Raw genomic sequence first — 114,247 nt, forward strand, 5'->3', positions numbered from 1 at the left:
TGAGCAGCATGGTGTGCGCCCCTGTGTTCGTGTTTCTGACGGGGCTATCCGCCTGCCTGTACGGCCAAACCCACAGCCGTGCCGAGGTATCCACGTTTTTGCTCAAACGTGGGTTGTTTCTGATCGTTCTGGAACTGACCTTGGTCAACTTCGCCTGGAATGCGACCTTTGTTCCCACCACACTCTGGCTACAGGTTATCTGGGCCATCGGCCTGAGCATGATGGTACTGGCGGCCTTGATTCACCTCCCTCGGCCCGGCCTTATAGCCTTGGGGGTAGTAATTGTGGCGGGGCACAACCTGCTGGACGGTATCGTACTCACCCCGCAATCCCCCTGGTTCGAGGCTTGGTCGATCCTCCACCAGCGAGCGTTCCTTGAGATTACCGAGTACACCCGAGCCCGTACCACCTACCCCGTGCTGCCTTGGGTCGGCGTTATAGCACTGGGTTATTGCGCCGGCCCTTGGTTCGCCCGTAGCGCTGCCCCTGAACAACGTCACCGTCGGCTGTGGGCGTGGGGGCTTGCACTGATCGCAGGCTTCGTACTGGTACGCTACCTGAATGTGTACGGGGACAAACCTTGGCAAAACCTTGGGGACAGTGTGCGTACACTTATGAGCTTCCTATCCCTGACCAAGTACCCACCTTCCCTGCTCTTCCTGATGCCGACCCTCGGCGTGGGCTTGGTGTTGCTGGCGTGTTTCCAGCGGCTTGAGGGGGGCCGGGTATTGAAGGTGCTGTCACAGTACGGGGGCGCCCCGATGTTTTTCTACCTGCTGCACCTGCTGGTGCTCAAGGCTCTATACCTCACGGCGGTCCATGTGTGGGGCCTCAACCAAGGCGCCTACTATGGCTTCGACACCCTGGCGAGTATCTGGCTGTGGTCCGCCGGGCTGGCCGTTGTGCTCTACCTGCCCACCCGGTGGTTCGCTGAGCTCAAGCAACGCCGCCGGGACATTGGCTGGCTCAAATACTGCTGACCACACACTGGTTTGCTGAGGCTCAAGCGTACGTGGGAAGGCGCACTAAGCCCCTTCCCACGGTTGCCTTGCGTTTCGCCTATTCCAATGCCTCGGCTACGGCCTGCTCCTCGCCCAGGAAGCCGCCACTCTGGTGACGCCACAACCGCGCATAGGTGCCATTCTTCTCCAACAACTCAGCGTGGGTACCTTGCTCGATGATCTGCCCCTGATCCATCACAATCAGGCGGTCCATGGCCGCGATGGTGGACAGCCGGTGCGCGATGGCGATCACCGTTTTGCCTTGCATCATTTCGTCCAGGCTCTCCTGAATGGCCACCTCCACCTCCGAATCCAGTGCGCTGGTGGCTTCGTCCAGCAACAGGATGGGCGCATTCTTGAGCATTACACGGGCAATGGCGATGCGCTGCCGTTGGCCACCGGACAGCTTGATGCCCCGCTCGCCCACCAGGGTGTCGTAGCCGGTATTGCCCTGCTTGTCGCTCAGCTGACTGATGAAACCGTCGGCTTGGGCGCTCACGGCGGCAGCATGAATCTGCTCGTCAGTGGCATCGGGCCGGCCATATCCGATGTTGTCACGCAACGACCGGTGTAGCAGGGAAGTGTCCTGGGTCACCATGCCGATGGCACTGCGCAGGCTGTCCTGGGTCACCTTGGCAATGTCCTGGCCATCGATACGGATCTGGCCACTGTCCACGTCATAGAACCGCAGCAGCAGGTTGATCAGGGTGGACTTGCCCGCCCCTGAGCGCCCCACCAGGCCGATTTTCTCACCTGCGCGTATGGTCAGGTCCAGGCCATCGAGCACCTGGCGCTCGCCGTTGTAGTTGAAGGACACGTTCGTGAACACCACCTCACCACCACGAGTGGCCAGCGTATTGGCGTTGGGCGCGTCCTGTACCTTGGCACCATGGGTCAGCGTGGAAATGCCGTCCTGCACCGTGCCGATGTTCTCGAACAAGGATGTCATCTGCCACATGATCCAGTGGGACATGCCGTTGATCCGCAACGCCATGGCCGTAATGGCGGCCACAGCACCGGTACCCACCTCGCCCAAGTGCCACAGCCACAACGCATACCCGCCCGCCGCCAGAATCAGCCCTACCACCAGCGACTGGTTCACGATCTCGAACTGGCTGACCAGCCGCATCTGGCGAAAGCCTGTTTCCTTGAAGTCTTCCATGGCTGCGCGGGCAAAATGGGCTTCGCGTTTGGTATGGGAGAACAGCTTTACCGTGGTGATATTGGTATAGGCATCCGAGATGCGCCCGGTCATGGAGGACCGGGCATTGGCCTGTTCCTGCCCCACTTTGCCCAACCGCGGTACGAAGTACAGCATCGCCAGCCCGAACAGCACGATCCACGCCATGAAAGGCAGCATCAGCCGCAGATCAAAGCCGCCTGCCAGCGCAATAATGGCAATGAAGTACACGCCAATGCCTGGCACGATTTCGATCAGGGTAAACAGCACCTCACGTACGGCCAGCGCCGTCTGCATCACCTTGGTGGTCACCCGGCCGGAAAACTCGTCTGAAAAGAATGACAGGCTTTGCCGCAGCATTAACCGGTGAAAATCCCAGCGCAACCGCAGCGGCAGGTTGATAGCCAATACCTGGTGCTGAAGCATGGTGCGTATGGCCACCAGCCCGATGCTGGCTACCAGCACCAGCCCGATGCCCCACAGCACGTGCTGCTCCTGCTGCCCAATGGGCGCCCCGGCCTTCCAGGAGGAAAGCTGGTCTACCACCTGCCCCAGGAAGGAAAACAGCCAAGCCTCATAAATGGACACAGCCGCACTGAATACGGCCATGGCGGCCACATAACCCCGCGCGCCGCGGGTGCAGGCCCATAGAAAGCGGCCAAGGCCTCTGGGGGGCGGGGGCGCCTCATCAGGCGGGAAAGGGTCCAGGCGTCGTTCGAATGAACGGAGCATAGTGGTCTCCGAAGCGATAAAGTAAGGTGCATTGTGCCATTGAACGGCGTTCCAGAGGCTCAGGCCTGCATAATCCGCAATTGTTCACTTACATTGGGCCCACTGAATTGACCGTGTTGAAACGACTATCAACGGTAATGGCTGCAATGGCGCTAGCCGCCTGCAGCCACCAACCTCAGCCTGCCGCCCCTACGCCTGAGCAGGTACGTGCCAACCTTGGGCGCTTGCTGCCCGCATCGGCCAGCGACCGGCAAGGCTGGGCCACGGATATCCAGGTGGCGTTCGACGCCCAGAAGCTGGACCCCACGGCGGATAACCTCTGCGCAGTGATCGCGGTGATCGAGCAGGAGTCCAATTTCAACGCTGACCCACAGGTGCCCGGGCTGGGGCGCATTGCCCGGCAGGAAATCGACCGGCGTGCCAGTGCCGTTCATGTTCCCAGCTTTTTGGTGGACGCCGCGCTTGGCATCCGTTCGCCTACGGGCAAAACCTACGCCCAGCGCATTGAGAGCGTGCGGTCGGAACGGGAACTGAGCGAGGTGTTCGATGACCTTATCGGCATGGTGCCCCTCGGCCAGCAGTTGTTCGGCACCTTGAACCCGGTGCACACCGGCGGGCCGATGCAAGTGGCCATCGCCTTTGCCGAGCGCAATGCCCGCAACTACCCCTACACCCTCCAAGGCACCCTCCGGCAGGAAGTGTTCAGCCGCCGGGGTGGCGTCTATTTCGGCACCGCGCACCTGCTGGGCTACCCAGCTCACTACCCCAAGCCCCTGTACCGCTTTGCCGACTACAACGCAGGCCACTATGCCAGCCGGAATGCAGCATTTCAGGCGGCGCTGAACCGGTTGGTGCGGGCGCGCTTGAAGCTCGATGGGGACCTGGTGAATTACAGCAGCAGTGACCCCGGCCAGACCGAGCTGGCGGTGCGTTCCCTGGGCACCCGCTTGAACATGAGCGATAACGACATTCATCGGGCGCTGGCCCAGGGTGACCAGCTCGCCTTTGAAGACACCAGGGTGTATCAACGCGTCTTCGAACTGGCAGACAAGGTCAGTGGCAAGACCCTGCCGCGCTCGATCCTGCCAGGCATTACCTTGGAGAGCCCGAAGATCACCCGCCACCTCACCACCGCCTGGTTCGCACAGCGGGTCAATGAGCGGTGGGTCCGCTGCCTTGGCCGCAACTGAGTACGGTCAGCCCTAGCGAGCCAAGGCTTTGAGCGTCACCTCAGGCGAGTGGGCCATGGGCAGGGGCTGCGGGCCGCTAAACAGGAAGCCCTGCCCCTGGTCCATACCTATCTCGCACAGCAAGGTCAGGTCCTCGGCAGTTTCGACCCCTTCAGCTACCACCTCCAGGCTAAAAGCCCTGCCCAGTTTCAACAGTGCCTCAAGCACTTCCCTGCGCTGGGCGGGTAGCTCGATCCTTAGAACGCGCCGGTCGAGCTTTAGCAGCTGAAACGGCAATTGCAGCAGATACGCCAGGTTGGCGTGGCCACTGCCAAAGTCATCCAGTGCTAGCTTCACGCCTTCGTCTGCCAGCCATTGTACGTTCGCTTTCACATCCGGGCTGATCTCCAACAGCACGCTCTCGGTAAGCTCCAGCACCAACCGTGTTGGGTTGAAGTGGGTGCGCACCAGAATACGTTGCAGGCGGCCAGGCAACTCCGGGTCTGCCAGTTGCAAGGCCGAGATGTTCACTGACAGGCTAAGCGCGACAGGCCAGCCGTTGGCGGCCGTACAGGCCTGCTCCAGCACCCAGTCCCCCAACGCGCCGATCAAGCCACTGCTTTCGGCCATGGGAATGAAGATATCCGGCGGCACGGTCCCATGTTCACTGCTTCGCCAGCGCAGCAGGCACTCATAGCCCGTGAGGCGTTGGCTAGGCAACTGGTGAATGGGCTGGTAGTACAACTCGAACTGCCCTTCCGCCATGGCCGTTCGCAGGTCTTCAGGGGTAGGCAAGGTGCGCGCAGGGTGGGTGGTACTGTCTTGGGCCACCTCCAGGCAATTGCGCCCCCGCCGTTTGGCGCTGTAGAGCGCGCGATCGGCCTGGTCCAGCAGCGCCGCGCTGTCCGCTACGCCTGCCAAGCTGCTAGGGGCCATACCGATACTGACGGTAAGGTGATCGACACCGTCCTCTCGGCCCAGGTGTACCAAGTTAAGGCTTCGAATGCTCAATAGCAGGCGCTCGCCAATCTGCCGTGCTTCGGCTTCTCCCACGTCATTGAGCAGCACCACGAACTCCTCACCACCGAAGCGGGCAATGGTGTCCTCCGGCCTCAAGGCCTGCTGAAGGGTGGTCGCCACGGTCTGAAGGCAGCTGTCGCCCATCAGGTGGCCATAGAAATCGTTGAAGCGTTTGAAATGGTCGATATCCACCAGCAGCACTGCGCCGGTCGCGTCACCTCGTACCTGTCGGGCCCACAAACGATCCAGGTGCGGCTGCATCTGGCGGCGGTTTGCCAACCCTGTGAGTGCATCGGTCTGGGACAGCAGCCTCAGGTCCTGGTTGGCGCTGCTCAGTGAGGCGGTGCGCAACTCTTCGCGCAGGCGGTACAGGTAGGTACGCCGCCCTTCGCGGTTTGCCCAGTAATTGCCCAGCAAAGAGAAAAAGGCCGAGCAATACGCCGAGGTCAGCATCAGGCCGCCCGTACTGATGTTCACTGAGGTTTGGGCGACCGCAACAGCCGTCAGGGCCAGGCCAAACAGGTTGTACGCCAGCGCCACCCTGAAAGGGCTTTTCATGCAGGTGTTGGTGTATACCAGCATCAGGGGCCAGCAGAAAATGAACAGGGTCTGGTCCATGGCCCGGATCTTCGCGCCTTCCACAATGATCAGGTACACCACGAACAAGCCGGTATACGAAGGCAGCATGGCCACGGTTTCACGCCAGCGCAGCGGCACCTTGTGCAACAACACATAGGCAAGGGTGGCGAACGGCACCGAGGTGCCCATCATTTGCAGGGCCACCTTCCACAGGTTGTCTTCGGCCAGCATCAGCTGCCATACCAGAAAACTGTTAAAGCTAAGGGTGCCGATCAGCAGGCAGATGCTCAGGTGGCGGCGCCTGTCAGCCTGAATGTCCAGCTGATAACGCTGTTCCAGGTCAGCCGAGAAAGGAACGTCACGTGCCGGCCTGGCAAGCTCCTGCTCGATTTGCGTATAAAGGGTGTGCATTAAAGGTTCTCGAACAGTGCCAGCACAGGCCGCAGTACGGGCCAAAGGGTGGAAGCAGGTAGGGAATGATATCACTATGACATCAGACCGTATCTGCGTCCCATTGTTTCACCTGAACGGTCAAGCGTTTACCTAGATAAACAGCTAGCCCTGCCCTTGCTATCGGCACCGCCTTGCGTTTTTGAAGCCCCTGTGGATGCTAATGGTCGGTTTCAGTGCACACCCCCGGCCTACATGGGGCACTGCTTTTATTGGGGCTCGCCGAACCCTTCCAGCACGACCTTCCCACGGGCGTTGCCACTTTCAATCAGCGCATGGGCACGGCGCAGGTTAGCGGCGTTGATCACGCCGAAGTGCTCGCCCAAGGTGGTACGCAGTACGCCTTTATCCACCAGGCCAGCGACGCGGTTAAGCAATTCGTGCTGCTTGATCATGTCCGGCGTTTCGAACAGGGCGCGGGTGAACATCAGTTCCCAGTGCAGGGACAGCGCCTTGCGCTTCATGGGCATCACGTCCAGGGTTTTCGGGTCATCGATCAACCCAAGGCGGCCCTGGGGGCGTAGCGCGTCGATCAGCTGGGTGAAGTGGCTGTCCGTATGGGTGAGGCTGGCCACATGGCTTACCTGGCCCACCCCTATGGCCTCCAGCTGGGGGAGCAACGGTTGGTGATGGTCGATCACGTGGTGAGCCCCTAGTGAGGTGACCCAGGCTTGGGTATCAGGCCGTGAGGCGGTGCCGATCACGGTCAGTTTCGTGAGCTGGCGTGCCAACTGAACCAGAATCGACCCTACCCCACCGGCGGCGCCCATGATCAGCAGGCTGCTGCCTTCCCCACCGCCTTCAGGCACACCCAGGCGGTCGAAAAGCAGCTCCCAGGCGGTGATGGAGGTGAGGGGTAGCGCAGCCGCTTCAGCGTCGCTGAGCGAAGCAGGGGCTCGGCCCACAATACGTTCGTCCACCACATGGGCCTGGCTGTAGCTACCGGGCCGCGCGATGGAGCCTGCGTAATACACCCGGTCGCCTGGCGCGAACAAGGTCACGTCGGCACCTGTTTCCCGTACCACGCCCACTGCATCCCAGCCCAGCACCTTGGGGTCTATGGCGGCAGTGCCTGCACGCACCTTGGTATCAACCGGGTTCACGGCGATAGCACTCACGTCTACCAGAAGGTCACGGGGGCCGGGCACCGGGGTGGGCAGGTCCATGTCCATCAACGAGTGTGGATCGTCCAGGGGCAGCCCCTGTTGGGTAAAGGCAACGGCTTTCATTGAAATTCCTCGCAGGTGATGGAAATGGAGCGCAGTGGCGGCATACTCGCCTTGCTTGCTAAAAAGAAAAACACGTTGGTTCACCCAACACTTTCACTTGTGGAGTGAAAATGATTCGCCTGGATGACCTTGCCTTGTTTGTGCGCACCGCAGCCCTCGGGAGTTTCTCCAATGCGGCACGGGAAGTTGACTTGCTGCCGGGCCAGGTAGCGGCCGCCATCAAACGCCTGGAGCGCGAACTGGATGTACGGCTGTTCGCGCGCTCCACCCGCAGCCTTCGCCTTACCCTTGAAGGCGAGCAGTACCTCCCCAACGCCCAGGCCGCCCTGGATACCCTCAAGGAAGGCTTCGACAAGCTGCGGCACCAGAGCACCGAGCTGCAAGGGGTGCTGCAGCTCACAGCCCCCTCAGACATCGGCCGCAACTTGGTGCTGCCCTGGCTGAGCGCGTTCCGGGGGCAGCACCCGCGCCTGTCCGTGCGCCTGTTCATCTCCGACCAAGTGGCCGACATGTTCCGGGACCCCGTCGACGTGGCCTTGCGCTATGGGGTGCTGGAGGATGCCAACTATGTTGCTCGCCCGCTGGCGCCCTGGAACCGGCGCGTGCTGGTGGCCTCCCCGGCCTACCTATCGCGCCATGGCCGCCCTCAGGCCCCCGAGGACCTGCAACACCATGCCTGCCTGGTGTATCCGTTGGGCGGGCGCGCCTATGACAGGTGGCGTATTGGCCCCACTACGGTGGCTGTGGGCGGGCCGCTGTTCTGCGATGACGCGGAAATCGTTCGGCGCTGGGCGGTGGCTGGAGAAGGCATCACCTATAAGTCCTGGTTGGACGTCAGTGAAGACTTGGCCACCGGGCGCCTGGAGCGGGTGATGCCTCATATCCCAGGCGAACCGCTGCCGTTGCATTTCGTCTGCCCTCACCGCAGGCAGTTTTCCCCAGCCGTGCACCAACTGTACGAACACTTGAAAGACCGCTTCACGGCCTTGGGCCCGGCCTGCCCGCGCTGAGGGCGCTGCTGCTCCATTTGACCGCACTCTGTTACGCAGGCGCGCCACCACGGTGCGCCAAAGTGACAAGCCTATGCGAACAGCCACGCTGGGCGCAGCCCCGCTTGAGAAGAAGCCGCACCCCAGAGCCCTGGGCCAAATTGGCATCATCCCTGCAATGCATTGGCTTATTGGATACAAACATCCAGAGGCCTGCATGCCCTTATCGTCTGTTCGTGCCGTACCAGTCTCCGCCGAAGCGGAAGTGTATGACTATGTGCTCAAAGCTATCTGTAGCGGGCGCTACCGCAATGGTGACCGCCTGGTTGCCGAAGACATTGCTGGCGAGGTGGGCACCAGTCGCATGCCGGTGCGCAGTGCGTTTCAGCGCCTGGCGGCTGAGGGGCTGCTGGTGTTGCGCCCTAATAGAGGCGCAGTGGTCAGCGGGCTGGACCTTGAGGCCATGCAGGAAGTGTTCGAGATGCGCAGCGCCCTCGAAGGCCTGGCAGCACGCCTGGCGACCGCACAGGCCGGCGAGCGGGAGCTGACCCGGCTGGAGCGCCTGCTGAACAACATGGACGATGACCAGGACTCCCCCAGCGAATGGATTGCCCGCCACCGGGAATTCCATGAGTACCTGTGCAGCCTGGCAAAGCGCCCTCGCCTGCTCAGGCAGATCAGCAGCCTGTACGCGCTGATCGAGCCTCACATGCAGGTGTGGCTGGCCCAGGAGCGCCCCCGCCAGACCGCCCGGCACGACCACCAGGCGATCATCGACGCCTTGCGCAGTGGCAACCCGGCCACCGTCGAGGCCACGCTGTGCGACCACATCGAAGGCACCGTACCCGAGTTGCTTGCCTTCATCGAACACCACACGGCCGAACCCGGCCCACGCTGATACCGCCACTGCTACCTACCCTGGAGTTGACTATGTTCATGCGCCGAATCCCGCAGTGCCTGCTCGCCCTGTCCCTGCTCAGCAGCTTCGCTCAGGCGGCTCCTGCCGTGCCTGATCGCCTGAAAAATGTCGACAAACTGACCTATTGCGGCGCCCTGGACTCACCGCCCATGGGCTCGTTCGATGCCCAGCAAAAGCCTGTGGGGGTGACAGTGGACCTGGGCCAGGCCATCGCCGAGGCCTTAGGCAACAAGACGGTGCAGTGGCGCGTTATCCCCTTTTCGGGCCTGATCCCCGCGCTGCTGGCTGGCCAGTGCGACCTGGTGCTCGATCAGTTGTTCGACAAGCCTGAACGCCGGCAAGTGATCGACATCGTGAACTACATGTACTCCAGCCAGGCCGTGGTGGTGCCCAAAGGCAACCCCGGTGGCATTCACAGCCTGGATGACCTGGCCGGCAAGAAGGTGGCGGTACTTAATGGGTCGACCATCCGTACCCTGCTGGAAACCCACAACGACAGCCTAAAGAAAGCCGGCAAGCCGCCCATGGCCCTGGTGGTGTACAACAGCGACACCGATGCGTTCCAGGCTTTGCGCATACAACAAGCGGCCGCCTACGGCACCACTGTGGAAACCGCCGGTTACTACCAGAGCATGGCGCCCGAGCTGTTCGAAACCGGCGTACCGGCCTTCGCACGCATCCTGACCGGCATTGGCATCCGCAAGGACGACACGCAGCTCAGCGCCGCCGTGGCCGAGGTGATCAAAGGCATGCAGGCGGACGGGCGTTATGCGGCGCTGCTGGCGAAATGGCACATCGAAGGCGACAAACTCGACTGAGGGCACACCATGAACTTCAGTTGGGACGTGTTCTGGCAGTACCTGCTCAAGCCAAGCGATATCTACCTGTATGGGCTATGGCTCACCTGCGTGATCAGCGTGTGCGCCATGCTCATGGGGTGCGCGCTGGGGCTGGTAGCGGCACTGATGCGCATGAGCACGCGCTGGTTCATTCAGTACCCGGTGCGGGGCTACATCTGGGTGATGCGCGGCACGCCGCTGCTGGTGCAAGTGGTGTTCCTGTACACCGCCCTGGCCGCTGGCGGGGTCTTTCACTTCAATGATATCGACCTAGGCCTGTTTGTGCTGCCAGGTAACATCCAGGCCGCCATCATTGCGCTGGGCCTCAATGAGGGGGCCTACATGGCCGAGATCATTCGGGCGGGCATCAACGCCGTGGACAAAGGGCAATACGAAGCTGCCCGCTCACTGGGCATGGCGCCCCCGCGGCTGATGCGGCGCATTGTGCTGCCCCAGGCATTGCGGGTGATCGTGCCGCCCTTGGGCAACGAGTTCAACGTGATGCTCAAGAACACCACGCTGGTGAGCGTGATCGGGGTGCAGGAACTGCTGCTTAGCACCCAGATGATCACCTCGGCCACTTTCCGGGTGTTCGAGCTGTACCTGGTGGTCGCGGTCTATTTTCTGTTACTCACTACGCTGTGGGGCTTCTTTCAACGCTGGCTGGAGCACCGTTTTGGCGAGCCGGGCGTACGGGTAACCGCCGGGCAGCGTCTGTTCGGCAACAGTGCCATGAAACGGTTGAGGGGGCGGTGACATGCCAGTGACCATGGACGAAGTAGTGATCGATGCCACCGAGGTGTACAAAGCGTTTGGCGACCTTGCCATCCTCAAGGGCGTGACCCTTCAGGTAAAGCGCGGCGAAGTGGTGGTGCTGATCGGGGCCTCAGGCTCGGGCAAGACCACCTTCATACGCTGCTTGAACCACCTGGAGGACATTCAGGCCGGCAGCATTCGGGTCAATGGCCAGCACATGGGCTACCGTGAGCGCGCCGATGGCCGCCGCGTGCCGGACTCGGAATTCGCCATCGCCCGCCAGCGCCGGGACATCGGCATGGTGTTCCAGCGCTTCAACCTCTTTCCCCACATGACCGTGCTGCAGAACATCATTGAAGCGCCCGTAGGCGTGCTTAAGGTGCCCCCTGCCGAAGCTAAGGCGCAGGCCCATGCCCTGCTGGCCCGTGTGCGCCTGACCGACAAGGCCGGCTACTATCCGAGCCAGTTGTCCGGCGGACAGCAGCAGCGCGTGGCCATTGCACGGGCCCTGGCCATGAAGCCCCAAGCCATGCTCTTTGACGAGCCCACCAGCGCGCTGGACCCGGAAACCGTGGGTGAAGTGCTGCAGGTGATGAAGGAGCTGGCTGACAGCGGCATGACCATGGTGGTGGTGACCCATGAAATGGCGTTTGCCCGCGAGGTGGCCGACCGTGTGGTGGTGCTGCACCAGGGCGAGCTGATCGAACAGGGGCCGCCCGAGCAGGTGTTTGGCAACCCTCACCACCCGCGAACCCGCGAATTCTTGAGCCGCGTGCTGTAAGTGCGCCCTGACGAGACGTGCCTGATGACCTTTTCTGCCCACCACTACCCCTACGCCTCCCAGCGCCAATGCGTGTATGCCCGCAACGGCATGGTGGCCACGTCCCAGCCGCTGGCGGCTGAGGCCGGGATCAGCATCCTGCGCAATGGCGGCAATGCCATCGACGCCGCCATTGCCACCGCCATTGCCCTGACCGTGGTAGAACCTACCGGTAACGCCATCGGCGGCGATGCCTTTGCCTTGGTGTGGGTGAAGGACCAGTTGCACGGCCTCGACGCCAGTGGGCACGCCCCGGCGGCCCTCACCCCGCAGGTCATGAAGCAGGCTGGGCACACCACCATGCCCGTCCATGGCTGGGCGCCGGTCACCGTCCCCGGTTGCCCGGCGGCCTGGGCGGAGCTTTCCCGTCGCTTTGGCAAGCGCCCGTTTGCCGAACTGTTCGCCCCTGCCATTGCCTTGGCTGAGCAAGGCTACCCCGTATCCCCGGTGGTCGCGCACCAGTGGCGTATCGCCCAGGCCGAGTATCAGGCCCTGCGGGCTGCGCTACCGGAGCTGGAGCACTGGTTTGATACGTTTCTTGTAGAGGGCCGGGCGCCCTGTGCCGGCGAACTGTTTTGTAACCCGGACCAGGCCAGCACCCTCAAGGCATTGGCCAGCAGTGGCTGCGAGAGCTTCTATCGAGGCGAGCTGGCCCAGCGCATCGTGGCCCACGCCCAGACCACCGGCGGCTACCTGAGCGCAGAGGACCTGGCCCATTACCGGCCCAAGTGGGTAGACCCGATCAAGGTCAACTACCGGGGCGTGGACGTGTGGGAAATCCCACCCAGCGGCCAGGGGCTGATCGCACTGATGGCGCTCAATACGCTCCAGGGGCTGCGCTTCGACACGCGGGACAGCCCCACCACGTGGCATCATCAGCTTGAAGCCATGAAAATGGCCTATGCCGATGGGTTGCATTACATTACCGACCCCCAGCACATGCGCCTGGCCAGTGCTGCACTGCTAACGCCGGACTATGGCGCCCACTGCCGTGCCCGCATCACAACGCAGGCCCAACCGCCCTTGCACGGCGACCCCCATGCCAGCGGCACGGTCTACCTGGCCACGGCCGACGGCGAAGGCAATATGGTGTCGTTCATCCAGAGTGCCTACCACGGCTTCGGGTCCGGGGTGGTGGTGCCAGGCACGGGCATAGGCCTGCAAAACCGCGGCAGCGAATTCAGCCTTGATCCCGAACATGCCAACTGCCTGGCGCCCGGCAAGCAGACGTTCCATACCATCATTCCAGGGTTCCTTAGCCGCGATGGCGTCGCCCTGGGGCCCTTTGGCGTCATGGGAGGGTACATGCAGCCCCAGGGCCATGTGCAGATGGTGATGAACCTGGTGGACTTCGGCCTTAACCCACAAGCGGCCTTGGATGCGCCGCGCTGGCAATGGCTGGGCGGCCTGAAGGTGGGTATCGAGCAGTCGGCGCCCCGCTCGTTAGCCTTCGCACTGGCGCAGGCGGGCCATGATGTGCAGGTGGCCCATGACTCGGTGGATTACGGCCGGGGACAGATCATCTTGCGTGACCCGGCTACCGGCGTGCTCTGTGGTGGTACAGAGCCGCGTGCCGATTCACATATTGCCGTGTGCTGAAGCGTTTCTCCCTAAACTGCCGAAAAAAAGGGCGACCAATGGTGTAACGAAGCGCTCAAGCTGGCACTGCGCCAGCCGATAGGCGGTATACATTCCCACCACTCGCCGACCGGCGCTTAGGCCTTCTTATGAATCTCCGTTCCATGACTATCGCGCCTCGGGCGTCGCTGTGTTTCGCAGCGATCACGCTGCTGCTGTTTGCCTTGGGAGGATTTGCGTACGTTCAACTTGAGCAGCTTCGCCAGAGCGAGCAGCACTTGGAAAAAGACCTGCTGCCCAGCATTCAGGTCGGCGATGACTTGCAGATTTCGCTGCTCCATGCCCGCCTGGAAAGCATTCGCCTGCTGGCGACCCAGGATGAGGAAGGCCGTGCCTTGGCCCAGCGCAACCTGAACGCTGCCAAACAGCAGATGAACAAGGAAACGGATGTTTACCGCAGCAATTTCGTCACAGCGCCGGACGACCTGGCCAAATTCAACGAGGCGGCTAACTTGATGGGCCGCTACCTCAATGGCCTCGACCAGATCGAAAGCCTGGACGCTGCGGATCACGCGCAGGCAGTCAACTTCGCCAACACCACTCAAGCCGAAAACGCCAAGGCCTACCAGGAGAAACTCACCGCCCTGCGCGATGCGGACAACCTCAAGGCCCAGCAGGCCGGGCTCACGTCAGCGACGGTCTACAACCACAGCGTGCAGGTGGTGATCATCGTGGTGCTGGTGGCTCTGGCCCTTACCGTATTGGTGTCCACCCTGCTGATTCGCAGCGTGACTCGGCCTATCAAAGCGTCCCTGCTCGTGGCCCAGGAAATCGCCAAGGGCGACCTCACAGGCACCGTAGACACCAAAGGCTCTGACGAAGCGGCCCAGTTGATGCAAGCGCTACACCAGATGCAGGGCAACCTGCGTACCACCATTGTGCAGATTGCAGGGTCGTCGGCGCAGTTGAACCAGGCCTCCAGCCATATGAACGCCGTTACGCAAACGGCCAACCGTACCCTGCAGCAGCAGAACTCAGAGATCGAACAGGCTGCCACCGCTGTCAACCAGATGAGTGCTGCCGTGGATGAGGTAGCACGCAACGCCTCCTCCGCCTCCGAAGCCGCCAAAGATTCTACCCAGGCCGCCGCCACGGGCAATGTCAAGGTACTGGAAACCGTTGAAGCCATGCGCAGCCTTACGGCGAAAGTGGAAACCACCTCCGGGCAAGTGCAGGGGCTGGCCACCCAGGCCCAGGACATCAGCAAGGTATTGAGCGTTATCCGCGGGATCGCCGAACAGACCAACCTGCTGGCGTTGAACGCTGCCATTGAGGCTGCCCGCGCGGGCGAACAAGGGCGCGGTTTTGCGGTAGTGGCCGATGAAGTACGTGCGCTAGCCCACCGCACCCAGACCTCCACGCGAGAGATTGACGAGATGATCTCGTCGATCCAGGCGGGCACCGCCCAGGTTGTGGCTTCCATGGGCAGCAGCACCGAGGAAGTCCATCACACCCAGCGCACTGCTGATGAGGCCGGCCGGTCGCTTCAGGTCATTACCGACTCGGTCCAAGTGATTGATGACCGCAATCATCAGATCGCTACCGCCTCGGAAGAGCAAGCTCATGTGGCCCGTGAGGTGGACCGCGCCCTGGTCAGCATCCGAGACCTGGCCGTACAAAGTGGCGCGGGCACTCAGCAAACCCTTGAGGCCAGTAACCAGTTATCCCAACTGGCACTGGACCTTGACCGCATGGTGGCGCGATTCAAGACCTGAGTTCGCCTAATTGCCGCGCAGGGATGCGTGGCCTGCTTAGGCTATGTACGAAAAGTCCTGACACTCGGTGATGCTGCGTTGAAAACAGCTTCGGAATGCTCATTTACAACCAGTAAACTCCGCTTCCTCAGCTGTTTTCGCCTTGCCTAACCTTCGCGTCAGAACATTTCGTACACAGCCTAGTACCAGCCGTCGACGGAATGGCGAGCACCCGAACAAAGATGGCACATAGCCATCCAACCTTCGCTACCCTTATCTTCTCCGACATCGATGCCAGCCCACTATGCCACCCAAACCCGGTTCGTTCGCCAAGCGCATGTACCTGCCCCGCCTCATCGGCTCCGGCATCGGCTTTTGGGCTGTGGGTGCTGCGCTGCAGCCAGCAGTTGCAGCGCCATGGGTGTGGGCGGTGCTGGTGTTCCATGGGTTTATCTGGCCTCACGTGGCCTTTTTGCTGGCCCGGCGTGTGGCTGTGCCTTACTTGGTCGAGCGCCGCAACATGATGATGGAAGCGGCCTTTGGCGGGCTGTGGGTCGCGGCGATGCAATTCAACCCTCTGCCCACCGTCCTGCTGGTGTCCATGCTGAGTATGAACTGCATGGCCGTAGGCGGCCCGAAGTTATTACGCCCTTGCCTGGCCACACTGGGCGTATCGTTGGGGGTCTTTATCGCGGTGCTCAGGCCTGGTTTCTCCCCTGAGGCCACAGCCCTGCAGGTGTATGCCTGCCTGCCCATGCTGGCCGTGTATCCTCTCGCCGTCGGTAATGCCGCTTACCGGCTGGCCGAGCAGTTGGCGCGGCACAAGCGGGCGTTCAAGGATTTCAGCCGCAAGGACAGCCTCACGCAGTTGTTGAACCAGGGTGCCTGGCGTGGCGCCTTTGATGACGCCTTCTCACACCTGCGTGGGTCAGACGCCAACGCCACCTTGGCCTTGCTGGACATCGATCACTTCAAGCGCATCAACGACCAGCACGGTCACTTGGTTGGGGATGAAGTGATCAAGCTGTTTGGCACCATCATTCACCATCACACTGGCCCTCTGGACAAGGCAGGGCGCATTGGGGGCGATGAGTTCGCGGTCGTGTTCAGCGGGATCGATGCCCATGAAGCCACGCGCCGGTTGGCCAGGATGCAGGCTGCGCTGGAAGCCGAAGTCGTTGCCCGCCCGGACCTCCCACGGGTGTCCATGAGTATCGGCACGGCTACATTCAAACCCAGCTTCCTTACGCCGGAAGACTGGATACGGGCCAGCGACAACGCCCTTTATGCGGCCAAGCACAGGGGCCGCAACCAGATCGTGGCGGCAGCCGAGGCCTGTGTTTGACGCGTCGGCGGCGGCCATTGGCAGCCCTCTCTCTCGTACCCTGAACCTGGTGAACGTTGCGCAAGGCTCCCCTGCGGCCATGGGCTGTGGGACACTCTGCGAACGGCATACTCAGGGTGCCGTTGAACGATCACTTCAGCAGGCACCTACGTGAGCATCAAGTTCGACCTTAATGACCTTCAGGCCTTTCGGGCCGTTGTGGAGCACGGCAGTTTCCGGCGAGCGGCCGAAGCCATCCGCATTACCCAGTCCGCCCTTAGCCGCAGGGTGGAAAAGCTGGAGTCTGCCTTGGAGGTGAAACTGTTCGAGCGCACTACCCGCAAAGTGTCGTTGACCAATGTAGGCCGCGCCTTTCTGCCCCAGGTGGAGCGCTTGCTGGACGACCTGGACTTGGCCTTGCTGAGTGTCGGAGACGGCGGCGCCTTGCGCAGAGGCTCGCTGACCATCGCCTGTGTACCGTCAGCTGCCTACTACTTTATGCCCCACGCCATCCGTAGCTTCCATGGGCAATACCCGCGCATCAAGATCAGGCTGATCGACGCCTCAGCCAACGAAGTCAGCGCGGCCGTCGCCAGTGGTGAAGCCGATTTCGGCGTGAGCTTCACCGGTAACCTGGACCCAGAAATCGAGTTCAGCGCCTTGATGCAAGAGCGCTACGTGATCGCGTGTCGCCGCGACCATCCCTTGGCTGCCCGTACGAGCGTGACCTGGGCTGAGGCCTACACCTACGACCACATCACCCTGGGCCGCTCATCGGGCAACCGCTTGGTGCTGGATCGCGCTTTGGCGAAGGTGGACAAGGTAAAAGACAGTATCTGCGAAGCACGCCATGTGACCACGGCACTAGGGCTGGTAGAGGCAGGGCTGGGCATTGCCGCCGTGCCTTCGATCGCCATGCCCGTATCGCCCCACCCCTTTTTAGCCAGCATTGCGCTGGTAGAACCCGAGGTGGTGCGAGAAATGGGCCTGCTCAAGCGCCGTGGGCGCACGCTGACGCCCGCGGCCCTTGAGCTGGAACGGCTGGTCCGGGCATTGCCCGAGGGGTTAGCGGGGCACTGAGTCCAGGCCGGTGGCATTTACCGTGGCCTGAGCTTCAGGGGAGGCCAGGTATTGAAGCAACTTCTTGGCCTCGGCGGGGTGCTCGGCCCCCTTGGGAATACCGGCCGCGTAGCGCGTCACAGACTGTACGTCCTCCGGAATCTTGCCCACAAAGGTGATGCCCGGTACTGGCAACAGTTCAGCCACCTGCTGGAAGCCCACCTGATAGTCGCCCTTGGCAACTACCGAGCCGACCGGAATACGCTCGATCATCTTGCCTTTAGGGCCCACCTGGTCTTGTACACCCAGCTTCTTGAACAGCTCTTTCTCGATGTACACGCCGCTGGCGCTATCGGAGTACGCAATGGACTTGGCGTTCAGCAACACCTGCTTAAGCTCGGCGTCGGTACCAATGGCGGGTTTGGCATCACCCGTCTTCACGGCCATACCGATACGCGAGTCGGCCAGCTCCACACGGGAGGCGGGGTCCACCTTGCCTTGTTTGATCAGGTCATCCAGGGCATAGCCCACCATGATGACCACGTCGGCGTGCTCGCCACGGGCCAGGCGGTTTGGTATGGCCTCCTGCGCCTTGCCCATGGACGGGCCCAGCACGGTGGTGAGGGTGTCGCCACTGCTGGCCGCGTATTGCGGGCCCAGCTTCTGGTAGGCCGCGGTGAAGCCGCCGGACGTCATCACGGTTAGTTGCTCGGCCTGGGCTTGGGTGGCATAGGCCGTGCAGGCCAAGGCCAGTACTGACAGAGGTTTCAAAAATGCATTCATCGCGTGTGTTTCCTTATCAAACAGCAGCAGCAAGCGGTTGAGCGGCGAGACGGCGATAGAGCACCAGCGTCGCGGTGAAGGCGCACAGGGCTGCCACGATCATCCAGTAGGCCGGGGCAGCCTTGTCACCAGTCACGTGAATCAACCAGGTAGAAATGGCAGGGGTAAAGCCCCCAAAGATGGCCGTGGCCAAGCTATAGGCCAGGGAGAAGCCGGCCACACGTACTTCCACGGGCATGATCTCGGTCAATGCCGGGATCATTGCACCGTTGTAGAGGCCATACAGGCAGGAGAACCACAGCAGCACTTCCAGCATATGAGAGAAAGAAGGTGCCTGGGCCAGGAACGACAAGGCGGGGTACGCCGTAAGTACGGTCAGCAGAGACATGGCCACCAGCAGTGGCTTACGCCCGAAGCGGTCACTGAGCGCACCGCCAATGGGCAGCCAGATGAAGTTGGATACCCCCACCAGTAAGGTTACGATCAACGCATCGCTGGTGCTGAGCTGAAGTACGGTCTTGCCGAAGGTCGGGGCATACACCGTGATCATGTAAAAGGCCGTGGTGGTCATGGCCACCATCAGCATGCCAAGAATCACCACCGGCGCATTGCTCAGCAGCGTGGCAAACACCTCTTTCATAGTGGGGCGGTGAGCCCGGGCGGTGAAGGCCTCAGTTTCCTGCAGGCTACGGCGCAGCAAGAAAATGAACGGAATGATCAGGCAGCCGATGGCAAAGGGCACACGCCAGCCCCAGGCCGCGATGTCCAACGGGGTCAGCCATTGGTTGAGCGCATAGCCCAAGGCAGCGGCGACCACGATAGCCACTTGCTGGCTGCCGGATTGCCAGCTGGCGTAGAAGCCTTTGCGCCCAGGAGTAGCCATTTCGGCCAAGTAAACGGACACGCCGCCCAGCTCGGCACCGGCCGAGAAGCCTTGGAGCAATCGCCCCAGCAGTACCAGTGCGGGCGCCCAGAGCCCAATACTGGCGTACCCCGGCACCAGCACAATGAGCAACGTGCCACTGGCCATGATCGCCAAGGTGACGATCAGGCCCTTGCGGCGGCCCACGTCATCGATATAGGCGCCGAGTATCACGGCGCCCAAGGGGCGCATCAGGAAACCTGCACCGAACACGGCGAAGGTCATCATCAAGGAGGCGAATTCATTGGTAGACGGGAAAAACGCACCCGCGATCTGGGTGGCGTAGAAACCAAACAGGAAGAAATCGAATTGTTCGAGGAAGTTTCCGGACGTGACCCGAAACACCATTCCTGCTCTGGACTTTCCCGAGGACGTCAGGCTAGACGGTTGACTCATATTGTTCTCCAGCGTTTTCTTAAAATGTTTGTAAGCGCTTGTTGCGAAGATTCTGTGTCAATTGTCCATGGAGAATAAGCGTTGTTTTCGCATCGATTGATGCGCAACTTTCATCAATTGCACGGCACGAAGGCTGCTTATGAATTCGAGCGGCGCGCCGATAACCCAAGTACGCCACTAACCTTGTATATGCCTTCACATCAATACGCGCGGCCCCGCCATGTTCCCGACCCCTCAGCGCATTCGAAACCACAGCAGGATCACCCGGCGCTTTGCGTTCTGTTTCGCCGCGCTGATGGCGAGCCTGTTTCTAGTAGTGGCCGTTGCGCTTATTTCCATCGCGCGCAGCCAGAATGCCCTGATGGAGGCGCACAGCAAGGTCGAAATGGTGCGCAGCCTCGACGCCAGCACTCGCTTGATCAACACGGCAATGAAGGACTATGCCTTCTGGAATGAAGCCTGGAGCAAGGTGGGCCGCGGGCCGGTGGACACTTCTTGGGCTTTCACCCAGGACAATATCGGCCCCTCCCTGTACACGGACTATTCCATCGACGGGGTGTTTATCATTGGGCCACAGCTGGACACGCGCTACGCAATGATCGAAGGCCGCTTGAGCCCACTGGCCGCCAGCCAGTACCTCACGGCAAACCTGGCCCAACTGGCCCAACTGGCCCGTACAGCAGCGGCCCAGGGCCAGACCGTGTATGGCTACTACTTGGTGGCTGGTCAGCCGGCCGTGGTGTATGCCGGGGTGGTGAAACCTACGCAAGAGAACGATGAGGCCATACTGGCCAGCCTCCCTGTGATGCTGTTTGTGGACGTACTGGACGTGTCCCGTCTGAGCCAGGTGTTCGGCGCACCAGGGCTGAGCATCGCCCCCGCCAGCGCGCTACCCGGCGTGGAACCGTTCCTGGACATCACTGCGGACAGCGGCCTCACCTTCCGGCTCAATTGGACGGCTGAAAAGCCCGGCGATGCGTTTCTTCACACGTTGCTACCCATGCTGGCGGGTATCGTGGTGCTGTTCGGGTTGCTCCTAGCGGTGCTGGAACGGGGCCTGATGAAAGCTGGGCGGGATTTCGACCTCAGCCAGACCGCCTTGGCGCACAGTGAAGAGCGTTTCAGGTCCATTACCGAATCAGCCTCCGATTGGGTGTGGGAAACCGACCCCCACTGCAAGCTGACCTTCCTCTCCGGCCGCTTCCAGCCCCTTACAGGCTTTGAACCAAGCCGCTGGCTGGGTCGGCATTTCTGCGAGCTGGTGAACATCGGCTGTGACACCTTTCAACGCCTGGCGGCCGTGGAAGGGCATGGGGCTTCTATACAGCACCAGGCCGAGTGCGCCTACCATGACGCCCACGGGGCGCTGCGCCATTGTCGGCTGTCGGTAAGGCCTGTTCACGAGGGTGAGGTATTGATCGGTTACCGCGGTACGGTCAACGACGTCACCGAAGAGGTAGACGCCAAGCGCCGGATCAAGCATATGTCCGAGCATGATGCCCTCACCGGCCTGGCCAACAGGGGCTATTTGCAGGCCTATCTGCGGGGCACGCTGGCAGGCCGCGTTCAGCCGCTGTACGTGCTGAGCATGGACCTGGACCGGTTCAAACCCATCAATGACACCTTGGGCCACGCGGCCGGGGATGCCGTGCTGTGTACCGTAGCCGACCGGCTGCGCAGTTGTGCGCGGCCAGGAGACCTGGTCGCACGCCTGGGCGGGGACGAGTTCGTACTGGTCATGGACCGCCTTCCCGCCGGCCAGGACCTTGCCCAGGTGTGCACACACGTGTGCCAGACCCTTGCACTGCCCATGCGCCACGGCGAACACGACCTGTGCATCGGCGTGAGTATCGGTGTGGTGACAGCCCCTGAGGACGGCCATCGGCCGGACGACCTGCTTCGGTTTGCTGACATTGCCCTTTACGAGGCCAAGGATGCCGGGCGAAATACGTGGCAACTTTACGTGCCGGCCATGAGTGAGCGTGTACTGGAGCGCCGCCAGACCGAAACCGATTTGCGCACAGCGTTGAACCGGGATGAGCTATTCCTTGAGTTCCAACCCCGTTTCGCCATAGACGGCGCGACGCTGTCGGGTGCCGAAGCGCTGGTTCGCTGGAACCACCCTCTACGCGGCCGGCTGATGCCAGACCAGTTCATTGGTATCGCCGAAGAAACCGGCATCATTGTAGACATGAGTGACTGGGTATTACGCAGGGCCTGTGAAGCCGCCCTCACGTGGCCAGACACGCTCCTGGTATCAGTGAACCTGTCGCCCTTGGAGTTCCAGCGCGGCAACCTGGTCCAGCGTGTAGCGGCCGTGCTGAAGGCCACGGGGCTGCGCCCGGCGCGCCTGGAGCTGGAAATCACCGAAACGGTGCTGCTGGAAGACTCCACTGCCGCGCTGGTGGCGATGAACCAGCTCAAGGGGTTGGGTGTAAGGTTGGCCATGGACGACTTTGGTACCGGCTACTCGTCCTTGAGCTACCTGCGTACTTACCCTTTCGACGGCCTGAAAATCGACCGCAGCTTTATCGCCGACCTTCACGGGGCGGCGCGAGGGGCCGGTATCGCGATCATCGAGTCCATCATCGGCCTGGGCAAGGCCTTGACCATGACCGTCACGGCAGAGGGTGTGGAAACCGATGGCCAGTTGAACGACCTGATAAAAGTCCACTGCGACGAAGCCCAGGGGTACTTGCTGGGGCGCCCGATGTCCTCGGAAGCCCTGCGCGCTGCGGCAGAGGGCGCTGAGGCTCTACCTCCACCGACAGTGGTTTCCTAGACGGCAGGGCGCTTGCTCAAAAACAGGTCGCCAAGGTTTCCACCACCTGTAACTGATCGTCCACCACACACCCCGTGCGCCATTTGTCAAAGGTGAGGCAAGGGTGGGAGGTGCCGAACGCCACAACGTCGCCTACCTGAAGCACGCAGCCAGGTGCCACACGCATGAACGCGTGCTGGTCCATGATGGCGGTGACCTCACAGGCACTAAGGTCCTGGGCGTCGGCCGCCGTGCCACCGGCAGGGTAGCCACGCAAGGGCTTGGGCAGGCCGGCGTCATGGGCCACGTCGCGCTTGCCCAGGGCAATCACTGCAAACTCCGGCTCGGGCATCGATTGCACATGGGCAAACACCTCCAGGGCTGGGCGTAGTCCCTCGGGCAGGTCGTGGCGTCGGTTCAGCACACCTCGCTGTGCGTCCTGGTAAATGCCATGGTCATGGGCCACGTAGCTGCCAGGGCGAAGCACCGCCAGGAACCGGTCACGCACCGCCTGGCGATCGAACTCTTCAGCCACCAGGTCGTACCAGGCTGAACCTGACGCCGTCACGATGGGCCTGGCCCCTACGAAGCGGCCCTTGTTCTGCAAGGTAATGGCCAGGTACACCAGGGAGGCTGCAAACGCCCGGATGCCTACCACGGCCTGAGCGCCATGAATCACGCCCTCATAACCCTCAATACCGGTGAGTGCCAGGGCAGGCTGAGCGGCAATGGCATCCGCCAGCGCCAGTACGTCTTCCTCGCTGCGGCAGCCACAGCGCCCGCCCACCACGCCGTATTCGATCATCACATTCAGGCGCTGCCCACGCTGGGCGAAATACTCACCCAAGGCACGCACGTTGTCTGGGTGGTCCACCAGGCAATGGAACTCGAACGCGGGGTCTTGAAGCAGGTCTGCGACCAGCGCCATGTTCGGCGTACCCACCAACTGGTTGGCCATGAGCACGCGACGCACGCCGTGCGCATAGGCAGCATGGGCCTGGGTGGCGGTCGCCAGGGTAATGCCCCAGGCGCCATGGGCCAGTTGGCGCCGGAACAGGCCCGGCATCATGGTGGTTTTGCCGTGGGGCGCCAGTTCAGCTCCTGCACTGCTTACGAAGGCCTGCATCCAGCGCAGGTTGTGTTCAAGGGCGTGCTGATGCAACACCAGGGCAGGCAGGCTGACATGGTGCAACACATGGTCACCGGCCTGGGCAGCGCCTTTCTCTACCAAAGCGTTATTCATGAGGTTGTCCTACTGTTGTGTGCGCCGGGCCAACTGGTCGGCGTTGTCGATCAGTACCTGCCGATAAACCTCGTAGTGCGTTTTGGCATCCTCACGGGGCGCCACGATACAGAGCGTGGCCACACAGGTGCCTTGGCTGTCGCGTACCGGTGCGGCAAAACAATGGGTGAAGGTGTCAGCGATACTGTCGAACGAAAAGAAGCCCTCGGCACTGGCCGTACGCACCTGGGCGATAAAGTCGCCTTCAGGCAGCCGCTGGCCATCGGGCAGCACAAAATCCTGGGGGTCAATCAAGTCCAGAATCGCCTGGTCGCTCAGGTGCCCAAGCAGCAGCCGACCGGAGGCGGTCCAAGGAATCGGCGCGTCTTCGCCAATGTCTGACGAAATACGGAAATGCCGCGCACCTTCCTTCATCAGTGCCACCGTGTACTTGCGCCCGTTGAGCAGACACAACTGGGCGGTTTCCCGTGTTCGCTCAACGATGTCCCCCAAGGCCCGTTCAGCCTCACGGGTGAAGTCGAAATGCCGCAGGTGCGCCTGGCCCAGAAAATACAACTGGCGGCCCAGGTAGACCTGCCCTTCCTGGCCCATAGGCTGCAGAATACCGCGCTCCAGCAGCAAGGCGACCAGTTCGTACACCGTAGACTTGGGGCTGCCAATGTTCAACGCGATTTCGCTGGGGCGCAGGGGTATGCCGGCCAGCTTCAGATGGTCAAGTATGTCGAACGCACGGTCCAGGCCCCTTGCCCGCCGCTTGATGGCTTCCTCGCTCATGCCACCGAGGCCTTAGGCCTGTACGCAATGCAGTCAATCTCCACCTTGCAGTCCACCATCATGCTGGCCTGCACGCATGCCCTGGCGGGCGCATGTTCAGGGCTGAAATACTCGGCGAACACCTTGTTGAAGCTGGTGAAGTCGCGGGGGTCGTCCAGCCATACGCCTACACGCACCACATCTTCGAGCCCATACCCCGCTTCCTCGAGAATCGCTATAAGGTTTTTCAGGGTCTGGTGGGTCTGCGCCACAATGCCACCGCTGACGATTTCGCCGTTGTCTGCAGGCACCTGCCCGGAAACGTGTAGCCAACCGTCGGCTTCCACTGCGCGGGCAAAGGGGCGGGGTGTGCCACCCGCAGCGGTGCTGCCGGTGCCGTAACGGGTAATGCTCATGTGAAAATCCTCATCACTAAAAGCGAATATTTTTCAAAAAATCCTTCAGCCGTGTCGACACCGGGTGATCGAACAGGGCTTTAGGCGCACCCTGCTCTTCGATGCGCCCTTGGTTCATGAACACGATCTGGTCCGACACATCGTAGGCAAAGCGCATTTCGTGGGTCACCAGCAGCATGCTCATGCCCTCCTCTGCCAGCCCCTTGATCACCGCCAACACCTCCCCTACCAGCTCAGGGTCCAGTGCCGAGGTCGGCTCGTCAAACAGCATCAGGCTGGGGCTCATGGCGATGGCCCTGGCAATGGCCACCCGCTGTTGCTGGCCGCCAGACAACTGGCCGGGGTAATGATGCTTGCGGGCCAGCAGCCCTACACGGTCCAACCAGGTTTCGGCCAGGGCCACGGCCTGGTCCCGAGGCAGCTTCTTGACCTTGCGCAGGCCCAAGGTAACGTTTTCCAACGCTGAAAGGTGTGGGAACAGGTTGAACTGCTGAAACGCCATACCGGTCATTCCCCGGTGCGCAGCCACTACCTTCTCCGGATGCCGCACACGCCTGCCCGCTTGTTCGTGATAACCGATGCTTTGCCCTTCCAGCACAATGCGCCCCTGTTGAAAGTCTTCCAGCAGGTTCACGCAGCGCAGCAAGGTGGTCTTGCCTGAGCCACTGGAGCCTATAAGCGTGAGTACGTTACCCCGCTGCAAGGTGAGGTCCACGCCTTTGAGCACCTCGGTGGTGCCATAGGCTTTGTGCAGGCCCTGGATGCTCAGCAAGGGTTGGGAGGTGTCTGTAACGTTAGGCGTCATGGCAAGGCCACCCTTTTTTCAATAGCGCGCCCCAGCAAGGCGATGGCGTAGTTGATGACAAAGAACAGCACACCGGCGAACAGGTAGAACTGTAGCGTCATGAAGTTGCGGGCAATGACCTGCTGAGTACTGAGCAACAGCTCAGCTACCCCGATGACGGAGAGCAATGTGGAGGCCTTGACGATTTCGGTGGCAGCGTTCACCCAGGTAGGCAGCACCTGCCTCAGCGCCTGGGGCAACAACACATAGGCCAGCGACTGCCTGAACGTCAGCCCGATAGCCTTGCCCGCTTCCAGCTGCCCTCGGGGTATGGCCTGCAAGGCCCCGCGAACGATTTCTGCCACATGGGAGGCACAGAACAGGCTCAGCCCCAGGCTGCCTGCCGCAAAGGCGGTGATCGGCCAGCCCAGGGCGGGAGCCATGTAGAAGCAGGCCAGGACCAGCACAAATACCGGCGTACCGCGCACAAGGTCCACATATATGCGAAACGGCCACCGTCCCCACCAGCGACCATAGGTGAGCACCAGGCCAGCACACACACCCAGCACGGTGCCGCACAGGATGGCCAGCGCCGAGCACTGCACCGTGGTCAACAACCCGGCAGAAAAGGCGCTGCGAGCAGCCCAGAGTTCATGAAACCAGCTTGGCGGTTGGTACATGTGTAGCCCCTATCGGCGGATGGCAAGGCGCTGCTCTACCATGCGAAGCAGTAGCGCAATCAAGTAGCAGGCGGCCACGTACAGCGCCGTGGTGACGAGCCAGGTTTCGATGACCCGGTAGCTTTCAACGTTGATCTTGCGGGCGTAGTAGGTCAGCTCCGGTACCGCGATGGCGGCGGCCAGAGAGGTGTCCTTGAACAGAGAGATGAAGTTGTTGGACAGGGCCGGCAACACGTTGCGCAGCATTACCGGCACCAGGATGGACGTACGAATCTGCCCTTCGGTCAACCCGATGGCCAGCCCGGCCTCACGAAGCCCCTTGGGTATACCCACCAGGCCGGAGCGAAACACCTCGGTCAAGTAGGCACCGGCGTACAACGACAGGGTGACCACGAACGATGACAGCTTGTCCAGGCGGATACCCGCACTGGGCAGCGCAAAATAGATGCCCAGGATCAGCACCAGGATCGGTGTGTTGCGAATCACAGTGACGTATAGCGAGGCCAGGCCACGCAGGGCCCGGCGACGCGACAGTAACGCGAACGCCGTGGCCAGGCCAATCACACAGCCGATGGCGATGGAGGCCAGTGCCAGTTCCAGGCCTAACCCCAGGCCTGCCAGCAGGCTAGGGAAATCGCGCCATACGGCCGAGAAGTTGAGCTGATAGTTCATGGCGGCAACCCCGGCTTACTTGTATTCCATGGGGAAGCCGATCTGTGGGGTAGGCAGGTCAACGCCAAACCATTTTTTGAACGACGCGGCGTACATAGGGAATTCCACGCCGGTCATGGCTTCATGCAAGGCAGTGTTTACAAAGTTGAGCCAGTCCAGATCACCACGCTTCACCGCACAGGCATAGGTTTGCGGGCTCCAGGCATAGGCCGGGGACCGGTAACGGCCAGGGTTCTGCACCATCAGGTACTTGACCGAAGATTGGTCAGTAGCGGCCGCGTCCGCACGGCCCGAGTTCACTGCCTGGTACATCAGGTCCACGCTGTCGTACTGGTCCACTTTGGCTTTGGGCAGCGCCTGGTGTACCAATTCTTCGGCATACACGTTCTGCAGTACGGCCACGGTCACGTCGTCGCCTGCGTTGCGCAGGTCATCGATCTCCTTGTATCGGCTGGCCTCTGGCAACAACAGTGCTACCCCTTCCCGGTAATACGGCAAGGTGAACGCCACCTGTTGCGCCCGGCTCGCGGTGACGGTGATGAACTGGCAGCTCATGTCCACCTTGTCGGTGAGCAGGTTGGGAATACGTGCGTCAGAGGACTGCACCACGAACTCCACTTTGGCCGGGTCATTGAACAACCCCTTGGCAACCATGCGGCCAATGTCCACATCAAAACCTTGCAAGGTGCCGTCTGCTCCCTGGAAGTGCCAGGGTGCATTGGTGCTGCCGGTGCCCACCACAAGATGACCACGGGCCAGAACGCTGTCCAGCTTGCTGGCGTCCGCCGCTTGAACCGTAGCTGTCCAGGCCATGGCCGACAGGGCGGCGAACGTCAGGGCCTTCAATGAAAACGTCACACGCTGCATAAGCTGTTCTCCGTCGATAGATTTTTCCGCTATAGCGGAACAATGTTTGCCACAACGGAATAAATAGCAGAAAGCATGCCATTTGCTTGGCCCAGGTTTATCACGTAAAAAACCCCTGATCTGTCAGTAGCCTACCCACTGGCGACGGGCGCTATTGCGCGTCATTGAGTTGCTACCAAACCACCCGATGCACCGTATCGGCGCGTAGGGAAACAAAAAGATTCGTTGGCATCGGCCTATCACCCAATCAGGAGTACTTACCTATGAGCACCACCGCTATCGACTTTCTGCCAGACCCGGACCCGGACTCTATATCTTCTGATGTAGCGAGCTTTCAGGGGCTACTGGTTACCACGCAAATTCCTGTGCGGGCCGATGGCAGCCTGGAGCTGGGTGATATCGAAGCACAAAGCACCTGCACCCTGGCCGCGTTGAAGGTGGCGCTCGAAAAGGCTGGAAGCTCCTTGGACCGGGTGATGCACTTGACCATCCACCTCACCGACATGGCCGACCGGCCGGCCTTCAATGCCGTGTATCAGCGGTTTTTCAGCAAACCCTGGCCCGTGCGGGCAGCGGTAGGTGTGGCGGCATTGGCGGTGGAAGGCATGCGAGTGGAGGTCACTGCGATGGCAGTTCAGCGCTAGGGCGTTGGTACAGGCCGGCTAGCGCCGGCAGGTGCCTGTCCAATAGGCAGCAGCCCTAATCTGGATCCTTCTTGCCGTCAAAGAACAGGCTCCCTAGCCTTTTTTTTGACGCTAAACAGTGGTGTGACGTTTAAGCTAAAGAACCACCGCCAACAAACCGCCAATAAAATCCCCCATTACCTCTCTCCAACTGTTTCTTTGACGTTTTCGTTAACACGCTCAGCAATTCTCTGAAGCCGCTGTCATACACCGTCGTTACCTGCGCCGACTTCTTGGCAACGCCTTTCACCTTTTCTATGCGAGCGAATAACCACATGATTTTCAACGTTAAGGATTTCGGCGCGGTCGGGGACGGTATCACGGACGATACAGCAGCCATTCAGTCAGCGATCAACGCTGCCCAGGCGGCAGGTGGCGGCACGGTCTTCGTGCCCACAGGCACCTTTATCGTGTCTGCTCGCGAGGAACCAGGCGACGGCTGCCTGATGCTCAAGAGCAACGTCTACCTGGAAGGTGCAGGCGCCGGGCTCACCACGGTGAAAGTGGCCGACGGCTCCAACACCAAGATCACCGGCGTGATCCGCTCGGCCTATGGGGAAGAAACCCATGACTTCGGCCTGAGCAACCTGACCATCGACGGCAACCGGGATAACACCACCGGTAAGATCGATGGCTGGTTCAACGGCTACATTCCCGGCCAGGATGGCCAGGACACCAACGTGACCCTTAGTGGGGTCGAGATCAAAGACTGCTCGGGGTACGGCTTCGACCCCCACGAGCAGACCGTGAACATGCTGATCGAGAACTGTGTATCCCATGGCAACGGCCTGGACGGCTTTGTCGCGGACTACATGATCGACACCAAGTACGTGAACAACGTGGCGTACGACAATGACCGCCACGGGTTCAACATTGTGACCAGCACCCACGACTTCACCATGACCGGCAACGTGGCCTACGGCAATGGCGCCGGTGGCATCGTGGTGCAGCGCGGCAGCGAGAATATTCCTTCGCCTTACAACGTCACCATCGAGGGCGGCGCCGTGTACGACAACGGGGCCGAGGGTGTACTGGTGAAGTTGTCCAGCGGCGTGACCGTGACCGGCGTGGACATTCACGACAATGGCGGCGCAGGCGTACGCATCTACGGCAGCAGCGACGTAACCGTCACGGGCAATACCCTGACCAACAACGGCCTGAATGCGCCGGTGCCGGAAGTGATCATTCAGAGCTTTGACGACACCAAGGGCGTGTCGGGCAAGCTCTTCTCCGGCAGCGACAACCATATTCTCGACAACACCATCACCGGCGGCGCCAACTCCACCTATGGCGTGGCCGAGCGCGACGAAAACGGCACTGATCGCAACACGATCCTGGACAACACCATCAGCCACACCACCAAAGGCAGCACCTTGACGTACGGCGACGGCACTACCGTGGGCACTACACCCTCCGAGGATACACCCCCTCTCCCTAGCACCCCCCAAGGCACCACCGGCGATGACACCCTCACCGGCACCGATGGCAACGACACACTGCAGGGCTTGGCAGGGAACGACACCTTGATAGGTGGTGCGGGCGATGACACCCTCAATGGCGGCAGTGGTGTGGACACCCTTACCGGTGGCACCGGTGCAGACACCTTTGTGTTCGAAAGCCGCTCGGACAGCTTCCGCAACTACAACAGCGGTGGCGCCATACGCGTGGACACCATCACTGACTTCACGGCGGGCCAGGACCGCATCGACCTGTCGGCACTGGGCATCACCGGGCTGGGTGATGGTCGCAACGGCACCGTGTATGCCACCGTCAATAGCGCAGGCGACAAAACGTACATCAAATCCTTGGAGCCGGACGCCAGCGGCAACCGCTTCGAGCTGATTCTGAGCGGCAACCTGCTCAACACCCTCAAGGCTACGGATTTTGTCTTTGCCACCCCCGCTGTGGTGAATCATGCACCCGTGGTGGCTAACCCCCTGACAGACCAGGCGGCCACCCAGGCCACAGCTTTCAGCTACACACTCCCGGCCGGCAGCTTCACGGATGCCGACAATGATGCCCTGACCTACACCGCCACCCTGGCAGACGGCAGCGCCCTGCCCGCCTGGCTGACCTTCGATGCGGCAACGCGCACCTTCAACGGCACACCTGGCGCCACGGCGGTCGGTAGCTTGAATGTCACCGTTACCGCTGCCGATGGCCGCGCAGGCCTGGCAAGCGACAGCTTTGCCTTGACTGTTCAGGGCCCACCTGACACCAGCCCCCAAGTGCTCACGGGCACGGCGGGTAAAGACACACTGACCGGCGGTGCGGGCAACGACGTGCTGATCGGCGGTGCCGGGGCCGACCAACTCACGGGCGGTGCAGGGGCTGACACCTTCCGGTTCACCAGTGTCACCGACAGTTATCGCACCGCCAGCACCAGCTATGCGGACACCATCACTGACTTCACCGTGGGCGTGGACAAGATCGACCTGGCCGGCCTTGGCTATACCGGGCTGGGCAATGGCTACAACGGCACCCTGCTGCTGCAGTACAGCGCCAGCGCCAACAAGACCTACATCAAGAACTATGATGCCGACGCCAATGGCAACCGCCTGGAGCTGGCGCTGGCTGGCAACCTGCTGAACACCCTGCAAGCCTCGGACTTTATCTTCGTGGCCCCACCAGCGAACCACGCGCCCACGCTGGCGGTGCCGCTGGATGACCAGGCGGCCAAGGAAACCCAGCCCTTCAGCTATACGCTGCCGGCAGGCAGCTTTGCCGACTCGGACAACGATACGCTCACCTACACCGCAACATTGGCCGACGGCAGCGCCCTGCCCAGCTGGCTAAGCTTTGACACCGCCACCCGTACGTTCAGCGGCACCCCGGACACCAACGCGGCGGGCACCTTGAGCGTGACAGTCACCGCTGCGGATGGCCGCTCAGGCCTGGCCAGCGATACCTTTACCCTCACCGTGCAGGATACTCCCAGCGCCCCTGCCGTTGTGCTCACCGGCACTGCCGGCAAGGACACCCTTACCGGTACTGACGCAAACGAGCAGTTGCTGGGCCTGGCAGGCAACGACACCCTTAATGGGGGCGATGGCAATGACGTTCTGGTAGGGGGAGCCGGCATCGACCAGCTCACCGGCGGCGCGGGCAACGACGTGTTCCGCTTCACCAACCTGACCGACAGCTACCGTACCGCTACGGCCAGCTTCTCCGACACCTTGGTGGATTTCACCGTTGGCCAGGACAAGATCGACCTGTCTACCCTGGGGTTCAGTGGCCTGGGCAATGGCTACAACGGCACGCTGTTGCTGCAATACAGCGCCAACACCGGCAAGACCTTCCTTAAAAGCTATGACGCGGACGCCAATGGCAACCGCTTCGAGCTGGCCCTCAAAGGCAACTACGTAGGCACGCTGGACGCCTCCAGCATTCTCTTCACGGCAGGTGGTGTGCCAGGGAACCACGCACCGGTGGTGAGCGACCCATTGCTGGACACCACCGCAACCGAAAACTCACCTTTCACCTATGTGGTGCCGGTTACGGCCTTTACCGACGCCGACGGCAACCGGCTGGTGTATACCGCCACCCTTCAGAACGGCACGCCTCTGCCCTCGTGGCTGACGTTCGATGCTGCCACCCGTACGTTCAGCGGTACCCCTGGGGAAAACCAGGCCGGCGAATACAACCTGCTGGTCACCGCCAAAGACCCGAGCGGCGCGTCGGTCAGCGATGTGTTTGCGCTGCAGATCGCCAAGGCCCCGATCCATGCGGTGACCGGTACCGACGCCGGTGAAAGCCTCGCCGGCACGGCCTTTGACGATCAGATACTGGGCCTGGGCGGCAACGATACCTTGCGCGGCGGTGCAGGCAACGACGTGCTAGACGGCGGTGCCGGGGTGGACGCCTTGTATGGGGATGCCGGGAACGATGTGTTCCGCTTCAGCAACGTGCTCGACAGTTACCGTGACTACGATAGCGGCGGCCTCACGGCCACCGACACGATCTACGGCTTTACCCAAGGCCAGGACAAGATTGACGTCAGTGCGCTGGGCTTCCTGGGCCTGGGCAAGGGCGACAACCACACCCTCACCATCAGCCTGAATTCGGCAGGTACCAAGACCTACATCAAGTCGCCGGAAACAGACGCCGATGGCAACCGGTTCGAGATCACCCTGGATGGCAACTACCAAGGCAAACTCACCGACAGCGACTTTGTGTTCGCCGACCGTGCCCAGCAGGACATTCTGTTCCTGCCTACCTTGGGCCAGTCCAATGCCCGGTTGATGCGCACCATCAACGACGATGGCCATTCAGGCATCAGCGAGATGGTCGATGACCTGAAAAAGTACACCGACTATGACGTGCGCAGCCAGTTCACCGATGCCGACGGCAACGGCATCGATGTGGCCGTGGGCGGCAGCACCGTGTGTGGCGTGTCTACCGGCACTGCCGAACAACTGCGCCTGTCCTGGTGGTTCACCGACACCAATGAACCAGGGCCTGCGCTGCTGCGTGCCGTGGGCCTGCTCAAAGAGCAAATGAGTACCCTGCAGGCGGTCGACAAGGTGACCATGGGCATCATCTGGGGCCAGGGTGAGGAAGCAGCCCAGGAAATCTCCCGCGCCGCTGACCCGGTGGCTCAGGCTGAGCTGTACAAAGCGTCTACCTTGAAAGTATTCGACTACCTGCACGCACAGTTGGGCGATTTCAAGGTGTACCTGATGGAAACCGGCCACTACGATGCCGACGGCGCACGCGTTCGGGGCTTCGACGAGGCCACCATCGCCTCCGTGCTCAATGGCGTACAAGCCGTGCGCGCGGCTCAACAGGCCATTGCCGCCGAGCGCAGCGACGTGTTGCTGGCCGTGGACTACAGCGACCTGCCGTTGCGCCAGGAAGTGGACCCCATCACCTACCCGGACGATGTGTGGCACCTGCATGAAGGGTCTGCTGAGATCGTGGGCCAGCGCCTGGCCGACTACATTGCCGGCGACCTGGGCTATCAGGGCAACCCTGACGACAACACCACCGTCCAAGACATCTATGACAAGGCAGCCAGCCAGGTGGGGGGTTACATCCGCGGCACCGACCAGGACGACACACTGGTGGGCAGCGCCCAGAACGATACCCTGGACGGCGACCTGGGCGCAGACACCCTGAGCGGCGGAGACGGCAAAGACACCTACATCGTGGACAATGCCCAAGACGTGGTGATCGAGACCAACAGCGCCAGTTCTCAGATCGATACGGTCAAGGCCTCCGTGAGCTGGACACTGGGCACGAACGTGGAATACCTGGTGCTCACTGGCCCTTCGGCCATCGATGGCACCGGCAACGAACTGCGCAACTTCATTACCGGCAATGCGGCCGCCAACGTGCTGGACGGCGGCGCTGGCGCAGACAGCCTCACGGGCGGTGACGGTTCGGACACCTACTACGTGGACAATGCCGACGATAGCGTGATCGAGACCAATACCAACGTGATCACTGGCGGGAACGATACGGTGTACAGCACCCTGGCCACTTATACCCTGACGGCCAACGTGGAGAACCTGGTCATCAATACCGACCTGGCTGCCAACGGCATCGGCAATGCCTTGGACAACCTGCTGGTGTCAGGCGCAGGCAACAACGTGCTCGATGGCCGTGACGGCAACGACACCGTGTCCTATGCCACCGCCCTGGCCGGGGTGACCGTGGGCCTGAGCACCACCGCCCAGCAGAATACCCAGGGTGCCGGGCTGGACACGCTCAAGTACATCGAAAACCTGATCGGCAGCCAGTTCGGTGACACCCTCACTGGCAGTGGCGGCGCCAACACCCTGGACGGCGGCGATGGCAACGATACCCTCAACGGCGGTGCCGGCAACGACGTATTGATCGGCGGTGCCGGCGCAGATGCGCTGACCGGCGGAAGCGGTGCCGATACCTACCTGTTCAAAGCGCTGAGTGACCTGGGGCTGGGCATTCAGGCCGACACTGTGTACGGCTTCAAGTCCGTAGAGGGCGATACCCTGGACCTGTCTGGTGTGGACGCCAACAGTGCCACCGAGGCCCATGAAAGCTTCACGTTCATTGGCACCGGCGCTTTCAGCACCAGCGACGCCACCGGCCAGCTGCGCTTCGAAAACGGCGTGCTATATGGCAGCGTAAACGCCGACGCCACGCCGGAGTTCGAAATCAAGCTAGTGGGTGTGACCGCCTTGCATGCCAGCGACCTAGCGGTCTAAAAAGAGAAGCCTGCTACCTGTTGAGCCAGGTTCGCAGGCTTCGCCAGCTTCCTACAGGGGCCCTGTTGTGGGACCGGTCGTAGCCGAAGGCGTAGGCCGGGAACATACCCTGCGTTACCTGATCGGCCAGGTTCGCAGGCTTCGCCAGCTTCCTACAGGAGGCCTGCTGCGCACGGCCGTTGTGGGACTGGCCGTAGCCGAAGGCGTAGGCCGGGAATGTATCCTGCCTTTACCTGTTCGGCTAGGTTCGCAGGCTTCGCCAGCTTCCTACAGGGGCCCTGTTGTGGGACCGGTCGTAGCCGAAGGCGAAGGCCGGGAACGTACCGCATGCCATGCGCTTGCAAAAATGTGGGGGCTAAGGGAGGCCAAAGGATGGTCGAGAAGGTCTACATTCGCGGACTGCAATATACCGACGCGCCCGCACTGCTGGCGTTCGAACACACCAATCGCGCCTGGTTCGACGCCCATATCGAGGCTCGCCCGCCCTCGTTCTATTCTCTTCAGGGCGTGGCCGATCACATCGACACCTACCTCCAAGGCCTGGCGGCAGGCACTTGGCACCCCTTCGTGCTCTGTACCCCTAAGGGCGACATTGTGGGCCGCGCCAACCTCAAAGCCATCAACCAGGCGGCTGGTGAAGCCGAAGTGGGCTACCGCATTGCCCAGCAAGCCACCCGCCAAGGGTTGGCCACGTTAGCGCTCGAACATCTGATGCACCAGGCGCGAATGCGCTGGGCGCTGCACACACTCGTGGCCTGGGTCTTCGATGAAAACAGAGGTTCACGCCGCGTGCTAGAGCGCTGCGGTTTTCATGAGGCGATGACGAATGCCAGCGAAATCGCCACACGAGAGCGCCGATTCGTTTATCCGTTGCTACCCTTGGGCGACATGCCTTGAGTCATTAAGGCGCCTGCTGGAAATGACGCGTTCTACACCTGAGCACTTTTGCTGACACCTACCAGGAAAAACCGATGACCGATTTCAATGCAAGTGATTTTGGCGCACGTGGTGATGGACGCACCAACGACACCCAGGCCCTTCAGGCAGCGATCGATGCTGCAGCGGCGTCGGGTGGCGGCACGGTTTACCTCACAGGTGGCAACTACCTGGTCAGCGCTGCCGAAGGTGGCGCCGCCCTATTGCTCAAGGACAACGTTACCTTGGAAGGGGCACGTGGCTATACAAACCCCTCTACCCTGAAATTGGCCAGCGGCGCCAGCACCACGGACGCCTTGGTACGCAGCGTGGGTGACCATACCGGTATGGCCTTTATACGGCTGGATGGCAACCGCACCCATAATACGGGCGAAGTCAGCGGCTTCGTGCTGGGCGACAGCACTGATGTGACCCTGGAGCAGGTGCAGGCCGCGCAGATGTCCGGCTATGGGCTGGACTTGCGAGGCAACGGCAGCCAAGTGAGGGTCAACGGCGGGTACATCTCCGACAATAACCTCGATGGCGTCATCGCTTCTGGATTGGTGAACAGCCAAGTCACTGACATCACAAGCAGGGACAATGGTGGGAACGGGGTAACGGTCACCGGGCCGCTCAGCGTACGGGACATCTACATCACCGCTAATAAAGGCCATGGTGTGGCCTTCGAAGGTGATGCCACCGGTGCGGCAGGTTCACTGATTGGCGGCCAAGTATCGTCCAACGGCCTGGATGGCGTTCACCTGCAAGGTACAGTCGGCGCCGTGGTTGAGCAGGTCGCCCTGAGTACCAGCGCCCGCGGGGCAGCGTTGCAAGCCGTAGACGCGCAGGGTACGCAGGTCATCGACAATACGTTCGAGACCTATGGCAACCTGAACCAGTTACAGGCCATAGGTTTGCAAGACAGTACGGGCACGCTAGTGAGCGGTAACCAATTCCTGGACGAGCGTTCCGGCGAAAAATCCGTACTGGGGCCCGTGGTACAGGAAACCGGCAGTAGCAACGCTACGCGTATAGAAGACAATTACATTGGCGCGAGCCTCACCGCCCCTCAATTGACAGGGGAAGCCAGTCGGCTGTTGGCCAATGAGCGGACTATCTACACCACTGGCACCGCCGGGGATGACTTCATCGATTATTACAATGGTTTCAACTTCAACAACCGAGTGATCTACGGCGGTGATGGCGACGATTACCTGTCCTCGGGCGTGGGCCATGGCGTACTCGTAGGTGGAAGCGGCATCGACCGACTGTCGGGCACTTTGCCAAGTGAGCGTTACACCACCACGACCACCTTCCGTTACGACACGGTAGACGACAGTTACCGCGATGCCTCCAGCAGCCATGCCGACCGAATTTCCCAGTTCAACGTGACCACGGACAAACTCGACGTAGCCGGGCTGGGCCTCACTGGCTTAGGTGACGGCCACAACGGCACCCTGGCCGTGGTGTATAACGCGGCCAAGAACATCACCTACCTGAAGAACTATGACGCCGATGCCCAAGGCCACCGGTTCGAGGTGGGCCTGGAAGGCGATTACCGTGGGCAGCTCACAGCAGCCAATTTCCAGACACTGATCGCGGGCACAGACGGCGCCGACACGCTCAAGGGCACTACCCACGGTGAAGAGACCCTGGTGGGCGGTGCTGGGCGCGACACCCTCTCTGGCCTGGGCAGCGATGACCGCTTGGATGGCGGTGCTGGCGGTGATCGCTTGAGCGGTGGCTCAGGGGCCGATACCTTCCTGTTCAGTGCGCTGGGGGACAGTATTGTTGCCGGATCTGGCGGTACCCAAGGCCGGGACCTGATCACCGACTTCGACCTCAACGCCTCCGACCGTATTGACGTCAGCCGGCTGGGCTTTACCGGCCTGGGGGACGGCACAGGCACTACGCTCGCGTTGGCCTACGACAGCGCTCACGACCTCACCCGGCTGTACTCCAAGGAACAGGACAACCAGGGGGGGCACTTTGAAATGGCGGTGAACGGCAACCAGGTGAATGGCCTGCAACTGACCGGCATCGACTTCGCCCTGGTTCCTGGCACTAAGGTGGTGGACAGCTTGCCCCCTTACCGTGACACCCTGACCGGTACTGAGAGTAACGATGTGCTGGTAGGCGGCAACAACCGGGACGTGATCAATGGAGGGGCTGGTAATGACCGTATCGACGGTGGTGCCAACATGGATCAGCTGACAGGGGGTGCCGGGGCCGACCGGCTGACAGGCGGTAGCGGTGGCGACCTGTTCATATTCAACCGCCTGGAGGACAGCTACCGCACCGCCACCCAAAGCCATTCGGACCTGATCACCGATTACAGCCAGAGCATGGACGCCCTCTATGTAAAAGATCTGGGCTTTACCAGCCTGGGCGACGGCACCGGCACCACGCTCAACGTCAGCTACAACGCCGCATTGGACCGCACCTATGTGCGCAACTTTACGGCGGATGACCAAGGCCGCTCTTTCCAAGTCACCCTGGTAGGCGACCAAGTCGCCGGGCTTACGCCAAACAGTTTCTACTTCGCGCCGGTGCACCATGAACAATCGGTAGAGCTGATCGGGCAGAGCACAGCGGAGGGTTCTGCGGCTTGAGTGCATTAATTGGCTTAACTGATAGATTGCGCTCAAGGTAAACGAGGCCGGGCCGATAGCTAGACATCACCCTCCCTTGAGCCGCCGTCATGTTCAATGCTCGCCTTAAAGACAAGATCCACAGCCTGGAACAACGGCTCGCAGCACTGGAGCACGTAAAGGAAACCCTGGATCGTGAAACAGTTGCCGTGACCCTGGACGAGAACGGCGCCATTGTGGATGCCAACTCGCTGTTCGAACAGGAATTGGGCTATACCAAGGCGGCATTGAGCGGGCGGCCCTTTCGCGAGCTCACGCCGCCTGAACTGGCCAATGATGTGCACCAGCGGAAGGCGCTGGATGCCATTGCCGAGGGCAAGCATTTCAGCGGCACCCTTCGGCTGTCTCGCCGTGAAGGCGGCCATGTGTGGTTGAGAACCCTGGTGATACCGTTTTCGCGCAAGGAAGGGCGTGCCGAACGCGTCATGTTGTACTCCAGCGTGTTGACACGCACCATTGAAGCCTCCAGGGAGAACGAAGCCTTGGTGGGCGCCTTGATGCGCTCTACCGCAGTGATTGAATTTACCCTGGACGGTATCGTGCTCACGGCCAACCAGAACTTCCTGGACGGGGTGGGGTACACGCTGCCGCAGATCCAGGGCAAGCACCACCGCATGTTCTGCCTGCCGGAAGAAGCCCAGTCGGCCAAGTACGAGCAGTTTTGGGATACCTTGCGGCGCGGTATCTACGTAGCGGGCCGGTTCTGCCGGGTGGACAAAAGTGGCCGGGAGATCTGGCTGGAAGCGTCTTACAACCCGATCCTGGATGCCAATGGCACCTTATATAAAATCGTCAAGTTCGCCACTGTGATTACAGACCAAGTGAACCGGGAGCGTGCTGTTTCGGAGGCGGCAGACATGGCCCATGACACCTCGCTGCGCACCGATACCAGTGCCCGCCAAGGGCGTGAGGTCATCCAGAGCACGGTCACTGTGCTCAACCAGTTGTCTACGCTCATGGAAGACGCCACCCAAGGCATCAAAGCCCTGGACGCCCAGGGCCAAGTGATCGGTACCATCGTCAAGACCATTGGCAGCATCGCCGACCAGACCAACCTTCTGGCCCTGAACGCGGCCATCGAGGCAGCACGCGCCGGGGAACAAGGCCGCGGGTTCGCAGTAGTTGCGGACGAAGTAAGGCAACTGGCCTCCCGAACCACCCAGGCCACTGGCGAGATCGTGGATGTGGTCAAGAAAAACCAGGCCCTGGCCTCCAGCGCAGTCAGCATGATCGGGCACAGCAAGCAGCAGGCCGAGGCTGCGTTGTCGCTGGCTAGTGATGCCGACGAGGTGATCAAGGAGATTCAGCAGGGTGCCAATAGCGTAGTCGCGGCCGTAGAGCAGTTTTCCAGCCAGGCTGCAGACTGACGCCGTACGGGACCAGCGCTTGAGGACAAGTCACCGGTAGGGTACATGCGCGCTAAGCGCTACCGCCCTGCCATACACCCGATTCAATTCGCCGCGCCAAAGCTGTACAAAAAGAATTGAAACGTACAAGTTATCCACTAATTCCTCTACAAAGCGCCCGTTTGGCGGATGTTCCCGACCTTTTAGCCCAAACGGGGCTCTATAGCTGTATCACGCTCTGAACATTACCTGACGCTTATGACACATTTAAATCATGTGCTGGTTGTAGAGGACGATCCTGTCTTGCGCGATCTTATCTGTGACGTACTGATGGACATCGGCCTGCACCCTGTTTCCGCGTCCACGGCTGACGAAGGCCGCGTACTGTTTGCAGAGCCGGGACGGCATTGGGACTTGGTACTGACCGACCTAACAACGCCTGGCCAATCCACAGGGCACGACCTGGCCTGGGATGCTTTCAGCAACGCACCGGAGGTGCCGGTGCTGGTGTGCAGTGGTTACTTGGGTACTAGCCAACACAGCCTGCCCCCAGGGGCTCACGTGCTCCCCAAACCTTGGCTGCTGGATGTGTTCGAGGCCAAGGTGAACCACCTGCTGCACAAGCAACCTGCCTGATCCCCCTTGCTCGCCGAGCCAACGGGGCGGTTGGGCGGGGCCTAGGGCCCCGCCAGCGACAGGCGCTAGCCTTTCGCTTACTCGTCTTCGCCTTCCTTGTCTTCATCATGCTTCATGGCAGGCTTCTGACCAGGTTGTGGCGCATGCTCTGCACCCGGCGCGATTTCCTCACCGTGATTCTTCTTTTCCTGCTGTACTTTCTTGTCGTGTGCAACGTTACGTGGGTCTGTCATGGCTCTCTTCCTTTCACATCATAGACAGCGCGTGCTGTAGCCTGACCGACAGGCTTTTAGCGAAACGCTTATTGGCTTACACACGTTAGGTATGCCATTCCGACAGCAGTTCAGCTTTTCGCACACCGGGCTCTGTTAGCCTGGCCACACCTTACCGGACGCTAGAAGGAGCATCGAAATGTCCGATCAAACCCAGGTGACCCTCCTCCTGATGCCGGGCCCTGACGAGCCGACACCCACTGAGAGCACGCGCGCGGAGCTACAGCACATCACCGACACCTTGGACAAAGCAGGCCTCACCTATTCAACGCCTTCATCAGCCGCTGAGGACGACCTGCACCAAGGCGCCGCGGGTCGCCTGCGTATTCCCCTGGTGCAGTTTGCACACCCTCTGGTAGGCGATACCCTGACCGCATGGGTAGCCGCCCGGTCTGGGCGCCAGGTCATTGCTGGAATAAATGGCTTGGAAAAAGCAATTCGTAACCCTGTGGAGCTCCAGCAGTACGTCTCAGAAGCGCTGAAGCTGGGGCTCCAACAGGATGTTCCTCCACCTAGAGGTTGAACTCTCCCACCACGCGGGTCAGGCCGGTGGCCAGGTTGGACACCTCACCGCTGGCGATGGCCGTCTGGCTGGCGCCCGCAGCACTCTGGGTAGACAAATCACGAATGCTGATAATGTTCTGGTCAATCTCACGGGCCACTTGGGCCTGTTCCTCGGCGGCAGTGGCAATGAGCACGTTACGTTCATTGATCAGGTTAATGGAGTCCGAGATCTGGCCCAAGGCGGTGCTGGCCTGCTGGGCCACAGTGGAAGAGCAGGTAGCCATCGCTTGGCTATGCTCCATGGCCTGGACGGCTTGTACGGAGTCGGCCTGAATGGAACCAATCATCTGCTCGATCTCACGCGTAGACTGCTGCGTACGGTGAGCCAACGCACGTACCTCGTCAGCCACTACGGCAAACCCCCTGCCCTGCTCACCGGCACGCGCCGCCTCGATGGCCGCGTTCAAGGCCAGCAAGTTGGTCTGTTCGGCAATGGAGCGGATCACCTCCACCACGGTGTTGATCTCTTTGGCACGGGTAGACAACATCTGAACCTGCGTGCTGGTGCTCCCGACATTAGTGGCCAGCGCTTGAATGGCAGTGAGGGTCTGCGCGACCTTGCCCAGGCCTTCATTGGTCAATGACTGGGTATGGGCAGAGGCAGCCGCGGCCTCGGCAGCATTGCGCGCGACCTCATCGACCGCCGAGCTCATCTGGGTAACGGCGCTGGCGGCCTGATCAACCTCATCGTTCTGCCGCAGCAGCCCGCGGCTGGCATCTTCGGTGACCGCTGTCATTTCTTCCGCAGCCGCAGCCAATTGGGCCGAACTGTCAGATATATGGGTGATGGTTTGGCGCAGATTACCCTGCATCTGTACCAGTGCGGCTAGCATACTAGCGGCTTCGTCCTGCCCCACCACCTCGATCTGCTCGGTGAGGTCCTTGCGAGCAATGCGTTGGGCGATGGCGACAGCCTCTGCAATGGGCCTAGTAATGCTACGGACCAGCAACACGGCCAGTACAATGGTGGCCAGCACCGCTACAACAATCAGCCCTATCACCCAGGCGCGGCTAGAGGTGTAGACCGCACCGGCTGCCTTGCCAGCCGCCGCAGCGCCGTGGTCATTCAAGGCCACCAAGCTGTCGATCTGCCCTTCCAGCTCGTTAGTGAGGGGCCGAATGGTGGTGTTGATCAGTGCAGCCGCAGCGGTGCTATCGCCATTTCGCAACAGCGGTTCAAATTGGTTCAGCAGTTGGTCATAACTCGCAGCGCTGGTGCGTATGGCGTTATACAGCGCCTGATCGTCGTCGCCCGATACCGTGGTTTCGTATTGCTTGACGGCATTCATGAAGGCAGCGCGATAGCCTGAAAAAGCAGCAACGGTCTGCTGACGTAGCTTTTCATCAGACGTGGTCGCCCCGCGCAGGCTTTCCAGCCGCAACCGCAACATTCCACTGTGCATCTGGCCGGCATAGCGGATACCCAATGTCCAGTTGGTCTCCACGTCCTGCTCAGCGTCGTAGAGCTTTTTCATTTCAAAAACGGAAAGGCCGCCCAAGGCCAGCACAATTGCTACGATGGCCGAGAAAAATATAAAGGCCCGAGGGGCGAGGTTAAGACGACGGATAATCATGTCTCGACGTTCCTGTGCGAGAAAAAGGGTCTGCCTTCTCGTGGTATCGGCCTGGCACAGCAATCTTGAGGCGCTTATGCGCTTAACCTCACGGGCACGTGAGCAGGCAACCGGAGCAAGAGAAATGGCCAATGGCTAAACGCACTACACGCGGTACGCAGGCTTCTTCAAGCAGTTCAGCCACGTCGCTGTACCGGCAGGTGCTCGGCCCAGCGTTCGACACCCTTTCGCCCTGCCTGAAGGCTATGCATCAAGGGGAAACAGCCCAGCAATGGGAAGGTACGGCTGATGTCTCGCGTGGCTCGGGCCTGGTTGCACGGCTCGCCGCCAACCTGTTCAGGTTTCCCAAGGCCGGCAACAACATTCCGGTAACACTTAGCTGTTCGCCAGAACCGGGTATCGAGCGGTGGGTACGATGTTTCGGCGCGCACACCTTGGCCACGGTGCAATGGGTCAAACGGGAACGGGGCGACATTTGGCTGATGGAACGCTTCGGCCTGGCGACCTTTGCACTGGCCTTGGTGATTGAAGGCGATACGTTGTTGTTCGTTCCAACCCACTGGTACCTGGCTGGCATTCCAATGCCCCGCGCGCTGCTGCCGTCGGGCAGAAGCTACGAGGCAGAGGCCGCAGGCGCCTTTTGCTTCAATATAGAAATCAACATGCCTGTGCTCGGGCCTATCGTGACCTACACAGGTCGGTTATGGCCCTGCGGCACGCCAAGTGGAGCGCGGGATCAGTGATCGGCCACCCGCGGTTTCACTGGTTTCACTGTCAGCCGCTAGCCTCGCATACTTAGGTACATGGCCGCTGCTGCGCCTACTACGGCAGCTATGCCAAGCGGGGCGTCTCGGCGAAGCCAGTGCCGTTGAATATCAGGAAAGTGGCTTCTTCCCCACGTTGCTCCAGCCCGTAAGCCAAGGCTGCAGCGGTAGGCTCGTTGATCAGCTTGTCTACCTTGAGCCCGGCCAGCTCCCCGGCAATACGGGTCGCTTTGCGTTGAGCGTCGCTGAAATAGGCCGGTACGCTGATCACCGCTTCGGTAACAGGCTCGCCCAATGCGCGTTCAGCAACGGCTGTAGAAAGGATCCAGAAGACTGATGCGCTCTACCAAAGGTATGCTGGCCCACCTGCCCTTTCAAAGGATGAACCGCAGTGTCTGTTTCCCTGCCCGATATCGCTATCGAACCCCTCCAAGCGATGCACTTGGCCGGCATCACCCAGCTGTACCGCGACCCAGCGGTATGCCGCCAGGTGCTGCAAATGCCTTATCAATCCATTGACGTGTGGCGCAAACGCTTGGAAGCCACGACCGACCGGCGCATACCGCTGGTGGCGCTGCACCAAGGTGAAGTAGTGGGCAACATCAGCCTTGAACAGTACTCACGTATCCGCCAGAGCCATGTGGGCACCATTGGTATGGGCGTTGCCTCGGCCTGGCAAGGCAAAGGCATTGGCGCCCAGCTGATGGCGGCCGCGCTGGCGGTCGCCGATGACTGGATGAACCTGCGGCGGGTAGAGCTGACGGTGTTTGCCGATAATGAGGCTGCTATCGGCCTGTACGAAAGATTCGGCTTCGACGTTGAAGGCCGACTGCGGGATTACGCTGTGCGCGATGGCGCTTATGTGGATGCGCTGAGCATGGCACGCCTTCGCAGGCCCTGACTCCCCCTGGCGCCTAGTCAGGGGTTGAGGCACTTGTCAATATCGGCCAGCAAACCATGGCCGTTTGACTGCCAGCCTAGCCGTGCGCGGGTCTTGATGCTGCTACTGCTCATGTCCTCACCTACGAACGTAGCCAGCCAACCAAGCGTTGCCGCGGCCTCGCTGGCCGGCAACGCTTGGACAGGGACGCCAAGGCCGGCAGCGATAGTTTCGGCAATCGCCCGAAAAGCAATGCCGCCTTCCGCCGTGGCGTGGTAGCGGGCTCCTGGCTGGTGGTGATCAAGGGCCAGCTGATACAACCGTGCAGTGTCGTGCAAGGGCGCGGCAGACCATTGGTTAAGACCGCTGTCGACATAGGCGCAGTACCCCACTTCCCGTGCATGCCGAATGACCTCGGTCACCAAGCCCTGTCGGACAGGGTTGTGGATTTGCGAAAGCCGCACCACCACAACGTTAACGCCCTTTTGTAACAGTCGCTCCCCTGCCAACTCCGAGGCCACGCGCGGGTAGGCATGCTGGGGATCGAAGTAGTCCTCATCTGCGGGTTGGCCGTGACTCGGCGCCCCCATGGCGGTGCTGGACGTTATAAGCAGTGGGCGGTTCGATCCTGCCAGTGCTTCGCCCAACGCCGCAATCACCGCTGCATCCTTGTGGCAGTTGGCCACGAAATGGGCAAAATCGTGATCGAACGCAGTATGAATCACGGCGTCACAAGCCTCTGCTCCCTCTTGGAGGCTTGGCAGGTCTTCAAGCACGCCTCGGTGGGGCTCGAGACCCCTCGCCTGTAATGCCTGGGCCCCAGCGGTTGAGCGGGTCAAACCCAGCACCTGGTGACCTGCTTCCAGCAGTGCTGTTGCGACCTGCGACCCAATGAACCCGGTGGCCCCGGTTAGAAACACGCGCATGTTGTCATCTCCTTTTGCGAAGGCACAGAGCATGGGCGTAAGGTTCATCACCTTGAAGACGTGACATTATCAGGGTATAGCCACTAACAGGATCACCATGGCAGACCATGCAGCCCACCGACTGGGCAACTATCTAAAAGACTGCCGCGCACGGGTGGACCCCGCCAGCCTGGGCTATTCCAGTGCCCGCCGGCGTACACCGGGGCTACGCCGGGAAGAAGTCGCACACCGGGCTAATATCAGCGCTACTTGGTACACCTGGCTGGAGCAAGGGCGCGGGGGTGCACCATCTGCCCAGGTGCTGAGCCGTATCGCACAGAGCCTGCTGATGACCGAGCCTGAACGCGAACACCTGTTCATGCTCGCCTTCGGCCACCCACCTGAAGCGGTCTACGCCGCCCCCGAAAGCGTACCGCCACGGCTGCAACGGGTGCTGGACACGTTTGTGCTCAGCCCGGCCTTTATCAGAAGCGCTACTTGGGACGTCTTAGCGTGGAACACAGCCGCCGCTGCGGTGTTCACCGATTACAGTCAGCTCCCCTTGGAACAGCGCAATATTCTGCGCCTGATGTTCGGCAACCCTGCCGCGCGCGCCAGGCAAGACGACTGGCAAGCCGTAGCGCGCTTTATCGTGGCGGCTTTCCGGGCCGATGCCACGCGTGCCGGTGCGACCTCTGCGGTTACGGCCCTGGCCGATGAGCTGTGCCAGCTCAGTGCAGAATTTGCTGCCCTGTGGCGGGACAACGATGTGCGCATGCACGGGGACGGCACCAAGGGGCTGCGGCACCCTACGCAGGGGACGGTAGCGTTGGAATACTCCAGTTTTGCGGTGGATGGCCGGCCGGACCTGTGGATGGTGGTGTACAACCCGGTTACCGCTACTGATGCGCAGCGCGTGCAGGCCATTGTGGCCGAGCATCTGGCCAAGCCCCTTGAGCGCAGCCTTTAAGGCGTGCTCCAGCCACTAAACAAGCAGCCGCTTCGCAAACAGCACATTCCCGTGGGGTTCCCCTTGAAAGGTACAAAAGGGCGATCCCAGGTATTCACACCACCGGCCAAGGTGGAACGCATGCAGATCAGCAGCATGAAACTAAATAGAATTTACCAGAGCGCCATTTGAAACCCTAAATTTGGCATGTTTATTTAATGATTAGCTTGCATCTTTTCCATGAAGCTGACTTGCCTTGAGGGAATCCAATTGAAGCTGCTGAGCATCAGTAAGGTCAAAATTGCAGCGTATACCCAATAAGCCCCCACTGCATCATAGGCGAATCCGACCACTAGAATCCCTGAAAGCCCAGCAAAGCGGCTAATGAAGTCAATAGCCCCATACCAGCTACCTATAACGTGTTTAGGCACTGCCAGCTGAATGATGGTTGCTGTTGAGCGGAAATAGAACGTGGCACCTATCTGGAACAAAAACATACCGAAAGCAACAGTGAACGGGTTGTTTTTTATGCCTACGGCCAATACAACACCGAAGAACATCACTATGTGCGAAGTAAATATCAGACTGGGGATATTGTGTTCTTTGGAAAAGCCTCTTGAGACTATCCCACCTAAGATTGCGCCAAATGCTGCTACGGAATAAATGTATCCTGTTTCATCTGGGGCGAATGAGTGAAAATCGCGGAGGAAAGGAATCCAAAGCAAAGCCAACACCCCAATTACGAGGACACAAGAAGAATATGAACCTAAAAATGCCCTCCACTTTTTAGATTTCAGGAGCATAACTGCCGATCGTGATGCCCCAGTAAAACTCTCTTGAAATCGTAACTTTAACGAAGATTCTTCGCTGCAATATTTCATAGATGAAATTTTATAGAAAGCGCTTAGAGGGGTAGCCATGAGTACCCCCGCTATCAAAAAGGATAGAGAGAGAGCAAGCGACATAGGGAGGCCGACCTGAAGTATAGCAAGAGCACCCACTGCCGGCCCGACAGATCGAGCGACACCGTTCAAGGTTGCAAGAAATCCATTCACTCTGGAGATTTCTTCTCTAACAAACAGGAAAGGGACTAATGCAAACATTATCATACGGGTGTATTGATGTATGAGATCGATTGAAAAAGCTAAACCCCATATCAACCATACTGAATGCTTGTGCGCGGAAAGCGTCACAATTGCAGCAAGGAAAATGACAATATTCAAGCACTGGGTAGCAATAAACAACTTCCACTTATTAAACCTGTCTATAAAACCTGATCCAGCTAAAGCTATCAATATTTCCGCAACATACCCAAAAGCATACGTTGATGTGACAGAGGAGGTCTTCCCGGTTATTGAGTAGGCCAGATTGGCAAAAACCAAATCGTAAATTGCCTCGGATAGCGTTATAAGAACGCTAATCGAGGCAAACATGACAATGCTTGATCTTCTGATTTTGATTTTAGCGCACACTGGCATTTTAATTTTTCAAATTCCACTATTACTCAATTGATTATGATAAAAATCTAGACACGCAGCAACTTCATGTCAAGAGGGGTATATAACAAATTTGGCTTTCACCTAAACTGTGCATTGTTGAAATGCTTGCGCCAAACCGGTGCGACACCAAGAATCAACCGAAGGAGGCGGCACGTATTGAAAATAAACACAGTTATACCGTCAGACTTTACTCTACCTGCCGTCACTATTAGTTCCCATGCTCTTAAACAGGGCGTTCAATGCTCAAGCGAGCTGAGCTACAGCGCTCCAAAGCAAGCCACACTGAGCGCAACCTTTAAGTCGTGCCTTAACATTTACACAGGCAGGCGCTTTGCAAACAGCGCATTCCCGTGGGTTTCCCCTTGGAAGGTATAGGGCGGCGACCCCAAGTGTTGATACCCCTGGCGAGGATAGAACCCCAGGGCCCGCTGGTTTTCGACCCACACTGTCGCCCAGAGCAAGGAGGCACCTTCGGCGTGAGCCCGCCTTTCAGCCTGGGTTAACAATCGGGCCCCTACCCCCTTTCCTGTGAAGCGCTCCTGAACATAAAGGCGCTGAAGTTCGCAGGCGTGGGGGAAGGCAATCAGGTCGTGAGCGGTGTTCAAGGCCAACTGCGCAAAGCCCACCATATGGCCGTTGTAGTCGGCGATTAGCAGCATGACGCCAGGCGTATCTATCAGGCCGGCCACGTTTTCCGGCGAAAACGCTTCCAACGCTTCCCGTGCAAGGGCGGTACGAATGCCCTCAGTGGCATAGGTATCCAGAAATACCTGCAGGCCAAGTGCTGCAATGCAAAGAGCGTCCGATGCCACGGCGTTCCGAACTGTGAGCGGGTGTGCTTGATTCATTTTGCTAGTCTGCCTAACACGTTGGTGGCTACCGGCTGTGAAACGCCAGAGTGCTGAGCACGTTGCAAACGCTATGGAAGGTGAGCGCCACCTTGACGCCTCGTTCGTCGGCCTGCCTTGATCCTACTCTGCTGCATCCTTAGAATGACAGCGTCGAACTCAACCGACCCTTGGATAATCGCCTTGCCTCGTTCCAACTGGCTGCCTACGCCGCCATAGCGCTCCGCCCCCTCGCCACACCTCAGCCGGCCCCCTTAGGGGAAGCCGCACCCTTCTGTGCGCCTGTATTTGGCCACAGCGTTCTCCAACACTATCGAACAGACGTACCTGCATCGGGCAGCGCGTAGCGCTCTGTGCCGTCGTGCGCCTGCCATGGGTGACTCAATGTTTCAAAACCTTAAATCAAACTGGCTGGGCAACGTCCGCGCGGACGTACTGGCCGGCTTAGTGGTAGCCCTTGCCCTCATTCCCGAGGCCATCGCCTTTTCCATCATCTCTGGCGTGGACCCTAAAGTGGGGCTGTATGCCTCGTTTTGTATCTGCACCGTCATCGCCTTCGTAGGCGGCCGACCGGCCATGATTTCTGCCGCCACCGGCGCCATGGCCTTGCTGATGGTAAACCTGGTCAAGGACCATGGCCTTCAGTACCTGCTGGCCGCGACGCTTTTGTGTGGTGTGTTTCAGCTGTTGGCTGGCTACTTGCGCCTAGGCGCGCTGATGCGGTTTGTGTCGCGCTCGGTGGTCACAGGGTTTGTGAATGCGCTGGCCATTCTTATTTTCATGGCACAACTGCCAGAACTGACTGGGGTTACCTGGCCTGTCTATGCCCTGACAGCAGGCGGCCTGGCAATCATTTACCTATTCCCGCGCCTTCCCGTGCTAGGTCGGCTTCTGCCATCGCCGCTGGTGTGCATCGTTGTACTCACGGCCATTGCGGTGTATTTGGGCCTGAACGTTCATACGGTGGGTGATATGGGAGCGCTGCCAGACAGCTTGCCGATCTTCCTGTGGCCCAGTGTGCCGCTTACCCTGCACACCCTGGTTATCATCCTGCCCTACTCAGCGGCCTTGGCAGTGGTGGGCCTGCTGGAATCCATGATGACGGCTACCATCGTGGATGACCTTACCGATACCCCCAGTGACAAGAACCGCGAATGCAAGGGCCAGGGGATTGCCAACATCGCGTCCGGCCTGATCGGTGGCATGGCAGGCTGTGCCATGATCGGGCAGTCGATGATCAACGTGAAGTCTGGCGGCAGAACCCGGCTGTCCACACTCAGTGCCGGGGTGCTGCTACTGATCATGATGCTGTTCCTGGGCGACTGGCTGGCGCGTATTCCCATGGCGGCTTTGGTCGCTGTGATGATCATGGTGTCTATCAGCACCTTCAGCTGGGCGTCGATCCGCGACATGAGGGCGTACCCGCTGTCCACCAACATCGTGATGGTGGTGACCGTGGTAGTGGTGGTCGCCACCCACAACCTGGCCTATGGTGTGATCGCTGGCACCCTCCTGGCCGCAATGTTCTTCGCCAACAAGATCGCCCGCTTCATGGAAGTCAGCTCCGAGCGCGACCCAGCCTACAGCCACCGCACCTACTACGTGAGTGGGCAGGTGTTCTTTGGCTCGGCAGACCGGTTCAGCGCCGCGTTCGACCTCAAAGAACCGTTGGACACCCTCACCATCGACCTGCGAGAGGCTCACTTCTGGGATATCACCGCCGTGGCGGCCCTGGACAAGGTGGTGCTGAAGTTACGCAAGGCCGGGCTGACGGTGGATGTCATTGGCATGAACCGCGCCACCGCTACCCTGGTGGACCGGTTTGGTGTGCATGACAAGCCTGGGGCGATCGATTCGATAGTGGGGCACTGATGGAATCGGCTACTGCGCCTGCCTGGCAATCACCTTGATTTCAAAGTCGAAGCCGGCCAGCCAGGTCACACCCACCGCCGTCACGGTCGGGTACGGCGCAGCCCCCCAATACTCAGCGGCAGCGGCCCAGATGGTTTCAAAGGTGGACGCCGGGTCTACCATGAACAATGTGACGTCTATCACATCGTCAAAGCGCCCACCAGCCTCAGCCAAGAGGGCGTTGAGGTTGGAGAAGGCCAGCCGCACTTGTGCCGCCAGGTCCGGTTCGGGCGAGCCGTCCTTGCGGCTGCCCACTTGGCCGGACACGAATACAAACCCGTTGGAACGGATCGCCGGTGAATAGCGGTGAAGGTTATACAAGGCATGGCGATCAGGTGGAAAAACAGCATCGCGTGCAAAGGTCATGGCATAGCTCCGGTCAAAGGCATCAAGCCCTGTTGCTAATGTGAAGCCACTGTAGAAACACGACCGGCCAGGATAAACAGGCAACCCTGGCCATGACTGTTTGTAGAATGCAAACAATCCCCGCATGAGAGCAACAGGCTATGGACCGGTTTGACGCAATGCAGGCCTTTGCGCGTGTAGTAGAAACAGGCAGCTTTACCAAGGCAGCATCTACCTTGCACATGAGCAAGACCAGTGTGACGCAGCTGATCCAGCAGCTGGAAGCTAGGCTGCGCGTACGCTTGCTCAATCGCACCACGCGTAAGGTAAATGTCACAGCAGACGGTGCGGCCTATTACGAGCGGGTTGTCCGACTGCTGGCCGAGGTGGATGACGCCGAGACCAGCCTCTCCAGCGCCGCCCTCACACCCCGGGGGCGGTTGCGTGTGGATGTGCCCAGCCCTTTGGCGCGTATGGTGCTGATACCCGCCCTGCCCGCGTTCTACGAGCGTTATCCGGACATCCAGCTGACCCTGGGGGTGAGCGATCGCATCATCGACATCATTGGCGAGAACGTGGACTGCGTGATACGAGGTGGTGAGATCACCGACCAGTCGTTGATTGCTCGGCAGGTGTCCAACCTCAAGCTCGGCGTATATGCCGCCCCGGCCTACCTCCAGCGCTGCGGTTCGCCCGCGCACCCGCTGGACCTGGAGAACGGTACACACAGCACCGTTGGCTATCTCTGGTTTCGCACGGGCAGGCCCTTGCCCTACCAAATGCAGCGCGGGGAGGAGCAGCTTCACCTTCAGGGTCGCCCACAACTGACGGTAGACGACGGCAACGCCTACCTGGCGGCTGGCCTGGCTGGGCTGGGCATTCTCTGGCTACCGCACTACATGGCCCGCCCACACCTGGCCACTGGTGCGCTGCTGCCGCTGTTCGAAGACTGGGATTTGCCTACCCTGCCCATGTACCTGGCCTTCCCACCCAACCGCCATGTGAGCGCCAAGCTACGAGCGTTTATGGAATGGGTGACGGCGCTGCTCGCCGACCACACCTGACTGCACGGCTCGTTATTCCGGTTTCTTGCGAGCGCGAAACGCCGCCACCTTCATGCGGTTGCCACACGTGGCCATGCTGCACCAGCGGCGGCGGTGGGATTTGCTCACATCATGAAACAGCAGGATGCAGTCCTGAGCCTCGCATTGGCGCACGAAGGCGAACGTGTCGCTGGTGACTAGGTTCACCAAGGCTTCCGCCACGGGCCATAGCAGGCTGGCCGAACTGTTGCCACTGGATTGAGCGCTTATTCGGAATGCCTTGGCAGTGGCCTCCCACACCAAGGTTGACACTGGGCGCCCCGCTTCAAGTACCTGGTTGACCACTGCCACGTCTGCTTCGACACCGTGCATGGCGGCCATGACTACAGCCCTTGAACAGTTACGCAACGCAAGTGCGTCAGGCAACAGCCCTTCGGGGAGTGGGTCTCTTGGAGGTTCAGGCAGGAGCCCCGCCTGGGCCAGCCAGTGTGCAACGCACTGACCGCTGGCAAGCGCGTCTTGGCGCTGGTCCCCAACACCGTATTCGGTGTTGATGAAATCCAACGCAAGGTTGTCCGCCACGAATAGCGGGGGGATGGACAGGTCTGTCATAGGCCGGTGAAACCTCGTAACTCCAAAAATATGTTTGACAGGTTACCAAACCGGTTTGTAACCTTCAAACACACATTTATGAAGTTACAAGGAGGCACGAGTGACCCTTTCCTCAGCAGACACAATGGTTCGCTACCGCCATGAGCAGGTTGGACCCGTCAAGGTGTTCTACCGTGAAGCCGGGCGCCCCGGCGCGCCGGTCGTTCTGTTGTTGCACGGGTTCGCGGCCTCCTCGTTCATGTTCCGGGACCTCATCCCTGAGTTGGCGGACCGGTACCACGTGATCGCACCGGACCTGCCAGCCTTTGGTTTCACCCAGGCACCTGAACGGGGCGAGTACGCCTACACCTTCCACCAGCTGGCCAGCACCCTGGTCCAGTTCACCGAGCAGCTGGCACTCAAGCAATACGCGCTGATGGTTCACGATTACGGCGCGCCAGTGGGCTGGCGGATGGCGGTTGCGCATCCGGAACGGATCACGGCCATCGTTTCCCAAAACGGTAACGCGTATGAAGAAGGCTTAGGGGAAGGCTGGGCGCCCATCCAGCGCTACTGGCACGACCCTTCACCAGAAAACCGCGAAGCGTTGCACAGCTTTCCTACCCCGGCCTCGATCAAGTGGCAGTACCTGGAAGGCGTGCCCGACCCTACGCTGGTAGCGCCCGACGGTTATACGCTCGAAGGGCTTCAGGTTTCACGGCCCGGCAATGCTGAGATTCAGTTGGACCTGGTGCTGGACTATGCGTCCAACGTAGCGCTGTACCCTACGTTTCAGGCGTATTTCCGGCAATATCAGCCACCGCTACTGGCGGTCTGGGGGCAACACGATCCCTTCTTTCTTCCCGCAGGTGCGCAAGCCTGGGCGCGTGATATCCCAGGCGCGGACATTCGCTTCTATGACACCGGGCACTTCGCGCTGGAAACCCATGGGCAGGTGATTACTCCGGCCATCCGTGAGTTCCTGGACAGGGTTGTGCCGTAACCGGCGACTTTCTCTGTGTAAGTGAAAGCGTTATCGCATTTTGTAGCTGTCAGAACCTAGCCGAAGCCGTCAAGCTGGCTTCCAGCACACGGAAGCCGATGGTTTCACCTATTTTTGACAGCCGCCTCACGACCTGGGGCTAAGGAAACTTGCTGTGTCGTTTAAACACTTCGTACCGCTCACATCTCTGGCATTGATGGTAGCGCTTGGCGGCCAGACGGCAGCCGCTGCGGCGTCGAGCACCCTGCCCCAAGACACTCCTGTGGGCCACCTGGAACAGGTGTTCGCCTTCCCAGCCGCCATGCCCACGGGCGTGACGGTGAGTGAACAGGGCCGCCTGTTCGTCAACTTCCCGCGCTGGGGCGATGACGTGCCCTTTACCGTGGGTGAGCTGCGTGACGGCAAGGTCGTGCCCTACCCTGACCTGGCGATAAACCAGGCCAACCCTGCACACCCGGAAAAAGGGCTTATCAGCGTACAAAGCGTGGTCGCCGATGGGCTGGGGCATTTGTGGATACTGGACACCGCCGCGCCTCAATTTTCCGAGCCGGTCACCGGCGGCGCCAAGCTGGTTGCGGTGGACCTCAAGACCAACAAGGTCGTGAAGACCGTGGTGTTCCCCAAGAACGTGATCCTGCCCAGCACCTACGTAAACGACGTACGCTTTGACTTCAGCGCCGGCAAAGAGGGTGTGGCCTACGTCACCGACTCGTCCCTGAGCGGGCCCGGCGCGATCATCGTGCTGGACCTGGCCACGGGCACGGCCGTACGGCGCCTGAACGGTGCAGCGTCCACCTCGGCTGACCCCAACTTCGTGCCCAGGGTAGAAGGCCAGATGTTGAAAATCCGTGGGGCCGATGGCAGCACCAAACCCTTTGCCGTCGCTGCCGATGGCATTGCGTTATCGGCGGACCGCCAAACCCTGTACTTCTGCCCGCTGTCCAGCCGCCACCTCTTCTCAGTGCCTACGGCCTTGCTACGTGACCCGAAAGCCACCGAGCAACAGCTCGCCGCGGCTGTGAAGGACCTAGGTGAAAAAGGCCCCTCCGACGGGCTGGAGGCTGACAGCCAGGGCGCCGTTTACGCGGGCGACTATGAAGACAACAGCATCCGCAAGCGCCTAGCCGACGGAAGCTGGCAGACCATTGTTCACGACCCGCGCGTGCTGTGGCCTGACACCTTGTCGGTGGGTGCTGACGGCTATCTGTACTTTATCGCCAACCAGCTCCACCGCCAGGCCCTCTTCCACGGCGGCAAGGACCTGCGCCAAAAGCCCTACAGCCTGATGCGCGTGAAGATCGACGCCAAGCCTGTGCAGACGCGGTAAGCCTCCGCAACGCAGGCGCCTGTGGCCTTGTTCCCTGGCTTTGCCAGGTCCCACAAGGAAAGGCATACCAGCGCCTCATCACCTGTGGGGGCAGGCTTGCCGGCGAATGGCACCGTAAGGTGCCCAGGGCAAACCAAGCGCTGGCAAGCCAGGCCCCACAGGGAAAGGCATACCAGCGCCTCAACACCTGTGGGAGCCGGCTTGCCGGCGAATGGCGCCGTAAGGTGTCCAGGGCAAACCAAGCGCTGGCAAGCCAGGCGCCTATGGGCTTGCTCCCTGGCTTCGCCAGGTCCCACAGGGGAAGGCATACCAGCGCCTCAACACCTGTGGGAGCAGGCTTGCCGGCGAATGGCACCGTAAGGTGCCCAGGGCAAACCAAGCGCTGGCAAGCCAGGCCCCACAGGGAAAGGCATACCAGCGCCTCAACACCTGTGGGAGCCGGCTTGCCGGCGAATGGCGCCGTAAGGTGTCCAGGGCAAACCAAGCGCTGGCAAGCCAGGCGCCTATGGGCTTGCTCCCTGGCTTCGCCAGGTCCCACAGGGGAAGGCATACCAGCGCCTCAACACCTGTGGGAGCAGGCTTGCCGGCGAATGGCACCGTAAGGTGCCCAGGGCAAACCAAGCGCTGGCAAGCCAGGCCCCACAGGGAAAGGCATACCAGCGCCTCAACACCTGTGGGAGCCGGCTTGCCGGCGAATGGCACCGTAAGGTGCCTAGGGCAAACCAAGCGCTGGCAAGCCAGGTGCCTACTCGGTCAATTCGCAAAACCGGATACGGTTGCCAAAGGGGTCATAGGTTTCCAGCACCTGCCCCCACCCTTGCTCGGTAATCTCAGGCCGGCCGTATCCGTATCGCTTTTCCTGCAACTCTTCGCGCAGTAGCGCAATGTTCCGCATCGGCACAAACACCGTAATAAAAATCCCCGCCACCCCCTTCAATACGCCCCTCCCGCCCGCTACCATGCGCGCCCTGCGTTGCCTGCCGCACAACTTCAATAAAGCCCCCGCCAGCAACACCTACCCACCTGTTCTACCACTGAGATCGTTATGTCTGTGCAATTGTTGTCCATGGCGCTGGCACCGCTGTTGGGCTTGTTCATTATGAGTATCAGCAGCGCGCTGATGTCTTCGCTGACCACGCTGCGGCTCGATGCCATGGGGTTCTCCGCCACCATGGTGGGGGTGGTGTCGTCAGCGTACTTTATCGGCCTGAGCCTGGGCTCGGTGTTTAACGAGCGCCTGATTTCCCGTATTGGCCACATCAGGGCCTACAGCTGCTTTGCCGCTCTGATCGCGGTCACCATTTCCCTTCAGGGCCTGTGTAGCGATCCGTGGATCTGGTCTGCCCTGCGCCTGGTCAATGGCTGGGCCATCGTGGGCGTGTACCTGGTGGTGGAAAGCTGGCTGCTGCTGGTAGCCGACCCCAAGATCCGTGGGCGCCTGCTGGCCATCTACATGATCGCGCTATACAGCGCCGGGCTGCTGGGGCAACTGAGCCTGGGCACCGTCATGGGCGCAGGGGACGCAGTCCCCTTTACCATTGCGGCCATGCTGGCCTCGCTGTCCTTGATACCCATCGTGATGCTGCCCAGGGTCACGCCGCTGGTGGAGCGCGCTGAGCCGCTGCCACCGGGCAAACTGCTGCAAATCACGCCCACCAGCGTAATGGGATGCTTTGGTTCCGGGGTGGCCATCGCGGCGGTGTACACCTTGCTACCGCTCTATTTGCAGAACATAGGCCTGAACGTCACCGACGTTGGGCACATGATGGCAGCGGTGATCTTTGGTGCCATGGTGCTGCAATACCCGGTAGGGCGCTGGTCGGACCGCACAGATCGCCAGACGGTGCTGATTATTTTGGGTGCGGCCTGCGCCATGCTGTCGGTGGCGGCAGTAATCGTACCTCCGGGTGGCTGGCCTATGTTGCTGGTGATGTTCCTGCTCGGCGGTGGCGTGTTCGCGGTGTACCCGGTAGCGGTCAGCCATGCGGCGGACAGTGCACCGGATGGCGCACTGGTGCGGATGATCCAAGGCCTGCTGCTTATCAACTCCTTAGGGTCGGCCGTTAGCCCCATGGCCATTTCACCGATCATGACCTGGGCCGGCCCATCCGCGCTGTTCTGGGCCTTTGCGGTGATCAACCTGGCCATGGTGGCGTTCTTTGTGTGGCGCCGGAGGGCCCATCCGGTGCCGGTGGCTTCAGCCCCGTTCGCCGCTGCCGCGCAGTACTCGGCCACAGGCGTGGAATTGCGTGTGACCGAAGACCTGGCCCATGCGGTGCAGGCCCACGCCGCCGAGGAAGCAGCGGCCCAGGCGGGATAAGCCCGCGCCGGGTGGAACGTAACGACTATTCGCTCCTCTCAACCCAGGCACCCTCACGCTGCCTGGGTTTGCTCCCCGGACAGGCCAGGCGACCTTCATCCAGGAGCGACTCAATGTTCCACCTCATGTTCAGCACGCCCTGCGTGTATGTGATTGCCCGCTTCATCTACCCCCTGCCCTGGCCACTTGCCGCCAGGCTGGCGGCGGCACTGTTGCTGTTGCTGGCCTCGCAGTATCACCTGTTTGCCAAGTTCTCCTCCGGCAGTGTGTTCTCGCCGGAATTTCCACGGGCATGGGTGCTGTTCTTCAACTGGGCCTTCGGTGCCATTCTGCTACTGGCGGTACTGCAACTGGTGGTCGACGTAGGGACGGTGCTGACCATGCTGGTACGTCGGCAATGGCTCACCATCCCGCCGCTGGTGCGTTATGGGATCGGCACGGCCGCCGTGTTGCTGGCCGCACTGGGCGTGCACCAGGCCGCACGGGTGCCGCCGCTCAAAGACATTACGGTCGCTATCCGTGACCTGCCGCCTGCGTTCGAGGGCTATACGCTGCTGCAACTCACGGACATGCACATCAGCCGCCTGTTCGATGCACCCTGGACCCGTGAAGTGGTGCGCCGCTCCAACACACTTGGCGTGGACGTGGTCCTGATCACCGGCGACCTGATTGACGGCCCTATCGACGCCCGCCGTAACGATATCGAGCCGCTGCGTGACCTGCGTGCGCCAGACGGGGTGTACGTGATACCCGGCAACCATGAGTACTTCTTCGACAATGAGGGGTGGATGCGCTACTTCGTGTCCCTGGGCATGAAGCGCCTGTCCAACAGCCATGCCGTGATCGCGCGCGGTGAGGCGCAACTGGTGGTGGCCGGTGTAACCGACCTGAGCGCCCCCCGCGCCGGCCTGCCTGGCCCCGACCTGGCTCAGGCCCTGGCCGGTATCCCGGCCAAGGCACCGATCATTCTGATGGATCATCAGCCACGCAATGCTCGCCAGGCCGCTCGCCAAGGCGTTGCGCTGCAGCTGTCCGGGCATACCCATGGGGGGATGATCAGGATCCTGGACCGGATCATTGCCGGAGCAAACGAAGGCTTTGTGTCAGGCTTCTATCAGGTGGGCGACATGCAGTTGTATGTCAACAACGGCACAGCCCTCTGGCCTGGGTTCGCCCTGCGCCTGGGTGTGCCGTCAGAGCTGACCCGTATCACCCTGCGGCGGGCAAACCCTGTTGTTCCAACGGATACATAAGTCGGCAGCTATGCGAGCTGATCGACAATAGCGCCAAGCCCTGCCCCCGTCAGGTCGGGCTTGACGCCAACCGGGTTCAGCACTTTTCCCGGGCGCTCCACAAAGGCTGTGCGGCAGCCTGCATGGGCAGCCCCGGCAAGGTCCCAGGCATGGGCCGCCACCATCAGTAGCTGATCTATCGCCAGGCCTAGCCGCTGTGCAACCATCTGGTAGGTATGCACCGCGGGCTTGAACTGTTCGATTTCGCTGCCCGCCATAATGTGGTCGAAGTAGCCGGTAAGCTGGGCGGATTCGAGCTGCTGGCGCAGGGCTTCGAGAGCACCGTTGCTCAGGGCGATCAGTACAAAGCCCTCGGTCTTCAGGCGCTGCAAGGCCGGGCGTACATCCTGGTGGGCGGGAAGCGTTTCAAGCGCTTCGGCCAACGCCTGGCACTGCAGGTCGCTCACGTCTACCTTATGGCCCGCGCCAACCATTCTTAAGGCCGCCTGTGCCAGCTCGCCAAACGGCTGGTACTGCCCGGTGATGGTGTTGGTCATCCAGCACGTTTGCAGCGTAAGGAACCATTCCGTGCGCAAATGACTATGCCCGAAGACCTGCTCGAATAACGGGTCGAGGGCCGCCATGTCCAGCAGCGTTTCGTTTACGTCAAAAATGATGTGTTTAAGCATGTCACCTTTCCTTCTTATTTCAGTCACGTGGCCAGTGGGCCTACGTGTGCAATGGAAGGGTCGGCAGGCTGGGAGTTCAGGCGGACATGCCAGGCGGGAAGTTAAAAAGGATGATTGTCCTCAATGGTAGAAGCATAATAGCTATCTAATAGCCCATAGCAGCAACTGCAGGGCCTGCGGTACTGCCTTTGCGCATGGAGCTTCACACAGTGGAACGTGTGGTAGCTTGAGTTTATTGTCGAACAGGGACAGGGATGAACGCCGACATCAGTGATGCGCCCATGCGCCTTACACGAAAACGCGCCAAACACGAACGCATTGGCCTTGCACTGTGTTTGGTAGTGATGGGCCTGGCTACGTTTGGCGCCTTCCAATGGGTACATCGCCCCTCAGCCGTCGGCCTTGAGGGCAACTATCATGACCCTGGGCCAGAGGTCGTAACAGGCCGCATCAGCCGGGCCAATGAACCACTACACCTGTATAAAGAGCCCATCTCGTCGCGCCCGGTGGCTAGGGATTCAAGCACGCCCGTTGGTGCGCCGCGGCAAACCGTCTTTAACGACCAGAACTTTACCCCCCGGGGCGCTGACAATGTGGTCACCTTTGCCAAGGAACCTATAGGAACATCTGGTAGACCCCTTGCCCGGAACGTACCGGTGACCATTGTGGCGCAGCCAACCAGCATGAAGACGCAGCTCTGTTGGCCCTATGCCCTAGGCAGTATCGAATTGCGAAACTGCCGCGCCCGAGTAGGGCTCAGGTTTCGGGACTAAGCCCCCAGGCCCATACGTTCCACAACCAGCGCCACGGCCTCCTCGGACGATACACAGGCCGTGTCGATACACAGCACAGGCACCGCCCAGGGTTCATAGTCATGCTCCACCACCGATTGCCAGGTGGGCGGGGTTAACCCTGGCACATCCGAGGCTCTCCCCTCTACCCGACGGCGGTGTTCATACGGGTTCGAGCAGACTACCTCGATATTGAGCAGCACCGCCTCAGCGTTCAACGCAGCGTCGTGCCAGGCTGCACGGCTTTCGGCGACGGGGTTGACGCCATCGGCAATTACACAGTGCCCCATCCGCAGGTGCGTGAGGGCCAGCGCAGTGGCCACCCGGTAGCCGCTGCGCCCTACGGGCTGGTGGAAATCCCCTGAATCGCGAATGGCTTGTTCGATGGTATCGATGCGCAGGTACACCGCGCCCGTTTTCCTGGCGAGCTGCGTAGCGAGGGTGGTTTTGCCGGTGCCGGGCAGGCCGCTGAAGACAACAAGCATGGTGTGTCTCTGGGTGAATAAAAGCTTCTGCACCCTAGGCTATGTATAAAAAGTCCTGACACTCGGTGATGCTGCGTTGAAAACAGGCTCGGAATGCTCATTTACAACCAGTAAACTCCGCTTCCTCGCCTGTTTTCGCCTTGCCTGACCTTCGCGTCAGAACATTTCATACACAGCCTAGGTGTAAAACCTGGCCTGTGCAAATTCGGACGTGTTTAGAACGTGCATCTAGACTCTGGTGGGAAAAGGCGCGGGCCTGTACGCGCCTTGACCCGACAACTCCAAGGAGCCTCCATGCCCGTTCCACCCCGCCCTGCCATTCTCGAGTTGATTGGCAACACACCCCTGGTACGCGTGAGCCGTATCGACACGGGCCTGTGCACGCTGTACCTGAAGCTTGAATCCCAAAACCCTGGTGGCTCCATCAAGGACCGCGTGGGCCTGGCCATGATCGACGCCGCAGAGCGCGATGGCCGCCTGCAGCCTGGTGGCACTATCGTGGAGGCTACCGCCGGCAATACCGGCCTGGGCCTGGCCCTGGTTGGGCGCGCCAAAGGCTACCGCGTGGTGCTGGTGGTGCCAGACAAGATGTCCACCGAAAAAGTGTTGCACCTCAAAGCCATGGGCGCCGAGGTGCACATCACCCGCTCGGACGTGGGCAAAGGCCACCCCGATTACTACCAGGACATGGCCGCACGGCTGGCAGCGGACATTCCCGGCGCCTTCTTCGCGGACCAATTCAACAACCCCGCCAACCCCCTGGCCCATGAGACCAGCACCGCACCGGAAATCTGGGCCCAGACCCAACATGACCTGGATGCCATCGTCGTGGGTGTAGGCTCGGCCGGCACCTTGACCGGCCTTACCCGCTTCTTCAAACGGGTGCAGCCGGACCTGGCCATGGTACTGGCCGACCCGGAAGGCTCAGTGGTGGCCGAATACAGCCGCAGTGGCATCCTGCCCGAGGCCGGTTCCTGGGCGGTGGAAGGCATTGGTGAGGATTTCATTCCCTCGTTCGCCGACCTTTCCAGCGTGCGCCAGGCGTATTCGATCAGTGACGAGGACAGCTTCGACCACGCTCGGCAGCTATTAAAGGCCGAGGGCATACTCGGTGGCTCCTCCACGGGCACCCTGCTGGCTGCAGCATTGCAGTACTGCCGGGCGCAGACCACCCCCAAGCGGGTGGTGACCTTCGTATGCGATACCGGTACCCGTTACCTGTCCAAGGTGTACAACGACCAATGGATGACCGACCAGGGCCTGCTTAAACGCACCCGCTACAACGACCTGCGCGACCTGATCGCCCGCCGCTTTGAAGACGGCCGTGTGATCAGTGTAGCGCCAGATGACACGCTGCTCACCGCCTTCCAGCGTATGCGCCTGGCCGACGTGTCGCAGCTGCCCGTGTTGGTGGACGGCCAGCACCTGGTAGGGGTGATCGACGAGTCCGATATCCTCCTGGGCATGCACCAGGACCCGGCCAGTTTCCACACTACGGTGGCCAGCGTGATGACGGACACCCTCGAAACCCTGGCCCCGGGCGCCAGCCTGTTGGCATTGCAACAGGAGCTGGACAAGGGCATGGTGGCGATCATTGCCGACGCGTCCGGTTTCCATGGGCTGATTACCCGCGTCGACTTGCTTAACCATTTACGGAAATCCCTGCCATGAGCCAACCTGATAACCGCGCGCCTTCACAGGCGTTCGCCACCCGCGTGATCCATGCCGGGCAAAGCCCGGACCCTACCACGGGCGCGCTGATGCCGCCGATCTACGCCAACTCCACCTACCTCCAGCAAAGCCCCGGTGTGCATAAGGGGCTGGACTACGGCCGGTCCCACAACCCTACGCGTTTTGCCTTGGAGCGTTGTGTGGCCGACCTGGAAGGTGGCACCCAGGCCTTCGCCTTCGCGTCCGGCCTGGCGGCGATCTCGTCCGTGCTGGAACTGCTGGATGCCGGCAGCCATGTGCTCTCGGGGGATGACCTGTACGGAGGCACTTTCCGCCTGTTCGACCGGGTACGGCGCCGCAGTGCCGGCCACCGCTTCACCTTCGTGGACATGACCGACGCTGCCGCCTTCGAGGCGGCCTTGCAGGACGACACCCGCATGATCTGGGTCGAAACGCCCAGCAACCCCTTGCTGCGTCTCACAGACCTGGCCGCTATTGCACGGGTGTGCCGAGACCGCGGCATACTCTGTGTCGCCGACAACACTTTCGCCAGCCCTTGGATTCAACAGCCACTGGCACTGGGCTTCGACATTGTGGTGCATTCAGCCACCAAGTACCTGAACGGCCACTCGGACGTGATCGGCGGTATCGCAGTGGTAGGCGATAACCCGGACCTTGCCGAGCGCCTGGGCTTCCTGCAGAACTCCGTGGGCGCCATCGCGGGGCCCTTCGACGCCTTCCTGACCTTACGGGGCGTGAAAACCCTCGCCTTGCGCATGGAGCGCCATTGCAGCAACGCCTTGGACCTGGCCCAGTGGCTGGAGCAGCAGCCACAGGTGGCGCGCGTGTACTACCCCGGCCTGCCTTCCCACCCCCAGCACGCCTTGGCACGCACACAAATGCGTGGGTTCGGCGGCATGATTTCCCTGGATCTGAACACCGATCTGGCCGGCGCCCGCCGCTTCCTCGAACATGTGAAGCTGTTCGCCCTGGCCGAAAGCCTGGGCGGTGTGGAAAGCCTGATCGAGCACCCGGCCATCATGACCCATGCCAGCATCCCGGCTGAAAATCGGGCGAAGCTGGGTATTGGGGATGGCCTGGTGCGGCTGTCCGTGGGGGTTGAGGCGGTGGAGGACCTGAGGGCAGACCTCGCACAGGCCCTGGCAGTGATTTAACGGAACCTGCCGCGTGATGCTTGAATAAGGTTCGCCGGCTATCGCCAGCTCCTACAGAGGCTGGCGCCATTCCATCGCTGTAGGACTGGCCGAAGCCGAAGGCGAAGGCCGGGAACCCCTGCTACCCACGGAGCCCTGATGCCTATGGAACGCTACACCGGCCTGGCCCAGGCCCTGCATTGGCTTACCGCTGCGGCCCTGTGCCTGCTGCTACCGTTTGTGTGGGTGGCGGAAAACTTTCCGCCCGGCCCGGTGCGGGTGTTCTGGTACATGGCGCATGAGTCCATGGGCATCAGCGTGTTCCTCATGGCGCTGCTGCGCCTCACCTGGCGCTTTCGGCACGCCCCACCGGCCCACCCGGCCAGCCATGCGCGCCTCACGCGCCTGGCGGCAAGCCTGACCCATGGCTTGCTGTATGCAGTGCTGCTGGTGATGCCGGTCACCGGTTACCTGATGGCTGGGAACGGCCAAGACGTACCCTTCTTCCGGCTCATCTCCCTGCCGGGCTTTGCCCGCAACGATGACCTGGGCAAACTGGCTGACACCGTGCACGTGTGGTGCCAGTTCGCTGTGTACGGGCTCATCGCCCTGCATGTGGCGGGCACAGTGTGGCATGTGGCCGTGCGCCGCGATGGAACGCTGGATCGCATGCTGCCGCCTCAGCGTATGCCTTAACGCACGTTGTGCGCCCTCGACAGTATCAGGCAAGTTTTCGGCAGGTGTCGGCATCCACGCTCTGACGTGTTACGCCTACTGTGGTGGGGTCCCTGCCGCCACAGGTACTCACCACCGGCGGCACCATAAAGGCTGCCAGGCTGGCGGCCACAGGAGCGCGTGAGATGTCCAATATCAAAGGCAAGGTTGTACTGATCACTGGGGCCAGCAGTGGGATTGGCGAAGCGGCTGCCCGGCTTATCGCGGCCAAGGGTGCCCATACCGTGTTGGGTGCCCGCAGGCTAGACCGGCTGCAGGCGCTGGTGTCCACTATAGAAGCTGAAGGTGGATCAGCCCGCGCCAAGGCGCTTGATGTGACCGACGCCGCCGACGTGCAGGCGTTCGTGGACTTTGCCAAGGACACCTTTGGCCAGGTAGACGTCATTATCAATAACGCCGGCGTGATGCCACTGTCTCCTTTGTCGTCACTGAAAATCGCCGAATGGAACCAGATGCTGGATGTCAATGTGCGAGGTGTGCTCCATGGGATTGCCGCTGTGTTGCCGCTGATGGAAGCCCAAGGCCACGGTCAGGTGATCAACATCTCATCCATTGGCGGCTTGTCGGTATCGCCCACCGCTGCTGTGTACTGCGCTACCAAGTTTGCCGTGCGCGCCATTTCCGATGGCCTGAGGCAGGAAAGCGACAAGGTCCGCGTGACCGTTGTGTGCCCAGGCGTAGTGGAGTCGGAGCTGGCGAACACGATCTCTGATGAAAGGGCACGGGAAGCGATGAAGGCGTTCCGCCAGGTAGCAATCACCCCCGACGCTATCGCCCGGGCCTTGGCGTACGCCATAGAACAGCCCGATGACGTAGATGTGAGCGAGATCGTGGTACGGCCTACCGCTAGCCCTTATTGACGAGCACTTGCTCACAGTCGGTCAGGCGGTCGCTTACGGCCGAGCCAGCCACGCCCGGGCGATCTGCTCACGCGTGGCGAACCATACCCCCTCATGCCCCTGGGCGTACTCGATAAACCGTTTGATGGCGCGCACCCTGCCCGGCCGCCCTACCATGCGCGGGTGCAGCCCGATAGACATCATGCGCAGCCCGTCGGACGACTCTTCGTACAGCACCTCGAAGCTTTCCTTCATGTACTCCAGAAAATCCGACGCCTGGGACAGCCCTGGGGAGTTCCAGTAGCGGAAGTCGTTCACGTCGCTGGTGTACGGCACCACCAAACGCTGCTGGCCGTCCACGTCCACAAAGTACGGCACGTCGTCGTTGTAGGCGTCGGAGTCATACAGGAAGCCGCCTTCCTCGGCTACCAGGCGGCGGGTGCGAACACTGGCGCCGTACCGGCAATACCACCCCACCGGGCGATGGCCGCACGTGCGCTCGAAGGATTCCACCGCCAGCCGAATGTGCTCGCGTTCTTCGGCCTCGGTGAGGCGGAACACTTCTTCCCAACGGTAACCGTGGCTGCAGATTTCATGCCCAAGGGTTACTGCCGCCTTGGCCACCTCCGGGTTCTGTTCGAAGGCGACCGCGCAGGCGTGGAAGGTGGCGGGTACGTTCGCAGCCTGCAAGATATCCAGAATGCGCCAGATGCCTACCCGCGCGCCGTACTCGTACATGGACTCCATGGCCAGGTTGCGCACGCCTGCGGGAAATTGATAGCTCCCCCATTCCGTCATGCTTTCCTGGTCGGGGTCGCCCATGGCCAGGGACCGTTCGGAGCCTTCTTCGTAATTGATGACCAGGCTGATTGCCAGGCGTGCACCGTTGGGCCAAGTCCCTTGCGGGCGCTGCCGACCATAACCGACCAGATCACGTAAGGGTAACGTCATGGAACAGTCTCCTGCGGTTCACAGAGGGTAAGTTGACTGCCAAGCCATGCTTAGCAATCGATATGGTTCAAGGCTTCATGATCCAGGCCTTCGAGGGTTTGGCCCTCCCGAAACGCCAGGCCCATGGCCAATGTCTGGGCAATGCAGAACGCGGCGGTGAGTGAACGGAAACCTAACAATTCGGCGTCATTGACTTCGATCATGACCGAGGCGCTTTGCCCGATAGGGCTAAGCAGGCTGTCGGTCAACGCCACAATAGGCGTACCTGCCGCCACAGCCTGCTGGCAGGCCTCTACCGTTTCAGCGGCGTACGGCGGGAAACTGATAGCCACCAATACGTCATCGGTGTGCAGCGCGCCCACTTGTTCGCGCAAGCTGCCGCCTAAGCCACTGATGTGCACCGCCCGCCGCCCCACCCGGCTCAAGGCGTAGCTGAGGTAGGCGGCCATGGGGAACGAGCGCCGCATGCCCACTACAAAGATGGTGCGCGCCTGCTGCAACAGGGCAATGGAGGCTTCCAGCGCTTCCACTTGCTGCCCTTCGGCCAGGTGCTCCAGGGAGACAATGTTGGCACGGCTGAACGCCGCCAGCGTCGCGCCCACGTCGGTAGGGTCCTCCAGTAGCTGCTCGCCCCGGTAGTGCCGGATGCGCTCCTTGAAGCTGCCGCCGGCCTGCTGCAAGGGCTGCTTGAACAACTTCTGAACATCGCTGAAGCCATTGAAGCCCAAGGCCTGGGCCAGGCGGATGAAGGCCGACGAGGGAATACCCGACTGCTTGGCCAAAGCCGCCACAGTGTTCAAGGCCACTTCGTGGGGGTGGTCTGTGAGGTAGTGGGCCGCATCACGCTGCCGAGCCGTCAGGCGGTCCTGCCCTTCAACAATCAGCGCGCGCAACTCGGCGAGGGTTTGGGGTACTGGCATAAAAAAGCTCGTTCAGGTTCAGTGAGGGCGTAGCGCATCCAGCGCCTTGGCCAGGTGCTGCACCAGACGCTGCAGCTCTTCCAGCGTGTTGTAGTGGGCAATGGACACCCGCACCACACCGCCGTAGGGGGCCAGGCCCAGGTCTTCGATCAACCGGCGGGCATAGAAGTCACCAAAACGGATGCCCATGCGCTGATCATCAATGCAACGCACAATGGCCTCGGACTGCACCCCCTCTACCACGAAGCTGATGGTGGGCACCCGGTCCCCGTTCGTGACCCTGGCCTTGCCAATGATGCGTACCCCTGGTTGCTCGCGCAGGAACGCCAGCAGGGTTTCGGCAAGCAGGTCCTCTTGTTGCTCGAAGGCGTCGAAGGCCACCTGCATCACGTGTCGGTCAGGGCCTGTGGCGCCCAGGCGCTTACCGATATCGACCAAATAGTCGTTGATGCCGATGCACCCGTAGGACAGCTCGTAGTTGAGATTGCCCGGCTGCAATTTGTAGGGGATCACGTCCTGCCCAATAAAGAAGTGGTTCAGGCTGGGCAGGGCCAGCAGGTGATCGCGCTTGCCCCAGAGCACGGCAAAGTGCGGCCCGAAGGTTTTGTAGAAACTGAACACGTAATAGTCGGCACCACTGGCCTGAACATCCACCAGCCGGTGGGGGGCGTAGGCCACGGCATCTACGCACAGCTTGCCACCCACGGCCTGCACCCGGCGGGCCACTTCGGCCACCGGGTTGACGCTGCCCAGAATGTTGGACGCATGGGTCATGGCCACGTAGCGGGTGTTGGGCCCCAGCAGCCGGTCAAGGTCGTCCAGCTGCAGTTCCAGGCTATGGGGATCGACCGACCAGGTGCGCAGGGTTGCACCACGCTCCTGGCACAGGCGCACCCACGGCCCGATATTGGCTTCGTGGTCACAGTTGGTGACCACGATTTCATCGCCAGGGTGAATGGAGGGCGCTATGGCCCGGCACAGCAACTGCAGCATCAAAGTGGTGGAGCCGCCCATCACGCACTCTTCCGGGTACGGGGCGTTGATAAAACGCGCGACCGCTTCACGGGCTTCCATTACCCGCGCACCGGCGGCCACCGACTCGCTGTAGGACGCCCCTAGCTGTACTGCGCTGTTGAGCAGGTAGTCGCTGATGCGCTCGGCGACCGGGCGGAGCACCGCCGAGCCGCCGGCGTTGTCCAGGAAGGCATAGCCCCCCTGCAGGGCTGGGAACTGGCTGCGTACGTAATCGATGTCCAGGGCGGTGGAATAAGTGTTCACCAGAGGGCACTCCAGGCATGAGTCAGTGGTGCAGGATGGCCTGCAGGAAAGCACGGGTTCTGGCCTCTTGCGGGGCCGTGAAGAAGGCGTGCGGGTTGTTCTGTTCGATGATGCGGCCGCTTTCCATGAAGATCACCCGGTCGGCCACCTTGCGGGCAAAGCCCATTTCATGGGTCACCACCACCATGGTCACGCCAGAGCGCGCCAGGTTCTGCATGACGTCCAGCACCTCGCCGACCATTTCCGGGTCCAGTGCCGAGGTGGGTTCGTCGAACAGAATGACCCGAGGCTCCATGGCCATGGTGCGGGCAATGGCCACGCGCTGCTGCTGGCCACCGGACAATTGGCTGGGGTATTTATGGGCATGGGCGCCCATGCCCACCTTGTCCAGCAACTGCTGGGCGCGGGCCTGGGCGTCGTGCCGTGGCAGGCGCCGTACTCTTATGGGCGCCAGGGCCACGTTGGCCAGAACGGTCAGGTGCGGGTACAGGTTGAAGTTCTGGAACACCATGCCCACTTCGCACCGAATGCCCGCCAGGCGCTTGCCGTGTTCGACACGTTGGCTGCTGACGCGTATGTCGCCCTGCTGGTAGTCCTCCAGCAGGTTGATGCAACGGATCAGCGTGGATTTCCCGGAGCCGGATGGCCCCAGGATAACCACCACCTCGCCCTGTTCCACGTTCAGGTTGATGTTGTCCAGGGCCTGGAACGCGCCGTAGAACTTGGACATGCCTTCAACTTCAATCACAGGGCTCATGCGCCTGTCCTCCCTGCTGCGTTGCGCCGTTCTATCCAGCTCACCATTTGCACCAGCGGTAGTAACAGCAAGAGGTACATGACCGCTGCGCCCACCAAGGGCGTGGGGTTGGCCGCCAGGGCCTGGGCCTGGGTCGCCTGCTTGAGCAGGTCCGGCATGGCCACCACCGAGGCGAGCGCCGTGTCCTTCATCACATTGATGCAATTGCTGGTCATTGGCGGCAGCACAATGCGCATGGCCTGAGGCAGGATCACATCGCGCATGGTGTTGAAAAAGCCCATGCCTTGGGAGGCCGCCGCTTCGAACTGGCCGCGGGGGATCGCCTCGATGCCGGAGCGAAAAATCTCAGCCGAATAGGCACAGGACACCAGCGACAACGCCGCCGCTGCGGCCGCGAATGACGACAACCGGATGCCCACAAAGGGCAACGCGTAATAGATCAGCACCAGCAACACCAGCAGCGGAATGGACCGCAGCACGTCGATATAGACCCGTGAAAGCCAGCGCAAAGGGGCGAACGCATACAGCCGCACCATGGCCAAAAGCAGGCCACCCACCAGGCCCAGCACGATGCTCACAACGCCTAGCACCACCGTGACACCCAGGCCGCGCAGCATCAGGGGCAATGCATCAGTGAATACGCCCCAGTTGAAGAACGTCTGTAGCAGGTCCATGGCGGCTCCCGTTAGAGGTAGGCGTGTGAAGGCAGCGGCTGTTATTTCAGGACAGGCACGACCTTGAGGGTGCTGGAGTCCGGGGCTGCATCGGCACCGAACCATTTCTTGTGCAATTGGGCGATCACCCCGTCCTGCTTCATGGCGCTGATGATGTCATTGACTTGCTCAGCCGATGCCCAGCCCTTGGCATGCATGAGCGAGTACTTCTCGCCAGTTGGAATGCGGGCGACCACTTTGTACTGGGGCTTGTCTTTGATGTAATACAGCACGGCCGGAATGTCGCTGATGTAGCCATCCATACGGCCGGACGCCAGGTCCAGCATGGCCGGTGACAGGCCTTCGTAGCGGGACACATCACCAAAGGCGTACTCAGCCTGGTGCGCCCCTACCCACATGTCCCCTGTGGAACCGGTGTCCACGCCTACCACCTTCCCTTTCATGCCGCCAAGGCCATCGATGCCGGATTTGGCCAGCACGGTCAGGGACTGGTCGCTGTCGTAGTACGGCTGGGCGAAGCCCACGGACTCCAGGCGCTTGGGGGTGATGGTGATGGAGGAGATGGCAATATCGGCACGTTTGGACTGCACTGCGCTGAACAGCCCGTTGAACGGGATGTTCACGAACTCCACGGTTTTGCCAGCGCGCTTGGCGACCTCTTTCACCACGTCTACTTCAAAGCCCACGATATCGCCCTTGGCGTCCTGGAACTCCCATGGCACGTTGCCCACGTTGGCCCCTACCGTCCAGTCGGCGGCCAAGGCAGAGGCAGAGAACGCCGTGGCTATCGCCATGCCCAACAGTACCTTGATATTCATGTGTCACTCCCCGGTTAACCGTCCATTGAAGAAGACCGCCCTACCGCATGAACAGGCGTTTCGGTAACCAGACTAGGGCTACGAACTATTTAATTCAAGGAATAATTTAAATGAATCAAATGCTTCAGAGTGGTGCGCGAGGTCACCGAATTGGTGCATGTCGAAGCGAGCGGAAATCGTGTAGTTCAGTGAAGCTCAGGCCTGCACCCAATAGCCGTATTCGTAGGCCCGCTCAAAGCCGAGCTTTTCATACAGCGCCAGGGCAGGGGCATTGGTTTTCACCACTTGCAGGAACGCATCACGTGCTCCCTGCGCCTGCCCCCATGCCATCAGCCCTCTGCACAGTTGCTCAGCCAGGCCCTGGCGCTGGCTAGCCACGCCTGTGAGAATATCGAATAAACCCAGGTGTTCCCCTACCAGCACCCCTAGCCCGCAACAGCCTGGCGATAAGTGTTCGCCCAGGGTTGCCCATGCGGTACGGTGCGTGATGCGCTGCAGCAAGGCCAGGTGGGCCGCAGCGTGATCAGTAGTTTGCTCGGCCAGCCGGGAGAACACCCGCATCCAGGGAGCAGCTCCTGCTTCCAGTTGTACCTCTGGCATACTTGCAAGCACGGCTGCCAGGGGCCTGAGCAGTACCCAGGAGGCGCCGCTGTACCGGTAACCGCGCTGTACCAGCAGCGCCTGTGTATTGGGAAGGTGTACCAATGACGTGGTACGCACCACTGTTGGCAGCCCCCTGGCGGTAAACGCCTGCTCAACGGCGCAAAGGTCAGCCTCGCTCAGTTCACGGGCGGCCTGGGTGGCGTTAAGGGAATTGGCGCGCTTGGTATAGCCCACGTCCAGGCGAAGCAACCAGCCAGCCACGCTTTGTGAACAGGCCGCAGGCCAAGCGGCGAATGCGGCTTGTTCAAGGGCATGCATCAGAGGGGCTTGCGAGGGGTTCATGATCACGCCTTATAGGGGAGCGGGTAGAAATCTCTGTGGACGTTCGCGAAGCGCGGGCAAACCTGAGCCACTGCGCAACGCAGCGAGCCCCGGTTCCCGGCCTCCGCCTTTGGCTACGACCGGTCCTACCCCATACCATGCACGGCATAGCCCTTCCGCGCACGGCATACCCCTTGTGGGAGTTCGCGCAGCGGACGAACTGGACAACTGTCGCACCGCAGCGGTGCCAGGCTACACCCGCCCGTAGCGAAGGTAGCCATTCGCATCCACGCCTGTTTGCACAAAGCCCGCCTGCTCGTACAAGCGCCTGGCCGGGTTGTCGGCGCGTACGCTCAGGGTATGGTGCATGTAACCCTGCTGCTGCGAACTGTTCAGGTAATGGGCCAGCAAGGCCTGGCCGATGCCCTTTCGCCTATACGGCTCACTCACGCTCAGGGTACAGAGTTCGGCCTGCTCGCCCTCGGGCAGCCATAGTACATAGCCAACCACCTGGCGGTCGGCTTCGGCGATGGTCAGCCGTTCCATATGCATGACCCAACGCGTGAGGTGCCGCTCCACATCCAGGTGCCAGGCCTGTTCATGGCCAGGCTCCCAGTGCTGTATGTAGCGCAGTTCTCCTAGGTACACAGCCGGCAGATCCAGGGCACCGCCAGGCCTCAGGTTGCAGATCATAGGTACTCACAAAAGGCAGAAAACCCTGGCTGCAGGGTTTGGATGAAGGCTGTGATTCTACACAACCTCAAGCGGAACCCTCAGCTGGAGAACCCGTCTATTGCGCAACCTGGAGCTGTATCCTTTCACCTCAGGCCCTGTCATCCTCTTCTGCCCGCGCGCATTTGTAATTTGGAGTAAATGCTTGTCTGGTCAACCCCCTGATACCGTACTGATCGTCGATGACGAGCCGCTGGTCGCGGTCATGATGTCCCAGGCGTTCCAGGACGCCGGTTACAACCCTTTGGTCGCGCACAATGCGTTGAGCGCCCTTGAACTGCTGGAAGTGTCTGGCCAGCGAATCGTGCTGATGGTGACCGATGTGCGAATGCCCGGCGCCATGGATGGTCTCGAACTGGGGCACCGGGCTGTGGAGCGCTACCCCGACCTGGCCGTGTTGACCATGACGGGGTACACCCTTGAAAACGAGCGCAGCGCTGTGGGCACGGTGTTGCAAAAGCCCTTCAAACTCGACCATCTGCTGCAGGTAGCTCGGCGTATTGTCGAAGATGGTCGCTATTGGCGTGAGATGATGAAGCCCAGGTAACACCGTTGGATGCATTGGCGCTACAAGCCCCGTCCTTGACCGTGCAGCCTGCGCCCCCTCCATCCCTTCGCTGGCTTTTCTTGTATTGCGTGCCTTGTGCCTATCCGCTAAATTCCGGGCTTCTCTGAAATCAGGAGCCCTCATGGCGGTCCACGATCCCACCTTAGAGGTTCAGGCAGGTGCTACCGACAACCTGCTGTTGAACAACCAACTGTGCTTTGCCCTGTATTCCACGTCCCTGGCCATGACCAAGGTGTACAAGCCTTTGCTGCAGGCCCTCAACCTCACCTACCCCCAATACCTGGCCATGCTGGTGCTCTGGGAAGAGGATGGCGCCACCGTTACTGACATCAGCCAGCGTTTGCTCACCGACCCTGGGTCCATGACACCGGTGCTCAAGCGCCTGGAGGTCGAAGGCTTGGTCAAGCGCACCCGCAGCAAGGAAGACGAGCGCGTGGTGAACCTGTACCTGACCGCCGCCGGCAAGGCCTTGCAAGAACAAGCCAAGCGTGTGCCTGAGTGCGTGCGCGAAGCGATCGCCGTGAGCGAACAGCAGTTGTACGCCCTCCAAGGCAGCCTGCTGGACCTTCGGGGGCGCCTGCAGACCACCCTGTAATCGCCTGTTGTGTGCACCGACCGGTTGTCGGCCACACCTGCCGACACTTGCATGAAACGCTTTTGGGGGCTAAATTGCACCCATATGTTTAGCGCGCATTATATTTGCTCGCATAACATTACCTCTTCTTACCCCCTCGCAGGAGCCGCACCTTGAACGTTCTTTACACTGCATCTGCAACTGCAACCGGTGGCCGTGACGGCCGGGCTGTCTCCAGCGACAACCTGCTGGATGTAAAACTGGCCACGCCCAAAGAACTGGGCGGCGCGGGTGGTAACGCCACCAACCCTGAGCAGTTGTTCGCCGCAGGCTATTCCGCCTGCTTCATCGGTGCCTTGAAGTTCGTCGGTGCCCAACAAAAGCGCAACGTGCCTGCTGACACCTCAATCACCGCCAAGGTAGGTATCGGCCAGATCCCTGAAGGCTTCGGGCTGGACATCGACCTGCACATTCACTTGCCAGGCCTGGAGCAGGCCGATGCAGAGGCATTGGCACAGGCGGCTCACAAGGTGTGCCCCTACTCCAACGCCACTCGCGGCAATGTGGACGTTCGGCTGCACGTCACCGTATAGCCGGCCTGTACCAAAAGCGGCGCCGCGGCTGGGGGTTTTTCGACCCCAGCACAGGCAACCGCCTTACCCCGCCTTGAACTGCCCCACCAGCCCCTGTTGGTGCTCGGCCAACCGGGCCAGTTCACGGCTGGTGGCCGCAGTCTGTTCCGCGCCAGCACTCACTTGAACCACCAACGCACTGATGTCATCGATGTTGCGGTGAATCTCCTCGGCCACCAGGCTCTGCTCTTCGGCAGCAGAGGCCACCTGAAGGTTGCGGTCGCTGATGGTAGCAATGCCCTCGGCGATGGCCTCCAGCAGGTGCCCGGCCCGGTCCACATTACTGGCCCCTTCCTGCGCCTTGCTCAGGGTGTCCTGCATGGACGTCGCGGCTCGGTCCGAACCCGCCTGCAGGTTGGCGATCATTGTCTGGATGCTCACGGTGGAGTCCTGGGTCTTCTTCGCCAGGTTGCGTACCTCGTCGGCTACCACGGCAAAACCACGGCCCTGCTCACCGGCACGGGCGGCTTCGATGGCCGCATTAAGCGCCAGCAGGTTGGTTTGGTCGGCCACCCCGCGGATCACGTCCAGCACTGAGGAAATAGCGTCGCTCTCCCCCTTCAGGTCGTTAAGGATGCGCGCCGTCTGCTCGGCCTGTGCCTCAAGCCCTTTGATCACACGGATGGTGTTGTCGATTTCGGTTTTGCCCTGCACCGTGCTGGCATTCACCTGCCGGGACATCTCAGCAGCATCGGTAATGGTGCGGGCCACGTCTTTGACCGTGGCGCTCATCTGGCTGATGGCCGTGGCCACCTGGTCGGTGCCCTGGCGTTGCTGCAACACATTTTGGCTGGTCTGCAGGGCCACCGCAGAGGATTGCTCGGCAGCCGTGGCGACCTGGGCCGTGGCGCTGCCAATGTCCCGGATGATGCCGCTGATCTGCACGGCCATGTTGTCCAGGTTGCGCGAAATATCGCCGAACTCATCCTTACCCGTATAGCGCGTTCGGGCAGTCAGGTCCCGCGAGGACAGGGAGAGCAGCGTGCGGTTCACGTCGGCGACGGCGATGCGGATATTGCGAATGATGATCCAGGCCAGCCACACCACCGCAATAAGCAGCACCACCACAAGGGCAATCGCGAGATACAGGCTGCGTTCGGCCGCCTGCCGATCGTCCTGGGCCAAGCCCACCACGTTCTGGCTCAGTTCGGCTTCTACCTGGGCCATCAGGTCAATACGTTTGGTGGCCAGGCTGAACCACGCCTCAGGCTTCACGTTCAGGGGCTCGCCCAGGGGTGTGTCAAAGCCCAAGCGTTGCAGGCGCGCAACTTCCAGAGATTCGGGCTGCTGCAGTACCGCGTCCAGCTTGTCCTTGAACACCACCGGCGACCACCGCTGGAAGGCTTCAAGGTAGCCCGAGAACTCACCCATGTTGCGGCTGAAGCGGGAGAGCAACGGCGCGTCGAAACGGTTCTGGCTGAACGCCAGGCCCAGTGTGACGCGCTCCCGGCCAGCCCGCTCCTTCATGTCCACGAACTGGTTGAGCGAGCCCAAGGCGCGCAGCACCTCGGGCTCATCAATGCTGGCTTCCAGTGAATAGGCGTACCCGATCAGCGTTTTGATCAGGTCCGTGAAGCGGGTGGCCGAGTCGGTAGTACTGATCGACAGGGTATCCACCGTGGCGCGAAGCGCCGCCAGGTCGTCTCGGGCACCCGATGCCTTGCCCGGCGAACCGACGCCCGCCGCGGGCTGTGCTTGCAAGGCGGCCATGGCCTGGTCGGTTTCCTGGCGGAAGGCTTTGAGCTTGTCAGCCATGGACGTACCGCCACTGCCCAGGAACAGGCTGCTGGCACCCCGCTCACGCTGAAGCGTGGTTACCACACCGCTCAACTTCTGGGCCAGGCCAGTGGCCGTGACAGCGTTATTCATGGCACCGAGCGTTTGGCTTTTGTCGGCCACAAACAGGCCTGCGAAAGCAAGAAAACCCAGCAGGGGCAACATCAGGATAAGCAGCAGCTTGGTACTCAGAGGGGCGTTTCTAAGCATGGCAGTTCTCACAAAGGACAGACGTCGGTAAACCCCTTGGGTACAGACGTCTGGGCCTGCTCGCCGCTGGGTTATTTTTCCCGTTTGTGCTGTGTCGGCCGTCGCCCGCTGAACTTTACCCCTGAGTATTCACAACCTTGTGTTGCCTGCCACAGCCGTCATGGACAGGCCGCCCCTACCGTCCCAACGCCTGCGCCAGGTCTGCCAGCAACGATGCGGTCGCCTCTAGCCCGATGTGCAAGCGCACCACCGGCCCGCACTGCGCCAAACCAGGGTGGCGTTCGCCGTCGACCACCACTGCCAGGCTTTCAAAGCCGCCCCAGGACGCCCCAATTCCAAACAGCTGCAGCGCGTCCACGAAACCGTCCGCATCGAACCCAGGCCTGAATGCCACAGACAGTAACCCATTGCTGCCCTTGAAGTCCCGCCGCCACAGCGCATGCCCAGGATGTTGCGGCAAGGCCGGGTGAAACACTTGGGCTACCTGAGGCTGAGCCAGCAACCAATGGGCCACCTCCAAGGCCTGCTGCTCATGGACAGCCACCCGCGCCGCCAGCGTGCGCGCCCCCCGCAGCACCAGCCAGGCGTCATCGGGGCTGACCGTGGTACCCAGGGTATCGCTCATGGCCGACAGCGGCCCGAACACCGCCTCGCGGGTGCACACGCTGCCCATCATCACGTCGCTGTGGCCAGCCACGTATTTGGTCAGCGCCATCAGGGAGATGTCCGCGCCCAGGGCCAGGGGTTGGTAGAGGTAGCCCGAGCCCCAGGTATTGTCCACGGCCAACAGGATACCCCGTGGCTTGCAAAAGGCCGCCACAGCGGGCAGGTCCAGCAGGTCAAACAATGACGACCCGGGCACCTCGGCATACACCAGGCGGGTGTTCTCACGGATCAGCCCGGCCAGGTCGCTGCCGTCGGCGGCGTAATAGCTGTAGTGGATGCCGAAGGGCGCCAGCCATTGTTCGGCCAGGCGTCGGATCGGCGCGTACACCGCCTCGGTGATCAGCACATGGTCGCCAGGCCGCAGGTAGGCCTGGAACACCTGAGCCGCCGCGGCCAGGCCGGTGGGGTACAGCCGGGTGCGGTAGCCGCCTTCCAGTTCAGTGACCAGCTCTTCAAGGGCAAATGCCGTAGGGTTGCCACGGGCGCCGTAGCTGAGCACACGGTCCTTCTCCCGTTGCACACGCGCCTGGCGCATACCGGCCACGGTATCGAACAGCACGGTGCTGAGGCGCGAAACCGGTGCATTGACGCCGCGGGGACTACCATCCGACGGGCCACGGCCGCTGTGCACCAGCCGAGTGGTCACGGGTTCCACAGCGCCGAGAGGGCGGAAGCTGCCACGTTCACGGGCGGTCATCTGCCCCAGCAGGCCGGTTTCCCAGGCCAGGTACTGACGTGCCGCAGCTTTGTTGCCGGCGTGGCGGTCATGCACGAAAAACAGAAAATCGATACGTTCGGCATCACTCAATGGCGCACCACCCTCTTCCACCGCAAGCCCCTCCAGGCTGGGCAGCCAGCGGGCGTGGGCTTGCAAGGCGGGCGGCAGCTCGTCGGCGGCCAGCTGGGCGACAGCGGCCTCCGGCGTCAGCAGCCAGAGGGGTCCTGTGACCCCTTCAGCCAGCTGAACCAATTGGCTGCGGGTAGCCCAGCGGGATCCGCGTACCCTACGCTGGATAAACGCGGCGCTCGGCCGCAGGTCCAGCACAGTGGCCGGCCATGCTTCAGGCTGCGTTTTGGGCAGCCGGGGTATTGGCGCAGCTACGGCAGCCAGCGCCAGGCCGCTGCTCAGGCCGCCTTCCAGCACATAGGCCTCGTGGCCCAGTTGCCGTAGCCAGCTGGCCACGATGGGCGCGCGCACGCCGTCACTGTCGAACACCACTACCCGTGCCCGGCGCACACCCACGTACAGGTCAGTGGCCTGGATCAGCTGGCCGCCCGGGGTGTGTTGAGCCCCAGGCAACGAGCCTTGAGCATATTCTTCAGGGGTACGCACATCGCACAGGAACAGGCTGCGGCTGGGATCATCGGCCCATTGCTGTACCTGCGCCGCAGTCACACTCACTACGCCCGCACGCTGGGCCAAGCGGCGGGCTGCCTGCTGTTGCTCCTCAACCGCACCGGGTATGGCCGGGTACTCGCCTTGCTGCCCATGGGCCAGGGCCAAGTCGGCCAGGAACCAGCCTTGAGTACCGTTCTCAAGGGCGTAGACTGGGTTAGGCACGCCCAGGTTGATCAAGGTTTGAGCACCGATGATGCTGCGGGTGCGGCCCGCGCAATTGATCACAATGGGGGTGGTAGCATCCGGCACCATGGCGTGGGCACGCAGGCCCAGTTCACCATTGGGGCAACAGGCAGCGCCGGGAATGCTCATCTTGCTGAACTCGTCCAGGGGCCGGCCATCCAGCACCGACAGCGGGCGGCCATCGGCTTGCCAACTGGCCAAGTCCGTAGCGCTGATGTGGGGCGTGTGGCACGCCAGCTCGATCAACTCGCCAAAGGCCTTGGAGGGCACATGGACGCCGGCAAACAGCTCGCGGCCGCTGGCGCTCCATGCGTCCGTGCCGCCCTCCAGCACCCACACGCGGGTATAACCGCAGGCCTGCAGCCGTTGCGCAGCGCGCAAGGCTACCTGCTGGCCGTCTTGGTCATACACCACCACACGCACCTGCCGGTTAGGTGCCAACCGAGCCACTTCCAGCTCCAGGCGGCTGTACGGCAGGTTGGCCGCAAAAAACAGATGGGCCTCACCGTACTGCCCGTGCTCGCGCACGTCGAACAAGGCCAGTTCTTCCTCGTCGAACAGCCAGTGTTCAAGCTGCTCGCTGTTAACCAGCAGGGTTGCGGATGCGCTCATGTGTTACTCCAGCACCAGTGACTGTTCGGCCGGGGCCAGTGCCCGCCCTTTTGCATAGGCGCGCTGTACGGCGGGCCGCGCCTTGATGCGTTCGCGCCAGGCCGTGATGGCCGGGTAGCGGGCCAGGTCGATACCCTGGCGCTTGGGTTGTATCCACGGGAAGGTGGCGATGTCGGCGATGGAATAGTCACCAGCCAGGTAGTGGGAGTGGGTAAGCGCCTGCTCCAGCACCCCATACAGGCGCCCGGCCTCGGCCTGCAGCAGGTTGAGCGCGAAGGGCACGGGCTCAGGGGCCTTTTCGCGGAACACCTGCAACTGGCTCAGATAGGGTGTGATATGCCCCACCTGCCAGAACAGCCATTGCTGCACTTGGTAGTACCCGTCGGTGCCTTGAGCCGGGATCAGCGTGTGGTGCTGGTTCGCCAGGTAGGTGAGGATGGCGCCAGACTCGAACAGCGATAAACCCGTATCCGTGTCCACCAGCGCCGGAATGCGGCCATTGGCACTGATGGCTTTGAAGGCGTCGGTCTTCTGCTCGCCGGCGCGGATGTTGACTGGGATCAGCCGGTGCGCCAGCCCCGCCTCTTCTACGAACACGCCAAGCTTCAGGCCATTGGCCGTGGGCCAGTAATACAGGTCGATCATAGCCCGTACGCCTCGATGGACGGTTCCATCTGGGATTTGTTGTAGGCCAGCACCCGGCCGTCATCTAGCACGCCATAGCGACCTTCCAGGGACTCCAGCGGCCGGCCATAGAGGTGGAAGTGCAACGTGGGCTGTTCCCCATTCACCTGAATGCTGTGCAGGTCGTCACCCAAGAAGCTGATAGGCGTGCCAGGCTGCACCACCACTTCACGCAACACCGCCAGGCGGGCCTGCGCCGGGTCGCTGCCGTCGTCATCGCGGCGGTACACCGTGTTCACTTCCCGGCCTTCGATGGCCGCAATCACCGCCCAGGTTTCATGGTTGTGGGCCACCGTACGCTTACCGGGCAGCAAGGCGTTCAAGTACAGCGTCGGGCCTTCGCCGTCGTCGTTCAGGCGGTAGCGGAAGGCGGTTTTACCGGCGCCAGGCACCGGGGCAGGAAATTCACTGAAGTTAAACAGGTCCGTACGGGTGGTCAGCCCCTCCAGCAGGCCGGTGATGCGTTCGAGGGCGTCGCGGTCGACGCCGTCAGTATTGATCTGGCGTACCTGTTCCAGCAGGGCCTGGATCACGGCAACACGGGGATGGCTCATTGGGGTTTCCTCTGTGGCGGGGCGTGTTCACACGCTCAAGTGGTAAGGGCTGAGGTTGCGCAGCACGTAAGCTTCAGGCGTGCGCCGGCGGGCCGGCTCACCCAGCGCGTGCCGTAGGAAGGCCTGGGTGCGGGCCTCGGCCGGGTGGTTGAACAGTTGCTGGGCGCTGCCGTGCTCCACGATCACCCCATGCTCGGTGAAATACACCTGGTCACTGATGTCTTCGGCAAAGCGCATTTCGTGGGTCACCAGCACACAGGTCATGCCCTCCTGGGTGAGGTCGCCAATCACATTGAGCACCTCACCTACCATCTCTGGGTCCAGGGCGGAGGTCACTTCGTCGAACAGGATCAGCTCCGGATGCATGGCCAGGGCACGGGCAATGGCCACCCGCTGCTGCTGCCCTCCGGACAGCTCACCGGGGAACGCCGTGGCCTTATGCTGCATGCGTACCTTGGCCAGTAACGCCATGGCCTCCTCCTTGGCCTGGGCCACTGGGGTGCCCAGCACCTTGCGTGGCGCGATGGTGAGGTTGTCCAGCACTGACAGGTGCGGGAACAGGTTGTACTGCTGGAACACAAAACCTACGCGCTGACGCAACTGCCGGTAGCCGGCTTCGTTGTGCAATTGATGCACGTCGGTGCCAGCCACCCTCAACTCGCCCTGTTGGGGTTTGAGCAAGCCGGTCAGGCAGCGCAGGATCGTGGACTTGCCAGACCCCGACGGGCCAATGATGGACACCGCCTGGCCTTTGCCTACGGTGAGGTCGATGCCCTTGAGCACCGGCGTATCGCCAAAGGCCAGGTGCACGTCGCGCAGGCTGACCAGCGGGCTGTCAGTGGAAGGCATAGCGGCGCTCCAGGCGTTGAGTAAGGCGGGAAACGGGAAAGCACCAGGCGAAGAACAGGGCCAACAGGCTGAGGTAGATCAGCACCGTGAAGGGAATCCGGTTGACGGTATTGCTGGCGATCTGGGCGGTGTCTATTACGTCGTGCACGCCCACCAGCGACGCCAGGGCCGTGCCCATGGTGATGATGGCGTAGAGGTTCATCCAGGGCGGCAGCATGCGGGTCACGCACTGGGGCAGGATCACCTGGGTGAACACCTGCACCCGGCTGAAGGCCATGGAGCGCGCCGCTTCCCACTGGGTGGCCGGTATCGAACCCACCGCACCTCTGAGAATTTCGGCCACATTGGCACTGGCCGGCAGCGCCAGGCCCAGGGTGACCTTGACCCAGTCCGGGAAGGCCAGGTAATGCCCGAACACACGCACTTCAAACGGGAACACGTAGGTGGTGAAGTAGATCAGCACCAACCAGGGCGCGTTGCGGAACACCTGCACCCACAGCCGCGCCACAGGCCGCAACGGCGAGAAATTCAGCACCCCGACAAGCAGCCCCATGAGGCTACCCAGCGCCATGGCGGTCAGGCTGATCAGAACGTTCTGGCCCAGGCCAGCCAGCAGCGCTGGGGCCCACTCCAGCAATGCAGCGAAGGCACTAGTGGCCATAACCGGGCATCCTCAAGCGTATTTCAATGGCGCGGCCCACTTTGCTCACGACTAGGCCCAAGGCGCCATAGAACGCCAGCAGCAGCATCATCAGTTCGATCACGTTGTCGCTCTGGGTCCAGATCATGATGGAGGCGTACGTGACGTCATTGACTGCAATGGCCGACGCAATGGCGGTCATTTTCACCAGGTCGATCAGGTTGTTCACCAGAGCAGGGAGCGCAAAGCGCAAGGCCAGCGGCAACTGCACGTACAGCAGCCGCTGGCGGGCGGTGAAGGCCAGTGAGCCGGCGGCTTCCAGCGTGGTGGGCGGCACGGCCTGCAAGCCGGCCCGCAACGCCTCAGCGTGAAAGGCACCTTTGTGCAGGGAAATCACGATCACCACCCAGGCGAAGGGCGTGAACGGGTTACCGGTACCCAAGGCCTGGGTAAGCAACATGTTGAGCACCAGGAACGCGCAGTAGAGCTGCACCAACGTGGGGGTGTTGCGGGTGACCTCGATAAACGCCCGGGCAGGAAAGGCGACCGTGCGCCGCGGGCTGATCAGCGCACAGGCCAGGCCCATCCCCACCGCCAGGCTGCCCAGCGCCGTGCACAGGCACAACGCCAAGGTGGTGAGCATGCCGTCCACCAGGCTGGCGCGGCTGAACCCGTCCAGCAGGAACTGGTAGTTGAGGCCCAGTTTGGCCAGCGCATCCACCAGCGCGTTCATGGTGTGGCCGCTTGCAAACGTGCACAGGCCATCGCCACGCGCGGGCCAGCCTGGGCAACAGCCTCGGTGGCCGTGGCAATGGAAAACCGCACCCAGGGCGACAGGCCATAGGCGCTGCCCGCAATGGCGGCCACGCCGTTTTCCAGCAGCCAGGCCACCACGTCCGCGTCGTTTTCAATGCGTTGCCCATCAGGCCGATAACGGCCCAGCAACCCGGCACAGCGCACGAACACGAAGAAGCCGCCTTCGGGCACCAGCACGTCTAACTCTGGCACCGGTGCCAACGCTGCTACCAGCAGGTCACGCCGTTCCCGGTAGGCTGTCACGTGATCAGCTAGAAAACCTAGCCCACCCTCGAATGCAGCCAAAGCTGCAGCCTGGCTGACCGAGCTTGCGCCGGAGGTGGCTTGGGATTGCACCACCGCCATGGCGCTGGCCAAGGCTTTGGGGGCCGCGCCAAAGCCTACGCGCCAGCCGGTCATGGCATAGGTCTTGGACACGCCGCCTACCAGCAGGCTACGCGATTGCAGGTCAGGCGCCAGGTTCAGCAAATTGCGGGGCGAGGCACCGTCGAAGCGAATGTGCTCATAGAGTTCATCCAGCAGTACCCATACCTGGGGGTGGCGGCGCAACACTTCAGCCAAGGCCAATAGTTCAGCATCACTGTACAGTGCGCCGCTGGGGTTACCGGGGCTGTTGAGGATCATCCAGCGCGTCCGAGGGCCGATGGCGGCCTCCAGTTGCTCGGGCAGCAGTTTGCAGCCTTGCTCAAAGGGGCAGTCTACCCGCCGAGGCACGCCGCCGTTGAAGCGCACCGCGTCTGGAAAGGTGGGCCAATAGGGCACGGGCACCACCACTTCATCGCCCTCATCAAGGGTGGCAGCGAAGGCATTGAAAATGATTTGCTTGGCGCCATTGGCGATCACCACCTCGGCCAGGCTATAGCTCAACTGGTTTTCACGGGCCAGCTTGGCCACTACCGCGTCGCGCAAGGCTTTGACGCCAGGCGTGGCGGTGTACTTGGTGTCGCCGGCCTGGATGGCAGCCCAGGCGGCAGCCTTGATCGGCGCGGGCGTATCGAAGTTCGGCTCGCCGGTGGTGAGGTCCAGGATATCCAGCCCATTGGCGCGCAGCTCATTGGCGCGGGCCTTGGCGGCGGCATTGGGAGACAGTTGAACGCGCTGAACGCGTTGAGACAGGCGCAAGGTCATTGCGGAGCTTCCAGGTTGATCACTTTGCCGGGGTTCAACCGGTTGTGAGGGTCCAGCGCGTGCTTGATCCGGCGCATCAGGCTTAGCTCTACCGGGCTCTTGTAACGCGGCAGTTCATCACGCTTGTGCAGACCGATGCCGTGCTCGGCGCTGATGGAGCCGCCATGGGCGTGCACGCTGTCATGCACCACACGGCTGAGGGCGTCATACCGTGCCATGTGTTCGGCCACGGGCATGCCAATAGGGCTTGCAATTTTGTAGTGCAGGTTGCCGTCGCCCAGGTGGCCAAAGGTGTAGTGGCGAACACCGGGGAACTGCGCCTGCAACTGTTGTGCGGTGTGATTCACAAAGGCTTCAATGCGTGACAGGGGCAAGGAAATGTCGTGCTTCATGTTCCGCCCTTCCCGCCCTTGGGCTTCGCTCATGTTCTCTCGCAGTGTCCACATGGCCTGGCTTTGGCCCAGGCTTTGGGCCAGGCTGGCATCCACCACCAGGCCCTGTTCGAAGGCCTCGCCCAGTACCCGCTCCATCAGCTCGACAGCTTCGGCCTGATCGCCATGATGGGACAGTTCCAACAGGGCGTACCACGGTTGGTCCAGGCGATGAAACGGCAACACGGTGCCGGGAAACTGCTGCGCCACCAAGGCCAGGCAATGGGATGACATCAGCTCGAAGCCGGTCAGCCCGGCGCTAAAGCCCGCCCGAGCATGGGCCAGCAAGGCCACGCCTTCGGCCAGGCTCTCGAATGCGACATAGGCGGTGGCCCGGCTGGTGGGCAACGGAAACAGCTTGAGGGTGGCCGCTGTAATAATGCCCAGGGTGCCCTCGCTGCCGATGTACAGGTCGCGCAGGTCATAACCGGTGTTGTCCTTACGTAGCCCCCGCAAGCCCTGCCAGATCTCGCCCTCGGCCGTCACCACTTCCAGGCCCAGGGTCAGCTCCCGGGCGTTGCCGTAACGCAACACAGCCGTGCCACCGGCGTTTGTACCCAGGTTGCCGCCCAGGGTGCAGCTGCCTTCCGCGCCTAGGCTCAAGGGAAACAAGCGCCCTGCCCCCTCTGCGGCCAGCTGCACCTGGCGCAGGATGCACCCCGCTTCGGCCACCAGGGTATCGTTGGCGGTATCCAGTTCGCGAATGGCGTTCATCCGTTCGAGGCTGATGATCACCGCACGGCCGCTGTCATCGGGGGTGGCGGCGGCCATCAACCCGGTATTGCCGCCCTGCACCACCACACAGCCATCGTGTTCAACACACAGGCGCACCACCGCTGCCACCTGTTCGGTGCTGGCCGGGCGCACAAAGGCGCGGGCGCGCCCGTGGTAGCGCTGGTGCTTGTCACTGAGACGGCTGCCGGCTGCAGCGCCAGGTTCAGCGTAGCGTTCGCCCAGCAGATCGATCAGGGCGTCAAGCAACGGGTCGGTCATTGCGCGGCCTGCAGCGGCGCGCTGTCCTTGAACTTGTCATGCAGGGCATACAGGGCGGGCGAAGGCGCCATGCCCGTGCGCTTGCCCAGTTCAATCAGCCAGCCGCTGCGGTGCCAATCGCGGATGATCGCATCCACCCGGGCCTGGAAGTCATGCTCACCCTTGCGCACCCACATCACTGAATCCGAGGGAATCAGTTCGTTAGGCAACGGCGTTTCGTAGCCGGCCCACTCGGCCTGGTCCAGCAAGGCCCGCATGGTGGGCGCTACGTGTACGGCGGCGACACAGCCATTGCCACGCAGGCTGAGCAGCGACTCGGATTGGCTGCGGAACGCTTTGATCTGTGCACCATACTGCTGCAGGGGTTCGATGAAGTTGCTGCCTTGAGACACACAGACCGGTTTGCCGGCCAGGTCCGCCCATTGGTGAATGCCTGCCCCCTTGCGAATCACGGCCGCGCCACCCACTTGTTCATAGGGCGTGGGCGGGTAATCCAGGATCTGCGCGCGTTCCTCGGTGAACTGCATGTTGGCGATCAGCACGTCCACCTTGCCTTGCTGCAGGAACTGAACGCGGTTGGGTGGCAGCACGGCCACGGTGTCCACCGCCACGCCCAAGCGCTTGCCCAGCTCGTTGGCCAGCTCCACGTTGTAGCCCACCGGCTGGCGGGTGCGAGGGTCCAGGGTGCCGAACGGCAGGCCGGTGAGCATCACCCCAACGCTGATACGGTGGCGTTCGTTAAGTTTGTCCAGGGTGGCGTCGGCGTTGGCGTGCAGGGCGTTAAGGCCAAGCAACGGAGCCAGCAGCAGCGCGAGGGTCTTGAGTGTCATGGAAGGTACTCTGTATCAGAGGCCGAACTGGTCAGCGGCCAGCGGTTCGATGTGGTGGCGCTGTTCGGCCTGCACCAGCCAGCCACTGCGGTGCAGCTGTTGCACGATGGGGTTCAGCCGGGCTTGGGTATCGGTTTCGCCCAAACGGGTCCAGATCACCGAAGGCGCCGGGTTCAGCTCTGGGCTCAGGGCGGTGTAGCCCTGCCACTCCGGGTTATTGGCCAGCAGCGGCTTGATCAGTGTCGCGTCGTGCACCGCCGCTACGCAGCTGCTGCCATGCAGGGCCAACAGTGATTCGGACGAGCTTTTGAAGGCTTTGATATCGGCACCGATGTCGTTGAGAGGCTTGATGTAGCTGCTGCCTTGGGAGGTGCACACCGGTTTTCCGGCCAGGTCTGCCCAGGCCTTGACGGGGCTGCCCGGCGGCAGCGCAGCCGTGCCGCCTACCTTATAAAAAGGGGTGGCTACATGGCCCAGCAAGGCATCACGCTCAGTGTTCCATTCCATGTTGGCAATCAGCAGGTCCACCTTTCCTTGCTGCAGGAATTGCACCCGGTTGGCCGGCAGTACCGGCACCAGTTCCACCTTGAGCGCCAGTTGCCGCCCCAGTTCTTCAGCCAGGTCCACGTTCAGCCCCACCGGCCCTTGGGTGGCGGGGTTGAGGGCACCGAATGGCCCGCCAGACAGCATCACACCAACGCGCAGCGCCTGCCGTGCCTGGGCACGGTCCAAGGTGGCATCAGCGTTTGCCTGAACCGCGCACAGCGCCGCCAGCAGGCCAATGGAAAAATGTACAGCGCGGCGCAGGCCCATGGGCACTCCCGGTAGCGGTGGTCGACGCGGCGATCCTAGGCACCCCCACCGGGCAAGGGAAATGAAAAGATTGCCTATCGTTATAACTCAAGTGCTGGAGAGCGCTACGAGCGGCTGAAAAGCACGAATTTGCTGAGTGTTACTTGTGAGAAGCCTTGCGATACATTAGGTTTTCTGATCATTTTAATGTAGGGACTGATATGAATACCCTGCTGGACCTGGACCTGTTGCGCACCTTTGTAACCGTGGTAGATGCCGGCAGCTTCGCTGAGGCGGGTAAGGTACTGGGGCGCACTCAGGGCTCAGTCACCCAACATTTGCAACGCCTGGAACAGGCGGCCGGCGTGCCCCTGTTACGCAAGCAAGGCCGCGCCAAGCAACCCACAGAGGCCGGGCGCCGCCTGTTGCGCCATGCCCGGCAAATGCTGGCCCTGAACGATGAGGCCATGGGTGCCTTGCGCCAGGACGGCCCCAGCGGTGTGGTGCGGATCGGCTCGCCCCATGACATTGCCGACACCATCCTGCCCCCGCTGCTGACCCGCATCGCCCGCGCTGCGCCCAATGTTCGCCTGGAAATCGACGTGGGGCGCAGCCCCTTCCTGATGGACGACCTGCACCGGGGCAAAATGGACATGGTGATTTCCACCCGTCATGACCCTCACCTGCAAGGGCTGGCTTTGCGTACCTCGCCGGTGTGGTGGATCTGCGCCGCCCATTATCGCCATGACCCCAGCCAGCCCCTGCCCCTGGTACTGGTGGACGAGCCCAGCATCTACCGCCGCTACGCCCTGGAGGCGCTGGAAGCCCAGGGCATCGCCTGGCGCCAGGCCTACCTGGCCTCCAACCTGATCGGTATCAAGGCAGCGGTGCGCGCAGGCCTGGGCATTACCCCGCGCAGCATGGAGTTGCTGGGGCCAGACATGCGTGTGCTGGGGGAGCATGACGGCCTGCCCCGCCTGCCAGACGTGACCTATTACCTGTGGGTTCGGCCCGGGGGCTTGAACCCGTTGGTGCAGGCGGCCTATGAACTGATCAAAGAGGGCGAAACCTATTAGGGCTGTACGCCTGCGGAAAGATGCCAGTCGAACGGCGACATATGCATATACCTTAACGGTATTTAAATATTGTTATTTATACCTATAGATTAAGCGGCAGCGACGGTCGCTTTGCCCTCCTACCTCGCCTCGTCCTGCGTATTCCCCCCCCAATCCAGAGCCTATTTCATGACACGCTTGAACGCCTTCTCATTGCCTGCCTTTGTCGGCTCCGCTTGCCTGCTGGCAAGCCTGTTCTCTACCACCGCGTCGGCTGGCCTGCTGGAGAAAGGCCGTACTGGCGGGTTAACCGCAGGCATTGCCAATGAACAGCCCTATGCCTATATCGGTACGGACGGCCAGGTGACAGGGGCCAATGTCGAAATTCTCAAAGCGGTGCTCGCCCCCTTAGGCATCAGCAAGGTGGAGACCCCTATCACCGACTTCGGCTCGCTGGTGCCAGGGCTGGCGGCCAAGCGCTTCGACCTGATCGGTGCCGGGCTGTTTATCAACCCGCAGCGCTGCAAAGTGATTGGCTACTCCAACCCGGTCACCCGCTCAGGCGGTGCCTTTATCGTCAAGGCTGGCAACCCGCTCAACCTGCACAGCCTCAAAGACGTTGCCCAGAACGGCAAGGCCCGGCTGGCCACGCAGCCGGGGAGCAACCAGGTGCAGGAGGCCAAAGCCAGCGGGATCGATACTGCGCAGGTGGTGCTGTTCGACAAGGACACTGAAGCCCTGGCGGCGCTGGAAGCTGGCCGGGTAGATGTGGTGTATTTCCCGGACGCAGAAATCATCAGCCTGCTGAAGAAAGCGAGCAGCCCTGCGGTGGAACGCGCCCTGCCCTTCGAGCAGATCCTGGACGCTCAAGGCAAACCCACCTGGAATTACCACGCCTACGGCCTGCCCAAGAACGACCCTGCGTTTATCCAGGCCTTCAATACCGAGCTGGCTAAGCTGCGGGCGTCTGGTGAGCTGCTGAAAATCCTGCAGAAGTACGGCTACACCGAGAACGAACTGCCCGCGGCTGACATCACCGCCGAGCAACGCTGCGCCCTTTGACCCACCTGGCACCCCTGCGCCGCCAACGGCCGTGACCAACACGAGTACAGGCATGATTACCGATACAACCGCATTGTTCGTTGCCCGCCAGCTGGCCAGCGGTGCCCTGGTCACGCTGGAAATCACCGTAATGGCCGAAGCGCTGGTGCTGGTACTGGCCTTTACGGTCGCCCTCATGCGCCTGTCCCCCTGGCGCTTGGTGCGCTGGGTGGCCACCTTGTATGTGGAGGTGCTGCGTGGCATTTCGGCACTGGTGCTGCTGTTCTACCTGTTCTTCATTCTGCCGCTGTTCGATATCAGCCTGTCACCGATGGCCACCGGGGTGCTGGGGCTGGGCCTGACGTTTTCGGCCTATGGTTCGGAAATCATCCGCTCGGCATTGGTCAATGTGCACCAGGGGCAACGGGACGCGGTGCGTGCGCTGGACTTCGGGCCGGTCGTCGCCTTGCGTCGGATCATCCTGCCCCAGGCATTGCCGGTGATGCTGCCACCCTTGGGCAACCAGCTGGTGGAGCTGCTCAAGACCACCTCGCTGGTGTCATTAACCACCCTCACTGACCTGACCTTCTCCGGGGCCCAATTGATCACCACCCTGGGCCATCAGACACTGATCTGGTGCCTGGTGCTGGTGGGGTACTTCCTGATGGCGTGGCCGTTGACTCGTCTGGTGCGGTGGTACGAGCGGCGGGTGACGGCCTGGCGCACTACGTAGGGGTAAAACCATGGAATTTGATTGGGCATTCGCCTGGTCCATCACGCCCGACCTGCTGCGCGGACTGCTGGTCACCGTACAGGTGGTGGTACTGGGCTTTGTGGTCGCGGTGGTGCTAGGCCTGCTGCTGGCCATCGCGCAACGCTCGGCGTGGGCGCCCGTTCGGGCTGCCTGTGCCGGGTACTTGAGTTTCTTTCGCAGCACCCCGCTGATGGTGCAACTGTATGTGCTGTTCTTCGCCCTGCCGCTGGCCGGGCTGACCTTGCCACCCTTCGCCACCGGCGTAGTGGGGCTGGGCCTGTATTACGCCGCCTATATTGCCGAAGCCTTTCGCGGGGCCATTGAGGACATTCCGCCGGGGCAATGGGAAGCGGCCCTGGCGCTGGACTTCGACCGCGCGACCACGTGGCGCCGGCTGATCCTGCCCCAGGCCTTCAAACCCCTGTTGCCCGTGCTGGGCAATTACCTGATCGGCATGTTCAAGGAAACGCCCCTGCTGGCGGTGATCACCATCCCCGAACTGTTTCAGGCCGCCAAGCAGGTGGCCGGCATGAGCTACCGCTACACCGAACCCTATACGCTGATGGCGCTGATGTTTTTGGCGATCAGCGTGCCTACATCCCTGCTGTTCAAGTACCTGGAGCATCGCCGCCATGCCTGACCCTTCCCTCGCAACTGCACAGATCGTGCTCAAGGACGTGGTCAAGGATTTCGGCACCACACGGGTGATCGACCACCTGAGCCTGAGCATCCCACAGGGGCAGAAAGTGGCGCTGATCGGCCCCAGCGGCTCGGGCAAGTCCACGGTGCTGCGGCTGATCAAAGGGCTGGAACGCTACCAGCACGGCAGCATCGCGGTGGCCGGGGCCAGCGTCCCGGAACAGCGCCGTGGTTGGCGCTGGCCCGGCAGCAAGGCCTCACCTCGTGTTCACCGGGTGGGCATGGTGTTCCAGCATTTCAACCTGTTCCCCCACCTCACCGTGCGGGAAAACGTCATGGAGGCGCCCTTGAGGGTGCTGAAGGTAAGCCCAAAGGAAGCCCATGACAGGGCGAGGGCCTATTTGGAAAAGGTGGGCCTGGGCCATAAGGCTGATGCTTACCCCGGCAAGCTCTCCGGCGGCCAGCAGCAACGGGTGGCTATCGCCCGTGCCTTGGCAATGCGCCCGGCCGTGATGCTGTTCGATGAGGTCACCTCGGCCCTGGACCCGGAACTGGTGGCCGAGGTACTGGCCGTGATCCGTACCTTGGCCCATGAGCAGAACACCACCCTGCTACTGGTGACCCATGAAATGAAGTTCGCCCGGGATGTGGCCGACCGGGTGCTGTTCATGGAAGCCGGAAAAATCGTAGCGGACGGCACGCCAGAGCAGATCCTGGTCAACCCGGTCAACGAACGTGCCCGGCGTTTTCTGAATGTGGTGGAACGGCGTGAGATCGAAGCGTAAAGCGCTCGCCTGGCTCTGAGGGCACGGCCTGCTAGCGTCTAAACCACATAAGCTAATAATCAACGGGTATTTAAATAACCTTTTTTATATCCGTTAGTATGGCGTTCCATCGCGCTACGTGAGCGCCGTTGCGATGAGCGGCGATTCACAGGCTTGCAGATTCTCTCTTCCTACTGATGAAGGCGCCGTCATGCAGCTTCTGACCCTCCCCCCATCGCCCGCTCTCGCCACGTCCATCCGCGCTACTGCGCAAGTGTTCGAGGACCCTACCTCCAAGGCACTGCTAGCACATGTGCAACAGGTAGCGCCCAGTGAAGCCAGCGTGCTGATCATCGGTGACACCGGCACCGGCAAGGAGCTGGTCGCCCGCCATATTCATGCCCTCAGCGCACGCCGTCACAAGCCCTTCGTGGCGGTCAACTGCGGTGCGTTCTCCGAGTCTCTGGTGGAAGCCGAACTGTTCGGCCATGAGAAAGGGGCCTTCACCGGCGCGCTGGGTGCCAAAGCGGGCTGGTTCGAAGAAGCCAACGGCGGCACCCTGTTCCTGGACGAGATCGGGGACTTGCCGATGCCGATCCAGGTGAAGCTGTTGCGGGTGCTGCAAGAGCGTGAAGTGGTGCGGCTAGGCTCACGCAAGAGCATCCCTATCAATGTGCGCGTGCTGGCCGCCACCAATGTGCTGCTGGAAAAAGCGATCAACGCGGGCAATTTTCGCGAGGACCTGTACTACCGCCTAGGCGTGGTCAGCCTGGCGCTAGCGCCACTGCGAGAGCGGCCCGGCGACATCATTCCCCTGACCCGGCACTTTCTCGACGTGTACTGCAAGCGCCTGGGCTACGAGCCTGTAAGCCTGTCGGCCGAGGCTGAGCACCGGCTGCGCCATTACAGTTGGCCTGGAAACATCCGCGAGTTGGAAAACGTAATTCACCACACCTTGCTCATGTGCCGCAGTGGCGTGATTCAGCGCGACGACCTGCGGCTGTCGAACTTGCGCATTGAGCGCCAGGACGACACCAGCCACACCGCAGACGAATCGGTGGAAGCCTCACTGGACAGGCTGTTCCAGCGGTTGTTCGAGGAGCAGGCCGGTGACTTGCACGAGAAAGTGGAAGACGCCCTGCTGCGCTCGGCCTACCGGTTCAGCCATTACAACCAGGTGCACACGGCCAACCTGCTGGGCCTGAGCCGGAACGTTACCCGTACCCGGCTTATCAAGATGGGCGAACTGGCCGTGAACAAACGCCGCCCCGCTGGTGAACAGGGCGAGCGCGTGCTTCAGCTGTCGATCTAGGCTGGCGTCAGAACAGCCCCGAGGTAGGTAGCGGCGTACCCTTTAATTGCCAAGCACCCACCGCCGCGGCCTTCCAGTCCCGGGGGTTGTGGTTGGCTACGGTGCGGGCATTGCGCCAGTGCCGGTCGAGGTTATGACTACGGCCCGTGGTGGAGGCGCCGCCCACGTCGAACACCCGCTCGGCGGCCCTGAGCGCGCATTCGGCAGCGATGTATTGGGCCTGCGCCACTTCAATAGCGGCCTGGTCCACGGCCGCCGCCTCCTGCCCGCTGGCCCAGGCCTTGTCGATCGCCTCGGCTGCCTTGAGCACCACCGCCTCGGCTGTAAAGGCACGGGCCGAGATGTCGCCCACACTCAGCTCTACATAGGGGTCATCCACCGACCGCTGGGCGTTGCTGTGCTTGATGGGCCGGGCGTGGTCACGGGCGAACGCCGCAGCGTCGTTCAGGGCATTGCGGGCGATACCAGCTTGCACCGCCGCCAGGAACAGTTGCAGGAAGGGGGTGACAATGGTGCGCGTGCCCTCTTCCACGGTACGGGCGCGCAGTTCGTTGGCGTACACCCGAACGTTATCCAGCCGCGTGGTGCCGCTGGCGGTGAGGCGCTGCCCCATGGCATCAAAGTCGTCCAGTAGTACCAGGCCTTCGCGGTCACGGGGCAGTACGAAGGATACCGGCTGGTCGTGTTCATCCAGCGCCACGGCGCTCACCCAATCCGCGTACAAGGACCCGGTGCTGTAGAACTTGCTGCCATTGGCCCGGTAGTGTTCGCCGTCACGCACAATTCGGGCACTGATGGCACCATTGGCGCCCCCCACCTCCCAGCCCGCGTTCCCTAACACCGCCCCTTGCAGGTAGCGCTCGAACCAGCGCTGGCGCTCTTGTTCGGCACCTTCGGCCCGTGACGCCAGCAAGCCTTCGACGAACGCAAAACCGGGCCGCAAGGCCTGGGCGACATTGGAGTCCACCGAAGCAATGCGGATCAACAGGCCGATGACCTCCTTGACGGTGCCGCCTGGGCCACCGTAGCGCGCAGGAATGCGCAGGGTGTAGAGCAACGCGTCGGCCACCTGCCTTACCGCGTCGTAAGGCAGTTCACGGTCCCGCTCGCGCGCAGCCGCGCCAGCGCCGATGGCGGGTAGCAGTGCGTCGGCGCGGGCCAGCAATTGGGGCACGGTCAACACAGGGCGAGGTGAGGCCGAAGGCGTGATAGCTGCAGCGTGGGTCATAAGGGCATCCTGTTTCCAATAGGGGCACAGCGAGGGCGCTAAAAAGGGTTCAGATAGCGATCTTCCAGAGCCGTGATTCGTCGAACAGCAGTACGGCGTTTTCCGGCTCCACGGGCGGCACCTTCAAGGCGACGCCTGCACCCGGCAACCGCGGTACTGCACCCAGCAGGCGCTGGGTATAGGGGTGCTGAGGTGCCTCGAACAGTTGGTCCACCGGGGCGTGCTCCACGACCTGGCCGTAGCGCATCACCAGCACCTCGTCGCTCACATGGCGGATCACGCCCAGGTCGTGGGAAATGAATAGGTAGGCCAGGCCCAGCTCGGCCTGCAGGTCTGCCAGCAGGTCCAGCACCTGAGCCTGCACGGACACGTCCAGAGCCGATACCGGCTCATCACAGACGATGACCTTCGGGTTGCTGGCAATCGCCCGCGCAATAGCCACCCGCTGGCGCTGCCCGCCCGACAGCTGCAGCGGCCGACGGGTACCCAGCTCGGCCGGCAGGCGTACGTGCTGCAACAACTGCCGGATGCGCGCAGGCTGCTCAGCTACTGGCGTGTCGGCCACGTCCAGGGCGTCGGCCAGGATCTGGCTCACCGTCCAGCGCGGGTCGAATGAGCTAAGGGGGTCTTGATAGATCACGCTGATGTCCCGCCGCCGTGGCCGGCGTTGCTGCTCAACCACCCTGGCGGGGGCGCTACCGTTCCAGGGCTGGTCAAGAAAGCGCACCTGGCCATCGTCGGCGTCGAGCAGGGCTAGGGCCATGCGCGCGACCGTGGTCTTGCCCGAGCCGGATTCGCCCACGATACCCAGGGTATGACCTGCACGCAGCGCGAAGCTCACGCCCTGCACCACCTGGCGCACCTGCTGGTCTGGCCCCACGTAGCGCTTGCCCAGGCCGTGGCCCTGCAACACAACAGGCTGGTCGATGTGCCGTGCCACCGGCGCGATTATCTGGTTCCGGTCTGCCGAAAGACGAGTGCCGCGTGCATGCTCGGCGGGCACCGCGGCTAGCAGGCTACGGGTGTAGGCGTGGCGCGGCGCCGTGAGCACTTGCTGCATCGGCCCCTGCTCCACCACCTCACCGTGGCGCAGCACCAGTACCTCATCGGCCAGTTGTGCGACCACGGCCAGGTCGTGACTGATGATCAGCAGCGCGCTTCCCTCAGCTTTTATCCCTTGCAGCACACTCAGGATCTGCGCCTGTACCGTGGCATCCAGCGCTGTGGTGGGTTCATCGGCGATCACCAGGCCAGGGTTAAGCGCCAAGGCGCTGGCGATCAGTGCTCGCTGGCGCAGCCCCCCGGACAATTCGCCAGGCCGCTGGCGGGCACGCAAGGCCGGTTCCGGCACCCCCACGCGTTCGAGCAGCTCCAGCACCCGCGCGGCGCGGGAGGGCCGGTCGCCCCAGTGATGGGTTTCCAGCACTTCGAGAATTTCCTTGCCCACTGGGCGCATGGGGTCCAAGGACACCAGGGCGTCCTGCAGCACAAAACCGATGTCCTTGCCCCGCAGGCGGCGCCATTGGCGCTCGCTCAGGCCCAGCAGGTCGACCCCGCCGTAAGACAGGCGCCGTGCGCGCACCACGGCGCCTTCACCGGCCAAGCCGATGAGGCTACGGGCCGTCACGCTTTTGCCCGAGCCCGATTCCCCCACCAGTGCCAGTGTCTTGCCCGGCTCCAGGGTAAAGGAGAGGTGGCGAACCACGCTTTGCCCGGCAAACTCAACGTTCAGGTCTTCAACGATCAACGTCTTCTGGCTCATGGCAGGCGGCCCTCCAGGCGTTGTTGCAGGTAGCGGCCAGCGACCGTGGTCGACAGCGTGGTCAGCACAATGAACAGCCCTGGAAAGAACGTGAGCCACCAGGCGTTGGCGATGAAGTCCCGCCCCATGGAGAGCATGGTGCCCCACTCCGGCGCCGGTGGCCGGGCGCCCAACCCGAGAAAGCTCAAGGCCGAGGCCCAGACAATGGCCTGGCCCACCCCCATGGTGAGGGTCACGATCAACGGCCGCATGGCATTGGGCAGCAGTTGCCGGCTGATAATGCGCCCGGTGGAATGGCCTAAAGCGCGGGCGGCTTCGATGTACCCGGCGTTGCGCACGGCCAATACCTGACCGCGAACCATACGGGCATAACCCGGGGCAGCGCCCAGGCCGGTGGCAACGATCAAGGGGCCCACCCCACTGCCAAAGATGGCCACGAACAGCAGCGCCAGAATCAGGCTGGGGAAGGCAAACAGGATTTCCAGTACCCACCCCACACTGCGGTGGGTGCGCGCGCCGCCCAAGCCGCCTAACAACCCTAATACGACCGCGATGCCCATGCCCAAGGCGGTGGCGGCCAGGCCAACGAACAGGGACAGCCGCGCGCCATGGATCACCCGCGAATAGATATCCCGCCCGGACTGATCCGTACCGAACCAGTGCTGCCACCCTGGCGGATGGAAGGCTTCCCGAGGCACGATGGCCAAGGGGTCACTGTGGGCAAACAGCTGTGGCGCGATAGCCGCCACGATCACCAGCAACAGAAAGCCAATGGCCAGGCTGGCGCCCACGGGCAAAAGGTAGGGCCGGCGCTGGGTGGACAGGGGTACAGCGGGGCTTTCAAATATCAGGTCGCTCATGCCAAAGCCTCTTGTTGACGTGGGTCGACCCACTGGTACATCAGGTCGACCAGTATATTGGCCACTACATAGCCGGCAGCGACGACCAGGCTGATGCCAATGGTAAGCGGCAGGTCCTGCGCCTGTACCGCCTGGTACAGCTGGCGGCCCAGCCCTTTGCGGGAAAAGATCACCTCGATCACGACCGCGCCACTGATCAGGGCGCCGATGGCCCAGCCCGACAGCGAAATGCCCGGCAGCACGGCATGGCGAAGGGCGTGCCTGAAGCGCACCGCACTGTCACTCAGGCCACGGGTACGCGCTGTGAGGATAAAGGGCTGGTCCAGCGTCAGCTCCAGCGACTCACGGGTCACCTGGCCAATGAAACCGGCCAGCGGCACCGCCAGGGCAATGGACGGCAGCACCAGCGTTGCCCAGCCATCGCTGCCTGCGGGCGGAAACAGCCGCAGGCCGAAGGCGAACACGGCCAGCAGCACAATCCCCAGCCAGAAGTGCGGCAAGGCTGCGCACAAGGTTTCGGCCAGCGAAGCCAGGCGCCCTACCCACCCGCGGCGCCCGGCCGTGAACACGGTCAGGGCTAGCACCAATAGCCAGGCCAGCACCAGGGAAGACAGGGTCAGCTCCAAGGTCGCACCGGCTTGCTCGGCCAGTACGCGGGTAACCGGCATGTGCTGGGAATAGGACACCCCCAGGTCACCCTGTACCAGCCGCGCCAGGTAGAGCCCGTATTGCACCACCAGGGGCTTGTCCAGGCCGTATTCACGGGTGACCTCGGCAATGGTTTCAGGTGTGGGGTTGCCGCTGGGGCCACCCAGGATCGCCAGTACAGGATCACCCGGCATCAGGCGCAAGGCAAAGAAGGTCAAGGTGGCCACCGCCCACAGCACCAGCAGGCCGCCGCCCAGGCGCAGGGCCGCACGCTGGCCTAGCCGGGCTAGGCGTTGTCGAGGTGCGCCGTGCGAGGCTATAGATAGAGGCGTTGTCGTCATTTGTTCACCCAGGCGTCATAGAGGTAGGTCACGGCCAGCGACGGCTCCAGGCGTACACCCTGGGTCGTTTTGTAGATACCCAGCCGCGTGCTTTGGGGGTACGTGGTCAGTTGCAGGTACTGGCTGGAGGCGATGGCCTGTCCCTGGCGATACAGGGCCTGGCGCTGTGCCGGATCCTGAGTAGCCAGTGCCTGCTGCACCAGGCTGTCGAAGGCCGGGTCGCTGAACCCGGCCGTGTTCTGGTGGTAGCCGCCTACCCCGGCCGGCTGAATGAAGGCGCTGCTGAAGATGATCCGCAGCACGTCGGCGGTGTTGGTGTTCCAGTAGCCCACGCGAACGTCGTAGTCCCAGTCGGCCTGGCGCTTGGTCGCCTGCACGTCGCTCATCTGCTCCATCACCAGTTCGATCCCCGCCTGGCGTGTGGTGGCCTGCACCTGCTCCCACAGGGTGAACTCCGAAGGCGGCGTGCGGTTGCCCAGGATCACGTGTACTTGCAGGCGCTGGCCGTCCTTTATCCGATACCCCTGGCTGTCCCGGCGCGACCAGCCGGCTTCGTCCAACAGTTGCGCCGCACGTGCTGGGTCGTAGTCCTGGGCATGCTCGAAATCCGCGCTGTAGAAACGGGTAGCCTGGCTCAAGGGGCCCCCGGCACGGGGAAACTCCCCGAAATACACGCTTTTCAGGGCGCCCTTGATGTCGGCGCTGCGCACGAAGGCCTCGCGTACGCGAATGTCGTTGAAGGGTGCGCGACGAATGTTCAAGGTGCCGTTGGTGGGGTTGCCGGGGCGTTGCGCAATGATCAACTGCAGGTCCGGGTTGCGCCGCGCCGCTTCATGGGATTCGGGCGGCAGCGCCTCGATCACGTCTACCTCGCCGGCTTGCAGGGAGGCAAAGCGTACCGAGGGCTCTTGGATGAACTTCCAGATAATCCGCTCCAGGTACGCCGGGCCCTGGTGCTGCGCCGTGGGCGGGGCCGAGTTGTAATCGGGGTTACGCACCAGTTCCACCTGGCTCTGGCGGTCCCAGCGCACCACCTTGAACGGGCCGGTGCCCACTGGGCTATCGCAGTTCACGTCCCGCGTGCGCAACAATGCCTTGGGTGATTCAATGCCCAGGAAACCCTGCGCCAGTACTTCGAGAAAGGCCGCGTAAGGCGTCTCCAGGTGAACGCGCGCGGTGTAGGTGTCCACCACGTCGGTGCCCCGGTATTGGCGGATGTAGCCACCGGCCGTACTGGACTGGGTCTTGGGGTTGGCCATGTGATCGAGGTTGGCTTTCACAGCGGCGGCATTGAACGGCGTGCCATCGGTGAAATGCACGTCATCGCGCAGGTAGAACGTATAGGTCAGGCCATCGGCTGAAACGTCCCAACGCTTGGCCAGCCAGGGCCCTATGGTGCCTTGGGCATCCATGGACACCAGCGAATCCAGCACTTGCTGGGCCAGGAATACCTGGGGCATGTCGCCGCCTACGTGAGGGTCCAGGCAGGTGGGTTCGCGGTCGGTGGCGTACACCAAGGTGCCGCCGGGCGTAGGTACTGTGCTGCGCACTGCCGAGGCTTCATGGCGGTCACAGCCTGTGCCTAATACCGTAGCCGCCAGCAGGCAGGCCAAGGCGAGAGGGCGCGTGGTCGTTACGGGGCGGTAAGGATGAAGGTCTGGCATGGTCGGGGTGGCGCCTTGTGTTCGATGCTGAAACGCACAAGGGGTGATTGCACAAGCCGTGCCGGGTGCCGGAGCCCTGTAAACAGGGCTTTTATGGCGTGCCTGGAGGCTGTGGCCACCTACACTTTGTTGACCTGGTGTTGCCAGAGCAACACTTGGCCGGGGGTCGCCAGCCAATGGGGCATCGGCTTGAAGCAAAGGTCAGGCACTACGAGCATACTGGCTGGCCGGGTATGGCAGGCCGAGGTGGTCGCGCAGGGTGTGGCCGCTGTATTCGTGACGGAACACGCCGCGCTGGCGCAGCAACGGCACCACCTCGTCAACGAAGGTTTCAACGCCCGAGGGGAACATGTCGGGCATGATGTTGAAGCCGTCGGCCGCACCGGCCAGGAACCAATGCTCCAGCGTATCGGCTACCTGCTCGGGCGTGCCGACCAGCAGGCGGTGGCCTACCAGGATGCGCCGGGACAATTGACGAATGCTGAGGTTTTCCCGCCGCGCCAGGTTCAACTGCGCTTCCAGAAAGCCGTGGGAGCCCCTTTCGAAGGCTTCCACCGGGCCGATCTTGTGCCAGGGCAGCGGCGCGTCCGGGTCCAGTTCGCTCACGCTCAGGCCTACCCGAGCGGCCACTTGGGACAGCAGGCCTTCTTCGCCATAGAACTCATTAAGCCGATCAAACCGCCCATGGGCTTCGGCCTCGGTGCTGCCGATCACCGTGGACAGCCCCGGCATGATCTTAAGGTGGTCTGGGTTGCGGCCCCAGCGCCGGGCCCGGCTTTTCATGTCCTGATAGAACCCTTGCCCTTCCTCCAAAGTGGTCTGGGTGGTGAAGATAGCATCGGCATAGCGCGAGCCTAGCGCCTTGCCACCTTCAGAGGAGCCGGCCTGCACCAGCACCGGCCGGCCCTGGGGCGAACGGGGCAGGTTCAAGGGGCCTTTGACAGAGAAATGCTCACCCACAAAATTGGGCGTATGCACTTTGCTGGGGTCCGCGAAGCGCCCGCTGGCCGCATCACCGATCACTGCGTCGTCTTCCCAGCTGTCCCACAACTTAAGGGTGATATCAATGAATTCGTCGGCCCGAGCATAGCGGTCCACGTGCAACGGCGCACCGGCCAGGCCGAAGTTCTGCGCGGCGGCATCGCCGGCATTGGTCACTACGTTCCAGGCCGCACGGCCACCGCTGATATGGTCCAGAGAGGAGAAGCGCCGGGCCAGGTTGAACGGGTCGTTGTAGGTGCTGGAGGCTGTGGCGATCACACCGATGCGCTGGGTCGCCAGGGCCACGGCGGTGAGCAGCACCGTAGGCTCCAGCCGCCCTGCCGGTTGATGCGCCACGTCGCCACCCAGGGCCGGGCCATCGGCCAGGAAAATGGCATCCAGGGTGCCGCGTTCAGAAATGCGCGCGATATTGCAGTAGTACTCGGCGTCCAGGTAGGCATTGGCGGGCACTTCGCCCACTCGCCAGGCGGCAGCGTGCGACCCGAAGCCGAGGATGTTCATGCCGATGCTCATGTGGGGTGTAGGGCTCATGACGTTTCCTTGTAAAGGCTTCAGACGGCGCTGGCTTCATCGTGGGCGGCCTGGGTAGCGCGCCAGGCCGCGTGGGGGCTGATAGCGTTGAGGTAGTAGTTGCCCAGCGCCCGCTCGCGGTAAATGGCGGGGTTGTGCGAAGCCAAGGTGCGGGCATTGCGCCAGTGACGGTCCAGCCGCCGGGACTGGCTGGTGGCCGAAGCCCCGCCTACTTCGAACAGCAGCGTGGTGGCCTCCAGCACCTGCTCAAGTACGATCTGCTGGGCCTGGAAGGCGCGTACCTCGGCCTCGGTGTAGTGCGCTTCGCCAGCGTGCCCGTCCCGTTCGGCCTGGTACACGCGCTGCAACACCTCGGCCACCGCCAGTACCTGGGCTTGGGCCGCGTAGGCCAGGCTCGACAACCGCCCTACCACCCGCTGTACCAAAGGGTCCTCATTGGGGCTTGATTGGCCAGGTACGCCGAACGCTCGGGTACGGCCCTGGACGAACTCGGTAGCATCGCGCAGCACGGCACGGGCGATACCGGCCAGGGTGGCCAGGTGGAACAGTTGGTAAAACGCGGCGATGTAGGATTCAGGTCGCGGCTCCCCCGCGGGGTAATGCCTTAATACGTAGCGAGCCGGCACCTGAACGTTTTCGAAGCGCGTGGTGCCGCTGCCGGACAACCGCTGCCCGAAACCGTCCCAGTCATCGTCACGGCTGACGCCCGGCGCACCGGTGGGCACCGAAACACTGACAAAGTCCTTCCCGCTTACAGCCGATACTGCAATCCAGTCGGCATACAGGGTGCCCGTGCAGTAGAACTTCTTGCCGTCGAGGCGCCAGTGGGTGTCGCCTTCGCGCGTGAGGGTCACACTCTGCGTACTGGTGTCCGTGCGCTCGGCCATGGCCGCGCCCCATAGATCACCCGCAGCAACCTTGGGCAGCCAGTACGCTTGAGAAGCCCCCTCGTCACGCGACAATTGGCCTTCGACGAAGCCGAAGTGGGCCCGCAGGATATGCGGCAGGTTGGAGTCTGCCTCGGCCAGCTCGATCAGCAACTCAAACAGCTGCGGAAGGCTGGCCCCCGCCCCTCCTTGTTCAATGGGTACACGCAGGGCACCGAAACCCGCCTCGCGTAGCCAGTTGACGGCCTTAAAAGCCAGCTCCCGCTGGTGCTCGCGCTCAAGGGCGGTGTCCTTGATCCGCGTAAACACCTCGACAAAGGGCGCGCGCAGACGTGCATAGTCAGGCGACAGCGGAAAACCGCTGATACGCTGTTCAACGCTCATGATCATTCCTTTACACAAGGGCTGTAGGGATGGAGTGAATGGACGTTAGCCCTGCCTGAACCCGTTGCAGCGTTCATGCCACGGGTGATGCGCCCGTAATACGGCGCTTTCAGCACGTCCAGGTGTTGGAAACCTCACCAACTGTGTAAACGCTGCTGCGCTGGCAACAGATCATCACGCTTGGAGGCGGATCTAAACGCAGACAGCCGGGCGCGGCTGCATACCCTACGAAGCTGTTCAGGCGTGGGGCCAGCCAGCTAATAGACTTGCCGCCTCCGGGCTTACCCATTCAGCGAAAGCTGTACTCCACCCCAGCATAGGCACCTACCCCATCCCCTGGAATGATCGTACGGACACCGCCGCCACCGGCGTCGTAAGTGGGGCTGATGGAGGCTGCGTACTTTTCGTCGGTGAGGTTGCGCAGGTCCAGGTACAGCTTCCAGTCTTTCCTGGGCGAATCCCAGCCCAGGATCGCGCCCCACAGGTTGTAGGCACCTGCGTTCTGAGTGTTGGCGAAATCCACCGGTGTCTTGGACGCGTAGTAGGTGTTCACCCCCACGTAAACGCCATTGCTGAAGTCATAGCGCAGTTCGGCCTGGTAATTGTGCTTGGGAATACCGGGCAACCGATTGCTGCCGAATTGCTCGTCGTCGCGATAGAAGAAGTCACTGTAGGTGTAGGACTGCCGCAAGTGCAGCGAGTCGCCATTGTGCTCATACAGCAACGAGTCCAGCCCCAGTTCAACGCCTTGGTGAATCGTCTTGCTGGCGTTGTATTCGGACGTGAGCGCATCAGCCGTCGACGTGGCCTCGCGAATCACCACGGATAGCAATTCATCCTGCACATGGGAGCGGTAGAACGTCAGGTCCCACTGGGTGTTGGCAAGCTGGCCGCGGGTGCCAAACTCTAGGGTATCGGCGATCTGCGGTGCCAGTTTCTGTCCACCGGAGTTCAGCCCGGTCGCCGGCCCTGCAGTGAACACCTGGGCGCCGGAGAGGTACGCCCAGGACTGCTGCGCCTCCACGGTACGGCTGAGGTTGCCGAACAGCTGCCAATCAGGGGTGATCTGGTAGCGCACGCCTACCCGTGGCGCGAGTTCCCAGTCATTTTTTTCCACGGGGTTGTTCGGGTTATCGGCTTCGCCGCCCACCGGGTAAGACACGTTGGCCTTGCGCTTGAATGCTACCTCTGACAGGCCCGCAGTCACCCACAGCGTGTTATCGACCCACTCGGTTTCGTTGCTGACACTCAATACGGTGTCGGACCCTTCATACTCGGCCTTGCGTACCAGCGCGCCGGAAGGCAAGCCTGCTGTGATACCGGAAGGGATGCGTACTGTTGTCTTGGCGTAGGCATTCAAATGTTCGGTATGCAACACGTTGAAGCGCGTGAGGCTGTTTTTGCCGAACAGGGTATCGAGCCGGTCGTATTTCAACGTGGTGGAATAGTCGCTGAACCCCCAGGTGGTACGGTTCACACCCTGGCGCGCATCAATGGGGTAGTCGTGATACACCAGCCCCAGTTCCAGGTGCGAATCGTCATCAAAGGTGTAGTCGGTCTTGTTGGCCACCCAGGTAGAGCCCGGTTGCTTGCGGTGAGCATGCACGCTCACGCTGGCCGGGTTGGCCTGTTCGGGGTCATCCTTGAGCTGCGCCCGGGTGATATAACCGGGTGTCTGGTTATCAGTAGTCCGATACCGGTAATACAGGCGTGACTTGAGCTGCGGTGAAAACTGATAACCCACGTTACCCACAAAGCCGGCACTTTTGCCTTGGGTCTGGTCCTGAAAACCGTCCGAAGCCGAGTCGGTAAGGCTCACGTAGTAATCAAGCGGGCCAAACACCTGCCCTGAACTGATCTGTCGCTTCTGATACCCGTAACTGCCTGCTTCGTAGCGCACCTGCAACGGCGCGGCGTTATAGCCGGTCTTGGTCACATAGTTGATTGCCCCGCCCAGGTACAGCGATCCGATATCGAAGGCATTGCCGCCACGCAGCACTTCGGTGTGGCTCAACCCCAAGGGTTCGAACAATTCATACGGGGTGCCGCCAGGGCCGGACACGGGCAAGCCGTCGAACAGGTAGAAAATGCCTGCCCGGAAATACCCCACGCCCTTGTTGATACCCGAGCCTCGAATCGAAATACGCGTGCCGTCGTTGCTGCCGCCGCCTTGTGTGGCGATCACACCCGGCTGCAAGGCAAACACATCGGTGCTGGTCGACACCCTACCCTTCTCGACGGTGGCTGAGTCTACAAAGTTGACGCCACCGGCCACGTCTTTCAAGGCGGCCTTGGCCTGTTCGGTATCGTCCAGCTTCACGCCCTTGACCACCACCGCGCTCAGGGCTTTGGCGGGTGCCTGTGTGCTGGCGTCGTTCACGTTAGCAGGCGCGGCCTGCAACTGGCCGATGAGCAGGAACGTGGCCCCGGCACTCACGGTTGATGGCAAGCGGCGACGTGCCCTGGTTCTAGTCGGTACATCCCCTTTCATGTGGTGCTCCTGCTTGGGTCACGTTTCAACGCGTGAAAAGGCGTTGTGTTGGCGCAAGGGAGATAGCAGGGACCGTGCCAGCGTATTTACACGTAAATAGCGGAAAAACCTAGGAATTAGGGTATAGAACTGAACGCTGGCGAACACTTGGTGATGGGGCGCTGACTGGGATTCAACACTTGGACGGCATCCAGCTGCAGGTTGCGCAAGTCAACGAATACCTCCCGCGTTCTGGCAGCGTTTGGTACTGAACCGTTCCAGATATAAAAAACGGGGCCTTTAGTGGCCCCGTTCCCTTTTCTGCTGCGCGATCCTACTTGGCGGTAATCACCGCCAACTTGGTAATACCCGCCTTTTCAATGGAGGCCATGGCTTTGGCCACCTGGCCATAGTTCACCCCGTCATCGGCTTGCAGTTGCACACGCACGTCTGGGTCTTTGGCCTTGGCGCCCTGCAACCGCAGCCCCAGTTGGTCCAGGTCGATAGGGTCCTTGTCGAAAAAGGCCTGCCCCTTGTCATCGATACTGACCACCACCGGGTCCTTCTGCTCAACTGGTGCCACCGCGTCGGTCTTGGGCAAATTGATGGGGATAGCGTTGGTCAGCAAGGGCGCAGTGACGATGAACACCACCAGCAGCACCAGCATTACGTCCACCAGTGGCGTTACGTTGATTTCGCTGAGCACTTCGTCGCTGTCTTGAGTGGAAAACGCCATGTCAGGACGCCTCCTTCACAGAGCGGCTGTCCGTAGCCTTAAGGCTGGCGGGGTGTGTGATCACACGGAAGTGGCTCTTCTGGGCCAGGCTGTAGAAGTCATGGGCGAAGTCGTCCAGGTCGGCCACGGTCAGCTTCAGGCGGCGCAGGAAGTAGTTGTAGACCAGCACCGCTGGAACAGCGACCGCAATGCCTACGCCAGTGGCGACCAAGGCTGCGCCTATGGGGCCGGCAACGGTTTCCAGGCTGGCCGAACCGGCGGCGCTGATGCCTTTGAGCGCCGACATGATCCCCCACACCGTACCGAACAGGCCAATGAAGGGCGAGGTGCTGCCGATACTGGCCAAGACCGCCAAGCCGCTTTCCAGGGAGCGGCGTTCACGGACGATCTGCTGGCGCAATGCGCGCTCCAGCCGGTCCTGGTGGTTGATGGCATGGGCCAGGTCCTGGGTGGGGGTTTCCGCTACCTGAATGGCGTTATAGCCCGCCTGGGCGACACGCGCCGAAGCACCGGGTTGTTCCTGGGCCAAGGTGGCGGCTGAATCCAGGCTGGACGCTGCCCAGAATTGCTTGTGGAACCTGCGATCCTGGCCCTTGAGGCGCGCGAACTGTGAGCCCTTGATCAAAAACAGGGCCCAGGTGGCGATGGAGAACAGGATAAGCAGCCAGATAACCGCGTGTTCAATGGAGTCGAAGGGCGAAGCGATCAGGTTCATAAGTGCATCTCTAAGCAGGTGTTCGTAGGTTTGGCGGCGCTCCTTGTGTGGTGGTGGCCCGCAGTCGTTACTGGCAAAACTATTGGATCTTGAAGTCGATCGGCACGCTGACCCACCCGGCCTGTGGCACGTTGCCTTGCTTGGCTGGCACAAAGGTCCAGCGCTTCACGGCGGCCAAGGCAGCGTCGTCCAACTGGGTACGCCCGCTGCTTTTCTGGATCTGGATGTCGCCAGGCTTGCCGCTGGGCAGTACCTGCACCCTGAGCAATACCGTGCCCTCCCAGCCACGGCGCATGGCCAGCGAGGGGTATTCTGGTGCGGGGTTATTCAGGTAGCCGGCGCTGGCGGAAGGTGGTGTGACCGGGGCAGGTGCCGCAGGGGCAGGTGCAGGAGGTGCAGGCGCGGCCACAGGAGCGGGAGCAGGCGCGGGCTCGGGTTTGGCCACAGGTTTTGCCACTGGCTTAACCACCGGTTTGACAACAGGCTTGGGCTTGGGCGGCGGCTTGGGCTTGGCGGCCAGTTCGTCCACCGGGGGCGGTGGCGGCTCAACCACAGGGGGTGGTGCCACGGGTGGCGGCGGCTCCACCACCGGCGGTGCTGGTGGCGCTGGCCGGGAGAACTCGATGGTCATGGGGGGCACCTGGGGCGGTACCACCGGTAGCTGCGGCATGGGCTTGCTGTTGATCCAGTAGATCACCGCACCGTGCAACACCAGCGCAAATACACCTAACAGAAGGCCTTCACGCTTGCTGAGCACCGGCCCTGGGGGCCGTTGCAGCCGAAAGGCCCACAGGGGTGCCCGTACCAGTGGATTCAACGCCAGCAGGTCAGTATCGACGGGGTCGCGCCATCGCGTGTTCAACGCGCTGGCCGCGCTCTGGACATTGCCCATTGTTTAGCTCCTGGTTTTCTGAATCAAAAGAGAGCATTGCCGGAGTTAAATCAGGCAACCGCTCAAGGCCGCGATAATCAGAGCTTTTAAGGGGTTTAGAAAGGAACATTTACTTCTTTGCTTATTCGATCGTGCAACTTGGCAACAGGGGATAATTAAATAAAACGCTGGGGCAAGTTGCGCGTCTCTCAACTTGAAAGTGACAGGCGCTTAGTACCCATGAGGGAGCAAGGGACCAATAGCAGCTATCACTGGCTGCCGAAACTCAGGTTCGTCGTAGGCGGAGGCCGGGAACCCTGGAAATGCGTTCAGCGGCCGGGTAGGTTTTGCAGGAATACCACGTAGCCTTGGAAATTCGGACTGTGCTCCAAGTACGGCGCCCCGCTCCATTCACCACCCTGGATCAACCCCACCTTGAACGGCAGGCCTAGCCTTGCCAAACGTGGCAGGTAGGCGGCGTAGTCAGGGATGCTGTGGCGGCCTTGGTAGGTTTGTACCACCACTTCATCCACCACGCCCTTGAGTTCGCCAATCGCCTGTGGGTCGGCATGGCTGCTCCAGTCCATCAACCCGGTGATGCTGAGCTTGAACTCATCTGGCAAGCGCCGACGCAGGTCCTTCAGAAAGGCCACGTATTCGTGCAGGTAGCGGGTGCGCGCGTCAAAGTCGATCTGGATGCCCGTGACTGCATTCCCGGCCACCTGCCAACGCCGGACCTGGCCGAACAACTGGGTGTATACCCGTTCCGGCCAGTGCAAGGTGTGGGCCCGGTACACGATCCACAGGTCAGGCTGCGGCAAACGGGACACTGTCATGCCTTGGGCAATCAGGGCCACGGGTGCCTGGGCGCCGCGAGGGGCACTGATCTGCCCCTGCAACAGGTACAGGGTGCGCGCCTGTTGCAGCACAGGCTGCGCCTGCACACCACTCCACAACCAGAAGGCATCATGGTTTCGGGCGTCCACTGCCGCGGCGGCGGGAACGCTAACTAGCAGCCAGCCCAGCAGCCATCTGAAACTGATGCGTATCACCAGTAGTACTGTTGCAATTTACCCCACGGCGTACTGCCATAGGTGCCCTTGAGTTTCTTGAACCAGCCTTTGCGTACAGGCTGTTCTACTTCTGTGCCGCCGCACCCGTTGTAACCAGACGGGCCGTAGCAGTTAACCGCGCGGTACAGTGCGTAGGCCTTGTCGTCCCGGCCTGCCGTAACATCGGCAATCACAGCCTGGTAGCCGTCCAGGCGGGAAAAGACCGGGCCTTCGAAACCCGGCTCAGTGCCGCCCAACTGATCCGCTTCCGGGCGCTGGTCCAGGGGCATGCCATCCAGCCCGTTGAGGCGAACGAACTCGCCTAGGCAGTTAAGGCCCCGCGCGTCCTGTGCGTTGGCTTGCAAGCTGGCGGCGATGGCTTTGAGGCCAGGGCAGCGGTAGCCGGCATGGGCATCGCCCCCGTCCCACTGGAACAGCTGCAAGGTTTGGGCAGGGCCGTAGGCGTAGCCCAGGCTGCTGTCCAGCTTCACCTCGGCCAGGGCGGAGGGGACAGTACTCAGGTCTTCGGCAAACTCGGCGTACTGCCCGCGCATCAGGCCTTTGTACAGCAGGGCGAAATACGCCGTGGCTTTTTCCTGGGTGCTGATCCCCTGCTCCACCTGCTGGCGCAGCAAGGTGGCGTCCGCGACTTTGCCCAGCAGGATCAAGCGCACCTGCGCCGACAGGATGGGCGATCCGTCAGCGAACACTTGGCCCAGCTGGCCGCTGCGCTCATAGTTCATGGCCAGGGCCAGCTCCAGGTGCTCGCGCTGCAAAGGCTGAGTGGCTAACGGCAGCAATTGCAGCCACAGGGCCTGGGCGGCAGGGTAATCACCGCCGGCCTCCAGGGCCATGGCGCGAAGCGTCTGCTGGCTGAAGGCAAGGTAGTCCAGTTGGGCAGGCACCTCAGCGGGCAGCAGCTTGAGGGCCTCGGCGGGTGCGTTGTCCAGGTAGAACGCAAAGGCAGCCTGCAGGTAATCAAACAGCCCAGCGTGCTGATCGAGTACGGCCTTGTGTGCCATCAACTGCGCGTGGGTCAGTTGTGGCCCGCCGTCGGAGCGCATCAGCATCAAATCATTGACAGCGGTGAGCAGCGGCGTTGGCAAGGTGTCGCCTGCCGACACCAGCAGCTTGTTATCGATTTCCTGGATCAACGCTTCCAGCGGTACGCTGCGCTGGGCCCCCTTGGCCACGGTCAATTGCCAGCCATAGTCGGCTGCCAATGCCGCCTTTTCACCTGATAGCCAATGCACGCGGCGCAGCAGGCCTCTGGCCGAAGGTGCATAACGGCCTTCAGGGTAGGCGGTGAGGTAATCGTTGAGTGCCTGTGCCACGTTTACATAGGGCGCAGGGTTGACCGGTGCCTTGAGGCTGCCGTACTCATCGAACGCATCCGCCTGGGCGGCGTTCAAGCGTGTGCGCGCTACCATGTAAGCCGCCGTTTCCTTGAGCCAGGGCTGGGGTGCGGAACTGAGGTTAGCGAAACCTGCCTGGGCCTTGTTGAACCGGCCACTGTAGAAATCCGTCGCGGCCTGCAAATAACTGCCAAACGCCTGGGCCTGGGGCGTGTGCAGATCACTGGGCACCACCTTGGCCTGTTGCTGCGCATCCCAGCTGCAGGCCTGAAGCAATGCCAACCTAGCCTGGACCAAGGCGCGGCGCTCTTCCTGGGCCAGCTCGGGGGTATCGACCACTTGCTCAGAGAACGCCAGGGCACTGTCGTCGGTGTTGCTGCGGCAGCGGCTGCCCTCCCCCTGAAGGAATGCTTCGCCAGCCGTCTCCAGGTTGTCCCGCTCAATGCCCAACGCCTGCAACAGTGCCATGAGCGAGGCAGTGCTGGAGTCATCGCTCGGTGTCTGCTCATCGTCTGCAGCCTGCAGGCGCGACACTTCGAAGGGGACAGGGCCATACCCCACAGACGCCGCGTCTTCGCTGACTGGGTTGGGGGCCATGGCCAGCACCTTGCTGTCGGCCAGCAACAGGCGCAGGTTCACACGGGTATCGTTACCTGGGCTCAGAAAAGGGAAGTTGTTGCACACGTCCAGGCCGCGTTTGAGCGGCGACCAGTTGGGGTAACAGGTGTCATCACCGCTGGCCTGAGCAGTGTTGAGCGCAACGGTGCCGAGCACGAGTGCGACAGAAGCAAGAAGGCGGAAACGCATGGACAGTCCTTGTGTGTGCGACGTGCCGCCATGGTACAGGCCGCCAGAAGGCAGGAGTAGCTTGGTTGCTGTTGAAACAGGCCGCTGCGGGGTAGCGGCTGCCAAGGTTCGTCCGCTGCGCTGGCGCTTCGCGAACTCCCACAGGGGGGGGCACACTACCTGCTGTGGGACCGGGCGTAGCCGAAGGCGCAGACCGGGAACAGGTCGCTGCGGTGTAGCGGCTGCCCAGGTTCGTCCGCTGCGCTAGCGCTGCGCGAACTCCCACAGGGGGGGGGCACACTACCTACTGTGGGACCGGGCGTAGCCGAAGGCGCAGACCGGGAACAGGTCGCTGCGGTGTAGCGGCTGCCCAGGTTCGTCCGCTGCGCTAGCGCTGCGCGAACTCCCACAGGGGGGGGCACACTACCTGCTGTGGGACCGGGCGTAGCCGAAGGCGCAGACCGGGAACAGGTCGCTGCGGTGTAGCGGCTGCCCAGGTTCGGCCGCTGCGCCCGCGCTACGCGAACTCCCACAAGGAGGCATTCCACTGCTGTGGAACAGGCCGCTGCGGTGTAGCGGCGGCCTGCTGAAGCAGGGTTGAGGTGGTGCTTAAAGGGCAGGCACGCCCTTTTCCCACTGCGCCCAGTTCTGGACGATGTCCTTCACCAACGGTTCGCCTGTGCGATAGAGGTTGTCCAGTGCTGGCACGAAACCGCCTTGGTCCGCGTACTTGAGCAGGTTGTCCACTTCGCTGTAGCCGGGGTATGGCCGGTCGAAGTCCGAGCCGGCACGCACCACCGCCAGGCGGTTGATGTCTGCACGGCCCATGCGGCTGGCGCGCAGCAAGGCTTCGTACGTGGAGTTGTCTTCCTGCTGGGTGGTGCAGTATTCACCCTTGCCGTCGGTCAGCAGCTTGGTCCACACCTCGGCCCGTTCACTCAGGCGGGTGCCGGAGAACCAAGTGTTGCCTGCCAGCGTGTCGCAGCGGGTTACCACCGGCGGCTGGTTGGCAGGGGCCTGCGGGTAGTGCTTGCGCCAGGCGGCCGACTCCTTGCTCTCACCGAGCGCCACGTGTTGCGACAGCGCAAACGCCTTGGCCTGTAGCGCCGGGTTGAGTTCGAACACTTCGGTTTTGTAGTCCAGAGGCGGCTTTTCGTTGGGGCCTTTGGTGTTGATGCCTATGTAGCCGGTAGGCCAGCTTTTTGGGGCGTCCCGGGAGTCGATTTCCCATTGGGTGCCGAACTCGACCAGGTAGTGCGCCCAGGCCGTGGTGCCCAGGGTGCCGTGCTTGGGGCTGATCCCAGCGATACCCGCCACCAAAAAATACGTCTTACGCAGGTCGAACTGGGGCGACAGGGCGAGCGCCAAGGTCGAGGCTGCCGCATTGGTCTGGCCCATGCCGGTGGTCATCAGGCACACCTGTTGGTCGTTGCAATGCACCGCAGGGTACTCAGCGGACAAGCCAGGCACTTCGATGCTACGGGTAAGCTTGAGGCGGTCGATCCAGTTCTGGGCTTCGGGGCCAAACATGGAGATCAGCATCACCTTGGGCTGCATGGGCGGCGTGTCTGCCGCCTGGGCGTTGTGGGCCAATACGCTCAGTGCAGTGCATGCAGCAAGGGTAAAGCGGTTTACGCGTGACATAGGGTCTCTGCTCCTTAGAGAGGTGTGTGCGAAGTAACATGTTTATAAATAAGGGGGCCGGGCATTACCGGGGCCGAGGCCAGCCGGTAGGCGGCACGCAGGGTATTGGCGGCCGCTTCGGCATGCTCTCGGGTAGCGGCATGGACCCAGCCCAAAGGCCGTTGCTCGCCGACCTGGTCGCCGGGCAAGGCCAATTCGCTGAAGCCTACGGCCAAGTCAATGGCCGCGTCAGCGCATAGCCGACCACCGCCCAAGGCCACTACAGCCATGCCCAGAATCCGGGTATCGATGCTGACCACATGGCCGCTGGCCTGGGCCCAGATGGGAAAACGCACAGGGGCCAGCGGCAGATAATTGTCGGGGCGGTCGCACAGGTCGGTTGGCCCACCCTGTGCCGCCACCATGCGAGCGAAGCGCTCCAGGGCTGCGCCACTGTGCCAGGCCGCCAGCAGCTGCTGACGCGCAGCCGCCGCGTCCGTCGCCAAGCCCGCCATCACTAAGGCCTGTTCACCCAGAGCAAGGGTCACCTGCCACAAACGGTCGCTGCGCACCTCGCCTTTCAACAGGGCGATAGCCTCGGCCACCTCCAGGGCATTACCGGCACTACGGGCCAGTGGCTGGCCCATGTCGGTCACCAGCGCACAGGTGTTTACTCCGGCACCATTGGCCACCTCCACGATACTCTGTGCCAGCTCGGTGGCAGCCGCCGTCGTGGGCATAAAGGCGCCGTTGCCGGTCTTTACGTCCATGACCAGTACCTGCAACCCGGCCGCCAGCTTCTTGGCCAGAATGGAGGCGGTAATCAGGTCGATGGATTCCACCGTGGCGGTCACGTCACGAATGGCGTACAGGCGCTTGTCTGCCGGGGCCAGTTGGGCGGTCTGGCCGACAATGGCACAGCCCACGTCCCGCACCACTTGGCGCAGGCGCTCGGTGGGCAAGTTGCAGTCGTAGCCAGGGATGCTTTCAAGCTTGTCCAGGGTGCCACCGGTGTGGCCAAGGCCCCGCCCGGAGATCATCGGCACATAGCAGCCGCAGGCCGCCAGCAGGGGCGCCAGCACCAGGCTGGTCAGGTCGCCCACCCCGCCTGTAGAGTGTTTATCCACCACTGGCCCTGGCAAGTCCCACTGCAACCGGTCGCCCGAGTCGCGCATGGCTTGGGTCAGGGCAATGCGCTCCGGCAACCCCATGCCTTTGAGCAGCACTGCCATGGCGAAGGCGCCCACCTGTGCGTCCGCGATACTGCCGTCTGCAATCCCTGCCACGAAACGCTGGATGTCGCCAGCCTCCAGCACCTGGCCGTCGCGTTTGCGGGCTATCACTTCCTGTGCCATCCACATGGCAAGCCTCCTTGTTGTTTTGGGAAAGGGTTTACAGCGAAATGAAAAAGCCCACGATGGCGGCGCTCATCAGGTTCGATAATGTGCCACCGACCATGGCCCGCAACCCCAGCTTGGCCAGCTCGTGCCGGCGTTGAGGCGCAATGCCGCTCAAGCCCGCCAGCTGGATGGCGATGGACGACAGGTTGGCAAAGCCGCACAAGGCAAAGGTGACGATCACTTGGGTGTGCACCGACAGCAGCGGCACGTTGGCAGCGGCTGCCCGCTCTGGGGTGAGGTAATTACCCAGGTCGGCATAGGCGACGAACTCATTGAGGATCAGCTTCTGGCCAATGAAGCCGCCCGCCAGCACACACTCGTTCCACGGCACACCGATGATGAACGCCACCGGCGCCAGCAGGTAGCCCAGCACCAGTTGCAGGGTGAGCTGCGGAAAGCCTACCCAGCCCCCTGCCCAGCCCAACAGCCCGTTGAGCAAGGCGATCAGGCCGATAAAGGCCAGCAGCATCGCACCCACGGCCATGGCCAGGCGCAACCCAACCTGGGCACCCTCAGCAGCAGCATCCACGATATTCGCCGGTTTGCTGGCCTTGTCGTCCAGCACGTCCAGTGCCTGGGCCTCCACCACCTCTTCGGTTTCCGGCTCCATCAGCTTGGCCATCAGCAAGGCGCCAGGTGCGGACATGAAGCAGGCGGCGATGAGGTACTTGAGGTCCACCCCCAGGCCGGCATAGCCCAGCAGCACTGAACCCGCCACTGCCGCAAACCCGCCCACCATCACCGCGAACAGCTCCGAGCGGGTCATTTGTGCAATGAAGGGCCTTACCACCAAGGGCACTTCAGACTGGCCGATGAACACGGCCGAGGTCACCGCCATGGATTCGACCCGGCTGGTGCGCAGCACGATGTGTAAGAAGCCGCCCACGATACGGATGATCCACCCCATCACGCCGATGTAGTACATCACCGAAATGAAACTGCCGAAGAACACGATCACCGGCAGCACCTTGATCGCGAACACAAAGCCGCCACTGCCAAACACCTCGAACATGTGCGGCGAACCCAGCCCACCGAACATGAAGTCGATGCCTTTGTTGGCGTAGGACTGCAGGGACGACACCGCCCCGGCCAGGCTGGCCAGCACACTCTGCCCCCAGGGTACATAGAGCGCAAAGGCGCCGATGACCACCTGAATCAGAAAGGCCCCGCCTACCGTGCGCCACTGGATGGCACGGCGTCGCCTGGACAACGCCAGGGCAATCAGAACAAGCACAACAATGCCTAGCAGGCTGATCATGTAAGGGGCTCCATTGAATGGTCAGAAGGCGTTGAAGGCGCCGGGCAACAGCTGGTCCAGCGTCCAGGTACGCGTAGCAGCCGGATCGCTGCCCTGGCACACAATCACAGCGTCCGGCGCCATCAATTCCAGCAGCACCTGGCGACAGGCCCCGCAGGGGCTGATCAAGGGCACCTTGGGCGCATACACCGCCATGGCCTTGAAGCTGCGCGGCAAGGCACCTTGGGAAAGGGCACTGAACAGCGCGCTGCGTTCGGCGCAATTGGTAAGGCCATAGGAAATATTTTCCACGTTGCAGCCCCGTACCACGGCGCCCTCTGCGGTGAGCAAGGCGGCACCTACCGGAAAACTGGAGTACGGCGAATAGGTGGCTTGCGCCGCCAGCCGAGCTTCGTCAAGCAAGTGCTGATGGTCGTGCACGTGTTGGTCTGTCATGGGGTTTCTCTTGTAATGCGGTTCAGAATTGGTAGCCCACGCCGAAGTAATAGCCCCAGCCATCGGAACGCCCTTTGAACGGGCCGTCGCCGAAGTCCAGCTCGGTGCCATCCTTCCAGTTGCCGCCATTGTGGAAGTAGCGCCCTACGGCCATGAAGCGCAGGTGGGTGAAGGAATACAGCAGTACGTTGGTGGCCACGGTTGCATTGGCGGTGCGGGCCGGGCCGGCCTGGTCATGCAGGTCGGAACCGAAATCGAAATTGGTGAAACCGATGTAGGTCAACGAGGCGCCATTGTCGTACTTATCGATAGGGACGATGTACTTGAGCTGGGCACGGTAGCCATCCCAGGAGTTTTCGTTCGCTGCGCCATAGTTTTCCCACTGGCGGCGTGCATACAGGTTCGCCGACAGGTTTACCCGGCTATGGGTTTCGATGTCCGTACCAAAACCGCTGTACAGCGTGTTGGCACGGCCGTCGCGATGATGGCCGTTGTCGTAGATCCAGTCGAAGGCCACGTAAAACTCTTTGAAGGGGCCAAAGCCCAGCTTGCGACCTGTCAACTCGTCGATGGAAATGCGTGGTTCATGCTCCATGAACAGGGGGGAGCCCTTGTCCCAGGCGCCACTGTCGTGGCTATTGCCGATGCCCAGGATTTTCGGCACATCAATGTAGCCGTAGAGCTCGAACGGCCCTTTGCGGCCGAAGTACTCATACTCCAGGTAGATGTCATCGTTGGGGCGCGGGCCGAAGCTGATGTCCTTGCTGCCAATCAAGGTCAGGTTCTGGTTGTACCAGG

Annotated in this window: 98 protein-coding genes and 5 pseudogenes (2 of these 103 cut by a window edge); 42 read left to right on the forward strand and 61 right to left on the reverse strand. The window is 61.7% G+C overall.

What is annotated here, in order from left to right; translation table 11 throughout:
- Positions 1-980, forward strand: the 3' portion of a protein-coding gene (locus tag ACSAMW_RS04195; RefSeq protein ID WP_500592807.1) for an acetyltransferase domain-containing protein. Its footprint begins 220 nt before the window's first position; the window shows 980 of its 1,200 coding nt (coding positions 221-1,200); its start codon lies off the left edge, out of view; the stop codon is at positions 978-980.
- Between the two features lie 79 nt (positions 981-1,059).
- On the opposite strand, the gene ACSAMW_RS04200 is transcribed toward ACSAMW_RS04195, so the two are convergent.
- The gene (locus ACSAMW_RS04200) at positions 1,060-2,913 is read right to left on the reverse strand and encodes an ABC transporter ATP-binding protein (RefSeq protein ID WP_500592808.1); all 1,854 of its coding nucleotides are present in this window, start codon (positions 2,911-2,913) and stop codon (positions 1,060-1,062) included.
- A gap of 137 nt (positions 2,914-3,050) precedes the next feature.
- On the opposite strand from ACSAMW_RS04200, the gene ACSAMW_RS04205 reads away from it, so the two are divergent.
- Positions 3,051-4,103, forward strand: a complete 1,053-nt coding sequence (locus ACSAMW_RS04205) for a DUF1615 domain-containing protein (RefSeq protein ID WP_500593972.1) — start codon at positions 3,051-3,053, stop codon at positions 4,101-4,103.
- 12 nt (positions 4,104-4,115) lie between these two features.
- Here the strand turns inward: ACSAMW_RS04205 and ACSAMW_RS04210 are convergent, their stop codons facing one another.
- The gene (locus ACSAMW_RS04210) at positions 4,116-6,092 is read right to left on the reverse strand and encodes a putative bifunctional diguanylate cyclase/phosphodiesterase (protein WP_500592809.1); all 1,977 of its coding nucleotides are present in this window, start codon (positions 6,090-6,092) and stop codon (positions 4,116-4,118) included.
- 248 nt (positions 6,093-6,340) lie between these two features.
- Entirely contained in the window at positions 6,341-7,360 is a 1,020-nt protein-coding gene (locus ACSAMW_RS04215; protein ID WP_500592810.1) for a zinc-binding alcohol dehydrogenase family protein, read from the reverse strand.
- 110 nt (positions 7,361-7,470) lie between these two features.
- On the opposite strand from ACSAMW_RS04215, the gene ACSAMW_RS04220 reads away from it, so the two are divergent.
- From ACSAMW_RS04220 to ACSAMW_RS04260, 9 genes are all read left to right on the forward strand, one after another.
- Entirely contained in the window at positions 7,471-8,370 is a 900-nt protein-coding gene (locus tag ACSAMW_RS04220) for a LysR family transcriptional regulator (protein WP_500592811.1), read from the forward strand.
- A gap of 196 nt (positions 8,371-8,566) precedes the next feature.
- On the forward strand, positions 8,567-9,247 hold the full coding sequence (locus ACSAMW_RS04225; RefSeq protein ID WP_500592812.1) for a GntR family transcriptional regulator: 681 nt from the start codon (positions 8,567-8,569) through the stop codon (positions 9,245-9,247).
- A 32-nt stretch (positions 9,248-9,279) separates the two neighbouring features.
- The gene (locus tag ACSAMW_RS04230; protein ID WP_500592813.1) at positions 9,280-10,086 is read left to right on the forward strand and encodes an ABC transporter substrate-binding protein; all 807 of its coding nucleotides are present in this window, start codon (positions 9,280-9,282) and stop codon (positions 10,084-10,086) included.
- Between the two features lie 9 nt (positions 10,087-10,095).
- On the forward strand, positions 10,096-10,863 hold the full coding sequence (locus tag ACSAMW_RS04235; RefSeq protein ID WP_500592814.1) for an amino acid ABC transporter permease: 768 nt from the start codon (positions 10,096-10,098) through the stop codon (positions 10,861-10,863).
- Position 10,864: 1 nt separating this feature from the next.
- Entirely contained in the window at positions 10,865-11,644 is a 780-nt protein-coding gene (locus ACSAMW_RS04240) for an amino acid ABC transporter ATP-binding protein (protein ID WP_500592815.1), read from the forward strand.
- Positions 11,645-11,665: 21 nt separating this feature from the next.
- On the forward strand, positions 11,666-13,282 hold the full coding sequence (locus tag ACSAMW_RS04245) for a gamma-glutamyltransferase family protein (protein WP_500593973.1): 1,617 nt from the start codon (positions 11,666-11,668) through the stop codon (positions 13,280-13,282).
- Between the two features lie 128 nt (positions 13,283-13,410).
- Positions 13,411-15,036 carry a methyl-accepting chemotaxis protein gene (locus tag ACSAMW_RS04250; RefSeq protein ID WP_500592816.1) on the forward strand — a complete coding sequence of 542 codons (1,626 nt, stop codon included), beginning with the start codon at positions 13,411-13,413 and terminating at the stop codon, positions 15,034-15,036.
- A gap of 283 nt (positions 15,037-15,319) precedes the next feature.
- Positions 15,320-16,360 carry a diguanylate cyclase gene (locus ACSAMW_RS04255; protein WP_500592817.1) on the forward strand — a complete coding sequence of 347 codons (1,041 nt, stop codon included), beginning with the start codon at positions 15,320-15,322 and terminating at the stop codon, positions 16,358-16,360.
- Between the two features lie 150 nt (positions 16,361-16,510).
- Positions 16,511-17,419 (forward strand): LysR family transcriptional regulator, encoded by a 909-nt coding sequence (locus ACSAMW_RS04260; RefSeq protein ID WP_500592818.1) that lies wholly within the window; start codon positions 16,511-16,513, stop codon positions 17,417-17,419.
- Here the strand turns inward: ACSAMW_RS04260 and ACSAMW_RS04265 are convergent.
- Both ACSAMW_RS04265 and ACSAMW_RS04270 read right to left on the reverse strand, forming a co-directional pair.
- Positions 17,405-18,181 carry a substrate-binding domain-containing protein gene (locus tag ACSAMW_RS04265; protein ID WP_500592819.1) on the reverse strand — a complete coding sequence of 259 codons (777 nt, stop codon included), beginning with the start codon at positions 18,179-18,181 and terminating at the stop codon, positions 17,405-17,407. The two genes, ACSAMW_RS04260 and ACSAMW_RS04265, sit on opposite strands and share 15 nt — an antisense overlap.
- A gap of 16 nt (positions 18,182-18,197) precedes the next feature.
- Positions 18,198-19,499, reverse strand: a complete 1,302-nt coding sequence (locus ACSAMW_RS04270; protein ID WP_500592820.1) for an MFS transporter — start codon at positions 19,497-19,499, stop codon at positions 18,198-18,200.
- Positions 19,500-19,719: 220 nt separating this feature from the next.
- On the opposite strand from ACSAMW_RS04270, the gene ACSAMW_RS04275 reads away from it, so the two are divergent.
- Positions 19,720-22,281: a bifunctional diguanylate cyclase/phosphodiesterase gene (locus ACSAMW_RS04275; RefSeq protein WP_500592821.1), complete on the forward strand. Its 2,562-nt coding sequence runs from the start codon at positions 19,720-19,722 to the stop codon at positions 22,279-22,281.
- A gap of 16 nt (positions 22,282-22,297) precedes the next feature.
- On the opposite strand, the gene ACSAMW_RS04280 is transcribed toward ACSAMW_RS04275, so the two are convergent.
- From ACSAMW_RS04280 to ACSAMW_RS04310, 7 genes are read right to left on the reverse strand one after another with little or no spacing between them, the layout of a single operon-like run.
- Complete coding sequence (locus ACSAMW_RS04280; protein ID WP_500592822.1) at positions 22,298-23,503, reverse strand: amino acid deaminase; 1,206 nt, start codon at positions 23,501-23,503, stop codon at positions 22,298-22,300.
- A 9-nt stretch (positions 23,504-23,512) separates the two neighbouring features.
- A complete protein-coding gene (locus ACSAMW_RS04285; protein ID WP_500592823.1) occupies positions 23,513-24,277 on the reverse strand; it encodes an IclR family transcriptional regulator in 765 nt (254 codons plus the stop codon).
- Positions 24,274-24,672 (reverse strand): RidA family protein, encoded by a 399-nt coding sequence (locus ACSAMW_RS04290; RefSeq protein ID WP_500592824.1) that lies wholly within the window; start codon positions 24,670-24,672, stop codon positions 24,274-24,276. The genes ACSAMW_RS04285 and ACSAMW_RS04290 overlap by 4 nt, the downstream gene beginning before the upstream one ends.
- 16 nt (positions 24,673-24,688) lie before the next feature.
- Positions 24,689-25,477 carry an amino acid ABC transporter ATP-binding protein gene (locus ACSAMW_RS04295; protein WP_500592825.1) on the reverse strand — a complete coding sequence of 263 codons (789 nt, stop codon included), beginning with the start codon at positions 25,475-25,477 and terminating at the stop codon, positions 24,689-24,691.
- Positions 25,474-26,136, reverse strand: coding sequence for an amino acid ABC transporter permease (locus tag ACSAMW_RS04300; RefSeq protein WP_500592826.1), 663 nt, complete (start codon positions 26,134-26,136; stop codon positions 25,474-25,476). Before ACSAMW_RS04300 ends, ACSAMW_RS04295 begins: the two co-directional genes overlap by 4 nt.
- Before the next feature lie 9 nt (positions 26,137-26,145).
- Positions 26,146-26,808: an amino acid ABC transporter permease gene (locus tag ACSAMW_RS04305; protein ID WP_500592827.1), complete on the reverse strand. Its 663-nt coding sequence runs from the start codon at positions 26,806-26,808 to the stop codon at positions 26,146-26,148.
- Positions 26,809-26,823: 15 nt separating this feature from the next.
- The gene (locus ACSAMW_RS04310; protein ID WP_500593974.1) at positions 26,824-27,621 is read right to left on the reverse strand and encodes a transporter substrate-binding protein; all 798 of its coding nucleotides are present in this window, start codon (positions 27,619-27,621) and stop codon (positions 26,824-26,826) included.
- Positions 27,622-27,938: 317 nt separating this feature from the next.
- Between ACSAMW_RS04310 and ACSAMW_RS04315 the strand changes: the two genes are divergently transcribed.
- The 7 genes and pseudogenes from ACSAMW_RS04315 (at position 27,939) to ACSAMW_RS04345 (ending at position 40,094) form a co-directional block, all read left to right on the forward strand.
- Complete coding sequence (locus ACSAMW_RS04315; protein ID WP_500592828.1) at positions 27,939-28,319, forward strand: RidA family protein; 381 nt, start codon at positions 27,939-27,941, stop codon at positions 28,317-28,319.
- Between the two features lie 314 nt (positions 28,320-28,633).
- Positions 28,634-34,546 carry a putative Ig domain-containing protein gene (locus ACSAMW_RS04320; RefSeq protein WP_500592829.1) on the forward strand — a complete coding sequence of 1,971 codons (5,913 nt, stop codon included), beginning with the start codon at positions 28,634-28,636 and terminating at the stop codon, positions 34,544-34,546.
- Between the two features lie 372 nt (positions 34,547-34,918).
- The gene (locus ACSAMW_RS04325) at positions 34,919-35,443 is read left to right on the forward strand and encodes a GNAT family N-acetyltransferase (RefSeq protein WP_500592830.1); all 525 of its coding nucleotides are present in this window, start codon (positions 34,919-34,921) and stop codon (positions 35,441-35,443) included.
- 74 nt (positions 35,444-35,517) lie between these two features.
- Positions 35,518-38,073 (forward strand): glycosyl hydrolase family 28-related protein, encoded by a 2,556-nt coding sequence (locus ACSAMW_RS04330; protein WP_500592831.1) that lies wholly within the window; start codon positions 35,518-35,520, stop codon positions 38,071-38,073.
- Between the two features lie 89 nt (positions 38,074-38,162).
- Positions 38,163-38,939 (forward strand): annotated as a pseudogene (locus ACSAMW_RS04335) (PAS domain-containing protein); the annotation flags it as partial.
- A gap of 114 nt (positions 38,940-39,053) precedes the next feature.
- Positions 39,054-39,479: pseudogene (locus ACSAMW_RS04340) on the forward strand (methyl-accepting chemotaxis protein); the annotation flags it as partial.
- A gap of 282 nt (positions 39,480-39,761) precedes the next feature.
- Positions 39,762-40,094 carry a hypothetical protein gene (locus ACSAMW_RS04345; RefSeq protein ID WP_500592832.1) on the forward strand — a complete coding sequence of 111 codons (333 nt, stop codon included), beginning with the start codon at positions 39,762-39,764 and terminating at the stop codon, positions 40,092-40,094.
- Positions 40,095-40,171: 77 nt separating this feature from the next.
- On the opposite strand, the gene ACSAMW_RS04350 is transcribed toward ACSAMW_RS04345, so the two are convergent.
- A complete protein-coding gene (locus ACSAMW_RS04350) occupies positions 40,172-40,327 on the reverse strand; it encodes a hypothetical protein (protein WP_500592833.1) in 156 nt (51 codons plus the stop codon).
- A 178-nt stretch (positions 40,328-40,505) separates the two neighbouring features.
- Here ACSAMW_RS04350 and ACSAMW_RS04355 point away from each other — a divergent pair, with 178 nt between their 5' ends.
- A complete protein-coding gene (locus tag ACSAMW_RS04355; RefSeq protein ID WP_500592834.1) occupies positions 40,506-40,889 on the forward strand; it encodes a hypothetical protein in 384 nt (127 codons plus the stop codon).
- Here ACSAMW_RS04355 and ACSAMW_RS04360 read toward each other — a convergent pair.
- Positions 40,879-41,742, reverse strand: a complete 864-nt coding sequence (locus ACSAMW_RS04360; protein ID WP_500593975.1) for a methyl-accepting chemotaxis protein — start codon at positions 41,740-41,742, stop codon at positions 40,879-40,881. The genes ACSAMW_RS04355 and ACSAMW_RS04360 overlap by 11 nt on opposite strands.
- Positions 41,734-42,504 (reverse strand): annotated as a pseudogene (locus ACSAMW_RS04365) (MCP four helix bundle domain-containing protein); the annotation flags it as partial. The gene ACSAMW_RS04360 and the pseudogene ACSAMW_RS04365, both read right to left, overlap by 9 nt.
- 131 nt (positions 42,505-42,635) lie before the next feature.
- Between ACSAMW_RS04365 and ACSAMW_RS04370 the strand changes: the two are divergent.
- A complete protein-coding gene (locus ACSAMW_RS04370; protein WP_500592835.1) occupies positions 42,636-43,247 on the forward strand; it encodes a DUF4166 domain-containing protein in 612 nt (203 codons plus the stop codon).
- Between the two features lie 124 nt (positions 43,248-43,371).
- On the opposite strand, the pseudogene ACSAMW_RS04375 reads toward ACSAMW_RS04370, so the two are convergent.
- A pseudogene (locus ACSAMW_RS04375) lies at positions 43,372-43,581 on the reverse strand (Hsp70 family protein); the annotation flags it as partial.
- Between the two features lie 78 nt (positions 43,582-43,659).
- On the opposite strand from ACSAMW_RS04375, the gene ACSAMW_RS04380 reads away from it, so the two are divergent.
- Entirely contained in the window at positions 43,660-44,169 is a 510-nt protein-coding gene (locus tag ACSAMW_RS04380; RefSeq protein ID WP_500592836.1) for a GNAT family N-acetyltransferase, read from the forward strand.
- A 17-nt stretch (positions 44,170-44,186) separates the two neighbouring features.
- Here ACSAMW_RS04380 and ACSAMW_RS04385 read toward each other — a convergent pair whose 3' ends face one another.
- Positions 44,187-45,074, reverse strand: coding sequence for an SDR family oxidoreductase (locus tag ACSAMW_RS04385; protein ID WP_500592837.1), 888 nt, complete (start codon positions 45,072-45,074; stop codon positions 44,187-44,189).
- Positions 45,075-45,171: 97 nt separating this feature from the next.
- On the opposite strand from ACSAMW_RS04385, the gene ACSAMW_RS04390 reads away from it, so the two are divergent.
- Complete coding sequence (locus ACSAMW_RS04390) at positions 45,172-46,023, forward strand: helix-turn-helix transcriptional regulator (RefSeq protein ID WP_500592838.1); 852 nt, start codon at positions 45,172-45,174, stop codon at positions 46,021-46,023.
- A 194-nt stretch (positions 46,024-46,217) separates the two neighbouring features.
- On the opposite strand, the gene ACSAMW_RS04395 is transcribed toward ACSAMW_RS04390, so the two are convergent.
- On the reverse strand, positions 46,218-47,435 hold the full coding sequence (locus ACSAMW_RS04395; RefSeq protein WP_500592839.1) for an MFS transporter: 1,218 nt from the start codon (positions 47,433-47,435) through the stop codon (positions 46,218-46,220).
- Positions 47,436-47,815: 380 nt separating this feature from the next.
- Entirely contained in the window at positions 47,816-48,349 is a 534-nt protein-coding gene (locus tag ACSAMW_RS04400) for a GNAT family N-acetyltransferase (protein ID WP_500592840.1), read from the reverse strand.
- A gap of 384 nt (positions 48,350-48,733) precedes the next feature.
- On the opposite strand from ACSAMW_RS04400, the gene ACSAMW_RS04405 reads away from it, so the two are divergent.
- The gene (locus ACSAMW_RS04405; RefSeq protein WP_500592841.1) at positions 48,734-50,221 is read left to right on the forward strand and encodes a SulP family inorganic anion transporter; all 1,488 of its coding nucleotides are present in this window, start codon (positions 48,734-48,736) and stop codon (positions 50,219-50,221) included.
- 9 nt (positions 50,222-50,230) lie between these two features.
- Here the strand turns inward: ACSAMW_RS04405 and ACSAMW_RS04410 are convergent, their stop codons facing one another.
- Positions 50,231-50,626 (reverse strand): RidA family protein, encoded by a 396-nt coding sequence (locus tag ACSAMW_RS04410; protein ID WP_500592842.1) that lies wholly within the window; start codon positions 50,624-50,626, stop codon positions 50,231-50,233.
- A gap of 140 nt (positions 50,627-50,766) precedes the next feature.
- On the opposite strand from ACSAMW_RS04410, the gene ACSAMW_RS04415 reads away from it, so the two are divergent.
- Complete coding sequence (locus ACSAMW_RS04415) at positions 50,767-51,669, forward strand: LysR family transcriptional regulator (RefSeq protein ID WP_500592843.1); 903 nt, start codon at positions 50,767-50,769, stop codon at positions 51,667-51,669.
- Between the two features lie 12 nt (positions 51,670-51,681).
- On the opposite strand, the gene ACSAMW_RS04420 is transcribed toward ACSAMW_RS04415, so the two are convergent.
- The gene (locus ACSAMW_RS04420; RefSeq protein WP_500592844.1) at positions 51,682-52,260 is read right to left on the reverse strand and encodes a CGNR zinc finger domain-containing protein; all 579 of its coding nucleotides are present in this window, start codon (positions 52,258-52,260) and stop codon (positions 51,682-51,684) included.
- A gap of 124 nt (positions 52,261-52,384) precedes the next feature.
- On the opposite strand from ACSAMW_RS04420, the gene ACSAMW_RS04425 reads away from it, so the two are divergent.
- Complete coding sequence (locus tag ACSAMW_RS04425) at positions 52,385-53,242, forward strand: alpha/beta fold hydrolase (RefSeq protein WP_500593976.1); 858 nt, start codon at positions 52,385-52,387, stop codon at positions 53,240-53,242.
- Between the two features lie 196 nt (positions 53,243-53,438).
- Positions 53,439-54,569 carry an L-dopachrome tautomerase-related protein gene (locus ACSAMW_RS04430; protein ID WP_500593977.1) on the forward strand — a complete coding sequence of 377 codons (1,131 nt, stop codon included), beginning with the start codon at positions 53,439-53,441 and terminating at the stop codon, positions 54,567-54,569.
- Between the two features lie 745 nt (positions 54,570-55,314).
- Here ACSAMW_RS04430 and ACSAMW_RS04435 read toward each other — a convergent pair.
- Positions 55,315-55,479: pseudogene (locus tag ACSAMW_RS04435) on the reverse strand (glyoxalase superfamily protein); the annotation flags it as partial.
- Positions 55,480-55,614: 135 nt separating this feature from the next.
- Here ACSAMW_RS04435 and ACSAMW_RS04440 point away from each other — a divergent pair.
- Positions 55,615-56,889, forward strand: a complete 1,275-nt coding sequence (locus ACSAMW_RS04440) for an MFS transporter (protein ID WP_500592845.1) — start codon at positions 55,615-55,617, stop codon at positions 56,887-56,889.
- Between the two features lie 113 nt (positions 56,890-57,002).
- Entirely contained in the window at positions 57,003-58,142 is a 1,140-nt protein-coding gene (locus tag ACSAMW_RS04445; protein WP_500592846.1) for a metallophosphoesterase, read from the forward strand.
- Between the two features lie 8 nt (positions 58,143-58,150).
- Here the strand turns inward: ACSAMW_RS04445 and ACSAMW_RS04450 are convergent, their stop codons facing one another.
- Together ACSAMW_RS04450 and ACSAMW_RS04455 are read right to left on the reverse strand one after the other, a co-directional pair.
- On the reverse strand, positions 58,151-58,810 hold the full coding sequence (locus ACSAMW_RS04450; protein ID WP_500592847.1) for a haloacid dehalogenase type II: 660 nt from the start codon (positions 58,808-58,810) through the stop codon (positions 58,151-58,153).
- Positions 58,811-59,579: 769 nt separating this feature from the next.
- The gene (locus tag ACSAMW_RS04455) at positions 59,580-60,086 is read right to left on the reverse strand and encodes a P-loop nucleotide/nucleoside kinase family protein (RefSeq protein WP_500592848.1); all 507 of its coding nucleotides are present in this window, start codon (positions 60,084-60,086) and stop codon (positions 59,580-59,582) included.
- 294 nt (positions 60,087-60,380) lie between these two features.
- Between ACSAMW_RS04455 and ACSAMW_RS04460 the strand changes: the two genes are divergently transcribed.
- The 4 genes from ACSAMW_RS04460 (at position 60,381) to ACSAMW_RS04475 (ending at position 64,506) form a co-directional block, all read left to right on the forward strand.
- A complete protein-coding gene (locus ACSAMW_RS04460) occupies positions 60,381-61,757 on the forward strand; it encodes a pyridoxal-phosphate dependent enzyme (protein WP_500592849.1) in 1,377 nt (458 codons plus the stop codon).
- Positions 61,754-62,932 (forward strand): trans-sulfuration enzyme family protein, encoded by a 1,179-nt coding sequence (locus ACSAMW_RS04465; RefSeq protein ID WP_500592850.1) that lies wholly within the window; start codon positions 61,754-61,756, stop codon positions 62,930-62,932. The genes ACSAMW_RS04460 and ACSAMW_RS04465 overlap by 4 nt, the downstream gene beginning before the upstream one ends.
- 138 nt (positions 62,933-63,070) lie before the next feature.
- Positions 63,071-63,607: a cytochrome b gene (locus tag ACSAMW_RS04470; protein WP_500592851.1), complete on the forward strand. Its 537-nt coding sequence runs from the start codon at positions 63,071-63,073 to the stop codon at positions 63,605-63,607.
- 164 nt (positions 63,608-63,771) lie between these two features.
- A complete protein-coding gene (locus ACSAMW_RS04475) occupies positions 63,772-64,506 on the forward strand; it encodes an SDR family oxidoreductase (RefSeq protein ID WP_500592852.1) in 735 nt (244 codons plus the stop codon).
- A gap of 33 nt (positions 64,507-64,539) precedes the next feature.
- On the opposite strand, the gene ACSAMW_RS04480 is transcribed toward ACSAMW_RS04475, so the two are convergent.
- From ACSAMW_RS04480 to ACSAMW_RS04515, 8 genes are all read right to left on the reverse strand, one after another.
- Positions 64,540-65,436, reverse strand: a complete 897-nt coding sequence (locus ACSAMW_RS04480) for an allantoinase PuuE (protein WP_500592853.1) — start codon at positions 65,434-65,436, stop codon at positions 64,540-64,542.
- Positions 65,437-65,486: 50 nt separating this feature from the next.
- Complete coding sequence (locus ACSAMW_RS04485; RefSeq protein WP_500592854.1) at positions 65,487-66,356, reverse strand: MurR/RpiR family transcriptional regulator; 870 nt, start codon at positions 66,354-66,356, stop codon at positions 65,487-65,489.
- A gap of 18 nt (positions 66,357-66,374) precedes the next feature.
- Complete coding sequence (locus tag ACSAMW_RS04490) at positions 66,375-67,634, reverse strand: cysteine desulfurase-like protein (RefSeq protein WP_500592855.1); 1,260 nt, start codon at positions 67,632-67,634, stop codon at positions 66,375-66,377.
- A 22-nt stretch (positions 67,635-67,656) separates the two neighbouring features.
- Positions 67,657-68,391: an amino acid ABC transporter ATP-binding protein gene (locus tag ACSAMW_RS04495; protein ID WP_500592856.1), complete on the reverse strand. Its 735-nt coding sequence runs from the start codon at positions 68,389-68,391 to the stop codon at positions 67,657-67,659.
- Positions 68,388-69,065 (reverse strand): amino acid ABC transporter permease, encoded by a 678-nt coding sequence (locus ACSAMW_RS04500; protein ID WP_500592857.1) that lies wholly within the window; start codon positions 69,063-69,065, stop codon positions 68,388-68,390. The genes ACSAMW_RS04495 and ACSAMW_RS04500 overlap by 4 nt, the downstream gene beginning before the upstream one ends.
- Positions 69,066-69,106: 41 nt before the next feature.
- The gene (locus ACSAMW_RS04505; RefSeq protein WP_500592858.1) at positions 69,107-69,883 is read right to left on the reverse strand and encodes a transporter substrate-binding domain-containing protein; all 777 of its coding nucleotides are present in this window, start codon (positions 69,881-69,883) and stop codon (positions 69,107-69,109) included.
- Between the two features lie 195 nt (positions 69,884-70,078).
- Complete coding sequence (locus ACSAMW_RS04510; RefSeq protein WP_500592859.1) at positions 70,079-70,828, reverse strand: GNAT family N-acetyltransferase; 750 nt, start codon at positions 70,826-70,828, stop codon at positions 70,079-70,081.
- Positions 70,829-71,059: 231 nt separating this feature from the next.
- A complete protein-coding gene (locus tag ACSAMW_RS04515; RefSeq protein WP_500592860.1) occupies positions 71,060-71,500 on the reverse strand; it encodes a GNAT family N-acetyltransferase in 441 nt (146 codons plus the stop codon).
- A 184-nt stretch (positions 71,501-71,684) separates the two neighbouring features.
- On the opposite strand from ACSAMW_RS04515, the gene ACSAMW_RS04520 reads away from it, so the two are divergent.
- The 3 genes from ACSAMW_RS04520 to ACSAMW_RS04530 all read left to right on the forward strand — a co-directional run bounded on the left by ACSAMW_RS04520 (position 71,685) and on the right by ACSAMW_RS04530 (position 73,274).
- Positions 71,685-72,086 carry a response regulator gene (locus tag ACSAMW_RS04520; RefSeq protein ID WP_500592861.1) on the forward strand — a complete coding sequence of 134 codons (402 nt, stop codon included), beginning with the start codon at positions 71,685-71,687 and terminating at the stop codon, positions 72,084-72,086.
- 142 nt (positions 72,087-72,228) lie between these two features.
- Positions 72,229-72,702, forward strand: coding sequence for a MarR family winged helix-turn-helix transcriptional regulator (locus ACSAMW_RS04525; protein ID WP_500592862.1), 474 nt, complete (start codon positions 72,229-72,231; stop codon positions 72,700-72,702).
- A 152-nt stretch (positions 72,703-72,854) separates the two neighbouring features.
- Positions 72,855-73,274, forward strand: a complete 420-nt coding sequence (locus tag ACSAMW_RS04530) for an organic hydroperoxide resistance protein (protein WP_500592863.1) — start codon at positions 72,855-72,857, stop codon at positions 73,272-73,274.
- A 63-nt stretch (positions 73,275-73,337) separates the two neighbouring features.
- Here the strand turns inward: ACSAMW_RS04530 and ACSAMW_RS04535 are convergent, their stop codons facing one another.
- The 11 genes from ACSAMW_RS04535 to ACSAMW_RS04585 form a co-directional block, all read right to left on the reverse strand.
- Positions 73,338-75,254 carry a methyl-accepting chemotaxis protein gene (locus ACSAMW_RS04535; RefSeq protein ID WP_500593978.1) on the reverse strand — a complete coding sequence of 639 codons (1,917 nt, stop codon included), beginning with the start codon at positions 75,252-75,254 and terminating at the stop codon, positions 73,338-73,340.
- Between the two features lie 220 nt (positions 75,255-75,474).
- Positions 75,475-78,159: a cystathionine beta-lyase gene (gene metC / locus ACSAMW_RS04540; RefSeq protein ID WP_500592864.1), complete on the reverse strand. Its 2,685-nt coding sequence runs from the start codon at positions 78,157-78,159 to the stop codon at positions 75,475-75,477.
- A 3-nt stretch (positions 78,160-78,162) separates the two neighbouring features.
- Positions 78,163-78,804: a glutathione S-transferase family protein gene (locus tag ACSAMW_RS04545; protein WP_500592865.1), complete on the reverse strand. Its 642-nt coding sequence runs from the start codon at positions 78,802-78,804 to the stop codon at positions 78,163-78,165.
- The gene (locus ACSAMW_RS04550; RefSeq protein ID WP_500592866.1) at positions 78,801-79,397 is read right to left on the reverse strand and encodes a cysteine dioxygenase family protein; all 597 of its coding nucleotides are present in this window, start codon (positions 79,395-79,397) and stop codon (positions 78,801-78,803) included. The genes ACSAMW_RS04545 and ACSAMW_RS04550 overlap by 4 nt, the downstream gene beginning before the upstream one ends.
- A gap of 27 nt (positions 79,398-79,424) precedes the next feature.
- Positions 79,425-80,246, reverse strand: a complete 822-nt coding sequence (locus ACSAMW_RS04555; RefSeq protein ID WP_500592867.1) for an amino acid ABC transporter ATP-binding protein — start codon at positions 80,244-80,246, stop codon at positions 79,425-79,427.
- Positions 80,233-80,907: an amino acid ABC transporter permease gene (locus tag ACSAMW_RS04560; RefSeq protein WP_500592868.1), complete on the reverse strand. Its 675-nt coding sequence runs from the start codon at positions 80,905-80,907 to the stop codon at positions 80,233-80,235. Before ACSAMW_RS04560 ends, ACSAMW_RS04555 begins: the two co-directional genes overlap by 14 nt.
- The gene (locus tag ACSAMW_RS04565) at positions 80,897-81,619 is read right to left on the reverse strand and encodes an amino acid ABC transporter permease (protein ID WP_500592869.1); all 723 of its coding nucleotides are present in this window, start codon (positions 81,617-81,619) and stop codon (positions 80,897-80,899) included. The genes ACSAMW_RS04560 and ACSAMW_RS04565 overlap by 11 nt, the downstream gene beginning before the upstream one ends.
- Positions 81,616-82,830, reverse strand: a complete 1,215-nt coding sequence (locus tag ACSAMW_RS04570; RefSeq protein WP_500592870.1) for an aminotransferase class I/II-fold pyridoxal phosphate-dependent enzyme — start codon at positions 82,828-82,830, stop codon at positions 81,616-81,618. The genes ACSAMW_RS04565 and ACSAMW_RS04570 overlap by 4 nt, the downstream gene beginning before the upstream one ends.
- Positions 82,827-84,254 carry an FAD-binding oxidoreductase gene (locus ACSAMW_RS04575; protein ID WP_500592871.1) on the reverse strand — a complete coding sequence of 476 codons (1,428 nt, stop codon included), beginning with the start codon at positions 84,252-84,254 and terminating at the stop codon, positions 82,827-82,829. The genes ACSAMW_RS04570 and ACSAMW_RS04575 overlap by 4 nt, the downstream gene beginning before the upstream one ends.
- The gene (locus ACSAMW_RS04580) at positions 84,251-85,084 is read right to left on the reverse strand and encodes a transporter substrate-binding domain-containing protein (RefSeq protein ID WP_500592872.1); all 834 of its coding nucleotides are present in this window, start codon (positions 85,082-85,084) and stop codon (positions 84,251-84,253) included. Before ACSAMW_RS04580 ends, ACSAMW_RS04575 begins: the two co-directional genes overlap by 4 nt.
- Positions 85,085-85,099: 15 nt before the next feature.
- Positions 85,100-85,897: a transporter substrate-binding domain-containing protein gene (locus tag ACSAMW_RS04585; RefSeq protein WP_500592873.1), complete on the reverse strand. Its 798-nt coding sequence runs from the start codon at positions 85,895-85,897 to the stop codon at positions 85,100-85,102.
- A gap of 200 nt (positions 85,898-86,097) precedes the next feature.
- Here ACSAMW_RS04585 and ACSAMW_RS04590 point away from each other — a divergent pair, with 200 nt between their 5' ends.
- The 6 genes from ACSAMW_RS04590 to ACSAMW_RS04615 all read left to right on the forward strand — a co-directional run bounded on the left by ACSAMW_RS04590 (position 86,098) and on the right by ACSAMW_RS04615 (position 91,441).
- The gene (locus ACSAMW_RS04590) at positions 86,098-86,952 is read left to right on the forward strand and encodes a LysR substrate-binding domain-containing protein (RefSeq protein ID WP_500592874.1); all 855 of its coding nucleotides are present in this window, start codon (positions 86,098-86,100) and stop codon (positions 86,950-86,952) included.
- 168 nt (positions 86,953-87,120) lie between these two features.
- Positions 87,121-87,993, forward strand: a complete 873-nt coding sequence (ehuB, locus tag ACSAMW_RS04595) for an ectoine/hydroxyectoine ABC transporter substrate-binding protein EhuB (RefSeq protein WP_500592875.1) — start codon at positions 87,121-87,123, stop codon at positions 87,991-87,993.
- A 52-nt stretch (positions 87,994-88,045) separates the two neighbouring features.
- Positions 88,046-88,705, forward strand: a complete 660-nt coding sequence (gene ehuC, locus ACSAMW_RS04600; RefSeq protein ID WP_500592876.1) for an ectoine/hydroxyectoine ABC transporter permease subunit EhuC — start codon at positions 88,046-88,048, stop codon at positions 88,703-88,705.
- Positions 88,706-88,715: 10 nt separating this feature from the next.
- Positions 88,716-89,366, forward strand: coding sequence for an ectoine/hydroxyectoine ABC transporter permease subunit EhuD (ehuD, locus tag ACSAMW_RS04605; RefSeq protein ID WP_500592877.1), 651 nt, complete (start codon positions 88,716-88,718; stop codon positions 89,364-89,366).
- A complete protein-coding gene (locus tag ACSAMW_RS04610; protein WP_500592878.1) occupies positions 89,359-90,150 on the forward strand; it encodes an amino acid ABC transporter ATP-binding protein in 792 nt (263 codons plus the stop codon). The genes ehuD and ACSAMW_RS04610 overlap by 8 nt, the downstream gene beginning before the upstream one ends.
- A gap of 190 nt (positions 90,151-90,340) precedes the next feature.
- Positions 90,341-91,441 (forward strand): sigma-54 interaction domain-containing protein, encoded by a 1,101-nt coding sequence (locus tag ACSAMW_RS04615; protein ID WP_500592879.1) that lies wholly within the window; start codon positions 90,341-90,343, stop codon positions 91,439-91,441.
- 7 nt (positions 91,442-91,448) lie between these two features.
- Here ACSAMW_RS04615 and ACSAMW_RS04620 read toward each other — a convergent pair whose 3' ends face one another.
- The 18 genes from ACSAMW_RS04620 to ACSAMW_RS04705 form a co-directional block, all read right to left on the reverse strand.
- The gene (locus ACSAMW_RS04620) at positions 91,449-92,669 is read right to left on the reverse strand and encodes an acyl-CoA dehydrogenase family protein (protein WP_500592880.1); all 1,221 of its coding nucleotides are present in this window, start codon (positions 92,667-92,669) and stop codon (positions 91,449-91,451) included.
- A gap of 49 nt (positions 92,670-92,718) precedes the next feature.
- Positions 92,719-94,431, reverse strand: a complete 1,713-nt coding sequence (locus ACSAMW_RS04625; RefSeq protein WP_500592881.1) for a dipeptide ABC transporter ATP-binding protein — start codon at positions 94,429-94,431, stop codon at positions 92,719-92,721.
- Entirely contained in the window at positions 94,428-95,291 is an 864-nt protein-coding gene (locus tag ACSAMW_RS04630; protein ID WP_500592882.1) for an ABC transporter permease, read from the reverse strand. The genes ACSAMW_RS04625 and ACSAMW_RS04630 overlap by 4 nt, the downstream gene beginning before the upstream one ends.
- Entirely contained in the window at positions 95,288-96,280 is a 993-nt protein-coding gene (locus tag ACSAMW_RS04635; RefSeq protein ID WP_500592883.1) for an ABC transporter permease, read from the reverse strand. Before ACSAMW_RS04635 ends, ACSAMW_RS04630 begins: the two co-directional genes overlap by 4 nt.
- A complete protein-coding gene (locus tag ACSAMW_RS04640; RefSeq protein WP_500592884.1) occupies positions 96,277-97,944 on the reverse strand; it encodes an ABC transporter substrate-binding protein in 1,668 nt (555 codons plus the stop codon). Before ACSAMW_RS04640 ends, ACSAMW_RS04635 begins: the two co-directional genes overlap by 4 nt.
- A gap of 201 nt (positions 97,945-98,145) precedes the next feature.
- On the reverse strand, positions 98,146-99,477 hold the full coding sequence (locus ACSAMW_RS04645; protein ID WP_500592885.1) for an LLM class flavin-dependent oxidoreductase: 1,332 nt from the start codon (positions 99,475-99,477) through the stop codon (positions 98,146-98,148).
- Positions 99,478-99,497: 20 nt separating this feature from the next.
- The gene (locus ACSAMW_RS04650) at positions 99,498-100,748 is read right to left on the reverse strand and encodes an acyl-CoA dehydrogenase family protein (protein WP_500592886.1); all 1,251 of its coding nucleotides are present in this window, start codon (positions 100,746-100,748) and stop codon (positions 99,498-99,500) included.
- Positions 100,749-101,037: 289 nt separating this feature from the next.
- Positions 101,038-103,239, reverse strand: a complete 2,202-nt coding sequence (locus ACSAMW_RS04655) for a TonB-dependent receptor family protein (RefSeq protein ID WP_500592887.1) — start codon at positions 103,237-103,239, stop codon at positions 101,038-101,040.
- A gap of 313 nt (positions 103,240-103,552) precedes the next feature.
- Positions 103,553-103,954: an ExbD/TolR family protein gene (locus ACSAMW_RS04660; protein ID WP_500592888.1), complete on the reverse strand. Its 402-nt coding sequence runs from the start codon at positions 103,952-103,954 to the stop codon at positions 103,553-103,555.
- A gap of 1 nt (position 103,955) precedes the next feature.
- On the reverse strand, positions 103,956-104,669 hold the full coding sequence (locus ACSAMW_RS04665; protein ID WP_500592889.1) for a MotA/TolQ/ExbB proton channel family protein: 714 nt from the start codon (positions 104,667-104,669) through the stop codon (positions 103,956-103,958).
- A gap of 79 nt (positions 104,670-104,748) precedes the next feature.
- Positions 104,749-105,561, reverse strand: a complete 813-nt coding sequence (locus ACSAMW_RS04670; RefSeq protein WP_500592890.1) for an energy transducer TonB — start codon at positions 105,559-105,561, stop codon at positions 104,749-104,751.
- A gap of 308 nt (positions 105,562-105,869) precedes the next feature.
- Positions 105,870-106,568, reverse strand: a complete 699-nt coding sequence (locus ACSAMW_RS04675) for a DUF3142 domain-containing protein (protein WP_500593979.1) — start codon at positions 106,566-106,568, stop codon at positions 105,870-105,872.
- A 20-nt stretch (positions 106,569-106,588) separates the two neighbouring features.
- Positions 106,589-108,754, reverse strand: coding sequence for a PA5441 family protein (locus ACSAMW_RS04680; protein WP_500592891.1), 2,166 nt, complete (start codon positions 108,752-108,754; stop codon positions 106,589-106,591).
- A gap of 588 nt (positions 108,755-109,342) precedes the next feature.
- Complete coding sequence (locus tag ACSAMW_RS04685) at positions 109,343-110,377, reverse strand: purine-nucleoside phosphorylase (protein ID WP_500592892.1); 1,035 nt, start codon at positions 110,375-110,377, stop codon at positions 109,343-109,345.
- A gap of 14 nt (positions 110,378-110,391) precedes the next feature.
- Positions 110,392-111,717 (reverse strand): thymidine phosphorylase, encoded by a 1,326-nt coding sequence (deoA, locus tag ACSAMW_RS04690; protein ID WP_500592893.1) that lies wholly within the window; start codon positions 111,715-111,717, stop codon positions 110,392-110,394.
- A gap of 31 nt (positions 111,718-111,748) precedes the next feature.
- The gene (locus ACSAMW_RS04695; protein WP_500592894.1) at positions 111,749-113,014 is read right to left on the reverse strand and encodes a NupC/NupG family nucleoside CNT transporter; all 1,266 of its coding nucleotides are present in this window, start codon (positions 113,012-113,014) and stop codon (positions 111,749-111,751) included.
- A 21-nt stretch (positions 113,015-113,035) separates the two neighbouring features.
- Entirely contained in the window at positions 113,036-113,449 is a 414-nt protein-coding gene (locus ACSAMW_RS04700) for a cytidine deaminase (RefSeq protein WP_500592895.1), read from the reverse strand.
- A 22-nt stretch (positions 113,450-113,471) separates the two neighbouring features.
- Positions 113,472-114,247: the 3' portion of a nucleoside-specific channel-forming protein Tsx gene (locus ACSAMW_RS04705; RefSeq protein WP_500592896.1), read on the reverse strand. It continues 106 nt past the right edge of the window; 776 of the gene's 882 nt are visible here — the last part of the coding sequence; its start codon lies off the right edge, out of view; the stop codon is at positions 113,472-113,474.

Source organism: Pseudomonas sp. AB39(2026), assembly GCF_059831485.1.

Excerpts from the sequence above, each read along its gene's own strand:
- ACSAMW_RS04575 (WP_500592871.1), bottom strand. The coding sequence starts at position 84,254 with ATGACCGACCCGTTGCTTGACGCCCTGATCGATCTGCTGGGCGAACGC.
- ACSAMW_RS04665 (WP_500592889.1), bottom strand. The coding sequence starts at position 104,669 with ATGAACCTGATCGCTTCGCCCTTCGACTCCATTGAACACGCGGTTATC.
- ACSAMW_RS04465 (WP_500592850.1), top strand. The coding sequence starts at position 61,754 with ATGAGCCAACCTGATAACCGCGCGCCTTCACAGGCGTTCGCCACCCGC.
- ACSAMW_RS04555 (WP_500592867.1), bottom strand. The coding sequence starts at position 80,246 with ATGCCTTCCACTGACAGCCCGCTGGTCAGCCTGCGCGACGTGCACCTG.
- ACSAMW_RS04460 (WP_500592849.1), top strand. The coding sequence starts at position 60,381 with ATGCCCGTTCCACCCCGCCCTGCCATTCTCGAGTTGATTGGCAACACA.
- ACSAMW_RS04420 (WP_500592844.1), bottom strand. The coding sequence starts at position 52,260 with ATGACAGACCTGTCCATCCCCCCGCTATTCGTGGCGGACAACCTTGCG.
- ACSAMW_RS04440 (WP_500592845.1), top strand. The coding sequence starts at position 55,615 with ATGTCTGTGCAATTGTTGTCCATGGCGCTGGCACCGCTGTTGGGCTTG.
- ACSAMW_RS04500 (WP_500592857.1), bottom strand. The coding sequence starts at position 69,065 with ATGGACCTGCTACAGACGTTCTTCAACTGGGGCGTATTCACTGATGCA.
- ACSAMW_RS04560 (WP_500592868.1), bottom strand. The coding sequence starts at position 80,907 with ATGGCCACTAGTGCCTTCGCTGCATTGCTGGAGTGGGCCCCAGCGCTG.
- ACSAMW_RS04310 (WP_500593974.1), bottom strand. The coding sequence starts at position 27,621 with ATGGCCTGGACAGCTACGGTTCAAGCGGCGGACGCCAGCAAGCTGGAC.
- ACSAMW_RS04300 (WP_500592826.1), bottom strand. The coding sequence starts at position 26,136 with ATGTACCAACCGCCAAGCTGGTTTCATGAACTCTGGGCTGCTCGCAGC.
- ACSAMW_RS04695 (WP_500592894.1), bottom strand. The coding sequence starts at position 113,014 with ATGATCAGCCTGCTAGGCATTGTTGTGCTTGTTCTGATTGCCCTGGCG.
- ACSAMW_RS04225 (WP_500592812.1), top strand. The coding sequence starts at position 8,567 with ATGCCCTTATCGTCTGTTCGTGCCGTACCAGTCTCCGCCGAAGCGGAA.
- ACSAMW_RS04570 (WP_500592870.1), bottom strand. The coding sequence starts at position 82,830 with ATGACCTTGCGCCTGTCTCAACGCGTTCAGCGCGTTCAACTGTCTCCC.
- ACSAMW_RS04630 (WP_500592882.1), bottom strand. The coding sequence starts at position 95,291 with ATGAGCGACCTGATATTTGAAAGCCCCGCTGTACCCCTGTCCACCCAG.
- ACSAMW_RS04670 (WP_500592890.1), bottom strand. The coding sequence starts at position 105,561 with ATGGGCAATGTCCAGAGCGCGGCCAGCGCGTTGAACACGCGATGGCGC.
- ACSAMW_RS04660 (WP_500592888.1), bottom strand. The coding sequence starts at position 103,954 with ATGGCGTTTTCCACTCAAGACAGCGACGAAGTGCTCAGCGAAATCAAC.
- ACSAMW_RS04515 (WP_500592860.1), bottom strand. The coding sequence starts at position 71,500 with ATGATCTGCAACCTGAGGCCTGGCGGTGCCCTGGATCTGCCGGCTGTG.
- ACSAMW_RS04350 (WP_500592833.1), bottom strand. The coding sequence starts at position 40,327 with ATGACAGACCCACGTAACGTTGCACACGACAAGAAAGTACAGCAGGAA.
- ACSAMW_RS04360 (WP_500593975.1), bottom strand. The coding sequence starts at position 41,742 with ATGCAGGGTAATCTGCGCCAAACCATCACCCATATATCTGACAGTTCG.
- ACSAMW_RS04495 (WP_500592856.1), bottom strand. The coding sequence starts at position 68,391 with ATGAGCCCTGTGATTGAAGTTGAAGGCATGTCCAAGTTCTACGGCGCG.
- ACSAMW_RS04295 (WP_500592825.1), bottom strand. The coding sequence starts at position 25,477 with ATGACGCCTAACGTTACAGACACCTCCCAACCCTTGCTGAGCATCCAG.
- ACSAMW_RS04290 (WP_500592824.1), bottom strand. The coding sequence starts at position 24,672 with ATGAGCATTACCCGTTACGGCACCGGCAGCACCGCTGCGGGTGGCACA.
- ACSAMW_RS04625 (WP_500592881.1), bottom strand. The coding sequence starts at position 94,431 with ATGAGCCAGAAGACGTTGATCGTTGAAGACCTGAACGTTGAGTTTGCC.
- ACSAMW_RS04400 (WP_500592840.1), bottom strand. The coding sequence starts at position 48,349 with ATGAATCAAGCACACCCGCTCACAGTTCGGAACGCCGTGGCATCGGAC.
- ACSAMW_RS04415 (WP_500592843.1), top strand. The coding sequence starts at position 50,767 with ATGGACCGGTTTGACGCAATGCAGGCCTTTGCGCGTGTAGTAGAAACA.
- ACSAMW_RS04205 (WP_500593972.1), top strand. The coding sequence starts at position 3,051 with ATGGCTGCAATGGCGCTAGCCGCCTGCAGCCACCAACCTCAGCCTGCC.
- ACSAMW_RS04265 (WP_500592819.1), bottom strand. The coding sequence starts at position 18,181 with ATGAATGCATTTTTGAAACCTCTGTCAGTACTGGCCTTGGCCTGCACG.
- metC (WP_500592864.1), bottom strand. The coding sequence starts at position 78,159 with ATGAGCGCATCCGCAACCCTGCTGGTTAACAGCGAGCAGCTTGAACAC.
- ACSAMW_RS04700 (WP_500592895.1), bottom strand. The coding sequence starts at position 113,449 with ATGACAGACCAACACGTGCACGACCATCAGCACTTGCTTGACGAAGCT.
- ACSAMW_RS04620 (WP_500592880.1), bottom strand. The coding sequence starts at position 92,669 with ATGACCCACGCTGCAGCTATCACGCCTTCGGCCTCACCTCGCCCTGTG.
- ACSAMW_RS04385 (WP_500592837.1), bottom strand. The coding sequence starts at position 45,074 with ATGCGCGTGTTTCTAACCGGGGCCACCGGGTTCATTGGGTCGCAGGTC.
- ACSAMW_RS04480 (WP_500592853.1), bottom strand. The coding sequence starts at position 65,436 with ATGACGTTACCCTTACGTGATCTGGTCGGTTATGGTCGGCAGCGCCCG.
- ACSAMW_RS04685 (WP_500592892.1), bottom strand. The coding sequence starts at position 110,377 with ATGTCACGCGTAAACCGCTTTACCCTTGCTGCATGCACTGCACTGAGC.
- ACSAMW_RS04410 (WP_500592842.1), bottom strand. The coding sequence starts at position 50,626 with ATGACCTTTGCACGCGATGCTGTTTTTCCACCTGATCGCCATGCCTTG.
- ACSAMW_RS04505 (WP_500592858.1), bottom strand. The coding sequence starts at position 69,883 with ATGAATATCAAGGTACTGTTGGGCATGGCGATAGCCACGGCGTTCTCT.
- ACSAMW_RS04580 (WP_500592872.1), bottom strand. The coding sequence starts at position 85,084 with ATGACACTCAAGACCCTCGCGCTGCTGCTGGCTCCGTTGCTTGGCCTT.
- ACSAMW_RS04280 (WP_500592822.1), bottom strand. The coding sequence starts at position 23,503 with ATGAATAACGCTTTGGTAGAGAAAGGCGCTGCCCAGGCCGGTGACCAT.
- ehuC (WP_500592876.1), top strand. The coding sequence starts at position 88,046 with ATGATTACCGATACAACCGCATTGTTCGTTGCCCGCCAGCTGGCCAGC.
- ACSAMW_RS04610 (WP_500592878.1), top strand. The coding sequence starts at position 89,359 with ATGCCTGACCCTTCCCTCGCAACTGCACAGATCGTGCTCAAGGACGTG.
- ACSAMW_RS04405 (WP_500592841.1), top strand. The coding sequence starts at position 48,734 with ATGTTTCAAAACCTTAAATCAAACTGGCTGGGCAACGTCCGCGCGGAC.
- ACSAMW_RS04320 (WP_500592829.1), top strand. The coding sequence starts at position 28,634 with ATGATTTTCAACGTTAAGGATTTCGGCGCGGTCGGGGACGGTATCACG.
- ACSAMW_RS04270 (WP_500592820.1), bottom strand. The coding sequence starts at position 19,499 with ATGAGTCAACCGTCTAGCCTGACGTCCTCGGGAAAGTCCAGAGCAGGA.
- ACSAMW_RS04255 (WP_500592817.1), top strand. The coding sequence starts at position 15,320 with ATGCCACCCAAACCCGGTTCGTTCGCCAAGCGCATGTACCTGCCCCGC.
- ACSAMW_RS04370 (WP_500592835.1), top strand. The coding sequence starts at position 42,636 with ATGGCTAAACGCACTACACGCGGTACGCAGGCTTCTTCAAGCAGTTCA.
- ehuD (WP_500592877.1), top strand. The coding sequence starts at position 88,716 with ATGGAATTTGATTGGGCATTCGCCTGGTCCATCACGCCCGACCTGCTG.
- ACSAMW_RS04430 (WP_500593977.1), top strand. The coding sequence starts at position 53,439 with ATGGTAGCGCTTGGCGGCCAGACGGCAGCCGCTGCGGCGTCGAGCACC.
- ACSAMW_RS04535 (WP_500593978.1), bottom strand. The coding sequence starts at position 75,254 with ATGTTGCCCCTGCTGGGTTTTCTTGCTTTCGCAGGCCTGTTTGTGGCC.
- ACSAMW_RS04645 (WP_500592885.1), bottom strand. The coding sequence starts at position 99,477 with ATGAGCCCTACACCCCACATGAGCATCGGCATGAACATCCTCGGCTTC.
- ACSAMW_RS04455 (WP_500592848.1), bottom strand. The coding sequence starts at position 60,086 with ATGCTTGTTGTCTTCAGCGGCCTGCCCGGCACCGGCAAAACCACCCTC.
- ACSAMW_RS04330 (WP_500592831.1), top strand. The coding sequence starts at position 35,518 with ATGACCGATTTCAATGCAAGTGATTTTGGCGCACGTGGTGATGGACGC.
- ACSAMW_RS04220 (WP_500592811.1), top strand. The coding sequence starts at position 7,471 with ATGATTCGCCTGGATGACCTTGCCTTGTTTGTGCGCACCGCAGCCCTC.
- ACSAMW_RS04240 (WP_500592815.1), top strand. The coding sequence starts at position 10,865 with ATGCCAGTGACCATGGACGAAGTAGTGATCGATGCCACCGAGGTGTAC.
- ACSAMW_RS04315 (WP_500592828.1), top strand. The coding sequence starts at position 27,939 with ATGAGCACCACCGCTATCGACTTTCTGCCAGACCCGGACCCGGACTCT.
- ACSAMW_RS04235 (WP_500592814.1), top strand. The coding sequence starts at position 10,096 with ATGAACTTCAGTTGGGACGTGTTCTGGCAGTACCTGCTCAAGCCAAGC.
- ACSAMW_RS04305 (WP_500592827.1), bottom strand. The coding sequence starts at position 26,808 with ATGAACTATCAGCTCAACTTCTCGGCCGTATGGCGCGATTTCCCTAGC.
- ACSAMW_RS04550 (WP_500592866.1), bottom strand. The coding sequence starts at position 79,397 with ATGAGCCATCCCCGTGTTGCCGTGATCCAGGCCCTGCTGGAACAGGTA.
- ehuB (WP_500592875.1), top strand. The coding sequence starts at position 87,121 with ATGACACGCTTGAACGCCTTCTCATTGCCTGCCTTTGTCGGCTCCGCT.
- ACSAMW_RS04655 (WP_500592887.1), bottom strand. The coding sequence starts at position 103,239 with ATGAAAGGGGATGTACCGACTAGAACCAGGGCACGTCGCCGCTTGCCA.
- deoA (WP_500592893.1), bottom strand. The coding sequence starts at position 111,717 with ATGTGGATGGCACAGGAAGTGATAGCCCGCAAACGCGACGGCCAGGTG.
- ACSAMW_RS04640 (WP_500592884.1), bottom strand. The coding sequence starts at position 97,944 with ATGCCAGACCTTCATCCTTACCGCCCCGTAACGACCACGCGCCCTCTC.
- ACSAMW_RS04445 (WP_500592846.1), top strand. The coding sequence starts at position 57,003 with ATGTTCCACCTCATGTTCAGCACGCCCTGCGTGTATGTGATTGCCCGC.
- ACSAMW_RS04210 (WP_500592809.1), bottom strand. The coding sequence starts at position 6,092 with ATGCACACCCTTTATACGCAAATCGAGCAGGAGCTTGCCAGGCCGGCA.
- ACSAMW_RS04470 (WP_500592851.1), top strand. The coding sequence starts at position 63,071 with ATGCCTATGGAACGCTACACCGGCCTGGCCCAGGCCCTGCATTGGCTT.
- ACSAMW_RS04425 (WP_500593976.1), top strand. The coding sequence starts at position 52,385 with ATGGTTCGCTACCGCCATGAGCAGGTTGGACCCGTCAAGGTGTTCTAC.
- ACSAMW_RS04635 (WP_500592883.1), bottom strand. The coding sequence starts at position 96,280 with ATGACGACAACGCCTCTATCTATAGCCTCGCACGGCGCACCTCGACAA.
- ACSAMW_RS04485 (WP_500592854.1), bottom strand. The coding sequence starts at position 66,356 with ATGCCAGTACCCCAAACCCTCGCCGAGTTGCGCGCGCTGATTGTTGAA.
- ACSAMW_RS04450 (WP_500592847.1), bottom strand. The coding sequence starts at position 58,810 with ATGCTTAAACACATCATTTTTGACGTAAACGAAACGCTGCTGGACATG.
- ACSAMW_RS04355 (WP_500592834.1), top strand. The coding sequence starts at position 40,506 with ATGTCCGATCAAACCCAGGTGACCCTCCTCCTGATGCCGGGCCCTGAC.
- ACSAMW_RS04285 (WP_500592823.1), bottom strand. The coding sequence starts at position 24,277 with ATGAGCGAGGAAGCCATCAAGCGGCGGGCAAGGGGCCTGGACCGTGCG.
- ACSAMW_RS04475 (WP_500592852.1), top strand. The coding sequence starts at position 63,772 with ATGTCCAATATCAAAGGCAAGGTTGTACTGATCACTGGGGCCAGCAGT.
- ACSAMW_RS04395 (WP_500592839.1), bottom strand. The coding sequence starts at position 47,435 with ATGTTTGCCTCGATTAGCGTTCTTATAACGCTATCCGAGGCAATTTAC.
- ACSAMW_RS04650 (WP_500592886.1), bottom strand. The coding sequence starts at position 100,748 with ATGAGCGTTGAACAGCGTATCAGCGGTTTTCCGCTGTCGCCTGACTAT.
- ACSAMW_RS04680 (WP_500592891.1), bottom strand. The coding sequence starts at position 108,754 with ATGCGTTTCCGCCTTCTTGCTTCTGTCGCACTCGTGCTCGGCACCGTT.
- ACSAMW_RS04510 (WP_500592859.1), bottom strand. The coding sequence starts at position 70,828 with ATGAACCCCTCGCAAGCCCCTCTGATGCATGCCCTTGAACAAGCCGCA.
- ACSAMW_RS04585 (WP_500592873.1), bottom strand. The coding sequence starts at position 85,897 with ATGGGCCTGCGCCGCGCTGTACATTTTTCCATTGGCCTGCTGGCGGCG.
- ACSAMW_RS04215 (WP_500592810.1), bottom strand. The coding sequence starts at position 7,360 with ATGAAAGCCGTTGCCTTTACCCAACAGGGGCTGCCCCTGGACGATCCA.
- ACSAMW_RS04275 (WP_500592821.1), top strand. The coding sequence starts at position 19,720 with ATGTTCCCGACCCCTCAGCGCATTCGAAACCACAGCAGGATCACCCGG.
- ACSAMW_RS04565 (WP_500592869.1), bottom strand. The coding sequence starts at position 81,619 with ATGAACGCGCTGGTGGATGCGCTGGCCAAACTGGGCCTCAACTACCAG.
- ACSAMW_RS04545 (WP_500592865.1), bottom strand. The coding sequence starts at position 78,804 with ATGATCGACCTGTATTACTGGCCCACGGCCAATGGCCTGAAGCTTGGC.
- ACSAMW_RS04325 (WP_500592830.1), top strand. The coding sequence starts at position 34,919 with ATGGTCGAGAAGGTCTACATTCGCGGACTGCAATATACCGACGCGCCC.
- ACSAMW_RS04615 (WP_500592879.1), top strand. The coding sequence starts at position 90,341 with ATGCAGCTTCTGACCCTCCCCCCATCGCCCGCTCTCGCCACGTCCATC.
- ACSAMW_RS04525 (WP_500592862.1), top strand. The coding sequence starts at position 72,229 with ATGGCGGTCCACGATCCCACCTTAGAGGTTCAGGCAGGTGCTACCGAC.
- ACSAMW_RS04250 (WP_500592816.1), top strand. The coding sequence starts at position 13,411 with ATGAATCTCCGTTCCATGACTATCGCGCCTCGGGCGTCGCTGTGTTTC.
- ACSAMW_RS04390 (WP_500592838.1), top strand. The coding sequence starts at position 45,172 with ATGGCAGACCATGCAGCCCACCGACTGGGCAACTATCTAAAAGACTGC.
- ACSAMW_RS04200 (WP_500592808.1), bottom strand. The coding sequence starts at position 2,913 with ATGCTCCGTTCATTCGAACGACGCCTGGACCCTTTCCCGCCTGATGAG.
- ACSAMW_RS04230 (WP_500592813.1), top strand. The coding sequence starts at position 9,280 with ATGTTCATGCGCCGAATCCCGCAGTGCCTGCTCGCCCTGTCCCTGCTC.
- ACSAMW_RS04590 (WP_500592874.1), top strand. The coding sequence starts at position 86,098 with ATGAATACCCTGCTGGACCTGGACCTGTTGCGCACCTTTGTAACCGTG.